Raw genomic sequence first — 112,404 nt, forward strand, 5'->3', positions numbered from 1 at the left:
AGTCATCGACGAAGTGCTCTGCGGCAAGTCACCCGGCGAGGAGCTGGCACGGGCCCGGCTCCGCCGCTGCGTAGCACGGCATCCAGGCGAGCCGGAGCAGGCACTGCTGGAACAGCTCATGCACCGCGGCCACCTGCCACTCTGAAATTCAGCCACGATTCCGGGGGGCAGGCACGATCAGGGCCGGCCCCGGCTAAAGCGTGAGGCTGCGGTCCACAATCCGGCCTGCGGCCTCGTGGAGTCCTTCATTGTGTGCACGGGCGTGGTTCCGGAGCAGCCTGAAGGCCTCTTTCATGTCCACCCCGGCCGTGTGCGCGATGACTCCCTTGGCCTGCTCAATCAGCACGCGGCTGTTCAGGGCCCGCTGCAGCTGCTCGTTCACCAGGACCGCTTCCCTGATGGTGCGTTCCTGCAAGAGGCTGATGGTGGCGACGTCGGCCAGCGCCTGGCCAATGGCGGAATCCTCCGCAGTCAGGGAACCGGGCGCAGAGCCGAAGAGCCCCATGGCGCCGATGGTTCGCCCGTGAATGCGCATGGGAACGGCGTGCACGGAACGAAAGCCTTGGGACAGCGCCGCCGCTTTGAACTGCGGCCACCGGTCAAGGACCTGAATGTCCTCAACTGTTACCGGGTTTCCGGTCGCATAGCATTCGACGCACGGGCCTTCCCCGGCCCGCAGCTGGAGCACTTCCACCAGTTGGCTTTCCTCGCTGGTGGAAGCCAGGACCTGGAGCTCTCCGCTGGGATCAGCCAAAACCAGGCCCGCCGCCGCGACGTCGAGGAGCCCCACGGATTCCTCAACCAGGGTGTGGAGCATGTCGAGGACGTCGTAGTCCGCAACCAGAGTGTCCGCGAGCTTCACGAACGCCCCACTAACGCGCTCCGCGCGGGTTGTCGTTGCCATGGCGCTATTTTACTGCAGAGGCCGCGCAACCGGGCCGCCGCCATGGCCAGGCTCGAACCTCAGGCGGCCTTCGAGTACTGCCTGGGCCGTCTCCCTCAGCGTGAGCTCATGCGCAAAGGCGTAGGCGCGCAGCAACAGCAATGAATCCGTCGCGGTTGCGCCGGACTGGGCAAGGACCATGCCCGTTGCCTGGTGGATTTCACGGCGCGACATAAGGGCCGGATCGAGGGCGGGGTCCGTGTCCGGCGAGCTGATCGTCAGGATCTTCCGCAGAAGGTACCAGGACGTCTGGCCGGCAAGTGTGGCTGCCGTTGCCTGGTGGGATCTGTTAAGCGTTCCCCGCGCGCAGTGATAAAGCTCCACGACGCCGAGGTCCGCAGCGCCGATAGTCAGCGGGAAGACAAAGAGGGCCGCCGCTTCCGTCCCGTTAATCGCCCTGTGGAACATTGGCCACTCCGGGTGCGGAACACCCTGCGCGTCAGGAACCAGCACAGGCAACCGGGTCCGGACCGCACGCCAGCGGGGGCCCTCGCCCAGGCTGAACTGAAGTTCATCAAGCCGCGCAGCCAAAGCGTCACTGGCACAGATCAGGGATTCAGCTGTCGCGCCGCCGAAAAGGGATACGGCGGCGCCGGTGACGGGCAGTTTCTCCAGGTAGGGGCCACACAGGTCCTCTTCACCCGCCAGCCCGGGTGCAATGTCCATGGTGAGCCCCTGTTTCCTGATTCATTCCGCTGTCGCCGAGTTGGCTGCTGGCTGGACCGGAACGGCGGTGTAGTCACCTAAGGATACCCACCGTTGGCGGTCAGTTCACCCGCGAAATCACGGCAGCGTTTCGCCGCCCTTCGGATTCACCAGGCTGGATGTCTCCAGCAGATGAGCGAGCAGCGCCAGCTCCGGGTGCCGCGGATAAGCGGCCACGCATTGACGGAGCCGGAGCTTTATTTCCACCAGCCCGGGCGACGGGTCCTCGAGGATGGACGAGATGATGTCCAGCGACTGCTCTGCAATGGGACTTGCGTCAGGTGCCGTGGGATACCGGGTCCGGTCCACGGGCCCGCGGATAGGGGTAGAGAGACTTTTGCCCACTTTATCTGGTCCTCCTGGATAGCCGTGATGGGCCGGTGCCAGGGTCCGGGGCAACAATTTGAGCATATCGGATCAGTTGCCGGCCCAACAGGCCTCCGCTCCCCTATCAACACCCCCCATTAATGCCGCCTCAACACCGGCGAGGGCAGCGGGCGCCGGCCGCAGCACCCGGTCAGGAACTTAGCGGCGCGTTGTCGATCAGCCGGACCGGCCCCACCCTGGCCGCGATGAGCGCCAAGGCCTCCCCCCGGAACGGGGTCTCCCGGCAGTTCTCGGCCAGCGGCTCCAGGGTGCCAGGGTCAACCACGTCGAAGTAGTCCAAAGCCACCAGCGGCTGCGACTCCACCATCGCCTGCGCGGACTCCAGGTCCAGCGGCTGCCGGGCATGGGCCCGTTCCTCAAGCAGGCGAAGAGCCCTGGAAAGCACCAGCGCCGCCTCCCGTTCTTCATCGGACAGGAAGCGGTTGCGGCTGGACAGCGCCAGTCCGTCAACGGCGCGCACCGTGGGCACCCCCACAATCTCCACCGGGAAATCAAGGTCAGCCACCATGCGCCTGACCAGCGCCAGCTGTTGGGCATCCTTCTGGCCGAAGTAGGCACGGTAGGCAGGGAGGCCGGCACCAGTCGCACCGGGGTCAGGGAGCCCTGCGGCAGGCATCCCGTAGTGAAGCAGCTTGGCCACCACGGTCAGGGCGCCGTCGAAATGCCCCGGCCGGGATGCGCCCTCCCATTTCTCCCCGAGCCGGCCGGAGGTGACGCGCACCAGCGGCTCGCCGCCAGGGTAGACCTCATCCACCGACGGCGCAAAAACCAGGTCCACGCCCTCGGCTTCCAGCAGCGCAAGGTCGGCGTCCAAGGTGCGGGGGTAGCGGTCCAGGTCCGCGGCGTCCCCGAACTGCAGCGGGTTGACGAAGATGGTGGCCACCACCACGTCATTCTGTTCGACGGCGGTACGCGCCAGGGCGGCATGGCCCTGGTGCAGCGCACCCATCGTGGGGACCAGCCCCTGCGAGGTTCCCTGTTTGGAGGCCAGGAGCCGGGCACCCTCAGCATGCAGGCCAGCCACCGTGGTGACGAGCTTAATGGGCATCTTCAGTCCTCCTTCGGTTCAAGGGCCTGGCGCAGGCCCTCCAGCTGGTCGGCTTTCAGCAGCCCCCGCCCTTCGGCGCGCAGGGCCGTGGCCCGCGCCATCGCAAGGTAGGCCTCGAGCACATCGCCGTGGCCGCCGTCGTCGAACTCCCGCAGCGCTGCAGCGTGCGCGGCGACGGTTCCCACGTCGCCGCGGGCCACCGGCCCGGTCAGGGCGGATTCGCCCGACGCCAGGGCGTTCTCCAGTGTTGCCCGCAGCAGCGGGCCGAGCATCCGTTCCGGCAGCTCCACGCCCACGTCCCGCAGCAGCTCTGATGCCTGGGCAACGAGGGTCACAAGGTGGTTGGAACCGTGCGCCAGGGCTGCGTGGTACAGCGTCCGGTCCGCCTCGGCGATGGCCACCGGTTCCGCGCCCATCTCCACCACCAGCGCCTGGGCGATGGGGAGCATGGCGGCATCTGCCGTCACGCCGAACGTGCAGTCCAGCAGCCGGGTTAGGTCCAGGCTCATCCCTGTGAACGTCATGGCCGGGTGCAGGGCGAGCGGGACAGCGCCGGCAGCGCGCACCGGGTGCAGGACCCCCACGCCGAACCGGCCCGACGTGTGGGCAACCAGCTGGCCCGGCTGCCAGGCGCCGAGCTTTGCCAGCCCTTCCACCAGACCCGGCAGGGCGTCGTCCGGCACGGCCAGGAGCACCAGTTCCGCGCGCTCCACAATTTCCTGGACCTCCAGGACAGGCACGCCGGGAAGCAGCGCCTCGGCCCGCTCGCGGCTCGCCTCGGATACAGCTGAGACCCCGACGACGGCGTGTTCGGCAGCGCGCAGGGCGGCACCGAGCACCGCCCCCACTTTGCCGGCACCAATGATTCCGACGCCGAGGCGTCCGGGCTTAGCCATGCTGCCCGCCTTCCTGTTGTTGGGGCGTCCTGGTTTCGGCCGGCTCCACCGGCGGCCCGGGCTCCCCCGCCGGGGCATCCGGGACTACCTGCCGGAGCCACTGTTCCGTAGTCTGCCGCTTCCTGGCCAGCCGGGCGCGTGCGGACTGTTCGTCGAACAGTGCCAGCGCCTGGGCAGTACCGGCCTGGGTGAGCCGGGGCGCAACCGGCCCTGGCGTGGTGTGCAGTACCAGGTCTGCCACGCCGAACCGGCGCGCCAGCGGACCCTGGTGCAGGGCCATGGACTGGGTGCGCTGATGCGGAACCACCACCAGCTGGCGCCACCAGCGGCCGGAGCGGAGGAGCAGGGCGGTGTCCGTGGCCGTGAACCCGTTCCGCCGCCAGCCCAAGGGGGCAAGCCAGCGTGCTTTGCGCGGACTGGTGACGAAGCCGCCGTTTGAATCCAGGCCGGTGAGGCCCGCACCGAAAACTGCAGCGGGGTCCGCGGTGCCGGGGTCCGGCAGCACCAGCGCCAGCATGGCCATCACGTCCCCCAGCCTGCCCACGGGCAGCAACGTGGTCCGGGCCGAGCCCTCGCCGGCGCTCTCCACAATGCCGTAACCGGCCACGTTGACCTGCATCCGGTACCAGCCGAGTGGCCGCCACAACGGCGGCTGGGTGATTTTCAACGCCTGGATGCGTCCCGGCGGCAATGTCTGCGCCTGGGTGTCCAGCAGGCCGTAGCGCAGGCGGATGCCGTCCGGCGAGATCGCGGCGCTGAAGTTGTAGCCCTTGTTGAACAGTCCCCAGTAGCTTGCCGCGAGGCCCACGGCGGCCGGAATCAGGTAAAAGTAGAACCCCTGGTGTTCGGTGATGGCCGCGAGCACCACGGAAACAATGCCGCCAAGCACCACGAAGAAGCTTTGCTCGCTGAGCAGCAGGGAACCGACAAGGCGCGACGGCGGCACCGCAAGTACCTGATATTCCGGCGCCTCGGGTGCGGGCTCACCGGGGCGGTCCGGGCCTGTGGTGACACCGGCGGCCCGGGCCAGGATGGTGGCACGGAGCTGCCGGGCGTCGTCGATCTTCAGGTAGGCGAGCCGCACCGCTGACTCTCCGGCGTCCGCCACCTCGAACTTGAGCTCTGCCAGGCCGAAGATCCTGGCCAGCAGCGGCTGCACGATGTCGATTGCCTGGACCCGGTCCAGCCTTGCCTGGCGCTGCTGCCGGAACAGGAAGCCGGTATTCACCCGCACGTAGCCGCCCGACACCTGGTACTTGGTGAAGTACCAGGTGAGGACGAACCCCAGCACCGAGGCCAGCAGTACTGCGCCGCCGCCCACCAGCAGCAAGGGGGCACGGCCGGCGAAGTCCCCGTCAACAACGGGCCGGCCCTGCAGCGCGCGTTCAAAGACGTCACGGCCGAGGACGAAGCCGATGGCGGCCAGGGCAACCCAGCCGCGGACAAACGGCGACGCCGGGTGCACGCGCAGCCATTCGCCGTCGGGCGCGGTGTCCGGCAGCGGTTCAAGGGCGCCGTTGCCGGGCGCAGTGGCCGGGGCGCCGGGCCACTGCGGGGGTCCCTCTGCCGTCACAGTCCTGCCAGCCTGGCTTCCCCGCGCGCCGCCAGCTGTTCGCGGAGCCGGGCGCCTTCGGCGGCGGGCAGGCCGGGGATCCGGGCGTTGGTGCCCGGCGCTGCGGTGTGCAGCTTAAGCGTGCACAGCCCGAGGGCGCGCTCCACCGGGCCCACTCCGATGTCCACGTACTGCATCCGGCCGTAGGGGACGGCCATGGTGCGCTGGAAGAAGATGCCGGTCCGGATCAGGAGGTCATCGTCCCGCTCCGCATAGCCGATGGCGCGGACCTGCCGCGGGATGAGCGCCAGCCGCCAGAGGGCCGCCACCAGCATGGCAGCCGGCACGGTGGCGGCAACCCACAGCGGCGGCCACGCCCACGCACCCGCGAGGACGAGGACCAGCGGCAGGGAGAGGACCAGCACGGCAGCCAGGTTTCCCAGGGCCCACTGCACCACCCGCACGGTGACATATTTGGGGGACACCCGCTGCCAGGTGATGCCGGGAGGGTCAATCGCCCCGGTATGCATACTCGCCTTCCCCGGACGCCTCGCCAACGGCACGGCCGGGCTTCCCGTCGAGGCCTTTGGTCTCGCCGTCCTCCGGCGGGATCCTGCAGAACCGTTCCACGAGCAGGCCCACCACGATCATCACCAGTCCCCCGCCGGCCATGGCAAGCGCGAGCCAGGTGATGCCCTGGTCGCTGCGCAGGCTCCAGATGCGCAACTGGTCCAGGAAGATGCCCACATGCCAGCCCAGCAGCACCGTCCCGGCGTAGGCGCAGGCCTGGGCAAGTACCAGGGTGCGCGCGGCGAGGAGCGGATCCAGCACCGGCCGTTTCCTGGCGGCACCGCCCTTGCCGCCGTTTTTAGCGTTGTTGGCGCTGATGCTGTTGCGCCACCTAAGGACCCTGATTCCGAGGATCAGTGTGATGGCCACGATCACGCCCATGGTTGCCAGTGCCGTGGGCGGCAGGACCGGGGTGGACATGCTGTACCGGCTGGTCACCACGGTGGCGGACCAGCCCGCCACGGCCAGGATGAAGCCGATGAGCAGTAGGCGCAGCGGGTTGATGGGCTTCATCGTTCCTCCACCGCCCCTGCCGTGGGCATGCCGTTGAAGTCCCCGAAGCCGTCAAAGGGGGCGAGGTCGTCGAAGTCCCCTGCCTTGGCGGCCAGGGCGCTGACCCGCTCTCCGTCCAGGACGGCGCCGGGTTCAATAAGGGACCACGGATAAAGGACGAATGCCCGGCTGGCCGCGAGGGGATGCGGCAGGGTCAGGGTGGGGTCGTCGCTGCGGACGTCGCCGTAGGTGATGATGTCGACGTCGAGCGTCCGCGGCCCCCAGCGCACCTCCCGCACGCGGTGGTGCTTGTTTTCCACCGCTTGGCAGTGTTCCAGCAATTGCCGCGGAGTGAGGCTGGTTTCAACCGTGATGACCATGTTCAGGAAGTCGGGCTGCCCGGCCGGTCCGCCTACGGCCTTCGTCTGCACCACCGGCGATACCGCCAGCAGCCGTACTTCCGGCGGGTCTACGAGGTCCGCGACGGCCTCGGACAGGGTGTCATTGCGCTCGCCCAAATTGCTGCCGAGCGCAAGGACCGCCTTGGTATAACCGCTGTTCATGGCCCCTCCCCCTGGGTTTGCCTCTCCACGCCGTTCCGGGCCTTACCGTGCCTGGCGCGGTGGACACTGACGGACACATCGCCGAAGGGAACCTCGATGGGCGCCTGCGGTTTGTGCACGGTGATGTCCACGGCCTGAAGCTGGAATCCAGCCAGCAGGCCCTCCGCGATCCGCACTGCCAGCGCCTCGATCAGGTTCAGCGGCTCGCCGGCGATCCACTCGGTAATACGCTGCGCCACCTCGCCGTAGTGCGCGGTGTCCCGGACGTCGTCCGACTCGGCCGCCTTGGCGAAGTCCAGGTACAACACTGCGTCCACAACAAAAGGCTGGCCCTCACGGCGCTCAAAATCAAACACGCCGTGATGGCCGACGGCGGTCACGCCGCTCAGCGTAATCCTGTCCATGGGTGCGCTTAGCTGTCAGCGCGGGGTGCGGCCATGCGCGCGGCGACCTTGACGGCGTCAAGGCTGGGGCCGACGTCGTGCACGCGGACGGCCCAGGCGCCGCGGTAGGCGCTGATGGCAGTGATGGCGGCGGTGGCCCCGTCACGTTCCTCCGGGGCCGCGGACTTGCCGGCCACGGTGAGCAGTGTGCCCAGGAACCGCTTGCGGGAAGCCCCGACGAGGATCCGGTGTCCCAGGCTTTCCAACTGGTCCAGGTTCTGCAGGAGCTCCCAGTTCTGGGCGTCGTTCTTTGCAAAGCCCAGGCCCGGATCGATGATGATCTGTTCCTGGCTGACGCCTGCGGCGTACAGCTTGTCGCGAACTCCGGCGAGCTCTGCTGCCACGTCCGCCGCCACGTTCTTGTATTCGGCCAGCGAGTTCATGGTGCGGGCGTCGCCGCGGCGGTGCGTAAGGATGTAAGGCGCTTTGGAGGAGGCCGCGAGTTCGGCCATTTCCGGTTCCATGGTGAGCCCGGAGACGTCGTTGATGATGGCGGCGCCGGCCTTAAGGGCGGCAGCGGCGGTGGCGGCATGGGTGGTGTCGATGCTGACCAGGGCGCCGGCCTTCACCAGCGCCTCGATGACGGGAACCACGCGCCGCTGTTCTTCCTCCGGGCTGACGTCCTCGGCGCCGGGGCGGGTGGATTCGCCCCCGACGTCAATGATGTCCGCTCCCGCGTAGAACATCCGGAGCCCCGCCGCGATGGCGGTGTCCGCCGTGGGGTGGTTGCCGCCGTCGCTGAAGGAATCCGGGGTGACGTTCAGGATGCCCATCACCAGGGTGCGGCCGGTGGGCAGGTCTTCGAACCGGGCTGCCGGGCGCGGCTTGCGCAGGACGGGCAGTGGCGAGGTTGCGGGGCCGGTTCCCGGCGCTGCAGCTAGTGAATCCATGGTCTGTTGATTACCTTCCGAGGATGAGGCTCATGGCTTCGGCACGGGTGGCCGGGTCATGAAGCTGCCCGCGGACCGCACTGGTGACGGTCTTCGCTCCGGGCTTGCGGATACCGCGCATTGACATGCACATGTGTTCGCATTCAACGACTACGATGGCGCCACGCGGCTTGAGGTGGCGGACCATCGCTTCCACGATCTCAGTGGTGAGGCGCTCCTGCACCTGCGGGCGGCGGGCGTAGATGTCCACGAGCCGTGCGAGCTTGCTGAGCCCTGTCACCTTGCCTTCATGGGACGGGATGTAGCCCACGTGGGCCACGCCGTGGAACGGCACCAGGTGATGCTCGCACGTGGAATAGAAGGGGATGTCCTTGACCAGGACCAGTTCCTCATGGTCCAGGTCAAAGGTGGTGGACAAAACGTCCGCGGGATCGTGGTGCAGCCCGGCGAACACCTCGGCGTAGGCCTTGGCCACCCGTTTGGGGGTGTCTATGAGGCCGCCGCGGTCCGGATCCTCTCCGATAGCCAGGAGGATCTCACGGACGGCTGCCTCGATCCGGGGCCGGTCCACTTTGTGGTGCTTTGAGTGGTGGGCGCCGCCCTCCGCCGGGTAGCCGGCGGAGGCGGAAACGTCGTCGTCGTCGAAGTGGGTCACGTAAGAAAGCTTAGCCGCGAAGGGCGTCGGGCCCCGCGTCCGTTACCCCGCCCTGGAACGGGGCGTCCTCGGGGACACCCTGCGGGTGCGGCGGCTGCGCGTCCAACGGCTCATCCAGGCGCGCCTTCTTGGCTTCTTCCTGGGCCTCCCGCTCCGCCCTTTCCTGGCGGGACTCCACGGGGCCCGCCATCTGGACCGGGCGGCTCTCCTTGGACAGCCACACCTCGCGGAAGTCGCGCTTGCGGATGTCCCTGAAGATGTCGGCGATCTCGGCCTGGTTCAGCGTTTCGCGTTCCAGCAGTTCCAGGGCCAGCCGGTCCAGGACGTCCCGGTTCTCGGTAAGGATGGCGTAGGCCTCGTCATGGGCCTGGTCTATGAGGCGGCGCACTTCCTCGTCCACCACGTAGGCGATCTGGTCCGAGTAGTTGCGCTCGTGCCCGGCGTCGCGGCCCAGGAACGGCTCGCCGCCGCCCTGGCCAAGCCGGACAGCGCCAACCCGCTCGCTCATGCCGTATTCGGTGACCATCTTGCGGGCGGTGCCGGTGGCTTTCTCGATGTCGTTGGAAGCTCCGGTGGACGGGTCGTGGAACACGATCTCCTCGGCCACGCGGCCGCCCATGGCGTAGGCCATCTGGTCAAGCAGTTCGTTGCGGGTCACGGAGTACTTGTCGTTGTCCGGCACCACCATGGTGTAGCCCAGGGCGCGGCCACGGGGAAGGATGGTGATCTTGGTGACCGGGGCGGAGTTCCGCAGTGCGGCTGCGACGAGGGCGTGCCCGCCTTCGTGGTAGGCGGTGATCTTCCGTTCGTGCTCCTTCATGACGCGGCTGCGCTTCTGCGGTCCGGCCATGACGCGGTCAATGGCTTCATCCAGCGCGCGGTCGTCGATGAGGTTCGCGTTGGAGCGGGCGGTGAGGAGGGCGGCTTCGTTCAGGACGTTGGCGAGGTCCGCGCCGGTGTAGCCGGGAGTCTTTTTCGCCACGGCCTTGAGGTCCACTCCCGGTGCCATCGGCTTGCCTTTGGCATGTACCTGCAGGATCTGGTCGCGGCCGATCATGTCCGGTGCGTCCACGCCGATCTGGCGGTCGAAGCGTCCCGGGCGCAGCAGTGCGGGGTCCAGCACGTCGGGCCGGTTGGTGGCGGCGATGAGGATGACGTTGGTCTTGACGTCGAAGCCGTCCATCTCCACCAGCAGCTGGTTGAGGGTCTGCTCGCGTTCGTCGTTGCCGCCGCCGATGCCGGCGCCACGGTGACGGCCCACGGCGTCGATCTCGTCAACGAAGATGATGGCCGGGGAGTTGGCTTTGGCCTGCTCGAAGAGGTCGCGGACGCGGGAGGCGCCTACGCCGACGAACATTTCCACGAAGTCGGAGCCGGAGATGGAGAAGAAGGGGACGCCGGCCTCACCCGCGACTGCGCGAGCCAGGAGGGTCTTGCCGGTACCGGGAGGGCCGTACAGCAGCACGCCCTTGGGAATCTTGGCGCCAACGGCCTGGAACTTGGCGGGCTCCTGCAGGAATTCCTTGATTTCCTGGAGTTCCTCAACTGCCTCGTCGGATCCTGCGACGTCGGCGAACGTCACCTGCGGCATGTCCTTGCTGACCATCTTGGCCTTGGACTTGCCGAACTGCATGATCTTGGAGCCGCCGCCCTGCATGCGGGTCATGAGGAACCAGAACAGGGCGCCCAGGAGGATGACGGGAATCAGGAGGGAGAGCAGGCCGGAGAACCAGTTGCTCTCGATGGGCTGGTCCGTGTAGCCCTGGGCAGGCTTGGCGTCCGTTACCGCCTTGACCACGTCCAGCGCACGGGCGTCCACGAAGAAGAACTGGACGCTCTTGCCCTTGTCCTGCCCGTCAAGCTGCAGGTTGTCCTTCAAAGTCAGGTCCACGCGGTTTTCGCCGTCGAAGATCTTGGCCTGCTCCACTTGGTTTCCGGAGAGCAGTTCCAGGCCCTTGTCGGTGTCGATCCGTGCGGCACCGCCGGGGGCTAGCGTTGCAAAGGCCACCAGGAGCAGACCGACCACAACGACGATCCAGATGCCCGGGCCTTTGAAGAAGTTCTTAGCTTTCATCTGTTCGGGGGCAGGCCCCGTCCCTTCTGGTAGTGCTGCACGGCGAGTAGTCTGCGCGCGTGATGGTGCTGCGTCAGCTTCTAGCTATACACCGTCCGGAGTAGATCACGCATGATGGACGGCAAAAGTTCCCTGTGGGCGTAGCGGCGCCAGGACAGCGGAGGACCTGTTCCAAGGGGCGGGGTTTTGTAGGTCAAGGCCGGCGGCGGCGCAGGCGACGGGTTCGGGCTGGGCGGCCTACTCGTAGACGTGCGGGGCCAGGGTACCCACGAAGTCCAGGTTGCGGTACTTCTCCGCGTAGTCCAGGCCGTAGCCCACCACGAACTCGTTGGGGATGTCGTAGCCGACGTACTTGACGTCGATCTCGACCTTGGCGGCCGTGGGCTTGCGGAAGGCGGTGCAGATCTCCACGGACGCGGTGCCGCGGGATTCCAGGTTGGTCTTGAGCCAGGACAGGGTGAGGCCGGAATCGATGATGTCCTCGACGATCAGCACGTCCTTGCCCATCAGGTCCGTGTCCAGGTCCTTCAGGATCCGGACCACCCCGGAGGACTGGGTGCCCGAGCCGTAGGAGGACACAGCCATCCAGTCCATGGAGATGTGGCTGTGCAGTGCCCGGGCCAGGTCCGCCATGACCATCACCGCACCCTTGAGCACGCCCACGATGAGGATTTCGCGGCCGTCATAGTCCTTGTCGATCTGCTCAGCCAGCTCCGTGATGCGCTGCTGGATCTGTTCCTTGGTGTAGAGAACGTGCTTGAGGTCTGCCTGGACGTCGTTTGAATCCACCAATGGCTCCTGTGTAGATGCGGGGTGCGACTATTTTGCGGGCGGTTTTTGAGGCCGGAATACTAGCTTCCCACAGCGGGCCGCTTCGCGGGGAACGGGGTTATCGGATGCAGCCGGCCCGTCAACGGCTCCGGCCGCTTCCAGCTGTGCCAGGGACAGGCGGTAGGCGCCCACCCCGCCGGGCAGCTCAACCGGTCCGGCGGAGCCCTTTCGCCTCAGCAGCGCCTCCGCCGCCAAAAGGCGCTGGTAGCCGGGCTGCTGCCCGCCGACGTCGGCCGCCGCCTTGGCGATGACGCGGTACCTGATGGCCGGGGCCAGGGCGCGCAACGCCTCCTCCGGGAGGCTCACTTCGGCGCCGTTCCGTTCAACGAGCGCTGCGAACGTGGTTTCCGCCACGTCTTCAAGGTAGTCGGCGTCCAGCTGGAGGATTGAAGCGGTCCGGGCAAGGGATTCGGCCACGCCCGGGCCCAGTTTTTCTTCCAGGTGCGGGAGCACCTCCACCCGGGTACGGGAACGCGCGAAGGCCGGGTCCGAATTGGTGGGATCATGCCAGGGCTGCAGCTGCTCCACCTCGCAGATCTCTTCCGTATCCGCCCGCCGGAGCCCCAGGAACGGCCTCAGCAGGAGGCCCCGCTCCGGCCTCATGCCGGCAAGGGAGCGTGTGCCGGAGCCGCGGGCAAGGCCAAGGAGCACCTGTTCAGCCTGGTCGTCCAGGGTGTGGCCCAGCAGGATGGCTCCGGCGCCCTGACCGGCGGCGGCGGCTTCGAGCGCTTGGTGCCTGGCTTCCCGGGCCGCTGCCTCAGGACCCATGCCGGCCGTTGCCACGCTCACGGCACGGATCTCCACGGGGGCAAGCCCCAGGTCCCGCAGTGCCCGCGCGGTTTCCGCGGCCACGCCGGCGGACCCTTCCTGCAGCTGGTGGTCCACCACCACCGCTCCCACCGTGACCGGGTGGCCGTCCACGTGCCCGCGCCGGGCAAAGTAGGCGGCGACGGCGGCCAGCGCCAGGGAGTCGGGTCCGCCGCTGCAGGCTACCAGGACATGCCGCGGGTAACCCGCCTGCGCCAAGGCGTCCTGGACCGCTTTCCGCGCTTTGCCGACGACGGGCGCCAGCCTTCCGGGCCGTCGTCGTCCGCTTGGACGTCCGGGCAAATCAGTGCCCGGCAATCAGAGTCCCATCCGCTCAAGCCACAGCTTGGCGTCGTGGATCTCCGGTTCGGTGGGCAGGTGGTCTGCGGACTCCCACACCTTGTTGAAGCCTTCCATGCCGGCCACGTCCACCACCGCACGCACAAACCTGGCGCCGTCCGAGTATTGGCGCATTTTGGCGTCCAGGCCAAGGAGGCTGCGGATGAACTTTTCGATCACGCCGCGGTCCTTGCCGCGGTCGTTGAACCGCTGCCGGATGGTCTTCACGGACGGGATGATGCTCGCGTCCACGGCATCCATCACCACGTTCGCGTGGCCTTCGAGCAGGCTCATCACGGCGGTGAGGTGCGAGATGGCCGCCTTTTCCTCCGGGTCCTGGAGTAGGTCCAGGATGGCACCGCGGCCGGGGGTGTTGCCGGAGGCGGTGCGGTCCTTCAGCGAGCGTGCGGCGGCGGTGGCCCGCTCCATCAGGGAGTCGACGTTGCCAAGCAGGTGCACGCTGAGTTCGTCGATCTGCTCCAGCATGTGGCGCCGCAGCCAGGGGGCCGCGGCAAACTGCACGCGGTGGGTCTGCTCGTGCAGGCACACCCAGAGGCGGAAATCCTCAGGGGCGACGTTGAGTTCGCGCTCCACGGCCACGATGTTGGGGGCAACAAGGAGGAGCCTTCCGCCGGGAGGGGCGGTGGACCCCTCCGCGAGCGCGGCGAAGGGATCGTACTGTCCCAGGACCTTGCTGGCCAGGAATGCCAGGACGGCGCCGAGCTGGCTTCCGGTGATGGCCCCGCTGACGCTGGCGGCGCCGGGGCTCAGCGTGCCGCGCCGGCTTTCCAGCATCTTCTCCATGGCGGGCTTAAGCATCACGGCGAAGCTCTGGGTGTTGGCTTTGGCCCATGACGCCCGGTCCACCACCAGCACGGAGGAGTCCCGGAGGTCGCGTGCCGCCTCCAGCCCGGTGATCTGGTGGACGTGTTCAACGGACACATCCGCCAGGCGGCGCAGGCTGTCCACGGCCTCACCCATGGCGGCCTCGCTGAGCACGGGCCCGGCCGGGGCCAGGCGTGCGGCGGTGGAGGCGGCGAGGTCCCAGTTGATCAGGGACTGTGCCGTGGCGGACAACGTCTGGGCTGACGACTCGCGTGCAGTGGACTCCATGGTTCCCATCAGAACACAGCATGCTGTGGATAGTCCTTAAGTTCGCTGACCGGCGAACCCCCTCGGAGGCATCCGGGCCGGCCGCTCCTATTTCCGGCCTCCCGAAGTCTTCGTGGTGATTTCGGCCTGGGCAGTTTGGGCGTAGACCTCCTTGCTGACCTCATAACCGTGCCGGTCGAGTTCGAGCGCCTGCGTGTTGACGTCCGCCAGTTGGCCGTCCGTGAGGTGTTCGATTTTGGCGAGGTCCAGGGTTTCCTGGTTCACCCCGCCCTCAGCCGTGACTTTTACCAGCCCGGTTCCGGCTGAATAGTACTTGCGTTGATGGCCTACGTTCGGTTCCAGCGGATTGTGCTCATCGATCACCAACACGTCTCCGTAGCAGCCTGTGGGCACGCAAAGCGCGATGTTTTCTTCGAAAACACTCCCGCAATCGAGGAAACCCACGGAAGCGGCGTGAGCCTGGACATATGCCGGCGTACGGGTCCGGGGCGCAGCCTGCATCGCAATTCCGGCCTGGCTCCCGGAGATGCCGTGGATGAACGTATTGGGTGCCCCGATGAACTTGTCCTCTTCAAACTCCTCGGGATACTCGCCGAACAGCCAAACCGTCCCGGTGTTGTCCTGCGCGAAGAAGGCAAGTTCCGATTCCACCAGCGTCCCGTCCTGGTAATCACGGTCCCACATCACCTGGGTTTTCACGCCGTCAATGACCTTGGTCAGGCCGGTTACGGTGTGCGTGACCCTCCGCTCAGTTGTTCCATCTTCACTTTCGACCGTGCCGGTGGTGGTGTACTTCATGCCGGGTTTCAGCGGAAACCACTTGTTATCAATGACGGGAGACTCCGGAAAGGCGGCCTTGTCGAACTTGATGGCAGACCCTGGCCCGCACAGCTCCGGCGCCGGCGGCACGGCTGCGGGCGCCAGCGTGGGCGGCCCCTGCGGCGCGCCGGAAGGCGAAACCGGCGCCGAAGTGCCGGTGGAATTGGGCGTCGCCCGTCCGGCCTTGGGGTCTGCGCACGACACTATGGCCTCCATCCCCAGAAGCAGCGTGACGGCGGAACCGAGCATTGAGAATCGTTTAAATGAGTGGGACATGATGGTGCCCTTTGTTTGTCAGGCTTTACTACTGTCAGAAGCTGCCTTGGCGCTCCGTTGCGGAGCTCACCGGGAGGCAGCGCGTCGCAAACAGCGTCGGGCCGGGGGCGATCCGGGTGACTGCCCGCACCAGAACGCGGCGATCCGCCAAATTGCAGCATCCAGGACAGGGTGGTCCGTGGCGTGATCTGGCAGGCACAGGCGGGGGCTGCCACGTGGTTCGACGGGATACCGACACCTGCCCCACCCCCTTGACAGCCCGGGGCGGCGGTTCGCTGCCCTGCCCCAATGTGAGGTCGAGTGTAGGATGCGCCGCAGTCCAGCGTCACGGGTAGCCCCTACTTGTTTTTTTCGGCCCGCCGCACTTGGTACTTCAGCGGCAGCCGCAGCCTGCGAGTGCGGTGGCCGCGCGGTCCAGCGCCTCTTTGTTCCCCGCAGCCCCGGGCGTCAGCCCGTTGCCGATGAAGGAAAAGACCAGGAGCCTGCCATCGGCGTCAACCACATAGCCGCTCAGTGCGAGCACCGTGTTCAGCGTGCCGGTCTTGGCCCGCACCAGGCCAGCACCGCCGGCGGTGGCGTCACCGCCGTAGCGCGTGTCCAGCGTTCCGGTGAGGCCGGCCACCGGGAATCCGTCCAGCGCCGCCCGCAGCCTGGTGTCCGTGCCCGACGTAATGGCCCGCACCACCTCGGCAAACTGCCGGGCCGAGACCTGGTTACCCATGGCCAGTCCACAGACGTCCACCAGTTTCATGGCATCCGTGGCGAGGCCGGCTGCAGAGAGCTGCGCCCGGACTGCTGCTGTGGCACCGTCGTTGCTGCCGGGCAGGCCGTCCGCCAGTGCCGTGAGCCGGCCCAATGCTTCCGCCAGGTAGTTGTCCGAGTCCTGCAGCATCACTTCGACCTGCTCGGCCACGGTGGCGGACTGCACTTCCGCCAGCACGCGCGGTTCACTGGAGCCCTCCCCGGGAGCGGCCGTTGCCGCCGTGTGTGCTGCCGCCGCGCCTGCTCCCGCCGGCTGGGGTGAGCGTTCGACGCCGGCTGCCACAGTGAGTCCCGCGTCGGCGCCTGCCGTTCGCAGCCGGGCGGCAAACTCCTCGGCTGCAGTCATGGCGGAGTCCTGCGGGCGCGGACCGGTGATGACGGCGGGATCGTAACGGGCTGAGTTCAGGGCCAGGGGGAACAAGGGCGCCACCTCGCCGGCCGCCACATCCCCGCTGTCCCAGGCAGGGTTCAGCGCGGGTCCGGAGAAAAGGGAGTCGTCCACCAGGACCTTGAGCTCCCCGGACGCGCCGTCCGCCTTCAGCGCCTCCACCGTGCCGGCAGCCAGGGTTGCCAGGCCGGCGTGGCCGATCGTCCGTTCGGGGTTCGACTCGCCCGGCCCCACGAGAACGTCGCCGCCGCCCACCAGCACCACCTGTCCAGGCGCCGCGCCGGCAACAACTGTTGTGCTGAAGCGGTGCCCGGGCCCCAGGGACCGCAGGGCGGCGACCGCAGTGAGCAGTTTCATGTTGGACGCCGGAACGCGGCCTTCCGATCCACCGCGGTCAAACAGGACCTGGCCGGTCAACGCATCCTGGACCAGCGCTGTAAACGTTCCGCCGCCGTCGGCCTTTAACAGCGGATCCAGCCGCGCCGTGACTGCCGGCTGGGCCGGGACGGCAGCCGAAGCATCGAGGGTGGGCAGGCCCTGCCGGGCCGAGAGCGTGGCGGGCTCCTGCTGCCACCCGGGCGCGGGCGGAGCGGGGGCAGGGGCTTCGGGACCCCGGAAGCCGGGGGCCACCAGCAGGGCCGCCGGGACGGCAAGGGCAACCAGGAGGACGGCAAGCAAGACCAGCGGCCACGACCTCCGCAGCCCGGTGATGCCCCCCAGCGCTGCCTGCCGGACACGGCCGTGCTGCTGGTCCGTGCCTATTGTTTTGGTCATGCCGGTGCCGGTCCTCAAGTCCTGAAATTTCCCCACAAGTTCCTGATTCCAGGGCCTCTCGCTATATCCTCAATAATAGTCGGCGGCACCGACAGTGCTTTTTGTTGCCCGTCAGAAGTGCCGCGAACCCCCTGCAATTGCCGAGGAGCATTCCATGAAGCATGACGTGACCATCGAGATCCCCAAGGGATCACGCGTCAAGTACGAAGTTGACCACGAGACCGGCCGCGTCCGCCTGGACCGCGTCCTCTTCACCTCCATGCAGTACCCCACGCACTACGGATACTTCGAGAACACCCTCGGCGAGGATGGCGACCCGTTGGATGCGCTGGTGCTGCTGCAGGACTTCGACCTGCACCCGGGCGTCATCGTCGAGTCCCGCCCCATCGGCGTCTTCAACATGACGGACGACGGCGGCGGAGACGCGAAGATCCTCTGCGTGCCGGTGGACGCCCGCTTCGACCACATCCAGGAGGTCAGCGACGTCAACGACTTCCTGATCAAGGAGATCGAGCACTTCTTCACCCGCTACAAGGACCTGGAGCCGGGCAAGTGGGTTAAGGCCGAGGGCTGGGGCGACCGCGCTGCCGCCGAGGCCGAGCTGGAAGCGTCCATCAAGCGTTACGTGCCCACCGCGCACTGATTTCCTAAAGCAACGCGGGGTCACTCCGCGCCCAATTCTTCGCCAGAATTGGGCCGGAAGTGACCCCGCGTTGTGGTTTAAGGTGAATTGGTGAGCTCAGCGCCAGTCTTCAACCCGCCGTGCGGGCCCGTCACCGGCTGGCGGGACGGGGACGTCGTCCGCGCAACCGGGATCCCTTACGCCACCGCCGGACGGTTCCAGCCTCCCGCCCCCGCGCCTGGCTGGACCGACCCGTTTGCCGCCACCTCCCCCGCGCCCGCCTGCCCGCAGGGGCCGGTGCCGTTCCTCGATGACGTCCTGGGCACCCGCTACGGGGAACTGCCGGGGAGCGAGGACTGCCAGAACCTCTCCATCACCATGCCCGCCGGCTTGGCCCCCGGCGAGCAGCTCCCCGTGATGGTCTGGATCCACGGCGGCTCCTACACCACCGGTTCGGGCGACCTCGCCATCTTCGACCCCGCGGCGCTGGTGTCCGAGAACCGGGTGGTGGTGGTCTCAGTGACGTACCGCCTGGGGCTGTTCGGCTTCCTTGGGACCCGCACCGGCCGGCCGGGGAACCTGGGCCTCCTGGACCAGCTCGAGGCATTCCGCTGGGTCCAGCGGAACATTGCCGCATTCGGCGGCGACCCCGGCCGGGTGACCGCCTTCGGACAGTCCGCCGGAGGTGACGCGATCGCGCACCTCATGGCCACAGCCGAAGCACCGTCCCTCTTCCAGCGGGCCATCATCCAAAGCGCCCCGCTGGGAATCTCACGCGGCAGGGCAAAAATGAACCATGCCATGGGCATCGTTGCCGAGGCTGTGGACGAGGATACCCCCGCCATGGACGTCGTCGAACGAGAAGACCACGTGGCCCAGGTAGCCCGGAAATTCGGCATGCTGGCCGCCATGCCGTTCGGAACCCAGTATGGCCATGCACCGCTGCCGGAGGAACCCGATATTGAAGCCGCCTGGAACCGCACCGCGTCCGGCATCGAGGTGCTGATCGGGCATACGTCCGAGGAAGCGCGGCTATTCCTGCCCCGCAGCCCAAACCTCAGCCGGCTGGCGCGCGTCCCGCTGGTGGGGCCCGCGGCCGTCCGCGCCATTGACTGGGTGGTCACCGAAACCGTCTATGGACGGGCGGCACGGAGGTTCGCGCGGCGCCACGCCCGGGCTGGAGGGAAGGCCCACCGCTACGTCCTGGGCTGGCACGCCCCGGGAAACATCTTTGGCGCTGCCCACACTGTTGACCTCCCGCTGCTTTTCGGCAACCGGAACACGTGGGACGGCGTGGGCCTGATTGCCGGCGCCGACTGGGAAGAGGTTAGCGCGGCCGGACGCGAACTGCGGGCGCTCTGGGCACGGTTTGCCCGCGGCGATGACCTCGGCAAACACGGCACCATCCCGGGAACGCTGCACTACCGTGCAGCGTGAGGGACCCATGCGGGCTTTAGGCGTCGACCTGGCCGCCGTCGGCCTTACCGCGTTCCCTGACGGCGCGCACGCCGCAGCCGCCCGCGACGAGGGGTGGATCCACCTGCCCTCTTGCGGGCTGGCGGAACTCGTCAGCTGGCGGGATCCGCGCCGCCAAGGGTCCAGCTGCGGATCTCCTCCGGGTCCTCCCCGTGCAGCCGGGTGTGTTCCCTGGCCCTCATCCGCCGGTCCTGGAGGTGCTGCCGGAGGAGTGAGTGCCTCTCGGCCAGCCCGGGCACTCGGTCGATCGCGTCGATGGCCAGTTGGAAGCGGTCGATCCCATTCAGCATGGCCATGTCGAACGGCGTAGTGGTGGTCCCCTCTTCCTTGTAGCCGCGCACGTGCAGCCCATCCTGGTTGGAGCGGCGGTAGGCAAGCCGGTGGATCAGCGCCGGGTAGCCGTGGTAGGCGAAGATGATGGGCTTGTCCGCCGTGAAAATCCCGTCGAAATCCCTTGCCGGAAGCCCGTGCGGGTGCTCGCTCACGTCCTGCAGCCGCATCAGGTCCACCACGTTGACCACCCGGATCTTCAGGCCCGGCGCGCCTTCCCGGAGCAGTTCGGCTGCCGCCACAGTCTCCACCGTGGGCACGTCACCCGCGCAGGCCATGACGACGTCGGGCTGCTCGCCGGGAACCTCGGAACCCGCGAACTCCCAGATCCCCAGCCCCCGGCGGCAGTGGTTGGCGGCATCGGCCGGGCCCAGCCAGGTGGGCGAGGGCTGCTTTCCGCTGACCACAATATTCACGTAATCGGTGGAGGCCAGGCAGTGGCCCATCACGCACAGCAGTGTGTTGGCGTCCGCCGGGAGGTACACCCGGATGACCTCCGCCTTCTTGTTCACGGCGTGGTCAATAAAGCCCGGGTCCTGGTGCGAGAAGCCGTTGTGGTCCTGCTGCCACACGTGTGAGGACAGCAGGTAGTTCAGCGATGCCACCGGCTGGCGCCACGGCAGCTGCCGGTGCACCTTCAGCCATTTGGCATGCTGGTTGAACATGGAGTCGACGATGTGGATGAAGGCCTCATAGCAGCTGAAGACGCCGTGGCGTCCGGTCAGGAGGTACCCTTCCAGCCAGCCCTGGCACAGGTGTTCGCTGAGCACCTCCATCACCCTGCCGGACCGCGCAAGGTGCTCGTCGGCGTCGTCAATCCTGTACTGCCATACCTTGTCCGTGGCCTCGTAGACGTCCTGCAGCCGGTTGGAGGCGGTCTCGTCCGGGCCAAAGAGCCGGAACGTTTCCATATTCTGCGAGATGACATCCCGCATCCACGAGCCCAGCGTGATCATCGGGCTGACCCGCTCGGTCCCCGGCTTCGGGACCTCGACGGCGTAGTCCCGGTAGGCAGGCAGCCTTAGCGCCTTCCGCAGTAGTCCGCCATTGGCGTGCGGCGTTGCACTCATCCGGAATGCGCCCGTGGGCGCGGCCTCGGCGACCTCGGGCCGGAGCCTGCCGTCGCCGTCGAACAGTTCCGCCGGGCGGTAGGACTGCAGCCACTCTTCCAGCTGCTTCAGGTGCTCTCCGTTGGTGCGGACTTCGGAGAGCGGAACCTGGTGGCTGCGCCACGTCCCCTCAACCTGCAGCCCGTCCACCACGCGGGGCCCGGTCCAGCCTTTCGGCGAGCGCAGCACGATCATGGGCCAGCGGGCCGCCCCAGTCTGCGCCCCGCCAGTTGTATCCGCGTCCGCCTGGGGCCCACGCCGGCTGTCCTGGATGGCGCGGATCCCGGCCATGCAGCGTTCCAGTGCATCCGCGAAGTCGCGGTGCGCCTGCTCCGTGTTCTCCGGGTCTTTCACGGTCACGAAGTAGGGCTCATGCCCGTAACCGCGCAGCAACTGCTCCAGCTGCTCTTCGGGCATCCGCGCCAGGATGGTGGGGTTGGCGATCTTGTACCCGTTCAGGTGAAGGATGGGCAGCACCGCGCCGTCAGTGGCCGGGTCCAGGAAGTTGTGCGAGTGCCAGCTGGCGGCCAGGGGGCCGGTCTCCGCTTCGCCGTCGCCAATCACGACGGCGGTGACCAACTGGGGATTGTCCAGGACCGAGCCGTACGCGTGGGCGAGGGAATACCCGAGTTCGCCGCCCTCGCTGATGGATCCGGGGCTTTCCGGCGCCGCGTGGCTGGGGATGCCGCCGGGGTACGAGAATTGGCGGAACAGCTCGGCCATCCCGTCGCCGTCGTTGCCCACGTGGCCGTAGACCTCGGAGTAGGTGCCTTCCAGCCAGGCATTGGCGACGACGGCGGGGCCGCCATGGCCGGGACCTGCCACAAAGAGCATCTCGGCGCAGTCGCGGCGGATGATGCGGTTCAGGTGGGCGTAGATGAAGTTCAGCCCGGGGGTGGTGCCCCAGTGGCCCAGGAGCCGGGATTTGGTGTGTTCGGCCTTCAGCTCTTCGCGCAGCAGCGGGTTGGAGCGGAGGTAGATCTGTCCCACCGACAGGTAGTTCGCGGCGCGCCACCAGCGGTCCACAAGTTCAAGCTCGTCCTGCCCCATGCTGCCGGCCATAACCATCCTCACGTCGCGTTCGCCCACCCTTTCGATCCGTCAGGTGCGGCCGTTCCCCCATCGCACCAGATGGGCCGGCCGGAGGCAACCCCGCTTGCCTTGCCGCGGCTACCTGCGGGTAGTCTTTGGATTCAGATGTTCACGCTGACAATCAACCAGACCGATAGCCGGCGCGATGGCGACCGGGTACCGCAGCTGCTCAAGGACCTGCGGCATATTCCCGCACGCCTTGATTTCGACCGGTCCGTCGAGGACGAGGTCCAGGGCATTGTGGACTGCCCGCACCAGGCAGTGGAGGCGGCCCTGATCGCACTCCGGGACGGCTCCTGGTACGTGGGGATCGGCGTCGGGCCCGTCAACGAACCGCTGCCCAACCAGATCAAGGACGCTTCCGGCCACGGACTCGTGTATGCACGGCGCGCCGTGGACCGGCTGCGGAGCAGCAAGGACCGGGTTCCGGTTGCAGTGGAGGGACCCTTGGCTGACGTGGCCCACGACGCCGAGGCGGTGCTGCGCCTGCTGGGGCATATCGTGCGCGACCGCTCCGGCGCCGAGTGGCGGGTGCTCGACCTGCTGACGCCCGGCGTGCGGGGCCAGCAAAAGGCTGTGGCCCAGGAACTCGGAATCACCACGCAGGCGGTCAGCAAGGCGGTGGCCCGGGCGCAGTGGAACGAGGAGCACGCGGCCCGGCCTGCGGCGGCCCGGCTGCTGGGGTTGATCCTCGAAGTCCGGTAGGGGCTGCGGCCCCGCTCAGGCCTGGGCTGCAGCCATCACCGGCTCGCCGTTGAAGTACTCGAGCTGCCAGCCGTCGATTGCATGGTGGTGCGCCAGGTTCAGCACAGCGTTGTCGATGCTGGCCAAAGCGGTCCCGACGGCCCGGCTGAGGCTCACCCGGAGCAGCGTGCCGTGCGCGACGACGAGGAGGCGGCGGCCGCGGTACTCCTCGGCGAGAGCCTCCAGGGCGGCCAGTCCACGGTCAGCTGCCTCGTCCTCGCTTTCGGCGCCACGGAAACCGCCGGGGATGCGGAGTGCGTCCAGTTCAGGGCCCGCCTGCATTCCCTCCGCCGGTCCGAAGCTCCGCTCCGTGAGCTCCGGCAGGCGGCGGACCTCGCCCAGCCCGAGTCCGTGGGCTATCACATCTGCGGTTTCGGCAGCGCGGCTCAGTGGCGAGGACACAATGGCGTCCCATTCGTACGCGGACAAAACCCCAACGGCGTCACGCGCCTGGGCCCGGCCGACGTCGTTCAGCGGAATGTCCGTGGCGCCCTGCAGCCGGCGCTGCGCATTCCAGTCGGTCTGGCCATGGCGGATGAGGGCGAAGGTCGTGAGGGTCATGCTTTCCATTCTGCCTTGTACTGCGTCAGAGCAGGCTGCGCAGCACGTGGGCCGCGCCGTCGTCGAACACTGAGTGGGTGACCTCGTCGGCGACGGCGATGACTTCCGCCGGCGCCTGGCCCATGGCCACTCCGCGTCCTGCCCAGGTGAGCATCTCGATGTCGTTACGGCCGTCGCCGATGGCTACCGTGAGGTGACGTTCGATGCCGAGCCTGCCGCGGAGGTTTTCCAGCGCGCTGGCTTTGGTCACGCCGGCGGCGGCGATGTCCAGCCATGCGGTCCAGCCCACGGAGTAGGTGACGCCGGCGAGGCCCACGTGCTCAATGGCCTCATTGAACTCTTCCGGCGTGTTTTCGGTGCTGAAGACCACCACGCGCACTGCCGTGGCTTCAAGCATGGTGTGGAAATCCACGCCGATGGCCTCGACGCCGAAACTCGGGTCCTGGAAGCGCTCGGTGGACAGGAAGTTGCCGTCCGCATCTTCCAGCGCGTACTTGGCAGAGGGAAGCCGCTCGCGGAGTGCCCGGAGTGCGGGTGCGGGGTCGAACGTGGCCTTATGGATGACCTCGTAGCCGCTGTCCAGTGCTGGATGGAGCCGTAGCGTCACGCCGCCGTTGCAGCAGACGGCATAGCCGCGCTCAATCCCGATTTTCTCGATAATGGGCAGGGTGGCGTTGAGCGAACGTCCCGTGGCGATCATTACCTCGTGTCCGGCTGCCACTACGGCCTGCGCCGATTCACGCACACCCGGGGACATGTGGCCGTCGTGGTCCACCAGCGTGCCGTCCACGTCCAGGGCGACCATGAGCTTGCGGCCGTTGTTGTTGTCGTTATCTCGCCGGTCATCGTTGCCGGCGACTGAGGTTTCAGTCAGCGTTGTCATTCCAATAGTGAACCAGACGCCCCCAAACGCCGCTAGGACTCGCGCCACAGAGTTATTGAACAGTTGGTTAATACCCACAGGTTGTCCCCGGTGTGAGTGTTAACCTCCGTGTTCTGAGGTCTGCACCCTCCCACGGACAAAGCACCCGCGCACGCCCCGGTGCAGGGACCGTTTCCCGGTGCAGCTCGGGTGCCGCCGTTGTCCACATGGGGCGGAACCGTACTGCCCTTCCCTCGGTGGTGCGGCGACCATGGAGGCATGCAGCTGATTGATGCCGCCGCATTGCACCGCAGTACCGGAGACTCGCGCTCGCTCCGCAGGCGGTATGCCCGCGGCGAACTGGTCCGTGTCCGCAAGGGAGTGTACGCGGCAAAGGACGAGTGGATCTCACTGCCACCATGGGAAAGGTACCGGCAGACAATCCTTGCCGTGAACCTTGAACTGCCTTCGTCAAAGTTCTGCCTCAACACAGCTGCTGTCCTGTGGAACCTGGAGATGCTCGCTGTCCCCAACCATGTCCACCTTGCAGGTGCATCACGGGGCCATAGGGGCCGGAGCCTCCCCACTACGTCCGCTGCTCGAATGCCATCCGGATTGTGCGGACTTGAGGGACTCACCTCCTATGGTGTCGCCCGGCATGCTTCCCGGGGACCAACCATCGCGTTCGGAGGGCTACAGATAACGCCATTGCCCGAGACGGTGGTGGCGGTCATCGCAAGAGAGAACTTTGCGGCCGGAACAGTGCTGGCCGATCATGCTATCGGCATGCGTCGTACTTCAGGCCCCCGGGTGAGCAAGGACGAGTTGCTGGGGCACGCCGCGCGCCTGGAGTCGGGCGCACGCCGGCGATGGGTCACCCAGGTGCTCAATTTCGCCGTTGCCAACTCCGGATCAGCAGGCGAATCACTCAGCCGGGCACAGATGCACCTCCTGGGTTTCCCCGCGCCCCTGTTGCAGGCAAACTTCCGCGCGGGAGGCCACTTCATTGCCCGGACCGACTTCTTCTGGCCGCAGTTCAAACTTATTGGCGAGTTCGACGGCGACGCGAAGTACCTGCGCGATGAGTACTTGGGCGACCAGACGTCCCGCCAAGCCGTCCTGGCCGAAAAGAAGCGCGAAGACAAACTCCGTGCGGCCGGATTCAGTGTGGTGCGCTGGGACTGGGCGACTGCTTCGGATGCAGCCAGGCTGGGCGCTGTGCTGCGGAATGCGGGGCTGCCTAACAGCGGCACCAGGGCAAAAAGAACCCTCTGACGGACTTTGCACCCGGGAATGCCCTGGTGCAAAGTCCGTCAGAGGGTGCGATGCCCCGGGAAGCAGGCGAAGCTAGAGGACCGGGAGGACCTCAAGGCCGCCCAGGTACTTCTGCAGGGCCTTGGGCACGTTGACCGAGCCGTCGGCGTTCTGGTGGTGCTCCAGCAGCGCCACGATCCAGCGGGTGGTGGCCAGCGTCCCGTTCAGGGTGGCCACGGCCCGGGTGCCCTTCGCTACGCCCTCGGCGTTCACCGCGCGTTCGCGGATGTTCAGCCGGCGGGCCTGGAAGGTGGTGCAGTTGGACGTCGAGGTCAGCTCGCGGTACGCGCCCTGGGTGGGAACCCACGCTTCGCAGTCGAACTTCCGGGCCGCGGACATGCCGAGGTCGCCGGCCGCGGTATCAATCACCCGGTACGGCAGCTCGCACTTGGCCAGCATCTCCTCTTCCCATGCCAGCAGCCGCTGGTGCTCGGCGGCGGCATCTTCAACAGTGGTGTAGATGAACATCTCCACCTTGTTGAACTGGTGAACGCGGATGATGCCGCGGGTGTCCTTGCCGTGCGAACCTGCTTCGCGGCGGTAGCAGGAGCTCTGGCCGGCGTAGCGGATGGGGCCGGCGGCAAAGTCCAGGATCTCGTCCGCGTGGTACCCGGCCAGGGCAACCTCGGAGGTGCCCACCAGGTAAAGGTCGTCTTCGGCGAGACGATAGATCTCGGCGTCGTGCTTTACGTCAAAGCCGGTGCCCTGCATGGTCTCCGGGCGCACCAAGGTGGGCGTGATCATGGGGACGAAACCGGCCTCGATGGCCTGGTCCATGGCCATCTGCAGCAGAGCCATCTCCAGCCGGGCGCCCACGCCGCGGAGGAAGTAGAAGCGCGCGCCGGAAACCTTGGCGCCGCGCTCCATGTCGATCGCGCCGATCAGCTCTCCGATTTCCAGGTGGTCCTTCGGCTCGAAGTCCGGGAATTCGCGCGGCGTGCCGACGGTCTTGAGCACCGCGTAGTCGTCCTCGCCGCCCTCGGGAACGCCGTCCTCAACCAGGTTTGGGATGGTGCGCAGCAGTTCTTCCTGCTTCGTCTGGGCGGCATCGGCCTCGGCGGAGGCGGCCTTGACCGAGTTGGCCAGCTCTTTGACCTCGGCCAGCAGCGCCTTCTTTTCGTCGCCCTTGGCCTGTGCCACCTTCTTGCCGAAAGCGTTCTGCTCGGCACGGAGGTTCTCGAAGCGGATCAGCGCCGCGCGGCGGGCGGCGTCCGCGGAGATGATCGCGTCCACCACGGATTCATCCGCACGGCGGGCACGCTGGCTGGCACGGTATTTATCCGGGTTTTCGCTGAGGTCTTTTACGTCGATCACCACACAAGGGTATCCAATCCCGCGGAAGGCGGCGGGCGGCAGCGGGCGTGCCGGACCGGAAGGCTTCGCCGGGCTACTGTTGAACCACCATGAGCGACTGGATCCTGTACCTGCTGATTGGGGTGGCCCTCGCCTTTGCCATCTCAAGCTGGTGGGGCGTGCGCAAGCTCAAGGCCCTGCATATCCGCAGTACCGTGGGTACCGACGCGCACGAACCCGGACTGGCCCGGCAGCGCGTGGCTGTCATCCTCAACCCCATCAAGGCACGCTCGGAAGAAGCCAGGGCCACCATCCAGCGCGGCTGCCTCGCGGCAGGCTGGGAGAACCCCGTCTTTTTCGAGACGACGGCGGAGGATCCCGGCTATTCGCAGGTGCGGGCGGCCCTGGCGTATAGGCCCGACGTCGTCCTGGTGGGCGGCGGCGACGGTACGGTACGTGTGGTGGCTGAGTCCCTCGTACGCACCGATGTGGCCATGGGCCTCATCCCGCTGGGTACCGGCAACCTGCTTGCCCGGAACGTTGACTTGGACGTCAATGACCTTCATGCCAGCGTCAATACTGCGCTTTTCGGACGGCAACGGTACATCGACACCGCGCGGATGGATATTGAAAACTCACTCACCGAGGAATCATCCGCACATTCGTTCCTGGTGATCGCGGGCATCGGCATGGATGCCGAGATCCTGGCCGATACCAATGCCGGCCTGAAAAAGGCAGTCGGCTGGCTCGCTTATACCGAGGCCGGCATGCGGCACCTGCCGGGACGCCGGAAGAAGGTTTCGATTTCCTTGGACGGCAGCCCGGGGCAGGTCCGTAACATCCGCAGCGTGCTGTTCGCCAACTGCGGCCTGATCCCCGGCGGCATCGACTTCATACCCCAGGCCATGATCGACGACGGCATGCTGGACGTCGTCGTGATGAGCCCCCGCAGCGCCTTCGGATGGCTGCTGATGTACGTCAAGATCATGTTCAAGCACAGCGGGAAGCTGCCCGACATGACCGTTTACCGCTCCAGGAAAGTGGTCATAAAGTGTCCGGAACCGATGCCCATCCAGCTGGACGGCGACACCGCCGGCGAGGCCACCAGGCTCACCGTCCAGGTTGAGCCGCGGTCTCTTTTGGTCAGGGTCAAAGGGGAGGCTTAGCGGTCAGTTGCGGCTGCGCTTGTTCTCCTCGGCAGCTTTTGCGGCGGCGTGGGCCTCGGACTGCTCGCGGATCATGGCTTGCTCTTCTTCAAAGCGGAGGCGGTCGGCACGATCGGCCTCGTCGCCGTCCCAGTCCTGGTTGTCGGCAGTGGGCCGGGGGTTGACAATCATCCCCTGGCCATCGTTTTCGGTGCTGCTGGTAGTCATGACGCGATCCCTTCGCTAGGGGCCCTCCCCCATGTGGATCAAGCAAGCATACGCATTGTCCACAGCGCGCGAAAGTACTTCAGGGGGCATTTGCGTACGCTTTGGGCGAAGCGGCGTAACCGTTTTCGGCGCCCTGCTATGCAGGCCGGAGAATGTCTTCCACCCACGCCCGCGCTGCGCGAAACGCCTGGTCAGCGGTGTGCGGCTCCACCACGGTGCGTTGCATGTCCGCGCGGGGATATGACCCGAGGAAGCGCGTGGCGGGGCTGATGCGGTGGAGCCCCGCCAGGGCGTCCGCCACCCGCTCATCACCAACGTGCCCGTCGGCGTCGATGCTGAAAAAGTAGTCCCCAAGATACTGTCCTGTAGGCCGGGACTCGATGCGGCTGAGGTTCACGCCGCGGCTGGCAAACTGGTCCAGAATCTCCATCAGGGCTCCTGGGCGGTCCTCCGGAAGCGGCACCACCACTGTGGTCTTGTCCGCTCCCGTGCGCGAGGGCAGCGGGCCGGGGCGGCTGACCAGGATAAAGCGCGTCACGGCTTCCGGATTGTCACCGATGTCCTCCGCCAGGACACTCAGGCCGGGCTGTTCCTGCGCTACCAGCGGAGCACAGATGGCAGCGTCATATTGGCAGGCCTCATCAAGGAGCCCCATGGCCGACGCAGCGGTGGATGAGCCGGGTACGTATTCCGCAGCCGGGATGTTCTGGTCCATCCACAGCCGGCACTGCGCCCAGGCATGGCCGTGCGTTGACACCCGGCGCACGTCATCCAGCCGGACCCCGGGCCTGCCCGCCAGCACGAAACTGATGGGCACCAGGACCTCGCGGATTATCCGCAGTTCCTTGCCGCCGGCGATTGCGTCGAGTGTGGCGGTAACGCCGCCCTCCACCGAGTTCTCTATTGGCACCATGGCGGCATGCGCCGAACCTTCGCGCACTGCGTCCAGGGCAGCATTGACGTTCGACGACGGCACGCGGGTAGCCTGCGAGGCATCCGGCACCTGCATGAGGGCAGCCTCGGTGAAGGTACCCTCGGGCCCGAGGAAGGCATAGGTCACGGAGGACGCGGACATAAGTGTTCCTCGCCTACAGCACCATGGGTTTCAGCCCGTTGTCCGAGACGAGGGGCTTGCCAGCTTCCAGCCACATGTCCATGCCGCCGGAAACGTTGATGGCGGTGTAGCCCTGTCCCGTTAGCCATTGCGCCGCACGATAGGACCGGCCGCCGGTGCGGCAGATGACGTAGACGTCCTCGTCGGGATCGAGTTCCTCCAGGCGCCCCGGAAGCTGGTCCATGGGAATGTGGAGGGCGCCCTCTGCATGGCCGGCCACCCATTCGTAATCCTCACGGACGTCCAGGATGACAGCGTCATCGGGGATGTCGTTGACGGGGACGTTATCGAAATCGCTCATGGTGATTCCTGCCTTCGCGGATCGGGGGTCGCTTTAAGCGTAGTGCTTTACCTCCCGGAGGGCTTGCGTGCAGCCAAGTTACGCTTTTGTGTGAACGCAAGGAGGAAAATTGCTTCCTGAACACCATGTCCTGGCCGCCGCCGGAGGCCGTGGCCGCGGGGCCGGCGGCCGTGGTGCCGTGGCCGCGAGCTCCCGTGGCTGAACTCCATGAACTGTCCGCGGTGGCGCTCCGGAACCAGCTGCGGCAGGGAAAGGTGTCAGCGGCGGAGGTGGCAGCCCATTTCCTGCAGCGGATAGACCGGCAGAACGTCCCGCTGGGTGCTTTCATCACGGTGACGGCGGACCAGGCGATGGAGCGGGCGCACTCCGCCGACTCCCGGCGGGCCCGGACTCCGGCCGGGGAGTTGCCCCTGCTGCACGGCATGCCTGTGGCTTATAAGGACCTGACCGACGTGGAAGGCGTGCCAACCACGCATGGCAGCGCGGCACTGGACCACAAGCCGGCCCTTTGCGACGCACCACTGGTGGCCCTGCTCAGGAAAGCGGGGGCTGTTTCGCTGGGCAAGACCCAGGTGCCCGAGTTCGGGCTGACTGCCTACAGCGAAAACCGGATCGCGCCGCCGTCGCGCAATCCCCATGCCCTGAGCCGGAGCTCGGGGGGATCCTCCGGCGGAAGCGCTGCTGCTGTGGCTGCCGGGCTGCTTCCTTTCGCTCCAGGGACAGACGGCGGCGGATCTGTCCGGATTCCCGCTGCTGCCTGCGGGCTGGTGGGCCTCAAGCCCGGCCGCGGCCTGGTCCCGGCCGGGGAAAGCCTGGGGGATCCCGCCCGGCTGGTGGTGGCCGGACCTATCGCACGGACCTCAGCCGATGCGGCGCTTATGATGGACGCCCTGGTGCCCGCTGGGCCCCCCTCCGCAATGTCCACGCCCGCTGCCCACAGGCGTGGCATGCCCGGGATTGTTCCCGACAATGACGGCGGCTACCTCACCGCGGTGAAGCAAGAACCCCCGAAGCTCCGAATCGGGATTACGCTGGACAGCCCGTGGTCGGGGACGTTTCCTTTCAGCCCCGAGCAGGAAGCGCTGGATGCCCTCAATGCGGGCATCAGCCTGCTTGAACATGCCGGGCATGCCCTCGGTGAGGCTTCCATCCGCTATGACAACCGCTACCCGGATGCCTTCACGACGGCATGGACTGCGGCAGTGGGAACGGCCAGGATCAGCCCGCACCGTGAGGCGCTGCTGGCTCCCCTGACCCGCACCTTCCGGCGCCGGGCACAGCAGCGCAGCCCGGCGAAAGGCGCTGAGTCCCTGGCCTTCCTGCGGCAGTTCCAGCACGATACGGTGGCGCAGTACGCGCGGTGGGACCTGATGCTGACGCCTGCGCTCGCGCAGACACCGCGTCCGGTGGGCTGGTTCACCGGCATGCACGGCGGCGACCGGTGGCCTGCAGCCCCCTGGCCGGGAGACGCCGACGGCGACTACCGCAAGCAGTGCGAATACGCGCCATGGTCCTCGATGGTCAATGTCTGTGGCCTGCCGGCCATCACCCTTCCTGTCCACTGGACCGGAGGAGCGCCCGGCCAGGGATTGCCGATGGGCATCCAACTGGTGGGGCCGGCTGGTTCAGAGGCCCTCCTGCTGCAGGTGGCCAATCAGTTGGGATACTAAGGGCCTTCTGGAGGGCTTGTTGGCCAGGATCTAACACCCGCTTAATGCTCCCGTAACCGGGTGGGGCCAGACTGGCAGGGTCCGCGCAGCTTTCGCTTCCCCTATCTGGCTATCACTCAACGAGGAGTTGCCGACCATGAACGCTGAACACTCCCGCGCCGCTGCCAACGAAACACTCCACGAAGCGAACCCGGCCAGGCCGGACCTGAACAACGCCAATATCAGGGAAGACCTGGCCGAGAGGGGCCGCTGCGGCATGGTCCACCTGCCCACTGGACGGACCTGCCTCCTTCCCTTCCGGCACCATGGCCCGTGCGAGTTCCACCGCCCGCAGGAAGCCGAGGACGTAATCACGGGCGAATAACCATCCTTCCGGCACGACCGCACGTGATGCCGCAACGAGGGCTCTGCGCAAAAGGTGTCGACTCTCCGCGGAAACGGGAGGACGATTAAAGGGCAGTCACTGTGAGGAGGTCTGTGATGTGCTATTCATCCAGCAAGGACTTCGGGTGGGGCGATAGGAAGGAAACCCGCCGCCGGCCTGAAGCCAAGCAGGACACCCCGGAAACCCCGGCAGAAATGCCGGAGAAGACAGTCAAGGCGCAGGACCTCACGTTCTGGGCTTTCCCGGCCTGGTGGAAGACACCAAAGCCCGGCACCACCTCTGCCCAACGGCGTAGGGAGAGGGTCTGACGCCGGCGCGCAAAGTCCGTTGGCAAAATCAACGGAAGGGTCTTCGCTGAAGGCCCTTCCGCTCTGTCCGGAGGCGGCTTTCAGGCGCCGTGTCCGTGCGCGGGCTTCAGGTGAGCTGACGACGGCGGAGCGCGAGCCTGGGCGCCGGGACTTAGCGGCCTTGGCGTTGTGCGTGCCGAAGCCAGCCCGCTAAGGTGGCATTGTAAGCATGCTTAGCATTTTGGAAGGGGACGCGAATGAGTACTGGACAGTACACGCCGGGGAATGAGGGGCCGCCGGAGCCGAGCAGTAAAAGTATGACGCCGGCGGACCGGACCCGTACTTCGGCTGTGCCGGATGTGCGGCCGGCCAGCGACTCGCCCGCCACCCCCGGTCCGACAACTACTCCCGGCCCGACACCACAGACCCCGGATCAGCCCCGGGTGACGCGCGCAGGGGTGGTGTGGGCTGCCGTGGTGGCAGCCCTGGTGATCCTGATCCTGCTGATCATCTTCATCCTGCAGAACCAGGAGCAGGTGGTGGTCCGCTACTTGGGGCTGGAAGGAATGGTCCCCCTGGGCATGGCCCTGTTCATCGCCAGCGTGACCGGCGGCGTCCTCGTTGCAATGGCGGGCGGCGCCCGCATCCTCCAGCTGCGCAGGAACGCCCACCGCGCCAGGGTCCAACAGCGCAGGTAGCGCGCGAAGGGGCAGGTCACCCCGCGCCCAGGCTCCGGTACTTCGCGGACCGAGCGGCAACGAGGCCTGCCGTGGGAAGGCCAGCGAGTGAGCCCAGCTCATACTCGATGGCCTTTGCCATGCGCTGGCAGAATTCGCGCGGCTCCAGGGAGGCGTCGTCCCGCTCATCCACAATGTGGTCCACCAGGCCCTTGGCGTACAGCGATGCGACGTTGACGCCCTGCGCCTGGGCCATTGCGGGGGCATGCGCAGTTGTGCGGTGCACGATGGCGCTGGCACCCTCGGGAGGCAACGGCGAGAGCCAGCTGTGATGCGCCGCAATGGTCCGGTCCGCCGGCAGCAGCGCCAGCGCCCCTCCCCCGGCGCCCTGGCCAAGCAGCACGGAGACCGACGGAGCGGCCAGGCCAATCAGTTCGTGTAGCGAGCGCGCAATCTCACCCGCCAGCCCGCCTTCCTCCGCATCCTGCGAGAGGGCCGCACCCGCCGTGTCGATGACCGTGAGCAGCGGCAGCCGCAGCTCCTCGGCGAGCTTCATGCCGCGGCGCGCCTCCCGCAGGGATCCGGGCCCCATGCCGGCAGCGTCCTTGCGGAGCGGCCGGGCGTGGCCCAGGACGATGCAGGACTGGCCGCCGAAGCGGGCCAGGGCCAGCAGCAGCCCCGGGTCCTTCTCCCCCTGGCCCGTTCCGTTCAGGGGCAAGGCGTCCGCCGCCCCGTATTTCAGGAGCTGCCGCAGGTCAGGACGCCGGGGACGCCGGGAGATGCCGATCGATGTCCACGCGTCCACGGGAGCGGGCCGGACACCGATCGTTGCGGGCTTCGCAGGAACGCCGGCCCGCTTCGCGCACAGAATGTCCAAGGCCCTGGCCACCAGGTCGGCGAGGTGGGCCGGCTCCACCACGCCGTCGATCAGTCCCTTGCTGAACAGGTTCTCCGCTGTCTGCACGTTCTCCGGGAAGGCTTCGCCGTGCAGGGCCTCGTAAACCCGGGGGCCGAGGAATCCCAGGAGGGCGCCGGGCTCTGCCACGTTGATGTGACCGAGGGATCCCCACGAGGCCATGACGCCGCCGGTGGTGGGGTGCCGCAGGTACACCAGGTAGGGAAGGCCGGCCTGGCGGTGCGCCCGCACAGCCCCGGTGATTTTCACCATGGACAAGAAGGCCAGCGTCCCTTCCTGCATCCGGGTGCCCCCGGACGCAGGGCCGGCCAGCAGCGGCAGCCCCTCAGCCGTGGCCCGCTCGACGGCGGCCACGATCCGCTGGGCCGCCGCGTGTCCGATCGATCCCGCCAGGAAGGAAAACTCACTGACGATCACCGCCACCCGGCGCCCCCGGATGAGCCCGGCGCCCGTGATCACGGACTCGTCCGTGCCGCTCCGTTCCCTTGCTTTGGCGAGGTCGCGGAAGTACTCCCCGGTCAGCGGCGGCTCCTGTACCGGCGTATCCCAGGAGACGAAGGAGCCCTGGTCCACCACGTTGTCCAGCAGTTCGGCGGCGCGTAGGTGCCGCACCTTTTCCGTCGTCGCCATGCTATTTCGCCCCGGCGGCTACGGCACCCAGGCCCAGCCACTCGCGGATGGCCTGCCCGTCCTCGTCCAGCAAGGGCGGCGCGTCGTGTTCGGTGACAGTGGTTTCCGCAGCGTCACCGGCGGCGAAGAACCTCAGCGGCGGCCCGGGCAGGCTGACCTTGCCGAGCAGCGGGTGGTCGACGTCCACTAGCAGGCCCTGGGACGCAACCTGCTCCCACGCGTACACCTCGTCAAGCGAGCGCACCTTGCCTGCCGGGATCCCGGCGTCGTCCAGCTTCTGCAGAAGCTCCACTGCCCCGTAGCCGGCAAAGACGCGTTCGACGGCGGCAATCACGCCGGCGCGGTTCCGCACCCTTTCGGCGTTGCTGGCAAAGCCGGGCGCCGCCGGATCCAGGCCGAAGGCCGCGGCAAATGAGGACCACAGTTTTTCGCTGCCGACGCTGATCTGCACGATGCCGTCCCCGCAGGCAAAGAGGCCGTAGGGGGCGATGGACGGATGGTGGTTGCCCTGCGCCTGCGGAACTTCCCCTGCCACGGTGGTGCGGGTGCCTTGGAAGGCGTGCACCCCGATCAGTGATGCCAGCAGCGAAGTCCGCACCACCTGGCCGCGGCCGGTCCCGTCCCGCTCAACCAGCGCAGCGAGCACTCCGAATGCCCCGTTCATGCCGGCGAGGAGGTCCGCGATGGGGACGCCGACGCGCTGGGGATCGTTCGGTCCGGAGCCCGTCAGGGACATCAGCCCCGCTTCGCCCTGGAGGATCTGGTCATAGCCGCTGCGCCGCGATTCCGGCCCGTCATGGCCGAAGCCGGTGATGGAGAGGACCACCAGGCGCGGGTTGAGTTCGTGCATGGCAACCGTGGAGAAGCCCAACCTGTCCATCACGCCGGGACGGAAGTTCTCGATCACCACGTCGGCGCGTTCCAGTAGCCCCCTCAGCACCGACTGGCCATCTCCGCTCTTCAGGTCCAGGCTGATGGATTCCTTGTTGCGGTTGCAGGCCATGAAGTAGGTGGATTGGGGGTCCTCGGCGGGGCCCACGAAAGGCGGGCCCCATCCGCGGGTGTCGTCCCCGGTGCCGGGGTTCTCCACTTTGATGACGCGGGCGCCCAGGTCGGCCAGCATCATGCCGGCATGCGGTCCGGCCAGGGCCCGGCTCAGGTCCACCACGAGGTGGCCCGACAAGGGTCCTTGCGTACTGTCGGTTCTGCTCATGCGCTGGTTCCTTCTCTGAATGGCTGCGGGAATGCAGGTGCGGCGGTTACGTGGCTAGAGCCATCCGGGGACCACCAGGGCGAGCCAGGCAAGGACTGGCCCGGCGACGATCACGATGCCGCTGTAGCCCAGGATCTGCTTGTAGAACCGGTCCTTGTCGACGCTCTCCGGAGCATTGGCCAGGACCAGCGCACCGTTGGTGGAGAAGGGTGAGACGTCCACGATGGTGGAGGCAACCGCCAGGGCGCAGATCACGCCGACCGCTCCGATTTCGCCGGTGGACAGGAACGGCACCGCGAGCGGGATGAGGGCCGCGAGGATGGCAGTGGACGAAGCGAAGGCGGAGACCACGGCACCGATGAAGCAAATGAGCAGGGCTGCCAGCAGCGGCATGCCCAGGCCGGCCACGCCGTTGGAGACGAACTCGATGGTTCCGGCTTCCTCCAGCACTCCGACGAAGGTCAGCATGCCGCAGATCAGCAGCACGGTGGACCAGCTGATCTTGTTGATGGCGCCCTTCTGGGCAGCGGGCGAGACGAGTGCCACCACGATGGCAATGGTGATGGAGACAAATCCGACGTCCATCTTGAAGCCGAGGGCGATGACGGCCAGGGCGATGAGGCCGGCGATGGTCACCAGCTGCGGGACGCGCTCTGAGCGCTCCTTGGTGGCTGCCACGCCGTCGCCTGCCGGATCCCGGGGGCCGTACATGCCCGAGCCGAAGCCCTTGAAGGGGACGTCGCCGGCCTTGGCCCCGACGCTGACCGCCATCCGCGCTTCGGCAGCCTGCTCCACGAAGTGGCCCACCTTGGAGGACAGCAATGCGCGGCCGCCAAGGACCACAAAGAGCACCAGTGCGATGACCAGGTTGAAAAGGAGGCTGGACAGGAACAAAGCGGTGGGGCTGAAGTCCAGGTCGGTTTTGGCGAGGATGCCGTTCACCGTGACGCCATACACGGCGATGGGGGAGAACCCGCCTGCCTGCGCTCCGTGGATCACCATCATGCCCATCAGCAGGGGATTGATCTTGTACTTCCCGGCGAAGCTGAGGGCGATCGGGGCGATGATTGCGACGGCGGCCGGAGACAGCGCGCCGACGGCCGTGATGACGGCGGTGATGGCGAACATGACCCAGGGAATCAGGGCTACGCGGTTACCCACCAGCCGCACGGCGCCCCGCACCAGGAGGTCGATGGTGCCGTTGTTCTGGGCGATGGCGAAGAGGTACGTGACGCCGACGATGGTCAGGAACAGGCCGCCGGGGAAGTTGGCCAGGATGTCGCTGGTGGACATTCCCAGCACAACGGTACCCAGCAGGAAGGCGCCCACGAACGCAAGGGCGCCCATGTTCAGGGGCAGGACGGTGGCGAGCAGGAACATCGCCGCAAGAATGATGATGGACAGAACAGGAGCGGACATCGTTGGTCCTCCGTTGGAATGAAAAGTGTGATGTGAGTTACTGGCTCACTGGACTAGCCTCTTAGACAGTGAGTCTATCTGTCAATAGCCGGGCCCTGTATTCTGGAGGAACCGACGACGTAGCGAGGGCTTTGTGGAGAAGGCATCACGGCTGGGACTGGAGCGAGTTACACGCCCCCGGCTTTATGAACAGCTGGTGGAGCAGATCCTGACGTACATCGAATCTGCCCAACTGAAGCCCGGGGACCTGCTGCCCGCGGAACGTGACCTTGCCGAGCGCCTTGGCGTTTCCCGCGCCACGCTCGCCCAGGCCCTCGTGGCCCTCGAGGTGCTCGGGGTCATTGACGTGCAGCACGGGACCGGAGCCGTCCTGGCCCGCCGGCCGAGCATTGCCTCGGTGATCAAGGGCTTGCGTGAGCACCGCAGCAGGCTGCCGGAGATCGTGGAGGCGCGCAGCACCCTAGAAGTGAAGCTTGCCGCCCTCGCCGCTGCCAGGCGTACAGATGAAGACCTGGCTGCCATCGACGAGGCCCTTGAGGTCATGGCGAAGGAGATCAGCGACGGCGACCGCGGAACCCGCGGCGATGAGCTCTTTCATGAGGCCATTACGGCGGCAGCGCATTCCCCGGTGCTGGCGCAGCTCATGGCCTTCATCGCCGAAATGATTCTGGAGACCAGGATGGAATCCCTCGGCCAGCCGGGCCGGCCGGAGCAGTCCCTCGCCTCCCACCGCAAGATCGCCGATGCCGTCAGCGCGCAGGACGCCGAAGGAGCCGCCGAAGCCATGCTTGCCCACATCGAGCTGGTCTCGGACGTGGAGTTGCTCCGCTGACGCGAGGGTAACGGGCGCGTATTGACCCCGCCAGGCGGCGGTTTTAAACTCTGGACATCGCATGCCGCTTTCGGCGTAAATTCGCCGGCAGTTCCTCATCACAGGCGCCTGACGCCTTCCATATCTTCCTTATCCCCAAGGGCATAGTCCCTTAAGCGGAAGAGCACCAACGATGTCCACAGTCCATGAGAACACTAGGGAACTGGCGATACAGCAGGCACTGCACGAGTTGCGCGGAAAGCTGTCCGGATCCTTGATCGAGCCCCGTGACCCCCTGTACGAGGAAGCCCGGCGGGTATGGAACGGCATGGTCGATCTCCGGCCACGAGCCGTCGTCCGGGCCGGGGCCCTGCCGGATATTGACGCCGTTCTGGACGCCGTGCGGCGCACGGGGTTGGCGTTGGCCGTCCGCGGCGGCGGCCACAATGTTGCGGGGCACGGCACTGTTGACGGCGGACTGGTCCTGGATCTGGGCCAGCTCAAGCGCGTCCAGGTCTACGCCGGCAGCAAGCTGGTGACCGTTGAACCCGGAGCCACCCTTGCCGACGTCGACCGCGAAACTGCCGTCCACAATCTTGCCGTCCCGCTGGGAGTGATTAGCGGAACAGGCGTGGCAGGACTAACGCTCGGCGGGGGCGTGGGCTGGCTGACGCGGTCAAGCGGCCTGAGCCTGGACAACCTGGAATGCGTGGACATCGTCACCGCCACCGGAGAACACCTGCACGCCGCCGCCCACGAGAACCCGGAGCTGTTCTGGGGCCTGCGGCGGCGGCGGAAACTTTGGCGTGGTGACGTCCTTTACCTTCCATGCCCGCGCGCTGCCGCCGGCCCCGCTGGGCGGGAACCTGTTCTACCGGCGGGAACACTGGCGCGCGGCCCTGCTTGCCTTTGCCGATTGGACCCGTGGCCTGCCCGATGAAATGAACCCGATCGTCTCGTTCCTGATCTTCCCTGCGGAATTCGGAATGGGCAGTGACCCGTGGATGATCATCGGGTTTGCGTGGGTCGCGGAGGACCACGAGGCCGGGCTCACCCTTGTCGACCGGCTCCGGGCCGGCGCTCCGCCCGACGAAGAGGAAGTTGGCCCCACCTCCTGGCTGGACTGGCAAAGCGCCATGGACAGCGTCTTTCCCAAAGGCTCGCGCGGTTACTGGAAGAACGTCTCCTTTTCCCGCCTCGATGAGGAGTCGGTGGATGTCCTGCTTGGTTTCGCCTCCGAGCTTGCGTGGGAAGGCACCGGCATTGATGTCCACCACATGGAAGGGGCGTTCGGACGGGTACCTGACCATGCAACGGCGTTCCCGAACCGGTCTGCCCGGTATTGGCTGAATGTCTATGGGTTCTGGCGCGATCCTTCCGAGGACGAGCGGCTGACCGCATTCGCCCGCAAAGCCTACGGGCTCATGCAGCCCTTCGCCGAGCACGGGGAGTACGTCAATTTCCTGGGCGCGGAAATCGGGCTGAAGGAGCCGGACGCTGCCCGGGCGGCGTACGGCCCGGAGAAGTTCCAGCGCCTCGTTGCCCTCAAGGACCGGTACGACCCCCACAACATCTTCCGCCTTAACCACAACATCCCGCCGACACAGGCTCCGCGAGGCTGAACGCAGGGCTTAACACACAACTTAAACGCACGACGGCGGTCCGGGCGCCGGAGCGCCGGACCGTCTCAGCGGCTGGCTGAGGCGGGTTAGCCTGTCCAGGACGTGGGTTCAGTACGTGTAGCCCGAACCGCTGGTGGTGCTGGCTATGGTGAGCCCGATGATGGCCAGAAGCCAGAGCGCGCCGTAGCCCAGCAAACACAGGTAGCCCAGGACCAGGCCGGCGATGGACATGCCCCTGCCCGCCGGTTCCCGCTTCAGCGCCATGTGTCCGGTGATGATCGCGGCGACCTGCGGCAGCAGGATCCAGCCCATGATGACCGACGCGATGCCACACACCATGCTGGCAATGCTCAGTGTTTTCGGCTCTGCCTGCATGCCGTAGTACGCCGGCTGGCCATAAGGGCCGGCTGGCTGACCGTAGGGGCCCGGCTGCTGGCCATAGGGGCCGGCTGGCTGACCGTACGGAGTGCGGTACTGGCCCGGCTCGCCGAAGGCGTTCTGCCCGGAACCGCCCTGCCCGTAGCCGCCCTGCCCATACTGCGGCTGCGACGTTGTGCCGCTGCCTGAGGGCGCGGCGAAACGGGGCGGCTCAAAGCCCGGCGGCGCGGGGGACTCGGCCTGCCCGGATTCGGGACGCTGGCTGGGCTGGTCGGACATGGTTCTTCCCCCTTGGATTTTGTTCCAGCCTACCCCCGGCGGGTCGGGGCATCTATTGTCCCCAGTAGGGCAGAACGTACACCGCAAAAATCACAAAAGCGGCAAGAAGGGCAAGCCGTCCTGCGCCCGCGGCACCATGCTGGCGCGCCGCCGAGCCGGCACCGTACCGAGCCGAATTGCGCCGAACCCGGTTGTGCCTCCGGACCGGGCTAAGCCCCGCGGGCGCGGTCAAGGAGGGGTCCCCGGAGACCACCGGACCGGATGGGGAGTCCATCCTTCGGACAACGCCTGCAGGACCTGCCGGGACGCTTTCTGCGGTTCCGCCGGGCGGGACCGGGGGTCCGGGCCGCACGCTCCGCAGCGCCGTGATGCCGGGTTCCTGTTCGTGGGTCAGCTCCTGGCCGAGATGCTTGTACAGACCCGCCACGGCCTGCTGGTCCAGGACCGGGGGCAGGGCTTCTATTGCACCCACGATGCGTCCGGTACCGGCCACTGCAACATCCGAATTCGTCACGCCAAGGAGGTCCGGCTGGGCAGCCATGCAGATCAACGGACGCACCAGCCTCCGGTGCATCGGCGCAACCACGGACGTCACGGCTGCGCACTGGGCCAGGGCCCCCTCCACCGCCTGGGTCCGGGCGTAGCGCCCCTGCCACAGCACTCCCGAGGCAACACGGACCTCCCCTGTCCAGTTCTTGGAATTCACCACAACCACGCCGCCGGGCCCCACCAGGACATGGTCCAGGCTTGCCTTCGGGCGGCCGGGCCAGTGGACGTCATTCAGCAGATACCAGCCCCGCGGCACCAGCTCGCCCAGCTTCTCGGCCACTGCCGTCGCGCCCTCGGCGCCTGCGTCCCATGGCTTCGTGGAGCGCTCGGCTTCGTCGAGCCGGCGCTTGAGCCTGGCCACCCTTTCCGCGGCCAGCCTGGACTGCTCGGCTGCCCCGTCTCCTGCCCCCATGGCGTCCCTGCTTCCCTGCTGGAAGGACGACGGCGGCCGCCCGCCGTCGTGCCTTGCTTACGTACGTTTTGCCGGATTTTTCGAAGGTAACAGGGCGCGCAGGCGGCGGTATATAAGTACTTTTCGGGGCAGTACTCAGTTTGACTACTCGTTTGATGACGTCATTTCGTCACAGGCCGGACACACGGCCCGCATTCCGGCCGGGTCGTTTTGACTACAGCTCCTGTCTGGCATGCTGGTGCCATGGCTAGCCGCGCGGGCACACTTGCCCAACCCCAGGACCTTGTTGACATCACTGCGCTCCTCGACGCGTATTACGACATCACCCCGGATCTGGCTGATCCGGGCCAGCGCGTTGTGTTCGGCACGTCCGGGCACCGGGGATCCAGCCTCAAGGCGTCCTTCAACGAGAAGCACATTGTTGCCATCACCCAGGCGATCGTGGAATACCGGGCCGGGCAGGGCATCACCGGCCCCCTGTTCCTGGCCAAGGACACGCACGCCCTGAGTGAACCTGCACAGAACTCTGCGCTTGAGGTGCTGGCAGCCAACGGCGTCCAGGTCCTCGTGGACGCCCGGCACGGCTACACCCCCACCCCGGCACTGAGCCACGCGATCCTCACCTACAACCGGAACGCGGGCGCCGGCGCCCCGCAGGCTGACGGCATCGTGGTGACGCCCAGCCACAATCCGCCCGCAGACGGCGGCTTCAAGTACAACCCTCCGCACGGCGGCCCCGCGGACTCCGACGCCACCGGATGGATTGCCAACCGTGCCAACGAGCTGCTCGAGAACGACCTGCGCGGGGTGAAGCGGATTCCGGTCGCCGATGCCCTGGCCGCTGACACCACCGGCAAGTTCGACTTCCTCAGCAGCTACGTTGACGACCTCCCGTCCGTGCTCAACCTGGATGCCATCCGCGAGGCCGGAGTCAAGATCGGCGCTGACCCCATGGGCGGGGCCTCCGTTGACTACTGGGGCGAGATCGGCGAGCGCCACCAGCTGAACCTCACCGTCGTAAACCCCACGGTGGACCCGCAGTGGGCGTTCATGACCCTGGACTGGGACGAAAAGATCCGGATGGACTGCTCCTCGCCGTCCGCGATGGCGTCGCTGATCAAGCGGATGGCTGCCGGTGCGGACGGGACGGCAGCCTACGACGTCGCCACCGGCAACGATGCGGACGCGGACCGGCACGGCATCGTCACTCCTTTTGTCGATGGAGTGGGCGGGCTGATGAACCCGAACCACTACCTCGCCGTCGCCATCGACTACCTGTACCGGAACCGCAGCGGCTGGAACCCGGCATCGGTGGTCGGCAAGACCCTTGTCTCGTCCTCCATCATCGACCGCGTGGCAGAAAGCCTGGGCCGGAAGCTCGTTGAGGTTCCGGTGGGCTTCAAGTGGTTCGTGCCCGGCCTCCTGTCCGGCGAAGGCGCGTTCGGCGGCGAGGAATCCGCCGGCGCCTCCTTCAACAAGAAGGACGGCAGCGTCTGGACCACGGACAAGGACGGCATCCTGCTGGCCCTGCTCGCCTCGGAGATCACCGCCGTCACGGGCAAGTCGCCCTCCCAGCTGTACAAGGGCCTGACGGACCAGTTCGGCGCGCCCGTCTACGCCCGCATTGACGCAGCAGCCACGCGGGAGCAGAAGTCGGCACTCGGCAAGCTGTCGTCGTCGGACGTGACCGCCACGTCCCTGGCCGGGGAACCCATCCTGGCCAAGCTGACCGAGGCCCCCGGCAATGGCGCGCCCATTGGCGGGCTGAAGGTGGTCACGGAGAACGCCTGGTTTGCCGCCCGCCCCTCGGGCACCGAGGACGTCTACAAGATCTACGCCGAGTCCTTCAAGGGCGAGGAACACCTCAAGCAGGTCCAGGCGGAAGCCAAGGCCTTGGTGGACAGCGTTATCTCCTAGGCGGCTCGTCCGTTTCCGGCAGGGTCCACAGGCGCAGGATGCGCCGGACGGTGCGGTCACCGTCCGGCGCCATGTCCACCAGTGCAATACGGTTGAGCACTACGGCGTCGCCCGGGTTCAGCCGCTTGCCGCCGTGGTGCGAGACATGGGGCCGGTAGCCTGCCATCGTGTGGGCCGGCGTCAGGATTGTGCCCCCCAGGCGGCCCGCTGCAGCCACCAGCTGCTCGTGCAGGAATTGCAGCTCCGGCTGGGGTTTGATGAGGTTCACGGGCACGGAGCCGTTCCGGCCGAAGCCTGCATCCTCACCCACGGTCAGTCCGGCGCCCAGGGCGTCCATCGCCGGGCCTTCTGCAAGGCCGGCGACGCGCTCGGCTACGTCAGCACTGTCCGGGCCTCCGGCGTCGAACCTCACCAGGGTAATGTGCAGCGGCCATTCGCTGCGGGGGAAGACCAGCCCGTCCGCCACCGGCTCGACGAAGGCCACCAGGACGAGGTTCCGCATCGGCATAGCCCCAGTCTGCCACCACCCCCTGCCGACGCTCTCTCACTTAACGCGGCTTAACCGCCAACGCTCTCTCACTTAACGCGGCTTAACCGCTAACGCTCTCTCACTTAACGCGGCTTAACCGCCAACGCTCTCTCAGGGGTGAGAGAGCGTTAGCCAAAAAGGTGCATTAAGTGAGAGAGCGTCCCGGGGGTTGGGGGTTGGGGGTTAGACGGTGCGGACGACGTCCTCGTAGGCGAACTTGGGCTTGGCTTCGCCCCACGCGTCCTCGGCAGGCTGGCCGATGTTGACCACCAGGAAGCTCTTCTGGTCCCCGGCCGGGAAGAACGCTGCGTCGATCGCGCCAAAGTCGGCGCCCGTCATGGGTCCGGCGGCGAACCCGAGGGAGCGGACAGCCAGGATGAAGTAGCCGGCCTGCAGGTGGGCGTTGTTGTTGCCCGTGGCGGCGGCGAGTTCCGGGTTGGCGTCATACATGGCCTTGGGGGCGTTGTAGCCGGGGAGGAAGGCGTCCCATTGCCCCGCCCAGTCGGTGTCGTAGCTGAGGATTGCCACCAGCGGGGCGGAAGCCGTCTTGGCGCGGTTGCCCGGCATAAGGGCCTCCACCAGCTTGGCGCGGGCCTCATCAGAACGGACGTAGGTCACGCGCAGCGGCTGGGAGTTGAAAGCGGTGGGGCCGAACTTGGTCAGCTCGTAGATTGCCTGCGCCTGCTCCTCGGTCACCTCTCCGGTGAAGGAGTTGGCGGTGCGGGCCTGGGCGAAAATGGCGTCGACAGCGGCCGAATCGATAACCGCTTCTTCGTGGGCAATGGTCATGGGCTTACCTTTCGCTGCGCCTCCCCGCTTACCGGGGCGGCCTTGTTGCCTTCCATACTTGCAACTTCAACCAGCCCCTCCCTCTTCCCGTGACGGCAGGTGACGTCCACCACAGCAGGCCGCAAGGCGACGCTGGCGGTATCCTTGTCCCAGTTAATCTCCGCCCTCCGCGGCACCCTCCGAAAGCCCCCGAAAGGCCTCCGCCCATGAGCATGCTCGGAATCAAATGGAAGCTGCACGGCACCGGAAAGTCGATTAAGCCCGGCCACGTGGTGGCCCCGGATGAGCGGCTGGCCTGGCCGCTCACCGTCGGCGTAGGCATGCAGCATGTGGTGGCCATGTTCGGCGCCACGTTCCTGGTGCCCATCATCACAGGCATGCCGCCTGCCACCACCCTGTTTTTCTCCGGCATCGGCACGCTGCTTTTCCTGGTGATCACCAAGGGCCGGGTTCCCAGCTACCTGGGCTCAAGCTTCGCCTTCATCGCGCCCATCATGGCGTCCCAGCAGCAGTTCGGCGTCCCCGGGGCTCTGGGCGGCGTGGTGCTGGCCGGGGCCGCCCTGGCCCTGGTGGGCGCCATTGTGCAGAAGTTCGGCGCAGGCTGGATCAACCGGCTGATGCCGCCCATCGTCACGGGCGCAATCGTGGCGCTGATCGGCCTCAACCTTGCCCCCGCTGCGAAGAACAACTTTGACGCCGCGCCCGTCACCGCCGTCGTCACGCTGGCCACCATCATCCTGGTCAGCGTCCTGTTCCGCGGAATCCTCGGCCGCCTGAGCATCCTGGTAGGCGTAGTAGTGGGCTACCTCGTGGCCATGCTGCGCGGCGAGGTGAGCTACGACAAGATGGACGCCGCAGCGTGGATCGGCCTCCCGCAGTTCCAGACCCCTGAGTTCCATGTGGGCGTCCTGGGCCTCTTCGTGCCGGTGGTGCTGGTGCTCGTGGCGGAGAACATCGGCCACGTGAAGTCGGTGGCCGCCATGACGGGGCAGGACCTCGACGACGTGTCCGGCCGCGCGCTGATGGCCGACGGCGCCGCCACCGTCCTGGCAGGCTTCGGCGGCGGCTCCGGCACCACCACCTACGCCGAGAACATCGGCGTCATGGCCGCCACCAAGGTGTATTCGACGGCGGCCTACTGGGTTGCAGGCATCTTCGCCATCCTGCTGAGCTTCTCGCCGAAATTCGGCGAACTGATTGCCACCGTCCCGCCGGGCGTCCTGGGCGGAGCGGCCACCATGCTCTACGGGATGATCGGCATCCTGGGTGTGAAGATCTGGGTCCAGAACAAGGTCAATTTCTCCAACCCGGTCAACCTGACCACCGCCGCCGTGGCCCTGATCATCGGCATCGCGGATTACACCTGGACCATCGGTGACCTCAAGTTCACGGGCATCGCCCTGGGCTCGGCAGCAGCCCTGGTGATCTACCACGGCATGAAGGCCATAGCGAAGGCCAGGGGTACGGTGGCCGAGCCCGAGACGGAACAGGCCGGCCTGCCGCCCGCCGTGAAGGCAGCCGTCAACGCCGCCGCCAAGCGGACGCCCAAGAAGCGCTAGGCCTTCTTCACGGAAGGGGCCCGGCCTTCAGGGACAGGAGCTCGGCGGGCAGGCCTGCCGGATGGCCGGCAGGGAAACGCCCGTGCCCGAACACCGGTCCTGGCTGGGGCCGTTTGGGAGCCAACGGGACCGCCGCTGGGTGCCTGACCTGGCGGATCGCCCAGGGAACAAGGTATTCACGTGCCCAGGCCAGGTCCTCGGCCCGGGCTTCCTTCCAGCTGCGGGGCGGGAGCGCCTTGGGCCGCAACGGTTCAAGGCTGTGGGGAACGGCCAGGGCCTCCAGCACCCCTATGGCTATGGTGTGGTGGCCCAGCGGAGAGAAATGCAGGCGGTCAGGATCCCACATGCCTGGTTTCGTGAGGTCGCGCAGGCACCACAGGTCCACCATGACGGCGTTGTGCCGGGCGGCCACTATGTGCAGGTTCTCGTTGAAGATGGCCACCTTGCCGCGTATCTGGCCGAAGACCGGGGTGGCGCCCCAATCGGGACCGGCGAAAAGGACCACGGTGGCCCCGGAGCGGGCGAGTTGCTCCACCCCGGCGTCGATCTTCTCGGCCAGCTTGTCCGGGTCGCTGCGGCGGAACACAATGTCGTTTCCACCTGCGGAGAGCGTCACCAGGTCAGGTTTCGCGGCCAATGCCGGGCCCACCTGCTGCTCCAGGATCTCCCGCAGCCGCTGGCCCCGGATCGCGAGGTTGGCGTAGGCAAAACCCGGCTGGCCAACGCTGAGTTCCTCGGCCACGCGGTCGGCCCAGCCCCGCAGCCCGCCCTGGTTCTCCGGCTCGGGATCCCCCACCCCCTCGGTGAACGAGTCGCCGAGCGCCACAAAGCGGTGCCAGGGATGCTGTACGGCTCCCGACGCCGGCTCCTCGTGCTTCTGCGCGGTCATGCCGTCCTCCCTTCCGCGGGATGAGGTGTGTCCTCACCCCGTCCGGCCTGCCGGCCATGGGGTGCTTCCGCCTGCTGGTCCAGCTCGGCAGGAGGCAGCAGGCGGAAGTCCGCTACGCCGTCGGGCGTTCCCTGCCTCAGCCCCGTGGGCTCCCTGCCGGAATCCCCGGCCCTGGGGCTCTCCCGGGCGGAGCCGGGTGCAACAACGCTAAGGGCGGCATCGCGCAGGTCAAGTTCATGGTGCAGGGCCTGTGTCTGCAGGAATCGAAGGGCCCCCTCGCGGCTTAGCCCGTACTCATCCATGAGGCTGCGCACCGCCAGGTCCACCAGGACCAGGGAACTTTGCACGACGGCGATCCCCGCCGTCGCCTCGGCGCGCTCGGCCACCCGCACCACTACGCGCAGCGCCCGCGCCACCTGCCGGGCGTAGTTCCTGCTGCGGAGGAGGTCGTCACTTGTGAACGTGTGGGGAAAGGCCGCGTACAGGTTGATGGCGGCGCTTGTTGCGCCCTCGGACGCGATGGGCATGGCGAGGAGCGACTGCACCCCGTGGCCGGCGGCCGCATTCGAGTACCCTGGCCAGCGCCGGTCCCGGCTGACATCGGACAACAGCACGAACTCCCCGCTGCGGATGGCCTCCATGACCGGACCGTCGGCGAATGAGCACTGTTCCAGGTCAGCCTCGCGCGCCTTTTCCGTTCCTGCGGCGACGGTGCGGGCCTGGCCCAGGCGGAAAAGGGTTGCTGCCCAGCTGATGCCGCGCTGTTCACCCTTGATGTCCGCCATGAAGTCACGGGTGACGTCCCAGAGGTAGGTTTCGACGTCCTTACTGTCAAATACCTGTTCCGGGGGTACTGGAAAGGGTCCCCAGCCGAGCTGTCCTGTGGGTTCAGCGGCCATGATCCACGCCTTGGTTGAAGCGCTCCGGCCTACTGCAAAACCTGTCTTCTAAGAATACTCCCCCGCCCGGTTGAAAGGGGGTGCATGCGTAGTCAGCCTGCCTGCTCCTCCCCCAGCACGACGTCGTACGCCTCCACCTGCCTCTCGGTCACCGTGGTGGGCGACTCCAGATGGACAGCCCCGGAGGGCAGGATGCCGGCACCTCCAAACCGCTCCAACGCTCCGGGTTCCAGCCACACGTCGTCGTCAAGGAAGAGGCACTTTTCGGCAGTGGAGTGATCCAGCAGGAACTGGCGGTGTTCCGCCAGGCCACGGCACGGCAGGTGGCGGAGGAGGGTGAGGGACCGGCCCTGAGCCTGGAGTACGCGCACCATGGCTGCAGCGGCAGGATGCTCCCAGACCGGGCTGCCGGTTGATTGGTCACTGATGACGACGGCGAACGCGGGCTCGGCCTGCGCGGCAAGGCCCGCAAGGGTTACGGCAAGTTCCGCCGGACGGTTGCATGTGGGCAGCAGGACGTCCACTTCCACGCCAGCCTGCCCGTCAACGCGCCGTGCCCACTGTTCTGATGATCTCCTGCTCACAGCCCACCTCCTGGCCTGCACCCGGCATGAATTGGCGATTGGGGTCCGCTCTGTCCTGTACCCACATCATGCGGATCTATGCCCGGCACGCGGGAGGCCTCCGCCCTGCGGTTCCCGGGGAACCACGGGGCGGAGGCCTCCATTCAAACGAACTTTCCCAAGGCTCCGGGCAGCCGCCGCGGACGGCCTCGGAACGTGCTATCCGGCGCTGAACTCCTCGCCGTCGTCGTCTTTCGGCGACTTTTCCCGGGGCAGGTCATTGCCGCTGCCGTCCGGAATTCCGGCAGCTTCCTGCCCCGGTTCGGACGAGACCGGAGCGGACCCCTGGGAGTCATCGTTGGACTCGTCGATCTCAGCGGCGCTGGAGGGAAGGTCCATGTCGTGGGGTACCGGATCCCCGCCGGCATCCGCCTGGGGCTCGTTGGTTTCGGCGTCGCCTGAAGCGGCCTCGGCCCCGCCCATTTCCTGCTCGGCCGTGGGCGTGCCGTAGCCGCCCGGGTCCGTTTCGGGCTGCGCGTGCTGGTTTTCCTGCGTCATGGTTTCCTCCTGTTGTCTGTTCGGATGAAGTGGTCTGATGAAGCTGGCTGACTGGTTCACCTAGGCTGTGGGGCCCTAGCCTAGAGCCCCTTGCCCCCGGTTACCGGCAGGACTGCCCCCGAAATGTAGGAGCCGTCCTCGGAGGCCAGCAGTACATACGCCGCGGCAAGCTCGGCCGGTTGGCCGGCCCGCTCCAACGGGGTGTCCTGGCCGAATTTCGGGAGCTTCTCCGGCCACTCCGTTGCCGGGATCAAGGGGGTCCAGATGGGGCCGGGAGCCACGGCGTTAACGCGGATGCCCTTGGGACCAAGTTCCTGCGCGAGCGCCTTGGTGAACGCCACCTGCGCGGCCTTGGTCATGGCGTAGTCAATGAGGCCCGGCGACGGGTTGAAGGCCTGGATCGATGCCGTGGTGATGATGGACGCCCCCGGCTTGAGGTGCGGTACGGCTGCCCGCGCGGTCCAGAGGAGCGAGTACAGGTTGGTCTTGAAGACGCGGTCGAACTCCTCGGTGGGCAGGGATTCCAGGCTCTCGCGGTTCTTCTGGTAGGCCGCATTGAGCACCACCACGTCCAGCCGCCCGAACCCGGACACGGTCTCCTCTGCAATGCGCGTACTGAATTCCTCTTCCCGGCCGTCTCCGGCAAACAGGAGGACTTGCTGCCCGGCTTTGCGGATCCAGTCCGCGGTGTCCTGCGCGTCTTCCTCCTCTTCGGGCAGGTAGGAGATGGCCACATCAGCGCCTTCACGGGCAAAGGCGATGGCCGCGGCCTTGCCGATTCCGGAATCACCGCCCGTGATGAGGGCCGCCTTGCCCTGGAGCTTCCCGTGTCCCTCGTAGCTCAGTTCGCCGTGGTCAGGCTTGGGTTCCATCGGCGCCGTGAGGCCGGGCTGCTTCTGTTCCTGCTCCGGGAACGGGCCTGAGTGGTAGCCGCCGCGGGGATCCTTTGGCTGGTCTGTCTGCTTGCCTGTGTCGCTCATAGTCCGCCTGCTTACTGTGTCGGTTTTCGAAGAGCCCCGCTATGCACCGGTCCTTCGAAGCTATCCCGGCCGGAGGAGCAAAGTCCACCGTTCGGTGCGAATATAATCAGTAAACTTACCAAATGCCGGGACGGGTGCAACGCCGGCCTTGTTTCTGGATACGGGAAGAGTAGAAAGAGAACAAGGAGGCTAGCAGGGGAAGGAGAGGCAATGTCCGGGGTGGAGGATTACACAGGCCCATCGGGCCGGAACGAGACCCGCGAGGAACAACTGGACCGCAACTGGGCAGAACTGCTGCAGGAGTTGCGGGTGTTGCAGATGGGCGTGCAGATCCTTGCCGCCTTCCTGCTGACACTCCCCTTCCAGCAGCGGTTTGCGGATCTCGACGATTTCCAGGTCACCCTTTACCTGGGCAACGTGGTGATCGCGGCGCTGACCACAGCACTCATTCTCCTGCCGGTGAGCGTGCACCGCCGGCTGTTCCGGAAGCGGCTCAAGGAGACGCTCGTGTCCAGCGGGGATTCGATCGCCAAGATCACCCTTGCCGGAATCGCGCTCCTGAGCGCAGGTACGGCTGCGCTGGTCTTCGATGTGGCCGCCGGCCGCTCGGCCGGCCTTACAGCCGGCGGGGCGTTGATGGCAGTAATGGTGGTCCTGCTGGTCTACATCCCCATCCACCTGAACAGGCGCGCCACCGAAGACACGGCGCCTCATGGCTTGAAGGAAGGCTGACAATGAGCACCAAATGGATGAGGGAACACGGGCTGTTGCTGGCGAATGCCGGCCTCTTCCTCGTCTTCTTCAGCGGCATGATCCTGACTGGGGCGGCGAACTACAGCCAGGAGCAGCAGGCGCACGGGGAAGCCGCAGTCTCAGTATTCGAATTCCTGGCTACGGGCGAATTCGTCGAGGCCACCTTTGAGAACTGGGAATCGGAGTTCCTGCAAATGGCCATGTACGTGGTCCTGACTGTTTTCCTGTTCCAGAAGGGCTCTTCCGAATCCAAGCCCGTGGGCAAGGATTCGCCCCAGGATGAGGACCCGCGCCAGGCGGCCATCAAGAAGGCCACCCCCTGGCCGGTGAAGCGCGGCGGCGCAGTCCTCAAGATTTATGAGCACTCGCTGTCCATCCTCCTGTTCCTGCTGTTCCTGGCCTCGTTCACCGCGCACGCCCTGGGCGGCACCGCGGCCTACAACGAGGAACAGCAAAGCCATGGGGAGGCCGGCATCAGCGTGCTTCAATACGTAGGCACCAGCCGTTTTTGGTTTGAGTCCTTCCAGAACTGGCAGAGCGAGTTTCTGGCCGTCGCCGTCCTGGTGGGCGCATCCGTCTACCTGCGGGAAAAGGGATCACCCGAGTCTAAACCCGTTGCCGAGCCGCATTACGAGACCGGCACCTAAGCCAGGCAGCACCGAAAGGAACCCGCCGGCGAACCATCATGGGAACCGCCCCTGCTGGTTGCGCCGGCACCGCACAACACCATCGTTTCGCCCTTAGGCGCCTTCGAGTACCTGGCTGGTTGCCCAGGCCAGGTACTTGGCGGCGTTTCCGATCGCGTCCTGCGGGCTGGGCGCCACGTCCAGCAGCTGCGCGGCAGCCACCACACCGTGTTCGGCGAGTTCTTCAGGCGTGACCAGGATCCTGCCGGCCACTATGATCACGGGAATCCCGCGCTCCCGGGCTGCATCCGCGAGCGCAATGGGTGCTTTTCCGGTCAGGGACTGCGAGTCCATGGATCCTTCGCCGGTGATGACCAGGTCCGCCTCACGTAGCTGTCCGGCCAGCCCGGTGAGCCCGGCAACCAGCGAGAAGCCGCCTTCGAGCGCGGCGTCGGTGAAGGCAAGGAACGACGCCGGGAAGCCGCCGGCGGCGCCCGCCCCGGGGACGTTAACGTCCCGGCCCGTGGCTTCGCGCAGGACGGAGGCCCAGTTGCGGAGGCCGGCGTCGAGGAGTTCCGCGGTGTCCGCGTCCGCGCCTTTCTGCGGTGAGAAGACGTGCGCGGCCCCTTCGGGGCCATAAAGGGGGTTGCGCACGTCGACGGCGATGCGGAAGGTTGTGGCGGCAAGCCGGGGGTCCAGCCCGCTCGTGTCCAGCGCGGCGACGTCCGCGAGTGAACCGCCGCCCAGGGGCACCACGTTCCCTGCGGAGTCCAGCGGCTTCAGGCCCAGGGCACGCAATGCCCCGCTGCCGCCATCGGTCATGGCCGAGCCGCCGAGGCCCAGCACGATCTCGTTGGCACCGGCATCCAGGGCTGCCGCGATGAGCTGCCCGCACCCGTAGCTGTGAGCCCGGAGGGCATTGGCCGGGGTGGGATCCATCTCCGCAAGGCCGGAGGCCTTGGCCGTTTCAATGACGGCGGTGACCCTGCCGTCGTCGGCCTTGCTGATGGCCCACGCGGCGCCGATTGGCGCAAGGATGGGGCCCACGACGGCGTTGAGGCGCTCTTCATAGCCCGCCGCCACCGCCGCCTCCAAGGTTCCCTCGCCCCCGTCGGCAATGGGGAACTGCGTGGCGACGGCCTCCGGGTAGACCCGCAAAGCACCTTCGGCGATGGCAGCCGCCGCCTCGGCCGCGGTCAGGGAACCCTTGAACTTATCCGGAGCAATAAGAATGCGCATGCGTTCCATCATGCCAGCAGGCAACAGGAAAGGGCTTGCCAGGCCCGAAATACGGACCGCAGCCCGGCCAGCACTCCGGCCTAGCCCTCGCGCCACTCGTGGCTGGTGATGTGCGAGCCGGCCTGCGGCCCCATCTGCAGCATTCCGCCGTCGACCGCCCACGATGCCCCGTTGACGTAGCTGGACCCGGCAGATGCGAGGAAGGCGATGACGGCGGCAATTTCCCGGGCGTCACCGGGCCTGCCCAGGGGCACGCCGGGCCGGTCCTTGGCGGTGGGGTCCTCGTTTTCCTGCCCTGTCATGGGAGTGGCGATCTCGCCAGGCGCCACGCTGTTGGCCGTGATGCCGTGTTCGGCAAGCTCGAGCGCCAGCGTCTTCATCAGGCCGCCCAGGCCGTGCTTGGACGCGTCATAGGCGGACGAACCTACCCGCGGCTGGAATTCATGCACGCTGGTGACGGCAATCAGGCGTCCGCCCTTGCCGGCCTGCACCATTCGGCGGGCGGCGGCCTGCAGGCAAACAAAAGCCCCGTTGAGGTTGGTGTCCAGTGTTCGCAGCCACGTGCCGACGTCAAGGTCCAGGAATTTGGTGCCGTCGCCGGTCCCGGCATTATTGACGAAGACGTCCACACCGCCCAGCTCGTCCGCCAGTTCGTCGATGACAGCCCCGGCATCGCGAAGCTCAGTTGTGTCCAGCCGGCGCACCACCGCCCTGCGCCCCAGCCGGCGCACTTCCTCTGCAGTGTCCTCGGCGCCGGCTTCGTCTGAGTGCCAGGTGACACCCACGTCCATGCCCGCCCTGGCAAGGGCGACGGCGGTGGCCTTGCCAATGCCGGAGTCCGAGCCGGTAACGATGGCGGTGCTTGGGGCAAATCCTGCGGTGTCCTGCATGGTGGCAGCCTTTCGTTGGGTCAAGCCGGGCGGCGGAGTTCCGGCGCCGAGGGATATTCGCCGTCCTGTAAAGTTTCAGGTTCTTCCGGCACGGCCATCAGGGGGACCGCAAAGGTCACCACCGGACGGCCGTCCGGATCGTCGGCGGACCTGATGGTCAGGCTCCTGGTTCCGGCGGGCACCGTTGGGGTGAACACCTGGAGGTTTCGCGACCCCAGGGTGGCGGAATCCCGGAACGAGTACTTCGTGCCGAAGTGGTCCTGGAGGATGATGCGTGGCTCCGGAGCGCCGTCGGAGGCCAGTTGGATGTTGACCACCAATCCCGCGGACCAGATTTCGACGGACAGGACGGTGAACTCCGTGGAGCGGGTGACATGCTGCCCATAGGTGGGGGGCAGAAGCATCCCGCGGAGGGAACCGGAGGGAATGAGTTCGCGCATGGTCTTTCCTGTATGTTTTGCGTCCGCCGTCGGCGAAGCAGCGCCGGTATCAAGGGCCGGTGCCGGGCTGGCGGTGTAACGCTACGCTGCTCAGGCATTTTCGGGGCCGGATTCTCCAGCCGGAAAAGTGTGACTGCTGGCCGTCGCTGCGCTGTTCCTGGTAGATGACGTTGAGCCCCGGGAGCGGAAGGTCGCAAACGCTTCCTCCCGGCTGGTGTGGCGGAGCCTCTGTTCACCGTCGAGGTCAATCCGAAGTACTCCCCGGGTGGCCACCGTCACCGGCGCCTTCTCCGTTGCCGGAACGCCTTCGCGCTCTTCGGCCCACTGCCGGATCACTTCGCGGTGCAGGGTGGCCGGGCTGCGGCCCCCGCGCTCCGTTCGTCCTGCGTTGAGGTGGCCTCCTGCGAATACTGAAGGGATTTAGGTCTCCGGGCCCCGGCCTTTCTAAGCGTACTTACCATTCAGCATCCCGATCAGCCTGCGTGTCAAGGGCTTGGCGGCGGCGTCATGCATCTTCGGACGCAAGCCGTCCCGGACGGGCGGACATCCTCCGGGCGGGAGCGGCTGAGCCCTGGCTATTGCCTCGGGCGCAGCACGGCGAAGTACCCCGGGACCCGGCTTTTCCCGCCGACGCCCGTCATTGGATGTGTTTCGATGTCCACTTCCCCGTCTTCGAGGAGCTCCCACTTCTCCGGCGGAAGTACCCGCGAGCGCTCTTCGGGACCGAAATGGCCGGGCATCGGCAGCCCGCGGATGGCACGCTCGAGAGGGGCCGGGATGCCCCGGAGGGTTGCACCGAGGTGGGAAACGTACTCAACAGGAGTGCCCTGGAAGTTCGTTTCGGCGAGGAACACGGTGCCCCGGCTTCCGGTCAGGAGCCGCAGGTTTTCCACCAGCGCCGCCTGATCTGCCTGATCCAGCACGTGGAGCACTCCCCGGATGAAGACGTTTGCGTCCGTGCTGCCGGCCAATCCCGTGCCCGCGCCGGGCTCAGTCATGTCCCGGGCCGCATAGCGTACGGTGCCGGCAGGCGTGGATCCCTGGGCGCCGGCGTGGGCTATGGCCTGCCCCGAAACGTCCACGCCGATGACCTCGGGGAAGACTCCGGCCAACGCGCGGGTGAACCTGCCGTGGCCGCAGCCCACGTCCACCACGGGCAGGTCCGGGTGCAGGTGGCGGAGCAGCACGTCCTTGTAGCCGAGGAATTCATTGTCAGTCCCGGAATCCCAGAGAACTTCGCCTCCGGCTCCGGCGCCCCTGATGCCGGCCCAGTACGTGTCCCATGCCAGCGGCCGGTCCTTGGGGGCCGAGCGGGACAGCCAGATGAGCTTAGGGACCATCAAATACTTCTGCAGGGTGGACCGCAGTGACTTTGCCGGGAAGGACTTCGAGGGGGAGGGCACGGATCAAATATAGGGGGCCGGACAACCCGCAGCGCGATCTGCCGCCCGAGTGGGGGCTGCATGACCCCTTGCCGGCTATTTTTCGTGGCCCGCGATGGTGGTAAAAGTGCTCCTTTTCTTTCCCATGGAGCCGCCCGCCCGGCGTGACCATACAATGTACTCAACTGGGAGGGAAGGGGACACTGTGGCGGCTGACACGCCGAGTGACTTGCGCGCGCCGCGCACCGCCGTCGTGGCAGACCCCGACGACGCGCGCCTCGCTTCATATGCCAAGGCGTTGCGGGATGCCGGCTACTCGGTCCTGTGCGCAGGGGATGCTGACGAACTTGCCGCTTCCCTGGAGGAGAGCCGCCCTTCCGTCGTCGTGGTTGATACGTCGCTGTCCGCCATCAAGGCAGACGCGCCAGTCCTTGTGGTGGTGGACCTCGACGATCCGGCAGAGCTCGCGGCCATGAAGCCGTCCGGCATCCACGACTGCATCGCCAAGCCACCCGCCCCCCGGGAACTGGCCTACCGCGCCACTGCCCTGATCGACATGGTGGCCCGCCGCAATGCCGCCCGCCAGGAAACCGAGGCGCTGCGCGAACAGCTTCGGCAGGTCTCTGCCGCTGTCCGGGCCACGAACGACCCGGAGGAGATCGCGCACCACGTGGTGGCCGGGTTTGGCCGGACATTCAGGGCCGACCACGTCTGGCTGACTACTTTCGAGGACAGCCGGGTTCCCCGCATCAACGCCGCCTGGAGCAGGCCCGGGCTGGCGCCGCTCCGCGAGCAGGCCCTGCCGGACGAGGAGGACGCCCGCCGGGCAGCGGACCTGCTGTGGGCCGGCGCCGAGACCTCGTCTTCACCCGGGACGGAGGAACCGGCGGCCGGCGAGGCCGTTTCGCCGGGCATCGGCGACGCCGTCTCCTCCTTGGCAGTGCCCATGGGCGAGGGAAGCTCTTCGCTGGGCATTATTTGGATTGCGATGATCGACCAGCCGCGGACCTGGTCCGGGACCGAGCTAGGGCTCATCCAACACGTGGCGGGCAACGCGGCGCACGGATTGATCCAGAGCCACCTGATCAGCAGCCAGCAGCAGGTGGTGAAGCAACTGCAGCAGCTGGACAAGGCCAAAACAGACTTCCTTGCCACCGTCAACCATGAGCTGCGGACGCCACTGACCTCCATCATGGCGTACCTGGACATGATCCAGGAGAGCACCGAGCAGCCTGTCTCGCCCGAAGTCCACCAGATGCTGGACATCGTGGTCCGGAACACGGAGCGGCTGAGGACCCTGATTGAGGACATGCTGAGCGTCTCCCGCAACGGCCTTGATGACAGCCTGATGCACCTCACCCCAGTGCGGCTGGGACAGACCCTGGATCTCGTGGCAGCGGCGCTTCGGCCACTGGCTACGCTGCAAAACGTCACCATCGCCGTGGAGCAGGTTCCGGAGGACCCGGAGATCCTTGCCGACGAAGTGCAGCTGCAGCAGGTGTTCACCAACCTGGTCTCCAACGCCATCAAGTTCACCCCCAGCGGAGGGCGCATCCAGGTGGGGAGCGAGTCGCATGCCGCAGCTGACGGTACCCGGTGGGCCACCGTCAGTGTTGCGGACACCGGCATCGGCATTTCGAGCGACGAGATAGACCACGTCTTCACCCGCTTCTACCGGGCATCAAATGCCATGTCCGGGGCCATCCCCGGGACGGGACTGGGGCTGGCCATCACCAAGGACATCGTGTCCCGCCACGGCGGCAGGATCGACGTTTCCTCGATCCTGGGCGCAGGCACCACGGTCACGGTCAGCCTCCCCCTTGACGCTGAACGCAGCCAGGAAAACTGAGCGGGATGCAGGACTTTGATGTTTGCGGATAACGATCCGCGGCTCTCCCGGCTCCTGGAAGGCATCGTGCGGCTGGCGTCCGGAGACCTTACCTCCCGGATCGAGATTTCGCCGGCGCGTGATGAGCTCGATGCCATCATTATGGGCACCAACCTGCTGGCGGAGGACCTGCAGATCATCTACGAGGAGCTTGAGCAGCGGGTGCAGGTGCGGACCCAGCTCCTGCATGAGGCACATCTCGAGATGCAGAAGATGGCCATGCAGGACCCGCTCACGGGCCTGGCAAACCGCTCCGCCCTGATCGACGCTTTGAACGCAGCCCTTGAGGCCGACACCGAATCGGGCGAAAGCCCTGTCCTCCTCATGATGGACCTGAACGCCTTCAAGACCATCAACGACAGCCTGGGCCATTCCGCCGGTGACCACGTCCTGATCACCGTGGGGGAACGAATCCGCGGCGCCGTGCGCGAATCCGACGTCGTTGCCCGCCTCGGCGGCGACGAGTTCGCCATCGTCCTGCCCTCGGCCACCCCCGACCAGGCCGGCTTCGTGGGCCACCGCATCCTGGCAGCCGTAGGTGAGCCCATCGAGCTGCCGGGACGGAGCGTCCGTTGCGGTGCCAGCATCGGGCTCAGCGCCGGTGAGGCGGGCAAGACGCCGGAGGACATGCTGATGGAGGCCGACGTCGCCATGTACGCGTCCAAGGCGGAAGGCCAGAACAAGCTGCACCGCTTTGAGCCGGGACTACTGCTGGTCCGCAGGCTCCGCAGCCAGCTTGTGGAGGATTTGCGTGCCGCGATCAGCAGCGACGGCCTGACGCTCAACTACCAACCGGTGGTGGAGCTGGGTACAGGCCGGGTCGAGGGCGTGGAGGCGCTGGTCCGCTGGAACCACCCGACCCGCGGCTTGATCATGCCGGATGAGTTCATTCCGCTGGCGGAAGAAGCCGGGCTGATCTCAGAGCTGGGGCTGTGGGTGCTCCGGGCGGCTGTGCGCCAGCTCCGCGACTGGGTCAAGGCCTCCGTCGTGGACAGCCGGTTCTCCGTCCGCATCAATATCTCCGCTACAGACCTGCAGAGCCTGCAGTTCATCGAGGATGTCAGGAGTGTCCTGAAGGAAACCGGTGTTCAGCCCGACCAAGTGGTGCTGGAGCTGACGGAAGTTGCAATCGTCAAAGGCAACGATCTTGACCGGTACTCGCTGGGCGGGCTCCGGGGCTTGGGCGTGGGGATCGAGATCGACGATTTCGGCACCGGCTACTCGTCCATCAGCTACCTCCGCCGGCTTCCCGTGGACCGGGTCAAGGTGGACCGGTCGCTGATCGCCGGGCTGGGAACCGATCCCACCCAGCCTGCCCTGATTGCGGCGGTCCTGCAGCTGGTCCGGGCATGCGGGCTGGAAGCGGTGTGGGAAGGCGTGGAAACAGCAGAGCAGGCTGAGCTCCTTCGCGGCCTGGGTTGCCTCAGTGCCCAGGGTTATTTCTTCAGCAGGCCGGTCCCGCCGGAACAAATTCCCGAATTACTGGCGAAACAGCCGGAGCGCGCAAAGCGGCAAGGCTGAAACTACTGCGCATTTGTTTCCTGCGATATACGATCATGATGCGGTGTGTGGGTTTTCGTCGCCGCGAAAATCAGTGTTGGACAGGGCACCGGACTTTAAAGGCGTTTACAAATTGAACAACAAAGGGCCATTGGGTCATTACTTCGTCAACTGGGGGCGTAGCTAATGTCGGTTCGAATACAGGCATGGGGAATTATCGCTGCTGTGCTGGCGGACACGGATCCGGCCGGAGCGGCGGTCCGGCAGCGCCTTAGCACCCGCTTGGATGAAAATCCCGGCGTGCCCGAGCGCGCGCTCCTCGAATACCTCCTTGAAACCCGGCGTAGTGACGCCAATACGCCGGGAACGCTGGAGACTGCCGGGCAGATGCGCCTCGCCCCCGCCGTCCCGCCGAAAGTGGCGGAGCAAATCGACGCGATCCGCAGTATGTCACGCATCAGCGCCCTGCTTGAGAGCCAGATGCTCATGACAGCCTTCCAGCCCATCTACGGACTGGAAGAGAAGATCGTGGTGGGAGTCGAGGCGTTGTCCAGGTTCGTCAGCGACGACGGCGCAGCCGCAGAACTGTGGTTCGCCGAGGCAGCCGCTGTGGGTCTGGGAGCGAACCTCGAGTTCTCGGCACTGGGATCTGCGGCGGCCGCAGCGAAGATGCTTCCCGAGCACCTGTTTGTGTCCCTCAACATCTCCCCCGATTCCTGCCTTGACCCCAGGCTGCCGGAGCTGTTCGAGCACATCGAGCTTCCCGTCAGCCGCGTGGTGCTCGAATTGACGGAAACCGTCAAGGATGAGGAATACCCGCAGTTCATCGCCGCCATTAACCCCCTGCGCGACCAAGGCCTGCGGATCGCAGTGGATGACACCCATTCCGGGGCTGGAGCGCTGAGCCGCATGGTGCACCTTCGCCCCGACTTCCTGAAGGTGGGCCGGAACGTCATCGGCGACGTTGACAAGGACGGCCTCCAGCGCGCCCTGGCCGCATGCCTGGTGGATTTTGCGGAGCAGATCGGAACGTCCCTCGTGGCTGAAGGCATCGAGACCGTGGGGGAGCTCAAGGTCCTCACCGAACTGGGAATCACTGCCGGGCAGGGCTATCTCCTCGGCAGGCCTTCCGTCCGGCCCAAGGACTGGGCCAGCTGGAACAGCCGGCTGGACCTGGACGGGATCAGCCGCCACCTGGGGGAACCCGGGCACGCCGCCGGCACGCCGCACACAAACGAACCGCACTGACGCAGGCTTGTAGTCCGGCAGGCGCCGCCCGGCCGCTCAGGCCGGGGCAGCCCGGCGGATCCTCATCCAGCGGCGCTATTCGCTGTGGCCCTGGTCGCGGCTCATCTGGCCCTCAGCCGGCGGCGTCTCGCCGGGAGGCACTCCCCCGCCCGGCTCCAGGCCGGTGACGTTGCCTTCGGCAGGGTCCGGATTCGGCGACCCGGCCGAGTCCCCGTTCCCCTGCCGACCGGCCCCGGGCTGGGTGCTGCCGGCTCCCGCCTGGCCAGCCTCCTCATGGCCCGGCTGGTCCTTGCCCGGCTGGTCAGGGTTCGCGGGATCATTTTCCGGATGGTAGCTGCTCATGGTGCATGCGTCCTTCCTGCCCGGCCGGGGTTCCTTGCCCCGGCTCTGGACTAATTGTAAGCATGCTGATAATTCTGGAAGGGTAATGCTCCGGGCATCCGCTGGGTTGCCCGGCACGCAAGGTCGGAAGGAGCAGCACATGGGTATCGGCGACAGCATCGGCAAGGCGGCAGAAAACGCCATGGAAGATCTGGCAGGGACATCAAAGTCCACGGAGAAAGCACATGATCCTGATCCCACGGATCCCAACGATGACGTGGAATTGCACTCCTCCTTGAGCGAGGGCTCCAACGCGATGGAAGCGGAGAAGGAAAAGGCTCCGGGACTCAAGACCGGCGCAGCCCCCGGGCCCGTATCGGAGAATCCCTTCGGCGGGGACGCGGAAACGGATGAAGCGAACGACGACGGAGGGCTGGCGGGCGATGCGACCGCACCAGTGGGCGGATCCCCCGCCTCCCAACGCGGCGTCCCAGGCTCCGGGGGGCTCCCCGAGTCCAATCCTGACGAGTTGCGGGCGGATCCTTCCGAAGGCGACCAGGACCCGTCCACCAGCACGGGCCGGGGGTAGGCGCCGGGGGTTGGTAACCTCAGCCGCCCGGCCACTTCCCGCGTTCCATCAGGACCTCGCGGAGCAGGTCCGCGCGGTCGGTCACCAGCCCGTCCACGCCCATGTCAAGGAGCCGGCGCATCTCACCGGGATCGTTGACCGTCCAGACATGGACCACCAGGCCCAGGGCGTGGGCGCGGCGGACAAAGCCCGGCGTCACCACTTCCACCCTGCCGTAACGCACCGGAACCTGCAGGGCATGGACCCCGCGCAGGTTCCGGCGCATGCCCCACCTAAAGACCGGTCCGGGAAGCAGCGGGCCAAGCACGGTGAACAAGCCCACTGAAACCACTCCGGCGGATGCTGCCACCGGCTGGCTCAGCAGCTTCAGCACCGCCCGCCGCCGCCGGTCCGAGAAGCTGGTCAGCAGCACCCGGTGATGCACTTGGTGTTCTTCAATTCCGGCGGCGACGCTGCGCACGGAATTCCAGTCCTTGACGTCCACGTTCAGCTTTACGTCAGGCAACTCAACGAGCAGTTCGTCGAACCGCGGGATGGGCTCGCGTCCGCCGATCCGCACCTCGGCCATCCTGTGGGCGGGAAGCTCGGACACCTTCCCGCTGCCGTCCGTCACCCGGTCCAGCGTCTCATCGTGGAAGAGGAACACCACGCCGTCAGCTGTGGTGTGGACATCGGTCTCGAGGTACCGGTAGCCGAGGTCGACGGCGGCGCGGAACGCGGCCATCGAGTTCTCCAGACCTTCGCGTGAGAATCCACGGTGCGCCATCGCGATGGGCAGCGGCGACCCGTCGGCGTCAGCGTGTACGAAGAAGGGGAGGGCCACAATGCGAGCGTACCCCGGACGACGCCGGCCCGGCGGCGCGCGTCGGGGCCGATCAGGGGCGCACGCGGCAGGGTCAGCCCTCCTGAAGGACTATGTCCACGCCGTCGCTGCAGTGCAGCAGCGTCCGGCCGCGCCCGCCGTCGAAATCGATCCATACCGCTGCATGGTCGGCGGTGACTGCATCCACCACGCCGCTGGCTTCAAAACCCGGGGCCAGGAGGACGCGGACGGGGTCGCCCTGCCGCAGCTTCTTCCAATGCGGAGCAGGCGCGGCCTCGCGGAGCGGCGCCTCAGTATTTCCAAGCTTCGCTTTTCTTCCCATTGCTTCCCCCTGTGCCAGATCGGAGAGGTTGGGCTCTCCGCCACCTACGTTAAGGAGCAAAGATGAACGCGAGGTGAGCGCCAGCTGTGTAAACGGCGCGGCGGGCGTCGCCGGCGGGAATCAGGACAGGTGGACACCCAGCGAGGCGAGCCGTGCTTCCAGGACCTGGGCCACGCCGTCGTCGTCAAAATGCGGGGCCTGCTGCCCTGCCGCGCGGATTGCTTCAGGGTGGCCGCTGGCCATGGCGTAGCCCTGGCCTGCCCAGCGGAGCATCTCGATGTCATTGGGCATGTCTCCGAATGCCACCACGTCCGCGGCGCCGATTCCCAGGCTGGCCGCGTATTCGGCCAGGGTGACAGCCTTGTTGACCCCGGGAACCGCGAGCTCGAGCATGGACACGCCCGGCGATGAGTGCGTGGCGGACGCGAGGTGTTCGACGGCGGGAGCCACCTCCGCGAGGAAGTCATCTGCGGTGCCCTCGCGGACAATGGCCAGGAACTTCACCACGGCGTCGTCCGCTGCCAGCGTTTGGGCAAGCGGCGCCGGGGTGAATTCGGAGAGCAGCTCGCTGGAGCCGTTTTCGATGAAGCCGGGCTCCAGATGGAACCCGGTCAGCGTTTCGGCGGCGAACAGGGCGGCGGGGCGCAGCCGCTTGATGACGCGGCGCACCTCCAGCACGGCATCGATGGTCAAGGTGCGGGCAGAGACCAGCTTGTCCGCCTCAAGGTCCCAGACCACGGCGCCGTTGGAGCAGATGACGGTTCCCGTGTGGCCGAGCCGGTCCTGCAGCGGGTGCAGCCAGCGCGGCGGACGGCCGGTGACAAAAACGAGTTCGACGCCGGCGTCCCGGCAAGCGTGGAAGGCGCGGACGGTACGGTCGCTGATTTTTCCGTCGTGGCCGAGGATCGTTCCGTCAATGTCGCTTGCTACCAACCGCATCCTGCCAGTCTACGTGGCGGCCTTGGGGGTTGGCGCCGTCGTAGGCGGGCCTGCCGGAAACTGACGACAGCCAGGCCCAGGCCCAGGAGGCCCGGGCCTGCCCGCTTTTTGGTTACTTGAAACTGCAAGCTTTATTGTCTGCCCTGCCGCTGGCCGGGGATGTGCCCGGAGGCTTCGCGGGGCCTGCCGCCCAGGCGTGCAGTGACCTTGGCGGCCGCGGCCGCACACGATTCCCCCAAGGCCTGGAGCCGCTCCGCGGAGACCCTGAACCGCGGCGCGGGAATGAGGACGGCAGCCACCACCTCACCGCGGTGGTCGTATACGGGGGCCGCCAGTCCCACTTCATCGATGGAGGTTTCCCCGTAGTTGACGGCCCAGCCTCGACGGAGGTCGTCCTTCAGCCGGACCAGGTAGGCATCCAGGCTGGATTCGTCCAGGCCGGGGTAACTGATCGTCCCGCTGCTGAGCAGGGAGCGGACCCTTTCCTCCGGTTCCTGGGCGAGGAAGACCTGAACCGAGGAACTGAGGGCGTCGCTGTACCGGGCTCCCAGCGGGGTGGTGTGCTTGATCTGGTGGTGGCTGGCGATCTGCTCCACGCAAATGGATTCGTCACCGCTCCACACCATGAGCGCGCTGGTTTCGCCGGTTTGCTCGGACAGCTCCCGGAGAACCGGGTAGGCGACGCGGCGCTCCTCAAGTTCGGCGAGGAGCGGCCCGGCGACGGCAATCAAGCCCAGGCCCAGCCGGAAGCGGCGCGTCTCCGGGTCCCGCTCCACCAGGTGCTCCTGTTCAAAGGTGGCCAGGATCCTGGAGACGGTGCTTTTGTGAAGCCCCACGCGGTTGGCAATTTCGGTGACGCCGAGCAGCGGCTCGTCCGCCGAGAAGGTCCGAAGGACGGCGATGGCGTTGACGATGACGGACGCGCCCTTGCTGTCGCCGTTGCCTGTGGTCTCGGGTTCTGTTGCACTCATGGTGGTACCCATCATTCCCTAAGGGAGGCCGGAAGCGGCGCCACTCGGATGGCGCCGCTTCCGGGGTTTCGTTCCTGGAAGGCTAGGCACCCACGATGTTGTACTCGGGGCCGAACGGGAACTTGGTGATGTTCTCCGCGCCATCCTCACCTACCACCAGGATGTCGTGTTCGCGGTAGCCGCCGGCGCCCGGCTGGCCGTCCAGGACGGTGATCATCGGTTCCATGGAGACCACCATGCCCGGCTCCAGGACGGTGTCGATGTCCTCGCGGAGTTCCAGCCCGGCTTCCCGGCCGTAGTAGTGGCTGAGGACGCCGAAGGAGTGTCCGTAGCCGAAAGTGCGGTTGGCCAGGAGTCCGTACCCGACGTAGATCTCGTTGAGTTCGGCGGCGATGTCCTTGCAGACCGCGCCGGGTTTGATCAGTTCGAGGCCGCGCTTGTGGACTTCCACGTTGATGTTCCACAGTTCCAGGGACCGGGCGTCCGGCTCGCCGTAGAACAGTGTGCGCTCCAGGGCGGTGTAGTAGCCGGAAGTCATGGGGAAGCAGTTCAGGGACAGGATGTCGTGTTCCTGGATCTTGCGGGTGGTGGCCCAGTTGTGGGCGCCGTCGGTGTTGATGCCGGACTGGAACCAGACCCAGGTATCGCGGATTTCGGAGTCGGGGAAGGTCCGGGCGATCTCGTGGACCATGGCCTCGGTGCCGATCAGCGCGACCTCGTACTCGGTGATCCCCGCGGTGATGGCGTTGCGGATGGCTTCGCCGCCCAGGTCACCGATCCGGGCACCGTGCTTGATGACTTCGATTTCCTCGGCGGACTTGATCATGCGCTGGCGCATGGCGGCCTGGGCTACGTCCACCAGGGCTGCGGACGGGAAGGCTGCCTGGATCTTGTTGCGGTTGTCCAGCGGGAGCGAATCATCCTCGACGCCGAGGCGGCGGGGGTTGATGCCGCGGCTCCGCAGGACTTCCTGGATGGCGAAGATGTAGTTGTCCCGGCGCCAGTCCGTGTAGACGATGTTGTCGCCGTAGCTGCGGCGCCAAGGCATGCCGGCGTCGATATTGGCGGTAACGGTGACGGTGTCATCCTTGGTGACCACCATGCCGTAGGAACGGCCGAAGGTGGTGAACAGGAAGTCCGAGTAGTACTTGATGGAGTGGTAGCTGGTGAGGACGACGGCGTCCAGTTCCTTCTCTGCCATGAGACTCCGGAGCCCTGCGAGCCGGCGTTCGAACTCGGCATCGGAGAACGTGAGGCTGACCTTCTCGCCGTTCTTGAGGATCTTGGTGCGCTCGAGTTCGGCGACGGTGGTGGCGTTTTCGGTGGTGATGGTCATCGTGGCGATGCCTTTCTCTGGTGCATTTACTGATGTGCAGGTGGTTCGGTAGGGACGGAAGCTATTCGTGGCGCAGGGGCTCTTTGCAGGTTTCCCTGGAGAGTGCCACGGCGACGAGGGAAACGACGGCGGCAGCGACGAGGTACCAGGCCGGCGCCAGGTCGTTTGCGGTTGCGGCGATGAGGAGCGTCGCCATGAACGGGGCGGTGCCGCCGAACAGCGCGTTGGAGAGGTTGAAGCTGACGGCAAAGCCGCTGTAGCGGACCCGGGTGGGGAACATTTCAGCCAGGAAGCTGGGGAGCGTTCCGTCATTGAGGGTGAGCATGGCGCCCAGCAGGATCTGGACCAGGACGATCACCAGGAAGTTGCCGGTCCCGAGCAGTGCGAACGCGGGAACGGTCAGGACGATGAAGGCGACTGATGCGGTGATCAGCACCTTCTTGCGCCCGTACCGGTCCGAGAGCATGCCGGTGAGGAAGATGAAGCCGATGTACGTGACCAGCGCGATGGTTGTGGCAAGGAATGATTCGGTTTCGCCAAGGCCCAGTTCCGAGGACAGGTAGGTGGGCATGTAGCTGAGGATCACGTAGAAGCCGACGGCGTTGAGCAGTACGGCCCCGACGGCCTGGAGCAGTTGCCGCCAGTGGTTGCGGAAGAGGCTGGAAACGGGCGCCTTGGCGGCGTGGTCGTGGGCCTCCAGATCGCGGAACACCGGGGTGTCCTCGAGCTTTGTCCGGATGTACCGGCCGATCAGGCCCATCGGGGCGGCCAGGAGGAACGGCAGCCGCCAGCCCCAGCTCTGCATCGCGTCGGCAGCGAGCAGCGTGGTCAGCAGGCCGGCGATCAGTGAACCGAGGAGCAGGCCGGCTGCGGTGCTGGCGGGAACGACCGCGGCGTACAGGCCCCGCTTGTTGGCGGGGGCGTACTCCACCAGGAAGGCCGATGCTCCCGCGTACTCGCCCGAGGCAGAGAAGCCCTGGATCACCCTGATGACCAGGAGCAGGATGGGCGCCCAGATGCCGATGGTGCCGTATCCCGGAATCAGCGCGATGCAGAAAGTTGCGCCGGACATTATCAGGATCGACAGCGAGAGGGCTGTCCGCCGGCCAACCTTGTCGCCGATGTGGCCCCAGACGAACCCGCCGAGCGGGCGCACCAGGAATGAAATGGCAAACAGGGCGAAGGTCAGCAGAAGCCCGGTCTGGGGGTCGGATTCCGGGAAGAAGACTGTTGCGATGGTGACGGCCAAGTAACCGTAAACGGCGTAGTCGAACCATTCAACGAAGTTGCCGATGAAGCTGGCCGCAATGACGCGGCGGCGTGTTTCCTTGCTGACGGCATTGTCAGCAGGCCTGGGGTTGAGGGAAGGGTTTCCATTCGACTCCGGGCCAGCATCCCGCTCACGGGCGGGGGAAGAAGTTTCGTTACTCATGTATCCACCAAAGTGTTTGTGGTTGCATTCAGCGCAACGCTGTTGCACCAGAATAGGCGTGACGGCCACCACAGTCAAGGGTTTTCAGCACGTGCGATATCTCTGTTCTTCTGGCTGAGGCGTGACAATACGAAAAGCTTGGGTCCTGAGGGTCCATCACGGTGCGTTGCTCGCAATGCAATAGAGTTGCAGTACGTGCCTGCGCTGCCCCTGCGGGCGTGGGCAGCGCGGCGCAGCCAAGTGCTCTGTTGACACTTTTCAGGCCCAATGACATATTTCGAATAGGCGCTATACGCATCATGTTGTGTAATACGCAATTGATTTAGGGATGCCAGAAGGATTAGGCGGGCAGCAAACCATCCTTTTGGGGGTCGCACCCACCCCTTTGGGTAGCCGCCCGGAGGAGCCGCAGCTCCTAGAATTGATAGTCGGGCCGGGACCTTCGTCCGGCCCAGCGAAAGGAACACGGGAAACATGGTTCACAAAGTCAAGGCCGTCATAGCCAAGGAAAAGAACGCTCCGGTGTCAGTGGAGACCATCCTGGTTCCGGATCCGGGCCCGGGTGAGGCGCTCGTCGATATCCTGACCTGCGGCGTCTGCCACACGGACCTGCACTACAAGCAGGGCGGCATCAACGATGACTTCCCCTTCCTCCTGGGCCATGAGGCCACGGGTGTTGTGTCCGCCGTGGGTGACGGTGTCACATCCATCGCCCCCGGTGACCGGGTGATCCTGAACTGGCGCGCCGTGTGCGGTGAATGCCGTGCCTGTGCCAAGGGCCAGCCGCAGTATTGCTTCAACACCGCCAACGCCACCCAAAAAATGACGCTCGAGGACGGCACCGAGCTCTCCCCTGCCCTGGGCATCGGCGCCTTCGCCGAGAAGACCCTCGTTGCCGCTGGACAATGCACCAAAGTGGACCCCGAGGTTGATGCTGCCGCCGTTGGGCTGCTGGGGTGCGGCGTGATGGCAGGCATCGGCGCCGCCATCAACACCGGCGAGGTAAAGCGGGGCGAGTCCGTAGCGGTGATCGGCTGCGGCGGCGTGGGCATCGCCGCGATCGCCGGCGCCAAGCTGGCCGGCGCTACCACGATCATCGCTGTGGACATTGACGCGAACAAGGTGGACATGGCCAAGTCGCTGGGCGCCACGCACGGCATTGATTCCAGCAAGGAGGATCCCATCGAGGCCATCCGCGCCCTCACGGGAGGCAACGGAGCCGATGTGGTGATTGACGCCGTCGGCCGTCCCGAAACCTACAAGCAGGCGTTCTACGCCCGCGACCTCGCCGGCCGCGTGGTGCTGGTGGGCGTCCCGACGCCGGCCATGCAGCTGGAACTGCCGCTGCTGGACGTCTTTGGCCGGGGCGGATCGCTGAAGTCCTCGTGGTACGGCGACTGCCTGCCCTCCCGCGACTTCCCGATGCTCGTCTCCCACTACAAGCAGGGCAACCTGGACCTGGATGCCTTCGTCTCCGAGCGCATCAGCATCGACCAGGTAGAGGAAGCCTTCGAGAAAATGCACGAAGGCAAAGTGCTCCGCTCCGTCGTCGAACTGCCGGTGGCGGGTTCCTGATGGGCGTCCGGATCGAAAACCTGGTCACCTCGGGCACGTTTTCGCTCGACGGCGGCACCTGGGACGTGGACAACAACGTCTGGATCGTGGGCAACGACGAAGAATGCGTGATCATCGATTCCCCGCACGATGCGTCCGCGATCATCAACCAGGTCCGGGGCCGCAAGGTCCTTGCCATCCTGCAGACCCATGCCCACAACGACCACATCGGCGCCGCCCGCGAGGTCGCTGACGCCGTCGGCGCCCCGATCTACCTCAACCCCCAGGACCTTGTCCTTTGGGAACAGGTCTACCCGGACACGAAGCCGGACCGGGAACTGAACGACGGCGACCTCTTCGAGGTGGGCGGGGCGGCCCTGCGGGCGATCCACACCCCCGGGCACTCCCCCGGCTCCACCTGCTTCTACCTGGAGAGCGAAGGGACCGTCTTCACCGGCGACACGCTGTTCAACGGCGGCCCCGGCGCCACCGGGCGCTCCTACAGCGACTACCCCACCATCCTGGCCTCCATCCGCGAACGGCTGCTCACCCTCCCGCCGGAGACAGTGGTCCGCACCGGCCACGGCGACAACACCACCATTGCCGCAGAGCAGGACACCCTGGGCGGGATCGCGCAGTAGCCGTCGAAATCGGCTAAGGTGCCAACTGGCGCGCCTGGAATGCCGGCGCGCCTTCATGACGCCCAGGCAACACAGAACAAACACCAAGAATGCCGGTAAGGAAGTTGGGACAATGAAGTTCGGGAAACAGCCCGCCCCCGTCGCGGACATCAATGAGGACAACCTCGAGGTCCACAAACCCAAGGCAGAGGCAGCGGGCGTCAAGGCCGTGATGGTGGCACTGGAGCGCGCCGTGGCCCAGGCCGGGGTGGCGCGTACGGCCCACTCGCTGCTGCGGCTGAACCAGCGCGGCGGCTTCGACTGCCCCGGCTGTGCGTGGCCGGAATCGGACAAGAAGCGCAAGGCGGCCGAGTTCTGCGAGAACGGCGCCAAGGCCGTGGCCGAGGAGAACACCCTCCGCACCGTGGGTGCCGAATTCTGGGCAAAGCACTCCATCGCCGAGCTCTCTACCAAGACCGAGTACTGGTTGGGCAACCAGGGCCGGCTGAGTGAGCCGATGGTGATCCGGGCCGGCGAGACCCACTACTCGCCGATCTCGTGGGCCGAGGCATTCGAGCTGATCGGAGAACACGTCCGGGCTTCAACTCCGGACCGCTGCGTCTTCTACACCTCCGGGCGCACCGCGAACGAGACCGCGTTCATGTACCAGCTCTACGCACGGGCCATCGGCACGAACAACCTGCCGGACTGCTCCAACATGTGCCACGAGTCCTCGGGTTCGGCCCTGAATCCCACGATCGGCATCGGCAAGGGCACCGTCTCGCTGGATGACATCCATGATTCCGAGCTGATCTTCGTCGTGGGGCAGAACCCCGGAACCAACCATCCCCGTATGCTGTCCGCGCTTAAGGAATGCAAGGACAAGGGCGGCAAGGTAGTGGCGGTCAACCCGCTGCCCGAGGCCGGCCTGTTCAACTTCAAGGACCCGCAGACCGTCTCCGGCGTGGTGGGCGGCGGCACGCCCCTGGCCGATGAGTACCTGCAGATCAAGGTGGGCGGGGACCTCGCCCTCTTCCAGGCGCTCGGCCACCTGCTGCTGGCCGAGGAAGAGCGCAACCCGGGGACCGTCGTCGACCGTTCCTTCGTGGAGGCGCAGACGGACGGGTTCGATGCCTACCGCCAGGCCCGCCGGGAGCTGGACTGGGCGGAGACCGAGAAGGCCACCGGCCTCTCCCGCGAACAGATCGAAACCGTGGCCGGGATGCTCATCAAGTCCAAGGCCACCATCTTCTGCTGGGCCCTGGGCGTCACGCAGCAGCCGCATTCGGTGGACACCATCAAGGAAATGGTCAACGTCCTGCTCCTGCAGGGCAACTTCGGCAAGCCCGGCGCCGGCGCCTGCCCCGTCCGCGGGCACTCCAACGTCCAGGGCGACAGGACCATGGGCATCTGGGAAAAACCCAAGGAATGGCTCCTCGAGGCGTTGGATACGGAGTTCGGGATCACTTCCCCGCGGCACCACGGCTACGACGCCGTCGAAGCCATGGAAGCCTTCGAACGCGACGAGGTGGACGTGTTTGTGTCCATGGGCGGGAACTTTTCGCTGGCCTGTTCCGACACGGAAACGCTGGAAGCCGGGATGCAGCGGATCGGACTGACGGTGCACATTTCCACCAAGCCCAACCGCTCCCACATCGTCCACGGCCGCACGTCTCTGATCCTGCCCACGCTGGGCCGGACGGACAAGGACGACAAACACCCGAACGGCGCCCAGTTCCTGTCCGTGGAGGACTCCATGTCCGTGGTCCACTCCACCCAGGGCAGGCTGAAGCCTGTCTCCGAGCACCTGCTCTCCGAACCGGTCATCGTGGCCCGCATGGCCGAAGCCACTTTCGGCCCGGACCATTCCGTGGACTGGAAGGCCATGGCCGAAGACTACGACGTGATCCGCGACCACATTGCCCGCGTCCTGCCCGGCTTCGAGGATTTCAACGCCCGGGTCCGCACCAAGAACGGGTTCGTGCTGCCCAACCCGCCGCGCGACACCCGTTCCTTCAAGACCGACATTGGCCGCGGCCGGTTCACGGTCAGCCCGCTGGAGTACCTCACCCCGCCGGACGGGCACCTGGTGCTGCAGACCATCCGCAGCCACGACCAGTACAACACCACCTACTACGGCCTGGACGACCGCTACCGCGGCATCTCCGGCGGCCGCCGCGTCATCCTCATCCACCCCGAAGACCTGGCCGAGCTCGGCTTCGAGGACCGGGACCTGGTGGACGTGGTCAGCACCTTCCGCGGCCACGACCGGAAAGCGGACAAGTTCCGGCTGGTGGCCTACCCCACAGCCAAGGGCTGCGCCGCCGCGTACTTCCCCGAGGCCAACGCCCTGGTCCACAAGGAAAACGTGGCCCGCGTCTCCAATACCCCCGGCTTCAAAGCCATGTTCGTCCGCTTTGAACCGCACCGTGCCGAAGACGCCGCCCACGTTTCTTCAGAGGAACTGGAGCCGGCCGCAGCGCTGTAGTCCCCCGCTGCCCTGCGAGGGGTCCCAGCCGAGCATTACGACGACGGCGACATTCGGCACGTGCCGGGTGTCGCCGTCGCCATTTCTTTGGTTAGTGCCTACACCGGGTTGGTGCCGTCAGGCTCGGCCTCGGAATCCAGGTCCTTGCCGTAGCCGCCGGCCGATGCCAGCCCAGCCACCTGCTGCCCGGCGTTGGTCTGCCCGGGCGTAAAGCCGCTGGAACCTTGAGGTTCTTCCGCAGCGTCGGGCGCGACATCCTTCCGCAGGTGCTCGTCGGAAGGAACGTTCTTGGAAATCTCTTCATCAGCCATCCCAACAGCCAAGCACTGGCAGGAAGCAACGGCAAGGGCAGGGCGGCGCAGGTGCAAGGCGGCGCACGGCGGCGCAGTTGCAGCGCAGTGCAGCGCAGCGCAGCGGCAGATGAGCGCATGACACCCGGGGCACGGGGGTGAGCCCCGCTTGGTCCGGCTTTCAGAACTCAGGCAGGGTCCGTGTCCGTTCAGGCGGGCGGGGCGTGCAGGAACCGCTCAAGGGCTTCTTCTCCCGGGGACAGCCCGAGGTAGGCATAGTCCGGCGGCCCGCCGGTCACGGCTTCTGATTCGCTAGTCACGGACCCTGATTGTTGGGGCCAGCGTGGTGGTTCCCAGTCCTGGTGTTCGCTTGTGTAGTGGCGGCCGGTGGGTGAGGTCCAGCCGGGTGGTTCGTCCTTGGTGGCTGGTGTGGGTTTCCAGGCGCTGGTGTGCCGGAGTTTGTGGTGTTTCGGGCAGGGCTGGCCGAGGTTCGATACGCCGGTGGTGCCGCCTTTGTGCCAGGCGAGGAGGTGGTCGGCTTCGTTGTCGAGGGAGTTGTTGCTGCAGCCGGGGAAGGGGCATTTGCCGTCCCTTAGCCTGAGCCAGTTCCGCATCGCCTTGCTCACCCGGTAGCTGGTACGGCCGATTTCCAGCGGCGCCCCGTCCCGCGGGTCCACCAGCACCCGGTAGAAAGAGTTCGCACCGCCGGCGACGAGATCCCGGGCCATGGACGCCGGGATGGGCCCGTACCCGTCCAGCATGGCCGGTTCCCCGGTGAGGCCCAGCAGGGAGAACACGGGCACGGTGACCAGGACCTCGGCCCGGGGCGAGGCAGTCCCGCTGCCTCCGCTGGTGTTGCCGCTGGTGAGGAGCCCTGCGTTGAGGACCGCTTCGGCGAAGGTGTCGGCCCGGAGCTGGGTCAGGGTGCGGGCCTCGTCCGGTCCCTGCATCCCCCGGGAGATGGCGGTGAGCCGGTTCCAGACCGCGGACGCCTGGTCCGCGGGCAGGTAGGCGGAGAGCCAGGCCATGCCGTCCTGGTCGGGCCGGTATTCGACCCGCCGGTCAGCCATACCCCTGGCGTGGCGTTTTTCGATGGAGTCGGAGTGGTGGCGTTCCCGCCAGGTCCGGGCTTTGGCCCGGAACCGGTAGGCGGGCATCTCGCCGATCGGGGCGGCCGTGGCTGGTCTTGGTGTGTCCGGGTCCAGGAAGCGGGCTTCCAGGGCGGCTGCCCCGGCGGGGTCAAGGGTGGCGGCCTCGTCCACCATGACTGTGGCGTGCTGCCACGAGATTGTCCCGTTGTGAAGGGCTGCAAACGTGCGGGGCAGGGAGGTGGCCAGGGCGTGGGACCGGGCCAGCAGGGCGCCCGCCGCCCGGTCACCGATGGCCATGACAGAGCTGATCTCCGCGGCGATAGCCATTTCGAGCGCCTGGGCGGGCATGTCCGAAGGAGCGGCCGCCCGTGCAGTATTGGCGTATGTCCCTGCAGCGTTGGCCACCAATCCAGCGATTCGGGCCTGGACGCCGGCGGCCCCGGCAAGGATGTCCAAGCAGCCATCGGCCAGCCCGGCCAAGGGATCAGCAGCCGAGAACAGCTCGGAACCGCACCCATCAGCCTCCGCATTGAGCACGGCAAGAGCGGCATTGATGTCCTCAAACGCCTTCACCACCGCCGCTTTCCCCATATACCCATCATGGTGGGAGGGTGTGACATTTTTGCGGGGAAGGAGCGGGCACGCGGAAAACCGGGAGCTGCCAATCTGGCAGCCCCCGGTTGAGAGCTCAATCCAGGTTCCGGACTAGCCGCGGAGGCGCTCCATGCCCGGGTCGAAGAGCGGCTCGGGGGTGACGGTGGCAGCAATGCGCTTCCCGAAGTACTCAATCTCCACCGAATCACCGACGGACACCGAGGCGGGCAGCCAGGCGTAGGCGATCGGCTTGTGGACGGAGTAGCCGTAGGCGGCGCTCGTCACGTACCCGGCAGCAGAACCGGCCACGTACACCGGTTCCTTGCCCAGCACGATGGACGTGCCGTCGTCGACCGTCAGGCAGCGCAGCGCACGCGTGGCCGGCTGCTCCTTGCGTGCCGCAAGGGCGTCACAACCCACGAAACCGGTCTTGTCCTTGGCCACCGAGAAGCCCAGCCCGGACTCGTACGGGTGGTGCTCGGACGTCATGTCCGTGCCCCACAGCCGGTAGCCCTTCTCGAGCCGCATGCTGTTGAACGCGCCGCGGCCGGCGGCGATGATGCCGTGCTCCTGGCCCGCCTCGAATAGCAGGTCCCAGAGCTTCAGCCCGTACTCGGCAGTCGTGTAGAGCTCCCAGCCGAGCTCACCCACGTAGGAGAGGCGCATGGCGGTGACCGGGATGCCGCCCACGGAGATTTCCTTGGTCCGGAAGTACTTCAGGCCCTCGTTGGTGAGGTCGTCCGAGCTGACCTTGCCGATCACTTCGCGTGCCAGCGGGCCCCACAGCCCGATGCAGCAGGTGCTGCCGGTGATGTCGGAGACATGCACCCACTGGCTTGGGTCGGCAGCGGACTGCTTCCGGGCCTCCACCCGGAGGTAGTCGAAGTCCACGTTGCTGTTGACACCCAGCTGGAAGTCCTCCTCCGCCAGCCGTGCGACCGTCACGTCACTGCGGATGCCGCCGTCGTGCTCCAGCAGCAGGCAGTAGGTCACGGCACCCGGCTTCTTGGCAATGTTGCCCGTGCTGAGCCGGTGCAGCAGCGCCTGCGCGCCCGGGCCCACCACGGACAGCCGCTTCAGCGGCGTCATGTCGAAAAGTGCGACGGCGGTACGCGTCTTCCACGCCTCGGCGGCGGAGATGGGGGAGGAGAACATAGCGGACCAGGGGTCGCGCTCCGGCGCCTGCCACTCGGCCGGCAGCTCCTCAAGCAGGCCGCGGTTGGCCTCGAACCAGTGCGGCCGCTCCCAGCCGGCGGACTCCAGGAAGAACGCTCCCAGTTCCTTCTGGCGGACGTTGAACGGGCTCACGCGCAGGTCCCTTGGAGATTCCTTGGGCTGGAGCGGGTGCAGGATGTCGTAGATCTCTACAAAGTTCTGCTGGGATGTCTCGCTGACGTATGCATCGGAGGTCTGCACCTTCTCGAAGCGGGTGAGCTCGCAGCCGTGCAGGTCCGTCTGGGGGTGGCCGTCCACCAGCAGCTCCGCCATCGCCTTGGCCACACCTGCGGAGTGCGTCACCCACACAGCCTCGGCCACGAAGAAGCCGGAAAGCTCAGGCGCCTCACCCATGAGCGGGCCGCCGTCCGGAGTGAAGGAGAAGATGCCGTTGAAGCCGTCCTGGATCGCGGAGCTGCGCAGTGCCGGCAGCAGGTCCTGGCTGTCCTCCCACGCGGGCAGGAAGTCTTCCAGGGTGAACTCCAGGCGGGAGGGCATGCGGTGGTCCGACATCTCCTCTGCGGAGACCTTCGGCAGGGCGGACATGTCCACCGGCATGGGGCGGTGGGCGTAGCTGCCGATGCCGATGCGGTCGCCCCATTCGCGGTAGTACAGGTCCTTGTCCTGGTAGCGCAGGATTGGCTTGCTGGCACCCTTGGGGAGCTCGTTGACGCCCTCAAGTTCGGGCAGCGGCTCGCTGATGGCGTACTGGTGGGCCAGCGGCAGCAGCGGGACTTCCAGCCCCACCATCTTTCCGAGTTCACGGCCCCAGAAACCTGCGCAGGACACCACGATGTCCGCCGGGATCAATCCGTTGCCGGTCTCGACCCCGGTCACCTTGCCGCCCTCCTGGGCGATGCCGGTCACCGTAGTGGAGCCGAGGAAGTTCACGCCACGCTCGCTGCAGCGCTCGATCAGCAGCTGCACCGCACGGGCGGCCAGGGCCAGGCCGTCGGTGGGGATGAGCAGGCCGCCCAGGACTTCGCGGCCGCCGGTGAGCTTGCCGGTGTTCAGGAGGGGGTAGATCTTTTCGCATTCGTCGGCGTCGACAATCCGGCTTTCGACGCCCCAGGAAGTCATGACGCCCATCTTGCGTTTGAGGTCGGCCAGGCGCTCGGGGGTGGTTGCCAGTTCCAGGCCGCCCACCTGATTGAAGCAGGACTGGCCGTCTTTGCTCAGGGCCAGCAGCTTGTTCACCGTGTAGGTGGCGAATTCGGTCATGGTCCGTGACGGGTTGTTCTGGAACACCAGGCCCGGAGCGTGAGACGTGGAGCCGCCGGCAAGTTCCAGCGGGCCCTGTTCCACCACCGTGATGTTGGTCCAGCCGCGGGTGGCGAGTTCGTCGGCAAGGTTGGTTCCGACAATGCCGGCGCCGATAATGACAACGCGTGGTGATGCGCTCATAAGTAGTTCTCCTGTTTAACTTGCGGGCGTTGGCGTTAGCGGAAGACGACGGTGCGGGTGTTGTTGAGCAGGACCCGGTGCTGGCAGTGCCATTTGACGGCACGGGCCAGCGCCTGTGTTTCGGCGTCACGGCCCACGGTCACCAGGGCGTCCGCGTCGAGGCTGTGGTCCACCCGGAACACCTCCTGCTCGATGATGGGTCCCTCATCCAGGTCTGCCGTCACGTAGTGGGCGGTGGCCCCGACGAGCTTCACGCCGCGGTCATAGGCCTGGTGGTACGGCTTGGCGCCCTTGAAGCCGGGGAGGAAGGAATGGTGGATGTTAATGGCGCGGCCACGGAGGCTCTCGCACAGATCGTTGGACAGGACCTGCATGTAGCGGGCCAGGACCACCAGGTCCGCGTTGTACTCGGCCACCAGTTCCAGGAGCCGGGCCTCGGCTTCGGGCTTGGTGGCCGACGTCACCGGGACGTGGATGAAGGGCAGCCCGGCGGCTTCCGCCATGGGACGCAGGTCCTCATGGTTGGAAACCACGACGGCGATCTCCGCACCAAGGCTCCCGGCCTGCCACCGGAAGATGAGGTCGTTAAGGCAGTGGCCGAACTTCGAGACCATCACCAGCAGCCGCTGCGGCCGTCCGTCGTTGATGGTGAAGTCCATGGCGAACTCCCCGGCGATGGGCGCAAAGGCCGAGCTGAGGCTTTCCACGTCCTGGTGGTTGAGCCCGTTCTCCTGGTGGATGTCGGAGCCAAGAGTGAAGGCCGTGCGGAGGTAGAGCTTGCCGCTGACGTGGTCGTCGAACTGCTGGTGCTCCACGATGTCGAAGCCGCGGTCCGCCAGGAAGGCCGTGACTGCCCGGACGATGCCGGGCTGCTCCGGGCAGGACAGGGTAAGGACGAACTGGGCCTGGCGCGTGGTGGGGCCCGCCGTTGCAGCGGCGGCTGCGGCGGTACTGCCGGCGGGGGCGCCAGCAGTGGCGCTGACTGACGGGATGTTCTCGATAACGATGGTCATGGTGTGCTCCTAAAGTGTGGGTGCCGGTTTAATGGCGTCGACGGGTTCGCCGGCGGCGGTGCCGGCTTTCGGGGAATCGCTGCTGGTTGCATCACTGCCCGGACTGTCTCCCCGGCAGGTGCCGTCCGGGCAGCGTTCGCCGCATTCATGCTTGGTGACGAGGTCGAACTGGACGCCGCCATGTTGGTCTACCCCGGTACGGATGGCGCGCTCCACTACGGAGTCGGCCAGCCGCCGCCGCAGGGACAGCGGGTCCCGCCGCAGGTCCTTGACCAGGGCGAAACAGAGCAGCAGCATGACCAGCACGAACGGCAGGGCGGCCACGATGGTGATGCGTTGCAGGCCGGATAGCGCCTCCGAAGGCTCATCACCGCCGGCCAGCATCATCACGGCGGCTACTGCGCCTGTGAGCAGCCCCCAGAAGATGACCAGTCCGCGCTTCGGGTCGGAGGACCCGTTGGAGCTCAGGCACGCCATGACGATCGACGCCGAGTCGGCACCGGTGATGAAGAAGATGGCCACCAGGACCATGGCGAGGACAATAACGGCCGCGGTCAGCCAGGCAGGCATGGACATGTTCCGGACCAGGTCGAACAGGGCTCCGTCGAAGTCGATGGAGGGTGTTCCGCTGGCCATGGACACCAGGCCCGGGGTGCCCGCTTTGTCCGCCTCTTCCTGGACCTTGAAGGCCGAGCCGCCAAAGATCCCGAACCAGATGACGCTCACGATGCTGGGAACCAGCAGGACGCCGGTGACGAACTGCCGGATGGTGCGGCCGCGGCTGATCCTGGCGATGAACATGCCCACGAACGGCGTCCAGGAAACCCACCAGGCCCAGTAGAAGATGGTCCAGCCGGACATCCAGGTGCGCAGCGCCTCGTCCCCCACTGCTTCGGTCCGCGAGGACATTTCGGCCAGGTCCCTGGCGTAGTCGCCCACTGCGGCTGGAATGAGGTTGAGGATGAACAGGGTGGGCCCGGCCACGAAGACGATCAGCGCCAGGATCACGGCGAGGACCATGTTGATGTTGGACAGCCACTGGATGCCGCGGCTGATGCCGGACACTGCCGAGGCGACGAAGCAGGCGGTCAGGATGGCAACGATGGCCACCAGGACAGGTGTGCCGATCTCGCCGATCCACCCGTTGGACGTCAGTCCGCTGCCGATCTGGAGTGCGCCGAGGCCCAGGGAAGCGGCCGTGCCGAACAGCGTGGCAAAGATCGCCAGGATGTTGATGAACTTGCCCACCGGGCCTTCCACCGTCCTGATGCCGAACAGCGACGTGAACGCTGCCGAGATCAGCTGCCGGCGGCCCAGGCGGTATGTGCCGTAGGCCATGGCGATGCCAACGACCGCATACATCGCCCACGGGTGCAGCGTCCAGTGGAAGATGGAGGTGGCCATGGCCGTCTGGATGGCTGCGGGGGTCCGTCCGTCCACGGTGCCGGGCGGCGGCGAAATGTAGTGGTAGAGCGGCTCGGCAACACCGTAGAACATCAGGCCGATGCCCATTCCGGCCGCGAACATCATGGCGATCCATGAAACGGTGCGGAACTCGGGCTTTTCGCCGTCCTTGCCGAGGGGGATGTTGCCCCACTTGCCCAGGGCCAGCCAGAGGACGAAAACAACGAACAGCGAGGCCAGGACCATAAAGAGCCAGCCGGTGTACTCCATGACCCAGTCCAGGGCGAGTGTTGAGGTGGCGGCCAGGCTGTCCCGGCCCAGGAAGCCCCAGGCCACAAAGGCAAGGGCGAGGACACCAGTGATGCCGAAAGTAGCCTTGTCGAGGGTAAGCCTACGGTTCCGCCGTTCTGCCACAGCCTGTTCGGCCTTGGTCTGGCGGAGTTCCTGCATGATTTGTTCGGTGTCCTCCGCGTCGTGGGAGTCGTGGGAGGAAAGAGCGTGCTCCGGTGCAGGAACGAGTGTGGGCTCCTCCAGCTCAAGGGGGGGTTGGGCATCCGGGCGGATGTCGCTGTTCAAAGCCATGTCAAGTCCTTTGGTTTGAATTCAGGGGATGGCGTTGTACTCCGGCGTCCCCGGGCCGGACGGAAGGTTGAACTTCCTGGCATTCGGTAATCAGAGTCAGCTTTCTTAGACTGGCGGTTGTTCCGTAAAGATCAACACGTCTCGTAATAAGCAACAGCGTGGCCTGTATCACAGTCGCGTGTCAAGGTTTTTGTGAAGTCTTAAGCCCTATTTCAGGGGTTCCGGCTGCGCCTTGACAGCGGGCCGGAACAGGGGCTAGGCATCGATCACCAGGTCCGTCTGGGCCACGGAGCAGCAGGGCAGGAACTTGCCTGCAGAGATTTCCCGCGCCCGGATCCCGCCCTGGTGGTTCATCTCGACCTCCCCTGACAGCTTGACGACCTTGCAGGAGCCGCACATGCCTTCCTTGCAGTTCGCGCCGATCCTGACGCCCGCGCGCTGGGCCACTTCGAGGATGCGCTCGGTGGGGTCGATCCGCACATTGATGCCGGTACGCATGAAGGACATGGTGAGGCTGCCCGTTCCCACCGTGTCGAAGCTCGAGGCATCAGGGGAACCGGCTTCCGGCTCCCCTCCCGGGCTGTCGGCGGAGGGGTCGGAGCCGGGCGTGTCCGGGTGGGCGATTTCCAGCGGCAGGCCGGAGGCCTGCAGTGTCCCGCCAGCGTCGTAGCCAGGCTCGTAGAGCCCGAATGCGGCGGGCTGGCTTTCAAAGTAGTCCTCGGCGGATTCGGCGATTTCCTCGGCGATTTCCTCCGCCACGTCGGCTGCAAGCGCCACCTCCGCCTGGTATTCAAGGAGCGTCTGGCGGTCTCCCGAGAAGAACTCCATGTAAATGGAAGTGTCGTCGACACCGACCTTCTTGAGGAGCTCCGTGGCCGTGTTCAGGTAACCCTCGGGACCACATGCGTACACCTGGCGGCCGTTGGCGTCGGGAGCCACCTCCTCGAGCATGGCCGCCGTCAGCCTTCCACTCAGCCCTCCCCACCCCTCCGGCACGCTGCGGTCACCCAGGGAGTAGTAGACCTTGACCCGCGAGTCCACGGAGGCGATGTAGGCCAATTCCCGGTGGAAGGCGAAGCCTCCGGCATCCGAGCCGTGGTAGAGGACCACAACATCGGCGTGTCCGGGCAGGGAGTGGATGGTCCGCACCATGGACATGATGGGAGTGATGCCTGCCCCTGCAGCAAGCAAGAGATACCGTGCCCGCCGGTCGGCGTCGGGCAGGTGGAATGCTCCCACCGGTCCCAGCATCTCAAGAACGGTGCCGGGTTTGACGTTCTCGTGCACCCAGGGCGAAACCAGTCCCGTGGGGTCGCACTTGACGGTAATGCTGAAGGTCCACGGCTCGGTGGGCGAGCTGGACAGCGAGTAGCTGCGGTCCACCGGTTCCTGGTCCTCGCCATTCACGGGAAATGCGACGTTCACGTACTGGCCGGCACGGAACGCCAGGGGCGCACCGTCGCATCGGCGGAACACGAAGGTCATCATGGCGCCGGCCTCGGGAACGGTCTCGACGCATTCGGCCATGAACTCCTGCGGATGCCATGGACCCAGTGCACGGGCTGCCCGGGCGGGTGTCTCAGTGCTTCCCATCACCCTGTTCCACGGCATCTCAAGACCGCGGATACGCTGTGGTTCCTGGATTGCCGTTTCAGTGAGGAGTTCAATCACGCCAAGTGCTCCTGCACGCGCTGCACGTACCAGTTGATGAATGCCTCGACCTGGTATTCGCTCTTCATGTAGGGCCCGGGCTCGTAGGCGGGACTGCCGGCTCCCTGCTGGCACAGCTCCACGAACGCCTTGTCCTGCAGGTTCGTCTGCTTCCAGGTGTAGGTGAGCTTCTCCAGGTCGTAGTCGACGCCTTCCACGGCGTCGTCAGCCACCAGCCAGGTGGTGCGTACCAGGCTCTGGTGTTCGTTGATGGGGAAGACGCCGAACGTGATGACGTGGTCTCCGAGGAAATGGAACCAGCTGTTGGGCTGCAGGTGCATCGAGCAGCGGCCAAGGCGGAAGTCGGGCAAGTCACCCAGCAGCTTCTTGGAAAGCCTGCGCCCGTCCGCGGAGAACGATTCCCCCTCTCCATCGAGTGATTCCCGTGAGATGCGGATTCCCGCGATGCGCGTGTCAAGCTGCTCCACCACCTCGTAGGGAAGGCCGTAGCGGCGGCAACGCTCCTCAAGGGAGGACTGGGCCTCCTTGTTCCGGTCCCACACTTCCTCAAGGTGGGTCGGGATCAGCCCCTCCGTGAGGCCCCAGGTGGGGAAGAGGGAGCAGGCGAGCTCAGGGTGGCCGTCACAGTGGTAGCACTCACGGTTGTTCTCCATGACGAGCTTCCAGTTGCCCTCTTCGATGATGTTCTGCTGGTAGGCAATTTTCGTCTTCGAGAGATCGTGGGGCGCCAGGTAGGGCTCGAAAATCTTTGCGGTTTCGTCAAAGTCCGCCGGCGGTTCATCCGCAATGCAGACGAAGATAAGTCCGGCGACCTCGCGGCCGTGGGCGCGCTTGAGGGCAAAGCAGTTCTTGTCGAACTTCGTCTCCCCCGGGGACGAGGCATGGATCAAGTTGCCCTCCGGGGAGTAGGTCCAGGAGTGGTAGCCGCATACCAGGTTTCCGGTGGAGCCGGCAGCTTCGGTCAGAACGCGGGCGCCGCGGTGGCGGCATACGTTGTGCAGCACGTTCACGCCGCCGTCGTCGTTGCGCAGCACAATCAGGGAGTAAGGCCCGTAGTCGACCGTGACGTAGTCGCCCGGTTCCGGCAGTTCGGCGGTGCTGGCAGCAAAGATCCAGTGCTGGCCGAAAATAGCCTCCATGTCGATGGCGAAGATTGAGCGATCGGTGTAGAAGGGTGCATCGAGGGAGTAGCCGGTGCGCCGGAACTCGAACAACGCGGTAATTTCTGCCAGCTGCTCGGCAGGCAATGATGCAGCGAGTTTTCCGCGTGAATTGAGGGGCACGTTCACTGGAGCGGTCATGGGTTTCCTCCCGGGAGGCATGGGTAGTGGGTGTTGCGTGTTGACCACGGGTGCGCGGGTGCTAACGGCATGGTCGGAGAACTTGTAATGATGAGATTAGGGACACATCAACTGCAACAAAAGCGCAAGATTTTGAAGATAACCATGCAGAATTGATGCATGATCGATCCGAGGCTCACCACACTCCGTGTGTTCGCCCGCTGCGGCACCATCGGCGCGACCGCGGAGCTCACGGGCTATTCTCCGTCTGCCGTCTCCGCGCAATTGCGGGAGCTCCAGCGCGTGCTTGGAATGCAGCTGCTGACGAAAGACGGCCGGGGCGTCCGGCTTACCGCCACGGGACGCTTCCTCGTGGCGGGATCGGATCCCCTCATTGCCCAGTGGGAGAGCCTGCGCGCCGCAGCCATGGAGGCCGGCGACCAGGTGCAGACCCACTTTGGCCTCGGCGGATTCTCCTCTGCAGCCGCCCAGTTGCTCGCGCCTTTGGCCGCCACCCTGCGCTCGACACGCCCCCTGCTGGAGGTGCAGGTTCTTGAGGCTGATCCGGCCCGCTGCTTCGACTTGTTGGTTGCGGAACGAATCGACCTTGCAGTCATTGTCGCCATGCAGTCCGACAGTTATGGTGAGGACGATCCGCGCTTTGAGCAGAGAGTCCTGCTCGACGATCCACTGGACGTGATCATTCCCGGTGACCATCCGCTGGCATCACGCCAAAGCGCGACGCTTGAAGAGCTGGCATCGGAACCTTGGATCACGGAGGCCGCCGGTTCCACCTACCATTCCCTCTTCACCGCGGCGTTCACGGCGCTCGGGGTGACACCGCGGATTGCCCATGAGGCCGTTGAATGGGAAACCCACATCGCGTTCGTGGGTGCGGGGCTGGGCGTCGGCCTGCTGCCCCGGCTGGCGCCTTTGCATGGTGCCGAAAACGTGGTTCGGCTGCGCATCACCGGTCAGGCGAAACCCACGCGCCGCATTGTCGCCGCGGTGCGCAGGGGCAGCATCGCCTCACCCTTGATCCAGGAGTCGCTCGGCATCCTGCAGGTCAACGCCAATCGGATCCTCACCGCCCGGCCCGAAGAGAACCTCTGAGCGCTGCGAAAGCGCAGCCGCGGGTTGGCCTCCCACGGTTCCGCGTATGTTCCTCGATTAACCCGCGATCGTCGCCAGGACTGCCCCGGCACCCACTACGCCGCCCGCTTCCGCCCGGATCTCCGTGACGGTGCCGCCGCGGTGGGCGGCAACCTGGGTTTCCATCTTCATGGCTTCAAGGACGACGACGGGGTCCCCCGCCGCCACTTCGGCGCCCGGCTCCACGAGCCACTTCACCACCGTTCCCGCCATGTCCGCCCGCAGCTCACCGGGGTCCACAGCGGGAGCCGCGGCGCTGCCGTCGTGCTCCCCCTTCCAAGTGTGCCCGGCCAGGGAAACGCCTGCGGGCAGGCCCGCGCCGGAACGTGCCCAGCCGTCCAGCAGGGCCGCGGGAAGACCGACGGCGAGGCGCCGGCCGTCGACATCGACGGTGATGGTGCGCCGGGAACCGTCCGGAGCGGTTGTGCTGAACTCCGGATCCGCCGGGATGGATCCCGCGAAGTCCGTTTCGATCCACCGGGTGTGGATGCGGAGCCCGGTTTCCGAGGTGAAGTCCGGCGCCTGGACCACGGCGCGGTGGAACGGCAGGACGGTTGCGACGCCGGTAACCTCCATCTCCGCCAGGGCGCGGCGGGCCCGGCGGAGCGCCTGCTGACGGTCGGCGCCGGTGACGACCAGCTTGGCCAGCAGCGAATCGAATTGCGGGGCAACAATGGAGCCGGCGCGGACTCCGGAGTCCAGCCGGATGCCCGGGCCCGTAGGGCCACTGAACGTGGTGATGGTTCCAGGGGAGGGCAGGAACCCCCGCCCCACGTCCTCGGCGTTGAGCCGGAATTCGAACGAGTGCCCGCGGGGTTCGGGATCGGCTGCGAGGCGCAGCGGCTCACCGGCAGCGATCCGCAGCTGCTCCTGGACCAGGTCCACCCCGGTGGTCTCCTCGGTGATGGGGTGTTCCACCTGCAGGCGCGTGTTCACCTCGAGGAACGCCACCGTGCCGTCGGCGGCCACCAGGAACTCCACCGTCCCCGCCCCTGTATAGCCGGCTTCGCGGCAGACTGCCTTGGCGGCGTCGTAAATCTGGCGCGTCTGCTGTTCGGTGAGGAAGGGCGCCGGGGCCTCCTCCACCAGCTTCTGGTGCCGGCGCTGGAGGGAGCAGTCGCGCGTTCCCACCACCACCACGTTGCCGTGCCGGTCCGCCAGGACCTGCGCTTCCACATGCCGGGGCCGGTCCAGGTACCGCTCCACGAAGCACTCGCCGCGGCCGAAGGCCACCACCGCTTCACGGACCGCCGAGTCGAAGGCTTCCCCGATCTGGTCCATTTCACGGACCACTTTGAGCCCGCGTCCGCCGCCGCCGAAGGCTGCCTTGATGGCGATGGGCAGGCCGTGTTCTTCTGCGAAGGCCCGTGCCTCACCAGCCGAGGCCACCGGTCCGTCGCTGCCGGCCACCAAAGGCGCACCTGCCCGGACGGCGATTTCGCGGGCGGTGATCTTGTTGCCGAGCAGCCGGATGGCCTGCGGTGCCGGCCCGATCCAGGTCAGGCCGGAGTCCAGGACGGCCTGGGCAAAGTCGGCGTTCTCGGACAGGAACACGTATCCCGGGTGCACGGCGTCCGCTCCGGACTCCCTGGCGACAGCCAGCAGCTTGGGGATATCCAGGTAGGTTTCCGACGGCGCGTTGCCGCCGAGGCTGTAGGCCTCCGTGGCGGCGCCGACGTGCAGGGCGTCGGCGTCCACGTCCGCGTACACGGCGACGGACTCCAGGCCGGCGTCCTCGCAGGCGCGGGCGATGCGGACGGCGATTTCTCCGCGGTTGGCAATCAGGATCTTGCGCATGTGCTGCTCACTTTTTCCGGGAAACGTTGAGGGAAGTGCTGGACGGTTCAAAGGGCCGGGCGTATCCGGGGGCCCGGCGGAACCTGATGCGGCCGCCGATGGGCACCTGGGCGGCGATGTCCAGCTGGTGGTCCACCACCACGCCAATCACGGGGTAGCCTCCCGTAATGGGGTGGTCCGCCAGGAACAGTACGGGCTGCCCTTCCGGCGGGACCTGGATGGCTCCGGACACGGTCCCCTCGCTGGCCAGTTCCCCGTCCCGGCTCCGTTTGAGCGGCTGACCGTCCAGGCGCATGCCCACCCGGTTGGAGCGCGGAGTCACCGTCCAGTCCTGGGTGCAGAGCGATTCCAGCGCGTCATCGTCAAACCAGTCATCCCGCGGACCGGGAACGATATCCAGGACCGTCACTCCCGTGTCCGGGAAGTCGGGCTGCACCTCAGGATTGCCCACCACGTTGGAGGACGTGGCGGCTCCGGCGGCAAGCAGTTGCTCCGGGGCCAGCGGCGCAGGCCCGATCCCGGACATCGTGTCCGTGGACCGGCTGCCGAGCACGGCTTCGGCGTCCGCGCCGCCCCGGATGGCAAGGTAGGTGCGGAAGCCCCGTTCGGGTGCGCCGATGGTCAGGATTTCGCCATCCAGCAGGGCAAATGCCGTGGCCATGGGCACCTCGCGTACGCGCTCCGGCCGGTCGGCGTCGTCCGCATTTTCAGCATCGGAACCGGCGGGAACGTCCGACGGCGTGGCAACAGTCAGTGCCGAGGGCGCCCCGGTGACCGCAAGCACCTGGTCTCCCACGGCCTGCACGCGCAGGCCCCCGGCAACGGTTTCGACCACGGCGGCAGCCGGCTCGTTGCCCACGATGCGGTTGGCGCGGCGCAGGGAGGAACGGTCCAGGGCACCGGCAGCAGAGACACCGAGGCCGCCGTAGCCGGGCCGGCCAAGGTCCTGGACCAGGCTTTGGAGCCCCGGTGACAGGATCCGCAGTCCGGAGCGGACGGCCTGCTCCCGGGTGGCCGGCACTTCCGGATCCGCTGTACCAGCCTGCGGGCCGGAAAGCTCTACCAGTTCCCGCACCGCCCGGAACTGCACCCGGTCTCCGGGGGCAGCCAAAGCGGGCTGTTCGCGGGCCAGGTCCCACATCCGGGCGGCGGTGCGGCCAATCAGCTGCCATCCGCCCGGGGACTGCCGGGGGTAGACGGCGGAATAGTTGCCGGCAAGGGCTACGGATCCGGCGGGGACCGCAGTCCGCGGGGAGCTGCGGCGCGGGACTTCCAGCAGCTGGTTCTCCCCCACCATGTATCCAAAGCCAGGGGCGAAGCCCCCGAAGGCCACGGTCCAGACCTGCCCCGTGTGGGCTGCCACGACTCCCTCAACGCCGAGGCCGGTGATCCGTCCCACGTCGGCGAGGTCCTCGCCGTCGTACACGGCCTCGATGACCACCAGCTTGCCCTCCGCCTGCGCTCGGACCGCCAGGTCCAGCTCCAGCAGCCGGGCCGGCATCCGCCGTGCGGCCCGGGGCGAATCCGCCGTGACCATCACGGTTTCGGCGGCCGCGAGGACCTCCACCTGGCCGGGCAGCGGGTGCTCCAGCAGGAGCGCCTGCAGCGCCAGCACGTCATGGAGCCCCGAGAGTTCGGCGAGCACCGCCGTCGTACCCACCGGCTTGACGGACAGCACGCGGCCGGCGAGGACGCGCGCGGTGGTGGGGTTGGTGACTGTTTCCATGGCAATCCGCGCCGGTCAGGCGTGGCTCTCCTGCGCGTGGCCGTTGTGGAGCAGGCGGAGGTCGGCTTCCGGCTGCGGGTCGCGGCCCAGGCGCATGCCCACAATGGTGATGATGGCCGTCAGCAGGATGTACCCGGCGATCAGGTGCCAGCCGCCGGCTGCTGCGCCGTACAGGGCGGTGAAGATCAGCGGGGCCACTGCGCCGCCGATGACACCGGCCAGGGTGTAGGCCAGCGAGCTGCCGGCGTAACGCAGGCGGGCCGGGAACTGCTCGGTGATGAAGGCGGCCTGCGGGCCGTACATGAAGGCGTGCAGGGCCAGGCCGATCACCACGCCGATGGTCAGCATCACTACGGATTTGCCCTGGATCATCAGGAAGAACAACGGAATGTAGGCGGCAGTAGCCGCGGCAGCTACGCCGTACACCCATCGGCGGTTGAGGCGGTCGGTGAGGGCGCCGGCGGCCGGGATCAGGACGAGCTGGAAGGCGGATCCGATGAGGATGGCCGCCAGGACGTTGCCCGTGGTCATGCCCAGTTCCTTGGTGGCGTACACGGCCACGAACACGGTGAACAGCGCGTAGAGGACATCAGGGCAGAGGCGCGAGAGGGCTGCGGAAACCAGGGCCCGGGGTTCGGTGGTGAAAACCTCCTTGATGGGGGCCTTGGGGCGGTCGCCTTTGGCCTGGATGGCCTTGAAGACAGGGGTTTCCTCCAGCTTGAGGCGGATCACGAGGCCGAAGACCACCAGGATGGCCGAGGCGAGGAAGGCTACGCGCCAGCCCCAGGAGAGGAAGGCTTCGGTGCTGAGCGTGGCCGCCAGGACAGCCAGGGCGCCGTTGGCCATCAGGTTGCCGGCCGGCGGGCCGATCTGCGCAGCCGAGGACCAGAAGCCCCGCTTGTTGGGATCGCCGAATTCGCTGGACAGCAGCACCGCTCCGCCCCATTCACCGCCGACGCCGATGCCCTGGGCCAGGCGCAGGAGCACCAGGATGGTGGGGGCTGCGACGCCGATGACCGAGTAGTCAGGCAGGGCACCGATGAGGACGGTGGCGACGCCGATCAGTACCAGGGTGAACACGAGGACGTACTTGCGGCCGATCTTGTCGCCGAGGCGGCCGAAGATCACGCCGCCGATGGGACGGGCCAGGTACCCCACCGCGAAAGCCGAGAAGGACAGCAGCAGCCCAACGAACTCGTCATTTGAGGGGAAGAAGATCTTGGGGAACACCAGCGCCGAGGCGACGGAGTAGATGGCAAAGTCGTAGTACTCGAGCGAGGTGCCGGTGAGGCTGGCGATGTAGGCCTTGAGCGCGCCGGCCGGCGGCTTCCTTGCCGCGGTCCTTGCTGCCTTGTTGGTGCTGGTCATGTTTTTCCTCCGGGGGTGAGGGGGTGGTGCGGAGGCCGGTGAACGGCCGGGAACGGGTTTAGAGGAACGAACCGATGCTGACACCGGCGTCCTTGAGAGCGGACTTCACTGCAGCGGCCATGGCTACGGCCCCGGGCGAGTCACCGTGCACGCAGATGCTTTCCGCGCGGATATTCAGGATGGAACCGTCGATTGTCCTGACGGACCCCTCGGTGGCCATCCGCAATACATGCTCCGCCACTTCGGCGGGGTCGGATAGGACCGCTTCCGGCTGGGACCGGGAGACGAGCGTTCCGTCCGGGTTGTACGCGCGGTCCGCGAACGCCTCTGGAACCGCCCGCAGGCCCGCTTCCCCTGCAAGCCGCAGGACTTTGGAACCGGGAAGGCCCATGATCGGCAGGCCCGGGTCAACCGATTTCACGGCGTCGACGACGGCCCGGGCCTGGGCGGTGTGGTGGATGATCGCGTTGTAAAGGCCGCCGTGCGGCTTAACGTAACGCACCTGGGCTCCCTCGGCGGCGGCCAGCGCCTGTAGCGCACCGATCTGGTACACCACGTCATCGGCCAGTTCATTGGGCTGAATGTCCAGGAAGCGGCGGCCGAAACCGGCGAGGTCCCGGTAGCCGACGTGCGCACCGATGGCTACGCCGGCGGCAACCGCTTCGCGGCAGGTGCGGCGGATCACGCTGGGATCGCCGGCGTGGAATCCGCAGGCCACGTTTGCGCTGGTGACGGAACGGAACATGGCGGCATCGTCACCGAGCGTCCAGTGTCCGAACGACTCGCCAACGTCGCTGTTCAGGTCGATGCTTGCCACTTGTGATCTCCATCTCATTGAGCGGTCCCTACTAGGATGCACTAAATCTACAGATTGTTCAACAATCCTTCGATTCCACGATGTGACGATCGTGTAAATTCTGAAGTATGCCCGCTCAAGAGACCACACTCCGCTCCGCAGGCCGCCTCCGGGTGGCCGTCCCCTCCGTGGCTGAACGGGTGGCTGACGAACTCCGCCTGCAACTGGCGGAGGGGGCCCTGCTTCCCGGGGCGCGCCTCACCGAATCCACCATCGCGGAGGACCTGGGCGTTTCCCGCAACACGGTGCGGGAGGCCTTCGCGGAACTGGCCAGCGAGCGGCTGGTGGTCCGGCACCCCAACCGGGGCGTTTTTGTGGCCAGCCTTGAGGCTGCGGACGTCCATGACGTCTACACGGTCCGCCGCGCCATCGAGGTCAGCGCCCTGCGGGCTGGCGGGAGTCCGGAAGACGTCGCCGCCGTCCGGGCCGCCGTCGAGGAAGGAAAACGCGCCGCCGCGGCTGGAGACAATGAAGCCCTGGGCACCGCGAACCAGCATTTTCACGGCGCCATTGTTGCCATGGCCAGGAGTCCGCGGCTAAACAGCATCATGAGCCAGGTCCTGGCGGAGATGCGGCTGTTCTTCCATAAAGCCACGGTGGACGCGCAGTTCTACCAGCACTATTTGGCTGACAACGAGGCCATCTGCGCGGCGCTGGAGTCCGGCGAACTGGACCGCGCCGCGGATCTCCTGCTGGCGTACCTGGACCGCTCCGAGGACAACCTCAGCAACGTTCACGGGGACAACCCGGAGTGAATTAGGCCGCCGCAGCGGCGCCAATCACCGGCGCCCGGTGTAACCCATCCTGGCGCTGACCTGGAGCCCGCCCTGCTTTAGCGCCTCGATAAGCCTCGGGGCCGTTTCCGGATCAAAGCGGAATGCCGGCCCGGAAATGCTGATGGCCCCGATCACGGCACCCAGGTGGTTGTAGACCGGAACGGCAACCGCAGTCAGCCCGATCTCGAACTCCTCCCGCACCACGCCGTAGCCCTCGCGGGCGACGTCGATCAGCTGGGTTTCGAGTTCCTTCCGGTTGGTGATGGTCCGGGGCGTCCGCGCCGGGAGTCCCGTCTCCTTCAGGATGCGGTCCCGGTCTTCCGCCGGCAAGGCGGCCAGCAGGACCTTCCCGCTGGAGGTGGCATGCAGCGGCGTCAGGTTGCCCACCCAGTCATATGTGGCCAGGGTGGACGGGCCCATGGCCTGGTCCACGTTGACGGCGAAGTTGGAGCGAAGGACCGCGAGGTTCACCGTTTCCTTGAATTCCTCCGCCAGGGCCTCAAGGACCGGCCGGGCCTCCCGGACCAGGCTGAGCCGCCCCGGAATGGAGCTGGCCAGCCGCAGGATGCCGAAGCCCAGCTGGTACTTTCCGCGGTCGCTGTTCTGGTGGACCATTTCGCGGCTCACCAGCGAACCGAGCAGCCGGGAGACGGTGGATTTGTGGATGCCCATCTCCTCGGCGATGTCGCTCACGCCGGCATGGCCGTCCCGCGCCAGGATCTCCAGGACGGCGAGGGCGCGGTCAACGGACTGGACGCCGCCGTGCTGGCCCGCCTCAGCATCGACGTCGGGTTCGCGATCTTTGTTCGAAGCCATGACTAATACTCTCAAGTAGCCTGCGCAGCGTGAAATCACCGCACCGGGACCCGCCGGGCGAGGACTGGCGCACGGGCATCCAGCGAACTGGAGGTCAGCGCAGGCCGTTGCTGTGCGCGAGCGCCATGGCTTCGGTGCGGGAGGAGGCGCCGATCTTCCGGTAGAGGTTGCGGAGGTGGAACTTCACGGTGTTTTCGCTGATGTGGAGCTTCGCGGCGATGCCCCGGTTCCGCTGGCCGGCCGCCAGGAGCTGGAGGACCTCCAGCTCCCGCTCCCCCAGGTTCCAGCCCGCAATGTCGGCCGGCGGGCGGCTGGGTGGGTCGAGCGGGAGGGTGACGGCCACATCGGCGCCCCAGCCCGGCATGACATCCACGCCCATGCTGCCGTTGAGGGCCTCCACTCGCTGGACGAGGCGTGCCACGGCGGGGGCGGTGGCGGAAAGTTCGCCGGGACCGTCGTCGCGCACATTGACCAGGAGGTTCACGCCGTCGCAATCCCACTGGGTGCGGATCCGGCGCACTCCCTGCTGGTCCACCATGGCCAGCACCAGGCCGCGGACGATCGCCCTGGCGGCGTGCGCCACCTCACCGGGAAGTGCCCGGCCGTTAACCGGCGGCTCGACGAACTGTACGTCGATGCCGCTGAAGTTCATCAGCGGGCGCAGGTCCTCGCGCAGGCGCTGGAACGCGGACGCAACGGGCTCCTCCACCAGGTCCGTGGTGCGGTCGCTGAGCGTACGGAGCCCCACCAGGGCCTTGGCCGCGACGTCGGTTGCCGCCGTCCTGGCGGCGCCGTCAGCCAGCGCAGGCGATCTCAGCGCGGCGAGCAGTGTTTCCAGGGTGGTGGAATGCCGGTCCACCAGCTCGGCGGTCACCCGCAGGCGCTCTGCCGAGGCCGCGCGGGACTCAATGAGGTACGACGGCGGCGCATCAGCCACCTTCTCGCGGATCCGCTCGGCTGCCAGCGCCCAGAGGTAGTGGAGGACCCATTGCGGGTCCGGACCGGCCCCGGCTGGCGGGATTGGCCGGGGGTCGGAGAGGACCAGCAGCGCGTTGCTGGGTGAGGAGACCGCGAGGACCGGGCGCAGTTCGCCGCCGAACACGGCCTCACCATGCCAGGCGGCGCCGTCCGCCCCGGACCCGTCAGCGGTGAGCGGGGTACGGATGGCGTCCAGTTCCGCGATGGACACGCGGCTGATGACGGCCTCGGCGCCCGCCTTCTTCTGCGGCCGGCCGGTGCAGTCTTCCGTGAAAATCACCAGGGCACTCGATTCCCAGTAGGGGCCGAGGGCCGCCCGCAGCCGGTGGGCGGTATCCATCAGGGGAGCCGTGGCCAGGGCGGCGACTGCTTCGAGAAGGTCAGTGTTGTTCGCGCGTTCCACCTGCCCAGTGTACTGGCCGGACGCAGGAGACCTACCTCTTTGGGTAGCCACGACCGCCCATTCATGGCGTTGGGCCCACCCAACGGACGGGCGAGCATTGAAGGGTCGCAACGTCCAAGGAGGTACGAGCATGAGCACCATCGCACCAGCAGGCCCTGCAGCCCTGGCTGGTCCAGCCCTGACCGGCACAGCCCGGGCCTTTGACCACAACCGGGCCCTGGTCCTGGACGAGGTCAGCAGCGTCTTCCAGCACGTGGACGCCGCAGAGATCGCAGCCCTGGTGACCGAGCTTCGGCTGGCCGGCAGGATCTTCGTCACCGGCGCCGGACGCAGCGGCCTGGTCCTGAAAATGGCGGCGATGCGGCTGATGCACCTCGGCCTGACGGTGCATGTGGTGGGCGAAACCACGGCACCGGCCATTCGCGCCGGGGACCTGCTGCTCGCAGCTTCAGGCTCCGGCACCACCGCCGGCGTGGTGACAGCGGCGGAAACCGCCGTCGCCCAAGGCGCCCGCGTGGCCGCTTACACCACCAGCACTGGTTCCCCGCTCGCGGCCGCTGCCGCCGCAGTCGTCCTCATCCCGGCTGCACAGAAGACGGACCACGGCTCGGCGGTGACCCGGCAGTACTCCGGGAGCCTCTTCGAGCAGGTGCTTTTTGCCACCACCGAGGCGGTGTTCCAAAGCCTGTGGGACGAGGACGCCGCCGCCCCGGAGGACCTCTGGCAGCGCCACGCGAACCTCGAGTAAGCCCGCGTCCCCCAACAAATCCGATTCCCACCGAAAGAGATAGAACATGAAACTGCAAGTAGCCATGGATGTCCTTACCGTCGAAGCCGCACTGGACCTGGCCGGCAAAGTCGCCGAGTACGTGGACATCATCGAACTGGGCACGCCGCTGGTGAAGAACGCCGGGCTGTCCGCCGTCACGGCCGTCAAGACCGCCCACCCGGACAAGATCGTGTTCGCGGACATGAAGACGATGGATGCCGGCGAACTCGAAGCCGAAATCGCCTTCAACGCGGGCGCAGACCTGGTGTCCGTCCTGGGCAGCGCCGACGATTCCACCATCGCCGGGGCCGTCAAGGCTGCCAAGGCCCACAACAAGGGCATTGTGGTGGACCTGATCGGCGTTGCGGACAAGGTGGCCCGCGCCCGGGAAGCCCGTGCCCTGGGGGCAAAGTTCATCGAGTTCCATGCCGGCCTGGATGAGCAGGCCAAGCCCGGCTACAACCTGGACGTGCTGCTGAACGCCGGCGAAGAGGCCCGCGTGCCGTTCTCCGTCGCCGGCGGCGTGAACCTGTCCACCATCGAAGCCGTACAGCGCGCAGGCGCCGACGTGGCCGTCGTCGGCGGCTCCATCTACGGCGCCGACGATCCCGCCGTCGCTGCCAAGGAACTGCGGGCCGCGATCATCTAGCAGCTCCGCCAGCTGCGGCCGGCGGGTGAGCCGGCCGCACTCACGACGGCGGCCCCCACTGACGCGTGGGGGCCGCCGCTTCGCGTGGCCGGCTACTGGAAGGACCGGATGGTGATGCCTGAGAAGGTGGCCGGGCCGCCGTCCGTGTAGAAGGAGATCCCGTTGTCTCCCTCCGCAAAGTGCACCTGCTGGGAGATCACGGTGTGGCCGGCGTTGACGAACACCTCAACGCTCTGGGTGTCCACGAAGATGCGCAGGTGCACTGACCGCGCGGCAGCGTCGATGGGCGCTGCCGCACGAGTGTACGGCACCAGCGAGAAGCCGCCCAGGTCCGACGGCCCGCGGTCCACATAGAGCTCGTTGCCGTACTTTCCGATGTTTGTATGGCGGGCGCCGTCAGCGGAGCGGCCCACGGAGATCCCCACGTTCGTGGCTGCCTCCCAGGAAATATCGAGTTCCAGCTCGTAGGCGCGGCCGCACCAAGGCATTACGGTGCTGCCGTTGACCGTGCGGTCCGGGAATGTGGTGGTGGAGCCGGCGTAATTCGCGAGCGCCCCGACCGGGCTGCTGAGCAGGCTGTACCAGCCGCCGCCCTGGCGTTCGAGGCGCAGTTCGCGGACGATCGAGTTCTGCCCGTTGTACCCGTCGGACGCATCCGTGGGAACGTCGCGGGCGGCGTACTTCCAGTTGTTCATCCAGCCGATGGCGTACCGCCGGGTTGCCGGCGCCTCTGCAGCCGGCCAGGTCACCGCGCCGTACCAGTCCCAGCCCCAGTCCAGCCATTGGGGATTGCTGACGTCGTCGGCGAGGAACTGCTCCCCATCCCAGGTTCCGGTCCAGTAGGCGTAGGTCATGGGCAGCCCGACACTGTAGGCATCCATACTGGCGCCCAGCACCCAGTGGCGGGTGCCATCGTCGGCTGTCATCTCGAAGAGGTCAGGACACTCGATGCCGCCCAGCGCGGGATTGGGGAAGTCGAAGTTGCGCTTCAGCTGCCAGTTACGCAGGTTCGGGGAAGTGTAGAACGCTGCGTACCGCGCGCGCCCGATCACGCACACCCACTCGTTGCGCACCGTATCCCAGTGGATCTTCGGGTCCCGGAACCATTCGGCATTGTCGATTTCCGCCTGCGTGGTGGCCGCCCTTCCGTCCGTGTTCACGATGACCGGGTCCGGCAGCGCAGTGAACGTGTAGCCGCCGTCGGTCGACCAGTAGAGGTACTGCTCCTGGTACTTGCGGATGCCGCCGGTGGGCTGGGTGGCAAGGACTACGATGGCCCCCGCGCCGAAGCCCGCCGTGTTGGCGGTGTCCACCACTGCCGATCCGGACCACACGGGGAAGTCCGGCTGCAGCGGCAGCGCGTCGCCGTGATGGCTAAAGGCCACCCCGTCGATTGTGGTTGCGTGATCCCAGCCGCCTTGGCCGTTGTTCTGCGTGGAGTGCAGGTAGTAGAGGTGGTAGGCGCCGTTGACAAACACGGGGCGCTGCGGATCGCACAGCCAACCGGAGGGCGGCGTCATGTGATAGGCCGCCCGCAGTGAGCGCTTGGCCCATGCCGGAACGGCAGGGACAGTGCCGCCCATAAGCAAGGCGAGTGCTCCTGCTCCGGTGCCTTGCAGGACATGTCGTCGGGATAAGGCAGATGTCATCGTTGACTTCCTCTCAGGGGCGGCTGCTCCGCCGGGCGCTCGGAGTGATGGAGCCACCGGTGGTTCGCTGACCAGCCCGCCGGCTGATTAAGCGCTTTAGCAGAAGAAGATACCCAGCGGCAAACGGTGAGGTCAAGCGTTTCAGCAAAACTGCTGCCGTCATAAACGGGCCGGGAAAGAGTGCCGGAATTATTTTTGCTAAAACGCTTGATCGCTGATTAAATCCACGCTAGCTTCATGTGATCAAACGCTTTAGCAGAATGGACATCAACGCCGATGAGCTACCCAGTCTTCTTCCAGCCCGCCGATGCCTGGGTTGGAGACCTTATCCCTTTCCAGAAGGACGGGGAGTTCTGGCTCTTCTACCTTTCCGAGGTCCGCGCCGACCCGAAGCCCGGAACGGCCTGGAACCTGGTAACCACCAAGGACCTCACCCAGTTCCAGGACCACGGGGTGGCCCTCCCCCACGGGACCACAGACGACCTTGACTTCAACTGCTACACAGGCAGCGTCATTGCTGACGACTCAGGCGTCCACCACCTGTTCTACACGGGACAGAACCCGGGCAACCTCGGAAAAGACGGCCTGCCCCTGCAGCTGGTCATGCACGCCACCAGCACGGACGGCATGAACACGTGGGTCAAGCACCCGGAGCTTACGTTCGGTGCGCCGGACGGTTTTGAGTCCGCGGACTGGCGGGACCCCTTCGTCTTCCGTGACGAGGCGGCCGGCCTGTGGCGGATGCTCCTGGCGGCCCGGCACTCCGACGGCCCCGAACGCCGCCGGGGGGTCATCGCCCAGTGCATCTCCGCAGACCTGATGACGTGGGAGCACACGGACCCCTTCTGGGATCCCCGCAGGTACATCACGCATGAATGCCCTGACGTGTTCGAATGGGGCGGCTGGTGGTACATGGTCTACTCCGAGTTTTCCGAAACGTTCACCACCCGGTACCGGATGGCCAAGAGCCCCACGGGGCCGTGGACAGTTCCTGGCCTGGACAGCATCGACGGGCGTGCGTTCTACGCGTCCAAGACGGCGGAGCGGGACGGCCGTCGGTTCTTCTTCGGCTGGATTGCCAGCAAGGAAGGCAATTGCGACGACGGCGCCTGGCAGTGGGCGGGCACCATGTCCGTCCTGGAGGCACGGCAGAACCCCGACGGGACCTTGGCGTTCGGCCTCGTGGACGAGCTTGTGGACAGCTTTTGGGACGGGGTCCCGCTCGAGCTGGCGAGCCCGCTGCCCATCAGCCTGGACGTGCCGGACTCCTACAGCGCCGCCGTGGCAGCAAACGATCTGCCCACGCAGTTCTATGCCAAGGCGGTGCTGGACATCCAGCCGGGCACCACGGAATGCGGGATCCTGCTGCGCTCCAGCCCGGACGGCGACCACTCCTACGTCCTCCGCCTCGAACCGAAGCGTGGACGCCTGGTGTTCGACCGGTGGCCCCGGACCGTCACCGGCGAGGCGCAGTGGCATGTTTCCGGCGACGTTCCCTACGCCATCGAACTGGAACGCCCCTGCCACCTCCCGCCCGGCAGCCACACGCTGGAAGTGGTGGTCGACGGCGACCTGTGCGTCGCCGTCGTGGACCGCCAGGTGGCCCTCAGCACCCGGATCTACGACCTCCCCGCGGGCGGGATCGGCGTGTTCGCCGGCGAAGGATCCGTCACCGTCACAGATTTCGAAGTACGCAAGCGCACCGACAACTGAATACCCCCCGCAACCCCCATCCTCCGTTCCAATCAAGGGAGATTGACCAATGAAGAACCTGTTCCGCGCTGCCGCCGCCGCAGCCGTTACCGCCCTGGCGCTGACCGCCTGTGGCGGCGCAAGCTCCACAGACCCGTCCAACGTCAGCCCCACCGGCGAGATCAAGCCGCGCGAGATTTCGTGGCTGCTCTCCCGGCCCGCCGACGGCGCGGTCATCAACATCATGAAAAAGCTGGCCGACGACTACGCCAAGGACCACCCGGGCTTTGAGCTCAACCTGATCACCACCCCGGACCGTCCCTCCTACATCCAGAAACTCGAGACCCTGGCGGCAGCCAACAAGCTGCCCGAACTGTTCGACACCGACGCCACACCCTTCGCCCAGGAGTTGGCCAAGCAGGGCAAGATGGTGGACGCCGAAAAGCTGCTGAAGTCGCTCAACGTCTACGACGACTACCGTCCGGGCGCGCTGGACTACCAGCGCTTCGACGACGGCTCCCTGTACATGATCCCGTTCCAGTTCGAGCTGGAATTCATCTGGTACAACAAGGCACTGCTGCAGAAGGCCGGCGTCGCAGTACCCACCTCGCTCGACGACATCCCGGCCATGTGCACTGCCCTGCGCAGCGCCGGCATCACCCCCATCGCCATCGACGGCCAGGACCAGTGGCCGCTGGAACGCTACGTCGCCTACCAGCCCTTCCGGGAAGCCGGCCCGGACTTCGTCCAGAAGCTGAAGAAGGGCGAGGCGAAGTTCAGCGATCCCGCCGGCCAGAAGACTGTGAACTGGATGGCGGAACTGGGCAAGGCCAAGTGCTTCCAGGACGGCTTCTCCGCCCAGGGCTACTCCGACGCGCAAAACCAGTTCACTTCCGGACAGGCCGCCATGTACAACATCGGCACGTGGGAACTGCCCAGCCTGGCCACGGAGAAGCTGGATCCTGCGGTCCGCAACGACATCGACTTCTTTACCCTGCCCACCACGGCCAACTCCGTGACGGCGGCCAACGAATTCGTGTCCCCGTCCGGCATCGGCATGGCGGTGAACGCCAAAACCTACGATCCCCTGGTGAGCGACTTCCTGAAGTTCGCCCTGGAAAAGTACCCGGCCGAATATGCCGCCACCGGCGCACTGTCCCCCACCACCGACGTCGAAACCGTTGTCCCGGCCAACGCCACGCCGCTGTACCGGAAGGCACTGGACCAGGCCAAGGAACTTGGTTCCAAGCAGGCAATGCCGTGGGACACGCAGCTGGACCCGACCACCAACGGCCGGCTGCAGCAGGAGCTGGTCCTGCTGGTGCAGGGCAACATCACGCCTGAGCAGTTCACCGAAACCATGGACAAGACCATCGCGCAGAACGCCCCCAAGTTCTTCAAGTAGGCACTGCTTCCTCACGAAACCAACGCGGCGGGGGAACTCAGAGGTCCCCCGCCGCAAGGCCCCGAAAGGCCCCGCCATGCAATCCAACAGGATGCTGCCCAACAGGTCACGGACCTCGGTCCTGGTCTTCCTGCTTCCACCGCTGCTCCTCTACGGCGCAGCAGTCCTCTTCCCCATCGTCCAGTCCCTGTTCCTCAGCTTCTTCTCCTGGAACGGCATCAGCGACATGGAATTCGTGGGGCTGGACAACTATGTCCGGATGTTCGCAGCCGACGATATCTTTTGGCGGGCGTTCCTGAACGCCCTTGTGTACCTGGCCGTCTGCCTGGTGCTGCAGCTCGGCGGCGCCCTGGTGGTGGCCAGCCTCCTCACGTCGCTCCGCCGCGGACGCGAGCTGGTCAAAACCCTCTACCTGCTACCGGCCGTCATCTCCACGGTGGCCATCGCCTTCCTCTTCGTGCGGATCTACTCCCTGGAGCCCGTGGGCCTGCTCAACCAGCTGTTCCACTGGCTTGGCCTTGGCAGCCTGGAACGGCCCTGGCTCTCGGACGTCAACACGGTCCTTGCGGCGGTGTCAGCACCGGAGGGCTGGCGTTTCACCGGGCTGTACATGCTCATCATCTACGCCGCCCTGCTCGCAGTGCCCAAGGAGCTTGAGGAGGCCGCCGTCCTGGATGGCGCGTCCCGGTGGACGCTGTTCACCAAGATCCGCTTCCCGTACATCCGCCCGGTGTGGATCACCACCACCATCATGGCCACTACCTACGGGCTGCGCGGCTTCGACATCCCATACCTGATGACCAACGGCGGTCCGGGGCAGTCCTCGGAACTGCTCACCACCTACATGTACAAGACGGCATTCACCAGCACGGACTTCGGCTACGCCAGCACCATCTCCGTGTTCATCGTGGTTGAGTGCCTCGTGGCCGTCGGCCTCATCCTGTTCCTGCTGAAGCGGAAGGCAGACTCATGATCACCCAGGCAGCCCCTCCCACCCCGCCCGCCGCCGTCGTACCTGTCCGCCCGTCCGGAAAGCGCCGCCGGCGCAGGCCCGACCTGTTCCGGACGCTGTCCCGCGTGCTGGTCATGCTCATCGTGATCATGCAGGTCTACCCGCTGGCGTGGCTCTTCCTGACCAGCCTCCGCACGGAACAGGACTTCGCCACCGGTGATCCTTTTGCCCTGCCCGGCTCCCTGACCTGGGAGAACTATGCCCGGGCGTTCGAAACGGGCGACCTGGGGCGGAACATCCTGAACAGCTTCATCGTCACCATGGGGGCGAACATCCTGATTGTCCTGCTGGGCATGATGGCCGCCTACGCCATCCAGGTCCTCGGTTTCCGGCTCAGCAAACTGGTCCGCGGACTGTTCCTGATCGGCATCATCGTCCCGGTCCAGATCGCCCTGGTCCCCCTGTTCATCGACTATTCGGCCGTGAACCTGCTGGACACCTACCAGTCGATGATCATTCCGCTGGCCGGTTTCTCGCTGCCCATGTCCATCTACCTTTTCTGCTCGTTCTACGAGTACATCCCCAAGGAAACGTATGAGGCAGCCTCCCTGGACGGCGCCGGCCCGTACCGGATCTTCGGGCTGATCACCATGCCGCTGTCCCTGAACACGGTGGTCACGGTGGTCCTGGTCAACAGCATCTTCATCTGGAACGACTTCATCTTCGCCAACACGTTCGTCTTGTCTGAGGACCTGAAGACCATTCCGCTGGGCCTGCAAAACTACATCGGCGCCATGGGCAAGGTGGACTGGACGGCAACCTTCGCCGCAGTGTGCGTGACCATCACCCCGCTGCTGCTGGTGTTCCTGGTGCTCAACAAGGCCATGATCCAGGGACTTGAAAGCGGGGCGACGAAGGGATGACGGCAACAGCGGGTGGATATACTCCTCAAGGAGGGCAGATGAGTTCAATGGAGAATGGGGCGGACATGCCTGCCCCTGCAGCCTCCGCGGCAGCAAAAACCCCGGAGCGCGCGCACCCGGTCACCCTTCGCGACGTGGCGGAAGCGGCCGGAGTTTCCACGGCCACGGTGTCCCTGGTGGTCAACAAGAAGAAGGCCGCCCGGATTGCCGACGATACCCGCCGGCGGGTGCAGGACGCCATCCGGACGCTGGGCTACCGCCCGAATGCGATGGCCAAAACGCTGGTCAGCGGCACGTCCCGGTTCATCGGACTGGTGGCTGACGGAGTTGCCACCACGCCCTTCGCCGGCCAGATCATCCACGGCGCACAGGACGAGGCCTGGAAGCACGGATACGCCCTCCTCATCGCCAACACCGAAGGCAACAGCGAACTGGAGCAGGACGCAATCCAGATGATGCTCGAATACAAGGTCCGCGGCATCCTCTACTCCACCTGGTTCCACCGCCAGACGGACATTCCGACGCCGCTCCGGGAAGCCGACTTCGTCCTGGTCAACTGCTTCTCCAAGGAGCCCGGCACCCGGGCCGTGGTGCCCGACGAGGTGCAGGGCGGCCGCTCGGCCACCGAAATCCTGCTGGGGCACGGCCACCGGAAGATCGCCTTCATCAATGCCACCATCCCCGCCCCGGCCAAGGACGGGCGGCTCCAGGGGTACCGCGAAGCATTGGAGAAGGCAGGTGTTCCGTTTGACCCGGAGCTGGTGCTGGAGGCCTATCCGGACCAGGAAGGCGGCTACGGGGCCACTCCGGAACTCCTCAGGCGCGGCGTGACTGCGGTGTACTGCTACAACGACCGGATGGCAATGGGCCTCTACGACGGCCTGCGCGAGCACGGCCTGTCCATTCCTGAGGACATGGCTGTGGTGGGGTTCGACAACCAGGAAGTCATTGCCGCCCATCTGCGCCCCCCGCTCTCCACCGTCTCACTCCCCCACTATGAACTCGGTGCGGCGGGTGTCCGGATGCTGCTGGGGCCGGACAACGCACCCGCGACTGCGGCAGACGGGGTGGCGAAAATCCACTGCCCCGCCGTGGAACGGGCCTCCGTCCGGGCCCAGGCGCACGCCTGAACCAGAGCTGCTACGGCCCCGGACGGCGTCCGCCTTTCCTTAGCTTGATGCCGGGAAGAGGACGTGGAGAGCGGCAATTACCGTAGCGGCGTCCTGGGGATTAGCGGGATCGAAGCTGGTGAGTTGCCCGAACCGGGCAAGGCGGTTCAGCACAGTGTTTCGGTGGCAGTACAGCTCCCCGGCAGTTTCTGACACCGATCCGGTACGGAGGTACGCCTGGACCGTCTCGATCAGCCGGTCACGTTCATGCGTGGAGATCGTAGCAAGCGGGCCCAGCACGGTGTCCGCCAGGACGGTCCCGTATTCTCCCAGCCGGGTCATGGCAACATGCCCCCATGCCTCACGCACCGTCCGCTGACCTGGGCGCTGCGGCGTCACCACCGGTAGCGATTCCAGGGCGATCCGAAGCATCCGGGGCACGTCGGCCAAGGAGCGGGCGGGAGGCGCCACAAAGCAGTCCAGCCGGGACAGCCACGGGCGGGCGCCCTCCGGCTCCCGTCCGGCCCGGGCGGGAACGTCCTCAAGAATGAGGATCAGTGCGCCGTCGCGCTCGTGGAGGAAGTGTTCAGCACCGGCACGAAGCGCCTCCGCACGGAATGCCTTCTGGGCGTATTCGGCGGCAACGGCAACGATGAAGTTGCTCTCCGGCGCCACGCCGAGCGCGCGGGCAGCCTGTCCCAGCACCTGCGGGTCCTTACCGTCCGAATTGAGCAGCCGCGACAGGAGGAACGCGCGCTGCGTCTCTTTTTCCTGCGCCATGCTGGCGAGCTCATCGAGGTAGCCTGCGTGCACCCGGATGGTGTGGAACTCCACCGCTTCCCAGACGCGCACTGCATCCTTGGTCAACTCCGGCAGGGACGACGGTGGAACCTTCTCCAGCATTGCCGTCCAGAGCACCCGGAAGTCCATGCGCACTGCGCGCAGCAGGGATTCCAAGGGCAGGCCCTGCTGCGCGCGGCGGTGTCCCAGTGCGTCGGACATACCCGCGAGCCGGTCGGGTATTGGAAGGCTTCCCACCAGCCGCAGCAATAGCTCTATCGAGGCTACGGCTGTCTCTTCCAGATCCTGGGCAGTCACCGCAGAGGCTGCATAATCGTCAATCTTCTGCACCTCGAGAAGGTACTCGTGCGCGATCCGGTCGATGTCGGCGAGGCAGTCGGACACCAGGTCAGACACCACCGAGCGGCTGGCGGCTCCAGCAGACGCCGGGGTCCTGTCCGCGGACGCTGTATTGGGCATATGCCCATTCTAGAACCGGACTGCACTGTGTTCGTCCATTGTTTCCCCACGTGATCCATCCCACCATTGAAGGAGGTGTTCTGTAAGTTCGCGCCCGTATCCGGAAAGGACCGCCGTCGAGGCCCATGCTCGATCTGAAACTTGTCAAGGCCCGCATCTTCACGATGGACGATGCCCGTTCAACAGCCCACGCCATGGGAGTGCTCCACGGACGGATCATCGGGTTTGACGACGACGTCCTGGACCTCCCGGCTCGGCGGACGCTTGACTGCGGCGGAGCCGTCGTCGTCCCCGGCTTTGGTGATTCGCACAACCATATGGCGTGGTTTGGGCAGTCCCTCGCCGAACTCGATCTGTCCGGCTGCCGGACCCTCGAGGAACTGTACGATGCAGTCTCCCGCTTCGCGCGCGGTCTCCCTGAAGACGCGTGGGTGGTGGGATCGGGTTATGACGACACCGTCCTGGGGGGTCATCCGCACCGGAGCGGCCTGGACCGGTCCGCTCCCGGCCGTGCCGTATGGCTCAAGCACCGCTCAGGGCACATGTGCGCCGTAAACTCCGAGGTGCTTGATCGCACGGGCGTTCTGGACGGCTCGGCGATTGTTCCCGAGGGCGGCACGGTGGTGGAGGATTCCGGGGGGCCTACCGGATTGCTTGAGGAGCAGGCCCAGAAACTGGTCACTGCGCTTGTTGTGCCTTACCCGGTCACGGACCTCGCGGACGCGATTGGCGCAGCAAGCGAGGTTTACGCTTCCGAAGGCCTGACGCATGTTGTGGAGGCCGGCATCGGGTCGGGCTGGATCGGCCGTAGCGCTGTCGAACTCGCTGCCTATGTTGAAGCACGACGCCGGGGCCTGCTGAAAACCCGGGTCCAGATGATGGCCGTCAGCGATGCCCTGCACCCGCTCCAGTCCAATGCCACGGACGGGATTAGCTTCGGCTTGGACCTCGGCATCACGTCGGGCTTTGGGGACGACCACATCCGGCTGGGCGCCATGAAAATATTCATCGACGGTTCCCTGATCGGCCGCACTGCAGCAGTAAGCGAGCCGTTTTGCGACCATGATCACGGCAACGGCAGCTTCCAGCTCTCCCCCGGGGAACTGGCCCAGCGCATTATCGACGCACACTGCTCCGGCTGGAACGTCGCAGCGCACGCGATCGGGGATTCGGCAGTCGACGTCGCGCTGGACGCTTTTGAGGCCGCGCACCGGAAGCTGGCTCGGCCCGACGCGCGGCACCGCATCGAGCACGCCGGCATGGTCCGTCCGGACCAGCTTCCCCGGTTCGCAGCGCTGGGCGTCACACCCGTTCCGCAGCCGCACTTCCTGTATGAGGTGGGCGACACCATGGTGGACGCGGTGGGCGAGGAGCGGACGCCGTGGCTGTACCGCCACAAGTCCTTCCTGGACTCCGGCGTACGCGTTCCCGGCAGCTCGGACAGGCCGGTAGCGGCCGGGGCGCCGCTGCTGGGCATGCAATCCATGGTGACGCGCGCCAGTTCCGGCGGCGCAACGCTGAGCCCACAGGAACGGGTCGACGCCGGGACCGCCCTGCGCGCCTACACGGTCGACACCGCGTGGATGGCAGGCGAGGAAGACCGTCGGGGAACGCTGGAACCGGGAAAGTTCGCCGATCTCGTGTTCCTTTCCGCCCACCCCGCAGACGTACCGCCCCACGAGATCGGCCAGATCAGCGTGCTGGCGACCCTGCTCGACGGCGCCTGCGTTTTCGGGCACGGCTACATCGAGAAACTCCAAAGCACCGCATCGTCCCACCCCACTCCCACATTGAGAGGCACCTAGCATGCAACCACATGACGCCACCCAGGAAGAAGAAGCAGCCGTACCAGTTGTCAGCGGAGCCGACGCCGGCAAAATCGCCCGCGCGGCCTTCGTAGGCACTGCGCTCGAATGGTACGACTACTTCCTCTTCGGCACCGCTGCAGCCATCGTTTTCAACCGGCTGTTTTTCACCTCGCTGGATCCGACGGCTGCAACGTTGGCAGCCTTCGCCACATTCGGTGTCGGTTTCGCTGCCCGTCCGCTCGGCGCCGTTCTCTTCGGCTACATCGGTGACCGCGTCGGGAGGCGTCCGGCGCTGCTGATCACCATCGTCGCGATTGGCGTGGCTACGGGCCTTATCGGCGTGCTGCCTGATTTCGGCACCATCGGCCTCGCAGCACCCATCATGCTGGCCATCCTGCGCCTGGTGCAGGGCCTCGCAGTGGGCGGTGAGTGGGGCGGCGCCATGACCATCGCCGTCGAACACGCCCCCATTGAGAAGCGTGGACGGTATGCCGCCCTGGTGCAGGTCGGTTCGCCCGTGGGCACGCTGATGTCCTCCGGCGCCTTCGCACTGGTACTGCTCATGCCCTCCGAGGTCTTCGATTCCTGGGGCTGGCGCCTGCCGTTCCTGGCGGCATTCCCGCTGCTGCTGGTCGCACTGTACATCCGGCTGAAGGTTGAGGAATCACCGATCTTCCGTGAACTGGTCAAGCTGGAGGAACGCGCCAAGATTCCGGCAGTCGATGTCTTCCGTCAGGCGTGGGGCCGGCTGATCGTTGCTATCGCCGCCGCTTTCCTCGGCGTCGGCGGTTTCTACATCATGACTACCTTCGTCATCAGCTACGGCACCGCAACCCTCGGCCTGGACCGTGGACTCATGGTCAACGCCACCCTGGTCGCCGCCGTCGTGCAGATCGGCGTCATCCTGGTCATCGGCCGCATCAGTGAGAAGGTCGGCCCGGGACGGATGACCTTCATCGGCGGCCTCGTGACCGCTGCCGCAGCGTTCCCGCTCTTCTGGATGATCGACTCCCGCAATCCGTTCGCCATCGTCCTCGCCGTCACTCTCGGCATCGCTCTGCTTTCCGTGGCCTACTCGGTCACCGGTGCCCTGCTGACCGAGATGTTCCCGCCGCAGCTGCGTTACAGCGGCGTCGCGCTGGGTTACAACCTGGCTGGTGCCCTGAGCGGGTTCCTGCCGCTGATCGCCGTCGCCCTGCTCGGTGTTTCCGGTGGAGCGTCCTGGACCGCTTCCCTGCTGCTGATCGTCGTGTCGCTGATTACCGCAGCCGGTGGATTCTTCGGCGAGCGCCTCCGCGTCAAGGACAAAGCGATCGTACGGTAATGAGCCCCATGCTGAACCCGGAAACCGCGCGCCGTATTACCGACGCCGTGGATGCAGCTTTTGACCGCCAGCTTGAATTCACCGCGGAACTGATCAGGCATCCCTCGCTGAGGACAGCCGAGGCCGGGGCGCAGGACCTGATGTTCGCAGAGTTTGAGGCCCGCGGACTTGCCATGGACCGCTGGACGCTCGACGGCGAAGCCCTCGCTTCGCATGTGGGTTACGGTCCCAGCACGGTCGCCTTCGAGGACCTGACCAACGTGGTGGGCACCTACGCTCCCCCGGAGGAAAAGGGCCGTTCGCTCATCCTGAACGGGCACGTCGATGTGGTTCCCACCGGGCCCGTGGCGACGTGGGAAAGCAGCCCCTGGGATGCCGTGGTGAAGGACGGCTGGATGTACGGCCGCGGGGCCGGTGATATGAAGGCCGGGCTCGCTGCCAACCTGTTCGCCTTCGACGCCGTCCGGGCCGCCGGCTTCGCCCCGGCCTCGACCATCCACTTCCAGTCAGTTGTGGAGGAGGAGTGCACAGGCAACGGGTCGCTGGCTGCGCTGCAGCGCGGCTACACCGCGGATGCTGTCATCATCCCCGAGCCGGAAGAGAACATGCTGGTCCGGGCAAACGTGGGGGTGATCTGGTTCCGGGTCCGTGTTTCCGGCAGGCCTACCCATGTACGGGAGATGGCGTCAGGCTTCAACGCCATCGACGCCGCCTACACCGTCATGGGTGCGTTGCGGGAGCTCGAAGCCAAGTGGAACGCAGATAAGGGCAGCCACCCGCACTTCGAGGACACCGACCATCCGATCAACGTCAACATCGGCATGATTTCCGGCGGCGACTGGCCTTCAAGCGTGCCGGCCTGGTGTGAGTTCGATGTCCGGGCAGCCCTGTATCCGGGGGTCCCGGCCGTGGATGCGTGGAATGAGATCCTGGAGTGCCTGCAGACGGCCGGGGCGGGCGCATCGGTCTCGGCCGAACGGACGGGCTTCTTCTCCGAGGGCTACGTCCTGGAGGAGGGATCGGAAGCGGAAGCGGCACTGGCCACGGCGCACGAGGCTGTCTTCGGTTCGGCGTTGCAGAGCTTCACGACGCCCGGTTACCTGGACGGCCGGGTCTTCACCCTTTACGCGGGGATCCCGGCGCTGGTCTACGGGCCCGTCTCGGAGGCGATTCACGGGTTCGATGAGCGTGTGAACATCGAGTCCGTCCGCCAGGTGACCAAGACCATCGCCTTGTTCATCGCCGACTGGTGTGGTGTCACCGAGGCACCATGATCCTTACGGTACGCAGAAGGCGCCCGGCCAATGGCCGGGCGCCTTCTGCGTGTTGTGGTGCCTACCGGGGGTCGAGTTCCCCGAGGCAGAGGCTGCGGACAACGTCGGTGAGCACGTGCAGGCCGCTGATGATGTCCTGGTCCGTGGTGTACTCATGCTCGTTGTGGGAGATGCCCTCAACTGAGGGGACGAACAGCATCACGGTGGGAACGATGTCCTTCAGGTTGGTGGAGTCGTGTCCGGCCAGCGTCTTGACCCGCGAATAGGCCAATCCGCGGTTTGCAGCGGTCTTTTCGGCCAGTGCCACTCCTTCCGGCTGGTAAGGGGTAACCGGCCAGCAGTGGGATCCCGTCTTGCTGATCTCCACCCGGGCAGCCCGCTCGATCTGGCCGATGCGGTCGTGGAGCATCTGGTCGGCGTCGGCGAGGAGTTCCTCGTCGGCCGACCTCAGGTCAAGGAGCAAGGAAACCAGCGAGGGGACGACGACGGGCGAGTTGGGATAGACGTCAAGCTGGCCCACCGAGGTATGCACAGCCCCGCCTGGAAAGTGGTCTGCGATTTCCCTCGCGGCGACCACGAGCATCGACGCACCCAGGAGGGCGTCGCGCCGGTCAGCGATGACCGTTGAGCCGGTGTGCGCCTGCTCGCCGCGGACCTCAAACTGGTACTTGTTGGCCGCCCAGTTGGAATCGACGACGCCGATGGTGACGCCGTCGCGTTCCATGCTGCGGCCCTGCTGGATGTGGATTTCGGCGGCGTAGGCTGCTGTCGGCCCTGTGCCCTCGCCCAGCGATGCGGTTGCTTCCAAGGCCTGGCGAACGGTTGTGCCGCCATGGTCCGCCGTCGCCAGGGCTTCCTCGGGTGTCATCTTTCCCGTGTAGACGGAACTGCCCATCATGGACGGCTTGAAGCGGGCACCTTCCTCGTTGAACCAGTTCACGACGGCCAGGTTGTACCGGGGAATTGTCCCTGCGGCACGCCATTCGGCAGCGAGGCTGAATGCTGCATGGGCGGCGGCGAGCACGCCGTAGGCACCGTCATACCGTCCCGCCGTCGGCTGCGAATCAAGGTGGGAGCCAACCAGCACGTATGGCGCACCGGGGTTCACCTCCAGCAGGCCGAACTGGTTTCCGACCTGGTCGAAGGATACGTTGAACCCCTTGTCGCTAAGGATGGCGGACAGCCAGGCCCGTTGTTCCCCGTCTGCCGGCGAACCCGCCTGCCGCTCCACACCCCCGCCGGGAGTGGCACCAAAGGCGCTGAGTGTGGCGAAGTCCTGGAGGAACACGGCGTCAGCTCCCGTGAACTTCGTCGGATCGGGTTCGGGCACGGCTCCGTTGCTCATGACTGCTTGTCCTTCACGCTTGGATTAATGATGTACACAATCGTCTCAGGACGGGATGCCGGAGGCACTGGGACCCGACAACCATTTCAGCCCGGGGCATTGTGAATCTGCACATCGGGCAAGGAAACAATGGCGGTAGCGCGGCTTGTGCTACAGCACCTTGCGGATGGTTTCCTCGAAGCTGGTGACGTGGTGCAGGGCCAGCTCGCCTGCCTTATCGGCGTCGCCGGCGGCCACCGCCTTGAGCAGGTCCACATGCTCGGTGATGTGGCCGGTTACCGAGGGCACCTTGTCCAGGACCACGCACCAGATTCGGGTGGCCAGGTTGTCGTAGCGGATCAGGGTGTCTTCCAAATGGGGGTTGGCGGCGGCCTTGTAGATCAGCCGGTGCACCATGAGGTCGTAGCGCATCAGGTCGCGGGACTCCCCCGGACTAGGCTCAAGCCCGGCAATGGCATCAGCCACCTGCAGCAGTTCCCGCCGCATACTTTCACTCGCCCGGTCCGCCGCGCGGCGGGCAGCGAGGGGCTCCAGCAACTCCCGGATTTCGGAGACGTCGGCGAGCTCCGTGAAGTCGACGTTCGTGGCGAAAGTCCCCCGGCGCGGATACGAGATCACCAGGTGGTCCACCTCAAGGCGCTTGATTGCCTCTCGCACGGGAGTGCGGCTGAAGCCGAGCTCCGCAGCCAGCTGCCCGTCATTGATGGGCTCCCCGGGCCGGATCTCCAGCATGATCAACTTGTCCCGCAGCTGCCGGTACGCTGCCTCGGCCTGGGACGGAGCTTCCTCCTCCGCAGGGGTCAGGGCAAGAAGTGCATTCAAGGCGCCGCTCCAATCTTTGATACCCGCCGGATCCCCAAACGGTAGCTAAAAGCCGTTTTCCGTGCAGCTATTGACTCTGCTGTGATTCCAATCATACCATTGTTCCCACACTGATATATCAGTCATTGAACAAGTGGTATTTCAAAGGAGCACCCGTGGTTGAGCAGTTGAACGAGCGACTTTCCGCAGTCGATCCAGAGGTCCAGCAGGCCATTGCCCAGGAGCTGGTGCGCCAGCAGTCCACGCTGGAAATGATTGCCTCGGAGAATTTCGCCCCGTCCGCCGTCATGGAGGCGCAGGGCTCGGTCCTCACCAACAAGTACGCGGAGGGCTACCCGGGCAAGCGCTACTACGGCGGCTGCGAGCACGTTGATGTGGTGGAGCAGCTTGCCATCGACCGCGTGAAGGCACTGTTCGGTGCCGAGTTCGCCAACGTCCAGCCGCACTCCGGCGCGCAGGCCAACGCAGCCGCCATGTTCGCCCTGCTGAACCCGGGCGACACCATCATGGGCCTGGACCTGGCCCACGGCGGCCACCTCACCCACGGCATGCGCATCAACTTCTCCGGCAAGCTCTACAACGTGGTCCCCTACCACGTGCGCGAATCCGACCTCCGGATCGATATGGCCGAGGTGGAAGCCCTGGCCCTTGAGCACCGCCCGCGGCTCATCGTGGCCGGCTGGTCCGCCTACTCCCGCCAGCTGGACTTCGCCGAGTTCCGCCGCATCGCGGACCTGGTGGACGCGTACCTCATGGTGGACATGGCACATTTCGCCGGGCTCGTGGCCGCGGGCCTGCACCCGAACCCGGTCCCCTACGCCGACGTCGTCACGACCACCACCCACAAGACCCTCGGCGGACCGCGCGGCGGCGTCATCCTCGCCAAGGAGCAGTACGCCAAGAAGATCAACAGCGCCGTCTTCCCCGGCCAGCAGGGCGGCCCGCTGGAGCACGTCATCGCCGCCAAGGCCGTGGCCTTCAAGCTCGCCGGCAGCCCCGAATTCAAGGAACGCCAGGAACGCGTCCTGCAGGGCTCCAAGCTCCTGGCCGAACGGCTCCTCCGCGACGACGTCGCCGCGGCCGGAATCTCCGTGGTCAACGGCGGCACCGACGTGCACCTGGTCCTGGTGGACCTCCGCAACTCCGAGCTGGACGGCCAGCAGGCCGAGGACGCCCTGCACCGCATCGGCATCACGGTGAACCGCAACGCCGTCCCCTTCGACCCCCGCCCGCCGATGGTCTCCTCCGGACTGCGGATCGGCACGCCGGCCCTGGCCACCCGCGGCTTCGGCGCCGAGGAATTCACGGAGGTAGCCGACGTTATTGCGACGGCGCTCATCGCCGCTGCGGGCAACGCCGCCTCCGGGACCACGTCCCTGGGCGACAGCACCGCCGTCGAACTCCGCGGCCGCGTCACCGCACTGGCGGAGAAGTTCCCCCTCTACCCCCACCTCAGCAACGGCACTGAAGTTGCCGCCCTTGAAGCAGACCTGATTGGAGCAGCCCAGTGAGCGCAGACCTCCTCCCCGAGCACCCGGATTTCCTCTGGCGCAACCCGGAGCCCAAGTCCTCCTACGACGCCGTGATTGTGGGCGGCGGCGGGCACGGCCTGGCCACCGCGTACTTCCTGGCCAAGAACCACGGAATGACCAACATCGCCGTCCTGGAAAAGGGCTGGCTGGCCGGCGGCAACATGGCCCGGAACACCACCATCATCCGGTCCAACTACCTCTGGGACGAGAGCGCCGCCATCTACGAGCACGCGCTCAAGCTCTGGGAGGTCCTGCCCGAGGAGCTGGAATACGACTTCCTCTTCAGCCAGCGCGGCGTCATGAACCTCGCCCACACCCTGGGCGACGTCCGCGAAAGCATGCGGCGCGTGGGAGCGAACAAGCTCAACGGGGTGGACGCCGAGTGGCTGGACCCCAAGCAGGTCAAGGAACTCTGCCCGATCCTGAACATCAATGACAACATCCGCTACCCCGTCATGGGCGCCACCTACCAGCCCCGCGCCGGCATCGCCAAGCACGACCACGTGGCCTGGGCGTTCGCCCGCAAGTGCGACGAAATGGGCGTGGACATCATCCAGAACTGCGAAGTCACCGGCTTCGTCAAGGACGGCAACCGCGTAGTGGGCGTCAAGACCAACCGCGGCACCATCAACACCGAAAAGGTGGGCCTCGCCGCCGCCGGACACAGCTCGGTCCTGGCCGAAATGGCCGGCTTCCGGCTCCCCATCCAGTCCCACCCGCTGCAGGCGCTGGTCTCCGAACTGCACGAGCCGGTCCACCCCACGGTGGTCATGTCCAACCACGTGCACGTCTACGTGTCCCAGGCCCACAAGGGCGAACTGGTGATGGGCGCCGGCGTTGACTCCTACAACGGCTACGGCCAGCGCGGCTCCTTCCACGTGATCGAGCACCAGATGGCCGCCGCCGTCGAGCTCTTCCCCATCTTCGCCCGGGCCCACGTGCTCCGGACCTGGGGCGGGATCGTGGACACCACGCTGGACGCCTCCCCCATCGTGGGCAACACGCCGGTGGAAAACATGTTCGTGAACTGCGGCTGGGGCACCGGCGGCTTCAAGGCCACCCCCGCGGCCGGGCTTACCTTCGCGCACAACATCGCCACGGGCTCTCCGCACAAGCTGAACAAGCCGTTTGCGCTGGAACGCTTCGAAACTGGCGCGCTGATCGACGAACACGGCGCCGCCGCCGTGGCCCACTAGCCGCCAGCGAACACTGCACTTTAGAAAGAAGACGCACATGCTGCTCATCTCCTGCCCCAACTGCGGCTCCCGTGACGAGACCGAGTTCCACTACGGCGGCCAGGCCCACGTGCCGTACCCGGAAAACCCGAACGAGCTGAACGACCGCGAATGGGCCGAGTACCTGTTCTACCGGGACAACACCAAGGGCGCCTTCGCCGAACGCTGGCTGCACAGCACCGGCTGCCGCCAGTGGTTCAACATGCTCCGCGATACCGTCACGTACGAGATCCAGGCGATCTACCCGATGGGCACGCCCCGGCCGGATGCCGCCGGTCAGTTGACCGCCGAAACGGGCACCGCCAGCCTGGCCCCGGACAGCACAACCACCGGGACCGCGGCACCGGACATCTCAGGGACCAGCACCGCTGCAACCAGCATCGCCCCAAGCACAACCTCCGCCAGCACCACCGCCCCGGAAGGAGCAACCAAGTGACTTCCCAGAACGCCCGCCTCGCCGCCGGCGGACGCATCGACCGCACCATCTCCTGGCGTTTCACCGTGGACGGCGAGGAGTTCACCGGCCACCCCGGCGATACCCTCGCCTCGGCCCTGATCGCCAACGGCCGCATCAACGCCGGCAACTCCCTCTACGAGGACCGGCCCCGCGGCATCATGTCCGCCGGCGTGGAGGAATCCAACGCGATGGTGAAGATCGCCGCGCGTTTCCCCGGCGACGTGGCCGAATCCATGCTTCCCGCCACTACCGTCACCCTGGTGGACGGCCTGAAGGCGGAACTCCTCAGCGGGCTGGGCAAGCTCGACCCGGCCGAGGACCGCGCCGAGTACGACAAGAAGTACGTCCACACCGACGTCCTGGTGGTCGGCGGCGGCCCTGCCGGCCTGGCCGCGGCCCGTGAAGCGGTCCGTTCCGGCGCCCGCGTGATGCTCCTGGACGACCAGCCCGAGCTGGGCGGATCCCTCCTCTCCGGATCAACGGCACCCGAACTGGCTGAGACCATCGAGGGCAAGCCCGCCCTGGAGTGGGTGGCGGACGTCGAAGCCGAGCTCGTCTCCGGTGCCGAGTCCACCGTCCTGAACCGCACCACGGCCTTCGGCGCCTACGACGCCAACTACGTGATCGCCGTGCAGAACCGCACGGACCACCTGTCCTCCCCCGCCGCCCCCGGGGTCTCCCGGCAGCGTATTTGGCACATCCGTGCCAACCAGGTGGTGCTGGCCCCCGGCGCCCACGAGCGCCCGCTGGTGTTCGAGAACAACGACCGGCCCGGCATCATGCTCGCCTCCGCAGTCCGCAGCTACCTCAACCGCTATGCAGTGGCCGCCGGCCGGCGCGTGGTCATCAGCACCACGAATGACAGCGCCTACGCCCTGGCCGCGGACCTCCGCGCCGCCGGCGTGAAGCTCGCCGCCGTGGTGGACGCCCGTCCGCAGCTCACCGCGGTGGCCGCTGCCGCCGTCGAAGCCGG

The 112,404-nt window shown here is 66.5% G+C and carries 105 protein-coding genes (2 of these 105 cut by a window edge); 40 read left to right on the forward strand and 65 right to left on the reverse strand.

The genetic code is table 11. The features are described from left to right. Window positions 1–145, forward strand: the 3' portion of a protein-coding gene (locus tag Q9R30_RS05765; protein WP_311217027.1) for a hypothetical protein. Its footprint begins 119 nt before the window's first position; the window shows 145 of its 264 coding nt (coding positions 120–264); its start codon lies off the left edge, out of view; its stop codon occupies window positions 143–145. 48 nt (window positions 146–193) lie between these two features. On the opposite strand, the gene Q9R30_RS05770 is transcribed toward Q9R30_RS05765, so the two are convergent. The 18 genes from Q9R30_RS05770 to dacB all read right to left on the reverse strand — a co-directional run bounded on the left by Q9R30_RS05770 (window position 194) and on the right by dacB (window position 17,327). Beyond that, the gene (locus tag Q9R30_RS05770) at window positions 194–904 is read right to left on the reverse strand and encodes a GAF and ANTAR domain-containing protein (RefSeq protein WP_311217028.1); all 711 of its coding nucleotides are present in this window, start codon (window positions 902–904) and stop codon (window positions 194–196) included. Window positions 905–913: 9 nt separating this feature from the next. Next, the gene (locus Q9R30_RS05775; protein ID WP_311217029.1) at window positions 914–1,609 is read right to left on the reverse strand and encodes a GAF and ANTAR domain-containing protein; all 696 of its coding nucleotides are present in this window, start codon (window positions 1,607–1,609) and stop codon (window positions 914–916) included. A gap of 117 nt (window positions 1,610–1,726) precedes the next feature. Then, window positions 1,727–1,993 (reverse strand): hypothetical protein, encoded by a 267-nt coding sequence (locus tag Q9R30_RS05780; protein ID WP_311217030.1) that lies wholly within the window; start codon window positions 1,991–1,993, stop codon window positions 1,727–1,729. A 172-nt stretch (window positions 1,994–2,165) separates the two neighbouring features. After that, window positions 2,166–3,083: a pantoate--beta-alanine ligase gene (gene panC, locus Q9R30_RS05785; RefSeq protein WP_311217031.1), complete on the reverse strand. Its 918-nt coding sequence runs from the start codon at window positions 3,081–3,083 to the stop codon at window positions 2,166–2,168. A 2-nt stretch (window positions 3,084–3,085) separates the two neighbouring features. Beyond that, on the reverse strand, window positions 3,086–3,979 hold the full coding sequence (locus Q9R30_RS05790) for a Rossmann-like and DUF2520 domain-containing protein (protein ID WP_104996449.1): 894 nt from the start codon (window positions 3,977–3,979) through the stop codon (window positions 3,086–3,088). After that, window positions 3,972–5,552, reverse strand: a complete 1,581-nt coding sequence (locus tag Q9R30_RS05795; protein ID WP_104996448.1) for a PH domain-containing protein — start codon at window positions 5,550–5,552, stop codon at window positions 3,972–3,974. The genes Q9R30_RS05790 and Q9R30_RS05795 overlap by 8 nt, the downstream gene beginning before the upstream one ends. Next, a complete protein-coding gene (locus tag Q9R30_RS05800) occupies window positions 5,549–6,061 on the reverse strand; it encodes a PH domain-containing protein (protein ID WP_104996447.1) in 513 nt (170 codons plus the stop codon). The genes Q9R30_RS05795 and Q9R30_RS05800 overlap by 4 nt, the downstream gene beginning before the upstream one ends. Then, on the reverse strand, window positions 6,042–6,614 hold the full coding sequence (locus tag Q9R30_RS05805) for a DUF3180 domain-containing protein (protein WP_104996446.1): 573 nt from the start codon (window positions 6,612–6,614) through the stop codon (window positions 6,042–6,044). Before Q9R30_RS05805 ends, Q9R30_RS05800 begins: the two co-directional genes overlap by 20 nt. Next, entirely contained in the window at window positions 6,611–7,156 is a 546-nt protein-coding gene (gene folK, locus Q9R30_RS05810; RefSeq protein WP_104996445.1) for a 2-amino-4-hydroxy-6-hydroxymethyldihydropteridine diphosphokinase, read from the reverse strand. Before folK ends, Q9R30_RS05805 begins: the two co-directional genes overlap by 4 nt. Continuing rightward, window positions 7,153–7,560, reverse strand: coding sequence for a dihydroneopterin aldolase (gene folB, locus Q9R30_RS05815; RefSeq protein WP_104996444.1), 408 nt, complete (start codon window positions 7,558–7,560; stop codon window positions 7,153–7,155). Before folB ends, folK begins: the two co-directional genes overlap by 4 nt. 8 nt (window positions 7,561–7,568) lie before the next feature. After that, on the reverse strand, window positions 7,569–8,489 hold the full coding sequence (folP, locus tag Q9R30_RS05820) for a dihydropteroate synthase (protein WP_104996443.1): 921 nt from the start codon (window positions 8,487–8,489) through the stop codon (window positions 7,569–7,571). A 10-nt stretch (window positions 8,490–8,499) separates the two neighbouring features. After that, window positions 8,500–9,144 (reverse strand): GTP cyclohydrolase I FolE, encoded by a 645-nt coding sequence (gene folE / locus Q9R30_RS05825; RefSeq protein WP_104996442.1) that lies wholly within the window; start codon window positions 9,142–9,144, stop codon window positions 8,500–8,502. A 10-nt stretch (window positions 9,145–9,154) separates the two neighbouring features. Then, a complete protein-coding gene (gene ftsH / locus Q9R30_RS05830) occupies window positions 9,155–11,218 on the reverse strand; it encodes an ATP-dependent zinc metalloprotease FtsH (RefSeq protein ID WP_104996441.1) in 2,064 nt (687 codons plus the stop codon). A 237-nt stretch (window positions 11,219–11,455) separates the two neighbouring features. Beyond that, window positions 11,456–12,007, reverse strand: a complete 552-nt coding sequence (hpt, locus tag Q9R30_RS05835; RefSeq protein ID WP_311217032.1) for a hypoxanthine phosphoribosyltransferase — start codon at window positions 12,005–12,007, stop codon at window positions 11,456–11,458. 30 nt (window positions 12,008–12,037) lie between these two features. Continuing rightward, window positions 12,038–13,120, reverse strand: coding sequence for a tRNA lysidine(34) synthetase TilS (gene tilS, locus Q9R30_RS05840; protein WP_311217095.1), 1,083 nt, complete (start codon window positions 13,118–13,120; stop codon window positions 12,038–12,040). A gap of 54 nt (window positions 13,121–13,174) precedes the next feature. After that, on the reverse strand, window positions 13,175–14,308 hold the full coding sequence (locus Q9R30_RS05845; RefSeq protein WP_311217033.1) for a zinc-dependent metalloprotease: 1,134 nt from the start codon (window positions 14,306–14,308) through the stop codon (window positions 13,175–13,177). 87 nt (window positions 14,309–14,395) lie between these two features. Next, window positions 14,396–15,403, reverse strand: a complete 1,008-nt coding sequence (locus tag Q9R30_RS05850) for a hypothetical protein (RefSeq protein WP_311217034.1) — start codon at window positions 15,401–15,403, stop codon at window positions 14,396–14,398. A 373-nt stretch (window positions 15,404–15,776) separates the two neighbouring features. Continuing rightward, entirely contained in the window at window positions 15,777–17,327 is a 1,551-nt protein-coding gene (gene dacB / locus Q9R30_RS05855) for a D-alanyl-D-alanine carboxypeptidase/D-alanyl-D-alanine-endopeptidase (protein WP_311217035.1), read from the reverse strand. 154 nt (window positions 17,328–17,481) lie between these two features. On the opposite strand from dacB, the gene Q9R30_RS05860 reads away from it, so the two are divergent. After that, entirely contained in the window at window positions 17,482–17,970 is a 489-nt protein-coding gene (locus tag Q9R30_RS05860; RefSeq protein ID WP_104996439.1) for an inorganic diphosphatase, read from the forward strand. 87 nt (window positions 17,971–18,057) lie between these two features. After that, entirely contained in the window at window positions 18,058–19,386 is a 1,329-nt protein-coding gene (locus tag Q9R30_RS05865; protein ID WP_396136698.1) for a carboxylesterase family protein, read from the forward strand. Between the two features lie 131 nt (window positions 19,387–19,517). On the opposite strand, the gene Q9R30_RS05870 is transcribed toward Q9R30_RS05865, so the two are convergent. After that, a complete protein-coding gene (locus tag Q9R30_RS05870) occupies window positions 19,518–21,926 on the reverse strand; it encodes a phosphoketolase family protein (RefSeq protein WP_311217036.1) in 2,409 nt (802 codons plus the stop codon). Between the two features lie 135 nt (window positions 21,927–22,061). On the opposite strand from Q9R30_RS05870, the gene Q9R30_RS05875 reads away from it, so the two are divergent. Beyond that, complete coding sequence (locus Q9R30_RS05875; RefSeq protein WP_104996436.1) at window positions 22,062–22,661, forward strand: hypothetical protein; 600 nt, start codon at window positions 22,062–22,064, stop codon at window positions 22,659–22,661. 15 nt (window positions 22,662–22,676) lie between these two features. Here Q9R30_RS05875 and Q9R30_RS05880 read toward each other — a convergent pair whose 3' ends face one another. Next, on the reverse strand, window positions 22,677–23,261 hold the full coding sequence (locus Q9R30_RS05880) for a histidine phosphatase family protein (RefSeq protein ID WP_104999566.1): 585 nt from the start codon (window positions 23,259–23,261) through the stop codon (window positions 22,677–22,679). 25 nt (window positions 23,262–23,286) lie between these two features. Continuing rightward, window positions 23,287–24,144 (reverse strand): HAD family hydrolase, encoded by an 858-nt coding sequence (locus tag Q9R30_RS05885; protein ID WP_104996435.1) that lies wholly within the window; start codon window positions 24,142–24,144, stop codon window positions 23,287–23,289. A gap of 258 nt (window positions 24,145–24,402) precedes the next feature. Between Q9R30_RS05885 and Q9R30_RS05890 the strand changes: the two genes are divergently transcribed. Beyond that, window positions 24,403–25,398, forward strand: a complete 996-nt coding sequence (locus tag Q9R30_RS05890) for a hypothetical protein (protein ID WP_104996434.1) — start codon at window positions 24,403–24,405, stop codon at window positions 25,396–25,398. Window positions 25,399–25,470: 72 nt separating this feature from the next. Here Q9R30_RS05890 and serS read toward each other — a convergent pair whose 3' ends face one another. After that, window positions 25,471–26,751, reverse strand: a complete 1,281-nt coding sequence (gene serS, locus Q9R30_RS05895) for a serine--tRNA ligase (RefSeq protein ID WP_104999565.1) — start codon at window positions 26,749–26,751, stop codon at window positions 25,471–25,473. Window positions 26,752–26,840: 89 nt separating this feature from the next. On the opposite strand from serS, the gene Q9R30_RS05900 reads away from it, so the two are divergent. Next, entirely contained in the window at window positions 26,841–27,896 is a 1,056-nt protein-coding gene (locus Q9R30_RS05900) for a diacylglycerol kinase family protein (RefSeq protein ID WP_104996433.1), read from the forward strand. A gap of 3 nt (window positions 27,897–27,899) precedes the next feature. Here the strand turns inward: Q9R30_RS05900 and Q9R30_RS05905 are convergent, their stop codons facing one another. The 3 genes from Q9R30_RS05905 to Q9R30_RS05915 form a co-directional block, all read right to left on the reverse strand. Continuing rightward, window positions 27,900–28,103 carry a hypothetical protein gene (locus Q9R30_RS05905; RefSeq protein WP_104996432.1) on the reverse strand — a complete coding sequence of 68 codons (204 nt, stop codon included), beginning with the start codon at window positions 28,101–28,103 and terminating at the stop codon, window positions 27,900–27,902. 136 nt (window positions 28,104–28,239) lie between these two features. Beyond that, window positions 28,240–29,178, reverse strand: a complete 939-nt coding sequence (gene pheA, locus Q9R30_RS05910; protein ID WP_104996431.1) for a prephenate dehydratase — start codon at window positions 29,176–29,178, stop codon at window positions 28,240–28,242. Window positions 29,179–29,191: 13 nt separating this feature from the next. Continuing rightward, window positions 29,192–29,518: a rhodanese-like domain-containing protein gene (locus Q9R30_RS05915; RefSeq protein ID WP_104996430.1), complete on the reverse strand. Its 327-nt coding sequence runs from the start codon at window positions 29,516–29,518 to the stop codon at window positions 29,192–29,194. A gap of 194 nt (window positions 29,519–29,712) precedes the next feature. On the opposite strand from Q9R30_RS05915, the gene Q9R30_RS05920 reads away from it, so the two are divergent. From Q9R30_RS05920 to Q9R30_RS05935, 4 genes are all read left to right on the forward strand, one after another. Beyond that, window positions 29,713–31,188, forward strand: coding sequence for an amidase (locus tag Q9R30_RS05920; RefSeq protein WP_311217096.1), 1,476 nt, complete (start codon window positions 29,713–29,715; stop codon window positions 31,186–31,188). A gap of 136 nt (window positions 31,189–31,324) precedes the next feature. Then, a complete protein-coding gene (locus Q9R30_RS05925) occupies window positions 31,325–31,552 on the forward strand; it encodes a hypothetical protein (protein WP_104996429.1) in 228 nt (75 codons plus the stop codon). 116 nt (window positions 31,553–31,668) lie between these two features. Beyond that, window positions 31,669–31,881 (forward strand): hypothetical protein, encoded by a 213-nt coding sequence (locus tag Q9R30_RS05930; protein WP_311217037.1) that lies wholly within the window; start codon window positions 31,669–31,671, stop codon window positions 31,879–31,881. 236 nt (window positions 31,882–32,117) lie between these two features. Beyond that, window positions 32,118–32,558, forward strand: a complete 441-nt coding sequence (locus Q9R30_RS05935; RefSeq protein ID WP_311217038.1) for a lipopolysaccharide assembly protein LapA domain-containing protein — start codon at window positions 32,118–32,120, stop codon at window positions 32,556–32,558. Between the two features lie 16 nt (window positions 32,559–32,574). Here Q9R30_RS05935 and Q9R30_RS05940 read toward each other — a convergent pair whose 3' ends face one another. The 3 genes from Q9R30_RS05940 to Q9R30_RS05950 are packed head-to-tail and all read right to left on the reverse strand — an operon-like array spanning window position 32,575 to window position 36,715. After that, entirely contained in the window at window positions 32,575–34,083 is a 1,509-nt protein-coding gene (locus Q9R30_RS05940) for a carboxyl transferase domain-containing protein (RefSeq protein ID WP_311217039.1), read from the reverse strand. 1 nt (window position 34,084) lies between these two features. Beyond that, window positions 34,085–35,296: a CoA transferase gene (locus Q9R30_RS05945; RefSeq protein WP_311217040.1), complete on the reverse strand. Its 1,212-nt coding sequence runs from the start codon at window positions 35,294–35,296 to the stop codon at window positions 34,085–34,087. A gap of 54 nt (window positions 35,297–35,350) precedes the next feature. After that, window positions 35,351–36,715, reverse strand: coding sequence for an SLC13 family permease (locus tag Q9R30_RS05950; RefSeq protein WP_311217041.1), 1,365 nt, complete (start codon window positions 36,713–36,715; stop codon window positions 35,351–35,353). A gap of 133 nt (window positions 36,716–36,848) precedes the next feature. Between Q9R30_RS05950 and Q9R30_RS05955 the strand changes: the two genes are divergently transcribed. From Q9R30_RS05955 to Q9R30_RS05965, 3 genes are all read left to right on the forward strand, one after another. Next, window positions 36,849–37,547: a FadR/GntR family transcriptional regulator gene (locus Q9R30_RS05955; protein WP_104996423.1), complete on the forward strand. Its 699-nt coding sequence runs from the start codon at window positions 36,849–36,851 to the stop codon at window positions 37,545–37,547. Window positions 37,548–37,719: 172 nt separating this feature from the next. After that, window positions 37,720–38,466 carry an FAD-dependent oxidoreductase gene (locus Q9R30_RS05960; RefSeq protein ID WP_311217042.1) on the forward strand — a complete coding sequence of 249 codons (747 nt, stop codon included), beginning with the start codon at window positions 37,720–37,722 and terminating at the stop codon, window positions 38,464–38,466. Between the two features lie 484 nt (window positions 38,467–38,950). Further along, complete coding sequence (locus tag Q9R30_RS05965; RefSeq protein ID WP_311217097.1) at window positions 38,951–39,148, forward strand: BBE domain-containing protein; 198 nt, start codon at window positions 38,951–38,953, stop codon at window positions 39,146–39,148. A gap of 108 nt (window positions 39,149–39,256) precedes the next feature. Here Q9R30_RS05965 and Q9R30_RS05970 read toward each other — a convergent pair whose 3' ends face one another. Together Q9R30_RS05970 and Q9R30_RS05975 are read right to left on the reverse strand one after the other, a co-directional pair. Further along, a complete protein-coding gene (locus tag Q9R30_RS05970; RefSeq protein WP_311217043.1) occupies window positions 39,257–39,805 on the reverse strand; it encodes a DUF4190 domain-containing protein in 549 nt (182 codons plus the stop codon). 52 nt (window positions 39,806–39,857) lie between these two features. Then, the gene (locus Q9R30_RS05975; RefSeq protein ID WP_311217044.1) at window positions 39,858–40,766 is read right to left on the reverse strand and encodes an NERD domain-containing protein; all 909 of its coding nucleotides are present in this window, start codon (window positions 40,764–40,766) and stop codon (window positions 39,858–39,860) included. A gap of 243 nt (window positions 40,767–41,009) precedes the next feature. On the opposite strand from Q9R30_RS05975, the gene pgm reads away from it, so the two are divergent. After that, complete coding sequence (gene pgm / locus Q9R30_RS05980) at window positions 41,010–42,683, forward strand: phosphoglucomutase (alpha-D-glucose-1,6-bisphosphate-dependent) (protein WP_311217045.1); 1,674 nt, start codon at window positions 41,010–41,012, stop codon at window positions 42,681–42,683. Here the strand turns inward: pgm and Q9R30_RS05985 are convergent. Continuing rightward, a complete protein-coding gene (locus Q9R30_RS05985; RefSeq protein ID WP_199775382.1) occupies window positions 42,673–43,185 on the reverse strand; it encodes a 2'-5' RNA ligase family protein in 513 nt (170 codons plus the stop codon). The genes pgm and Q9R30_RS05985 overlap by 11 nt on opposite strands. A 210-nt stretch (window positions 43,186–43,395) precedes the next feature. Then, entirely contained in the window at window positions 43,396–44,001 is a 606-nt protein-coding gene (locus Q9R30_RS05990) for a malonic semialdehyde reductase (protein WP_104996417.1), read from the reverse strand. Window positions 44,002–44,207: 206 nt separating this feature from the next. On the opposite strand from Q9R30_RS05990, the gene Q9R30_RS05995 reads away from it, so the two are divergent. Further along, entirely contained in the window at window positions 44,208–45,560 is a 1,353-nt protein-coding gene (locus tag Q9R30_RS05995; RefSeq protein WP_311217046.1) for a solute carrier family 23 protein, read from the forward strand. Between the two features lie 7 nt (window positions 45,561–45,567). On the opposite strand, the gene Q9R30_RS06000 is transcribed toward Q9R30_RS05995, so the two are convergent. The 5 genes from Q9R30_RS06000 to Q9R30_RS06020 all read right to left on the reverse strand — a co-directional run bounded on the left by Q9R30_RS06000 (window position 45,568) and on the right by Q9R30_RS06020 (window position 49,449). Further along, window positions 45,568–46,449 carry an SGNH/GDSL hydrolase family protein gene (locus Q9R30_RS06000; protein WP_311217047.1) on the reverse strand — a complete coding sequence of 294 codons (882 nt, stop codon included), beginning with the start codon at window positions 46,447–46,449 and terminating at the stop codon, window positions 45,568–45,570. Then, complete coding sequence (locus tag Q9R30_RS06005) at window positions 46,446–47,348, reverse strand: GAF and ANTAR domain-containing protein (RefSeq protein WP_104996414.1); 903 nt, start codon at window positions 47,346–47,348, stop codon at window positions 46,446–46,448. The genes Q9R30_RS06000 and Q9R30_RS06005 overlap by 4 nt, the downstream gene beginning before the upstream one ends. 92 nt (window positions 47,349–47,440) lie before the next feature. Then, window positions 47,441–47,932, reverse strand: a complete 492-nt coding sequence (locus Q9R30_RS06010) for a glycosyltransferase family A protein (RefSeq protein ID WP_311217048.1) — start codon at window positions 47,930–47,932, stop codon at window positions 47,441–47,443. 198 nt (window positions 47,933–48,130) lie between these two features. Continuing rightward, complete coding sequence (locus tag Q9R30_RS06015; protein WP_311217049.1) at window positions 48,131–48,469, reverse strand: hypothetical protein; 339 nt, start codon at window positions 48,467–48,469, stop codon at window positions 48,131–48,133. A gap of 80 nt (window positions 48,470–48,549) precedes the next feature. Then, the gene (locus Q9R30_RS06020; RefSeq protein WP_311217050.1) at window positions 48,550–49,449 is read right to left on the reverse strand and encodes an SDR family oxidoreductase; all 900 of its coding nucleotides are present in this window, start codon (window positions 49,447–49,449) and stop codon (window positions 48,550–48,552) included. Window positions 49,450–49,659: 210 nt separating this feature from the next. Between Q9R30_RS06020 and Q9R30_RS06025 the strand changes: the two genes are divergently transcribed. Further along, complete coding sequence (locus tag Q9R30_RS06025) at window positions 49,660–50,181, forward strand: DUF6328 family protein (protein WP_104996410.1); 522 nt, start codon at window positions 49,660–49,662, stop codon at window positions 50,179–50,181. A gap of 2 nt (window positions 50,182–50,183) precedes the next feature. Then, the gene (locus Q9R30_RS06030) at window positions 50,184–50,849 is read left to right on the forward strand and encodes a DUF6766 family protein (RefSeq protein WP_311217051.1); all 666 of its coding nucleotides are present in this window, start codon (window positions 50,184–50,186) and stop codon (window positions 50,847–50,849) included. A 93-nt stretch (window positions 50,850–50,942) separates the two neighbouring features. Here Q9R30_RS06030 and Q9R30_RS06035 read toward each other — a convergent pair whose 3' ends face one another. The 4 genes from Q9R30_RS06035 to Q9R30_RS06050 all read right to left on the reverse strand — a co-directional run bounded on the left by Q9R30_RS06035 (window position 50,943) and on the right by Q9R30_RS06050 (window position 54,737). After that, window positions 50,943–52,067: a glycerate kinase gene (locus tag Q9R30_RS06035; protein ID WP_311217052.1), complete on the reverse strand. Its 1,125-nt coding sequence runs from the start codon at window positions 52,065–52,067 to the stop codon at window positions 50,943–50,945. Window positions 52,068–52,147: 80 nt separating this feature from the next. Then, window positions 52,148–52,957, reverse strand: coding sequence for an SDR family oxidoreductase (locus Q9R30_RS06040; protein ID WP_311217053.1), 810 nt, complete (start codon window positions 52,955–52,957; stop codon window positions 52,148–52,150). Between the two features lie 20 nt (window positions 52,958–52,977). Continuing rightward, complete coding sequence (locus Q9R30_RS06045; protein ID WP_104996407.1) at window positions 52,978–53,397, reverse strand: hypothetical protein; 420 nt, start codon at window positions 53,395–53,397, stop codon at window positions 52,978–52,980. 575 nt (window positions 53,398–53,972) lie between these two features. Next, a complete protein-coding gene (locus tag Q9R30_RS06050; protein ID WP_311217098.1) occupies window positions 53,973–54,737 on the reverse strand; it encodes a class I SAM-dependent methyltransferase in 765 nt (254 codons plus the stop codon). 217 nt (window positions 54,738–54,954) lie between these two features. Between Q9R30_RS06050 and Q9R30_RS06055 the strand changes: the two genes are divergently transcribed. From Q9R30_RS06055 to Q9R30_RS06065, 3 genes are all read left to right on the forward strand, one after another. Beyond that, window positions 54,955–56,628: an ATP-binding protein gene (locus tag Q9R30_RS06055; protein WP_311217054.1), complete on the forward strand. Its 1,674-nt coding sequence runs from the start codon at window positions 54,955–54,957 to the stop codon at window positions 56,626–56,628. 18 nt (window positions 56,629–56,646) lie between these two features. Then, entirely contained in the window at window positions 56,647–58,188 is a 1,542-nt protein-coding gene (locus Q9R30_RS06060; protein ID WP_104996404.1) for a bifunctional diguanylate cyclase/phosphodiesterase, read from the forward strand. A gap of 165 nt (window positions 58,189–58,353) precedes the next feature. Continuing rightward, the gene (locus Q9R30_RS06065; RefSeq protein WP_311217055.1) at window positions 58,354–59,415 is read left to right on the forward strand and encodes an EAL domain-containing protein; all 1,062 of its coding nucleotides are present in this window, start codon (window positions 58,354–58,356) and stop codon (window positions 59,413–59,415) included. A gap of 75 nt (window positions 59,416–59,490) precedes the next feature. Here Q9R30_RS06065 and Q9R30_RS06070 read toward each other — a convergent pair whose 3' ends face one another. After that, entirely contained in the window at window positions 59,491–59,757 is a 267-nt protein-coding gene (locus tag Q9R30_RS06070; protein ID WP_104996403.1) for a DUF6480 family protein, read from the reverse strand. A 139-nt stretch (window positions 59,758–59,896) separates the two neighbouring features. On the opposite strand from Q9R30_RS06070, the gene Q9R30_RS06075 reads away from it, so the two are divergent. Further along, entirely contained in the window at window positions 59,897–60,325 is a 429-nt protein-coding gene (locus Q9R30_RS06075) for a hypothetical protein (RefSeq protein WP_311217056.1), read from the forward strand. A gap of 19 nt (window positions 60,326–60,344) precedes the next feature. Here the strand turns inward: Q9R30_RS06075 and Q9R30_RS06080 are convergent, their stop codons facing one another. The 6 genes from Q9R30_RS06080 to Q9R30_RS06105 form a co-directional block, all read right to left on the reverse strand. After that, entirely contained in the window at window positions 60,345–61,148 is an 804-nt protein-coding gene (locus Q9R30_RS06080) for a glycerophosphodiester phosphodiesterase (protein ID WP_234005480.1), read from the reverse strand. A gap of 73 nt (window positions 61,149–61,221) precedes the next feature. Continuing rightward, entirely contained in the window at window positions 61,222–61,470 is a 249-nt protein-coding gene (locus Q9R30_RS06085) for a hypothetical protein (protein WP_104999561.1), read from the reverse strand. Between the two features lie 120 nt (window positions 61,471–61,590). Continuing rightward, on the reverse strand, window positions 61,591–62,409 hold the full coding sequence (locus tag Q9R30_RS06090; protein WP_104996400.1) for an HAD family hydrolase: 819 nt from the start codon (window positions 62,407–62,409) through the stop codon (window positions 61,591–61,593). Between the two features lie 131 nt (window positions 62,410–62,540). Continuing rightward, a complete protein-coding gene (locus Q9R30_RS06095; RefSeq protein WP_104999560.1) occupies window positions 62,541–63,380 on the reverse strand; it encodes an IclR family transcriptional regulator in 840 nt (279 codons plus the stop codon). A gap of 82 nt (window positions 63,381–63,462) precedes the next feature. Continuing rightward, on the reverse strand, window positions 63,463–64,716 hold the full coding sequence (locus Q9R30_RS06100) for an aminopeptidase P family protein (RefSeq protein ID WP_311217057.1): 1,254 nt from the start codon (window positions 64,714–64,716) through the stop codon (window positions 63,463–63,465). Window positions 64,717–64,777: 61 nt separating this feature from the next. Further along, window positions 64,778–66,148, reverse strand: coding sequence for an MFS transporter (locus tag Q9R30_RS06105; RefSeq protein ID WP_311217058.1), 1,371 nt, complete (start codon window positions 66,146–66,148; stop codon window positions 64,778–64,780). Window positions 66,149–66,622: 474 nt separating this feature from the next. Here Q9R30_RS06105 and Q9R30_RS06110 point away from each other — a divergent pair, with 474 nt between their 5' ends. The 3 genes from Q9R30_RS06110 to Q9R30_RS06120 all read left to right on the forward strand — a co-directional run bounded on the left by Q9R30_RS06110 (window position 66,623) and on the right by Q9R30_RS06120 (window position 70,810). Further along, a complete protein-coding gene (locus Q9R30_RS06110) occupies window positions 66,623–67,723 on the forward strand; it encodes an S-(hydroxymethyl)mycothiol dehydrogenase (protein ID WP_104996397.1) in 1,101 nt (366 codons plus the stop codon). Beyond that, entirely contained in the window at window positions 67,723–68,343 is a 621-nt protein-coding gene (locus Q9R30_RS06115; RefSeq protein ID WP_104996396.1) for an MBL fold metallo-hydrolase, read from the forward strand. The genes Q9R30_RS06110 and Q9R30_RS06115 overlap by 1 nt, the downstream gene beginning before the upstream one ends. A 112-nt stretch (window positions 68,344–68,455) precedes the next feature. Continuing rightward, window positions 68,456–70,810, forward strand: coding sequence for an FdhF/YdeP family oxidoreductase (locus tag Q9R30_RS06120; RefSeq protein WP_311217059.1), 2,355 nt, complete (start codon window positions 68,456–68,458; stop codon window positions 70,808–70,810). Between the two features lie 98 nt (window positions 70,811–70,908). Here Q9R30_RS06120 and Q9R30_RS06125 read toward each other — a convergent pair whose 3' ends face one another. The 7 genes from Q9R30_RS06125 to Q9R30_RS06155 all read right to left on the reverse strand — a co-directional run bounded on the left by Q9R30_RS06125 (window position 70,909) and on the right by Q9R30_RS06155 (window position 81,375). Continuing rightward, window positions 70,909–71,121, reverse strand: a complete 213-nt coding sequence (locus Q9R30_RS06125) for a hypothetical protein (protein ID WP_311217060.1) — start codon at window positions 71,119–71,121, stop codon at window positions 70,909–70,911. Window positions 71,122–71,309: 188 nt separating this feature from the next. Further along, the gene (locus Q9R30_RS06130; RefSeq protein ID WP_311217061.1) at window positions 71,310–72,782 is read right to left on the reverse strand and encodes a DUF222 domain-containing protein; all 1,473 of its coding nucleotides are present in this window, start codon (window positions 72,780–72,782) and stop codon (window positions 71,310–71,312) included. Between the two features lie 114 nt (window positions 72,783–72,896). After that, on the reverse strand, window positions 72,897–75,404 hold the full coding sequence (locus Q9R30_RS06135; RefSeq protein ID WP_311217062.1) for an FAD-dependent oxidoreductase: 2,508 nt from the start codon (window positions 75,402–75,404) through the stop codon (window positions 72,897–72,899). A 35-nt stretch (window positions 75,405–75,439) separates the two neighbouring features. Continuing rightward, window positions 75,440–76,417 carry a formyltetrahydrofolate deformylase gene (purU, locus tag Q9R30_RS06140; RefSeq protein ID WP_104996391.1) on the reverse strand — a complete coding sequence of 326 codons (978 nt, stop codon included), beginning with the start codon at window positions 76,415–76,417 and terminating at the stop codon, window positions 75,440–75,442. A gap of 9 nt (window positions 76,418–76,426) precedes the next feature. Then, entirely contained in the window at window positions 76,427–78,403 is a 1,977-nt protein-coding gene (locus Q9R30_RS06145; RefSeq protein WP_311217063.1) for a BCCT family transporter, read from the reverse strand. Window positions 78,404–78,658: 255 nt separating this feature from the next. Next, the gene (locus tag Q9R30_RS06150) at window positions 78,659–80,074 is read right to left on the reverse strand and encodes a ferredoxin reductase (protein ID WP_311217064.1); all 1,416 of its coding nucleotides are present in this window, start codon (window positions 80,072–80,074) and stop codon (window positions 78,659–78,661) included. After that, a complete protein-coding gene (locus Q9R30_RS06155; RefSeq protein ID WP_104996389.1) occupies window positions 80,071–81,375 on the reverse strand; it encodes an SRPBCC family protein in 1,305 nt (434 codons plus the stop codon). The genes Q9R30_RS06150 and Q9R30_RS06155 overlap by 4 nt, the downstream gene beginning before the upstream one ends. A 159-nt stretch (window positions 81,376–81,534) precedes the next feature. Between Q9R30_RS06155 and Q9R30_RS06160 the strand changes: the two genes are divergently transcribed. Then, a complete protein-coding gene (locus tag Q9R30_RS06160; RefSeq protein ID WP_104996388.1) occupies window positions 81,535–82,467 on the forward strand; it encodes a LysR family transcriptional regulator in 933 nt (310 codons plus the stop codon). Window positions 82,468–82,524: 57 nt separating this feature from the next. Here Q9R30_RS06160 and Q9R30_RS06165 read toward each other — a convergent pair whose 3' ends face one another. The 4 genes from Q9R30_RS06165 to Q9R30_RS06180 are packed head-to-tail and all read right to left on the reverse strand — an operon-like array spanning window position 82,525 to window position 88,214. Continuing rightward, window positions 82,525–84,303, reverse strand: coding sequence for a biotin carboxylase N-terminal domain-containing protein (locus tag Q9R30_RS06165; protein ID WP_311217065.1), 1,779 nt, complete (start codon window positions 84,301–84,303; stop codon window positions 82,525–82,527). A gap of 7 nt (window positions 84,304–84,310) precedes the next feature. Beyond that, complete coding sequence (locus Q9R30_RS06170; RefSeq protein ID WP_311217066.1) at window positions 84,311–86,029, reverse strand: 5-oxoprolinase/urea amidolyase family protein; 1,719 nt, start codon at window positions 86,027–86,029, stop codon at window positions 84,311–84,313. A gap of 15 nt (window positions 86,030–86,044) precedes the next feature. Beyond that, complete coding sequence (locus tag Q9R30_RS06175; protein ID WP_104996385.1) at window positions 86,045–87,397, reverse strand: MFS transporter; 1,353 nt, start codon at window positions 87,395–87,397, stop codon at window positions 86,045–86,047. Between the two features lie 58 nt (window positions 87,398–87,455). Next, window positions 87,456–88,214 carry a 5-oxoprolinase subunit PxpA gene (locus Q9R30_RS06180; protein WP_311217067.1) on the reverse strand — a complete coding sequence of 253 codons (759 nt, stop codon included), beginning with the start codon at window positions 88,212–88,214 and terminating at the stop codon, window positions 87,456–87,458. Window positions 88,215–88,321: 107 nt separating this feature from the next. Between Q9R30_RS06180 and Q9R30_RS06185 the strand changes: the two genes are divergently transcribed. Then, window positions 88,322–89,008 carry a GntR family transcriptional regulator gene (locus Q9R30_RS06185; protein ID WP_104996383.1) on the forward strand — a complete coding sequence of 229 codons (687 nt, stop codon included), beginning with the start codon at window positions 88,322–88,324 and terminating at the stop codon, window positions 89,006–89,008. Window positions 89,009–89,032: 24 nt separating this feature from the next. Here the strand turns inward: Q9R30_RS06185 and Q9R30_RS06190 are convergent, their stop codons facing one another. After that, a complete protein-coding gene (locus Q9R30_RS06190; protein WP_311217068.1) occupies window positions 89,033–89,845 on the reverse strand; it encodes an IclR family transcriptional regulator in 813 nt (270 codons plus the stop codon). A 94-nt stretch (window positions 89,846–89,939) separates the two neighbouring features. Continuing rightward, complete coding sequence (locus Q9R30_RS06195) at window positions 89,940–91,163, reverse strand: LuxR C-terminal-related transcriptional regulator (protein WP_311217099.1); 1,224 nt, start codon at window positions 91,161–91,163, stop codon at window positions 89,940–89,942. Between the two features lie 193 nt (window positions 91,164–91,356). Here Q9R30_RS06195 and hxlB point away from each other — a divergent pair, with 193 nt between their 5' ends. Further along, window positions 91,357–91,974: a 6-phospho-3-hexuloisomerase gene (gene hxlB / locus Q9R30_RS06200; RefSeq protein WP_311217069.1), complete on the forward strand. Its 618-nt coding sequence runs from the start codon at window positions 91,357–91,359 to the stop codon at window positions 91,972–91,974. 46 nt (window positions 91,975–92,020) lie between these two features. Next, entirely contained in the window at window positions 92,021–92,644 is a 624-nt protein-coding gene (hxlA, locus tag Q9R30_RS06205) for a 3-hexulose-6-phosphate synthase (protein ID WP_104996380.1), read from the forward strand. 92 nt (window positions 92,645–92,736) lie between these two features. Here hxlA and Q9R30_RS06210 read toward each other — a convergent pair whose 3' ends face one another. After that, window positions 92,737–94,293, reverse strand: coding sequence for a glycoside hydrolase family 32 protein (locus Q9R30_RS06210; RefSeq protein WP_311217070.1), 1,557 nt, complete (start codon window positions 94,291–94,293; stop codon window positions 92,737–92,739). A 276-nt stretch (window positions 94,294–94,569) separates the two neighbouring features. Here Q9R30_RS06210 and Q9R30_RS06215 point away from each other — a divergent pair, with 276 nt between their 5' ends. From Q9R30_RS06215 to Q9R30_RS06235, 5 genes are all read left to right on the forward strand, one after another. Beyond that, entirely contained in the window at window positions 94,570–96,006 is a 1,437-nt protein-coding gene (locus Q9R30_RS06215; RefSeq protein ID WP_311217071.1) for a GH32 C-terminal domain-containing protein, read from the forward strand. 49 nt (window positions 96,007–96,055) lie between these two features. Continuing rightward, window positions 96,056–97,390, forward strand: coding sequence for an extracellular solute-binding protein (locus tag Q9R30_RS06220; protein WP_311217072.1), 1,335 nt, complete (start codon window positions 96,056–96,058; stop codon window positions 97,388–97,390). 91 nt (window positions 97,391–97,481) lie between these two features. After that, complete coding sequence (locus tag Q9R30_RS06225; RefSeq protein WP_311217100.1) at window positions 97,482–98,363, forward strand: sugar ABC transporter permease; 882 nt, start codon at window positions 97,482–97,484, stop codon at window positions 98,361–98,363. Next, entirely contained in the window at window positions 98,360–99,265 is a 906-nt protein-coding gene (locus Q9R30_RS06230; protein ID WP_104996376.1) for a carbohydrate ABC transporter permease, read from the forward strand. The genes Q9R30_RS06225 and Q9R30_RS06230 overlap by 4 nt, the downstream gene beginning before the upstream one ends. A 38-nt stretch (window positions 99,266–99,303) precedes the next feature. Further along, a complete protein-coding gene (locus Q9R30_RS06235; protein ID WP_104996375.1) occupies window positions 99,304–100,395 on the forward strand; it encodes a LacI family DNA-binding transcriptional regulator in 1,092 nt (363 codons plus the stop codon). 39 nt (window positions 100,396–100,434) lie between these two features. Here the strand turns inward: Q9R30_RS06235 and Q9R30_RS06240 are convergent, their stop codons facing one another. Further along, window positions 100,435–101,634 carry a helix-turn-helix domain-containing protein gene (locus Q9R30_RS06240; protein ID WP_311217073.1) on the reverse strand — a complete coding sequence of 400 codons (1,200 nt, stop codon included), beginning with the start codon at window positions 101,632–101,634 and terminating at the stop codon, window positions 100,435–100,437. A gap of 125 nt (window positions 101,635–101,759) precedes the next feature. Here Q9R30_RS06240 and Q9R30_RS06245 point away from each other — a divergent pair, with 125 nt between their 5' ends. Genes Q9R30_RS06245 through Q9R30_RS06255 form a run of 3 tightly spaced genes read left to right on the forward strand, consistent with a single transcriptional unit; the run spans window position 101,760 to window position 106,040 of the window. Next, the gene (locus Q9R30_RS06245) at window positions 101,760–103,439 is read left to right on the forward strand and encodes an amidohydrolase (protein WP_311217074.1); all 1,680 of its coding nucleotides are present in this window, start codon (window positions 101,760–101,762) and stop codon (window positions 103,437–103,439) included. A 1-nt stretch (window position 103,440) separates the two neighbouring features. Continuing rightward, the gene (locus Q9R30_RS06250; protein ID WP_104996372.1) at window positions 103,441–104,766 is read left to right on the forward strand and encodes an MFS transporter; all 1,326 of its coding nucleotides are present in this window, start codon (window positions 103,441–103,443) and stop codon (window positions 104,764–104,766) included. An 8-nt stretch (window positions 104,767–104,774) separates the two neighbouring features. Beyond that, complete coding sequence (locus Q9R30_RS06255; RefSeq protein WP_311217101.1) at window positions 104,775–106,040, forward strand: ArgE/DapE family deacylase; 1,266 nt, start codon at window positions 104,775–104,777, stop codon at window positions 106,038–106,040. 61 nt (window positions 106,041–106,101) lie between these two features. On the opposite strand, the gene Q9R30_RS06260 is transcribed toward Q9R30_RS06255, so the two are convergent. Further along, window positions 106,102–107,385: a M20 family metallo-hydrolase gene (locus tag Q9R30_RS06260; protein WP_311217075.1), complete on the reverse strand. Its 1,284-nt coding sequence runs from the start codon at window positions 107,383–107,385 to the stop codon at window positions 106,102–106,104. Between the two features lie 150 nt (window positions 107,386–107,535). Continuing rightward, the gene (locus Q9R30_RS06265; RefSeq protein WP_104996370.1) at window positions 107,536–108,207 is read right to left on the reverse strand and encodes a GntR family transcriptional regulator; all 672 of its coding nucleotides are present in this window, start codon (window positions 108,205–108,207) and stop codon (window positions 107,536–107,538) included. Between the two features lie 155 nt (window positions 108,208–108,362). Between Q9R30_RS06265 and glyA the strand changes: the two genes are divergently transcribed. The 4 genes in view from glyA to Q9R30_RS06285 are tightly spaced (at most 37 nt apart) and all read left to right on the forward strand, a layout consistent with a single transcriptional unit that may run on beyond the window. Continuing rightward, window positions 108,363–109,718, forward strand: a complete 1,356-nt coding sequence (gene glyA / locus Q9R30_RS06270) for a serine hydroxymethyltransferase (protein WP_311217076.1) — start codon at window positions 108,363–108,365, stop codon at window positions 109,716–109,718. Further along, window positions 109,715–110,935, forward strand: coding sequence for a sarcosine oxidase subunit beta family protein (locus Q9R30_RS06275; protein WP_311217077.1), 1,221 nt, complete (start codon window positions 109,715–109,717; stop codon window positions 110,933–110,935). The genes glyA and Q9R30_RS06275 overlap by 4 nt, the downstream gene beginning before the upstream one ends. Before the next feature lie 37 nt (window positions 110,936–110,972). Continuing rightward, window positions 110,973–111,410, forward strand: a complete 438-nt coding sequence (locus tag Q9R30_RS06280; RefSeq protein WP_311217078.1) for a sarcosine oxidase subunit delta — start codon at window positions 110,973–110,975, stop codon at window positions 111,408–111,410. Continuing rightward, a protein-coding gene (locus Q9R30_RS06285) for a sarcosine oxidase subunit alpha family protein (RefSeq protein ID WP_311217079.1) crosses the window boundary here: on the forward strand, window positions 111,407–112,404 show its start. Its footprint extends 1,948 nt past the window's final position; only the first 998 of its 2,946 coding nucleotides appear in the window; the start codon lies at window positions 111,407–111,409; its stop codon lies off the right edge, out of view. The genes Q9R30_RS06280 and Q9R30_RS06285 overlap by 4 nt, the downstream gene beginning before the upstream one ends.

The organism is Arthrobacter sp. AB6 (assembly GCF_031844545.1).
Classification (GTDB): Bacteria; Actinomycetota; Actinomycetes; order Actinomycetales; family Micrococcaceae; genus Arthrobacter.

Bases quoted from the DNA above. Each gene is read 5' to 3' on its own strand.
- Q9R30_RS06190 (WP_311217068.1), bottom strand. From the start codon at position 89,845: ATGGCTTCGAACAAAGATCGCGAACCCGACGTCGATGCTGAGGCGGGC.
- Q9R30_RS06110 (WP_104996397.1), top strand. From the start codon at position 66,623: ATGGTTCACAAAGTCAAGGCCGTCATAGCCAAGGAAAAGAACGCTCCG.
- Q9R30_RS05915 (WP_104996430.1), bottom strand. From the start codon at position 29,518: ATGAGCGATTTCGATAACGTCCCCGTCAACGACATCCCCGATGACGCT.
- Q9R30_RS06145 (WP_311217063.1), bottom strand. From the start codon at position 78,403: ATGGCTTTGAACAGCGACATCCGCCCGGATGCCCAACCCCCCCTTGAG.
- Q9R30_RS06240 (WP_311217073.1), bottom strand. From the start codon at position 101,634: ATGCCCAATACAGCGTCCGCGGACAGGACCCCGGCGTCTGCTGGAGCC.
- Q9R30_RS06065 (WP_311217055.1), top strand. From the start codon at position 58,354: ATGTCGGTTCGAATACAGGCATGGGGAATTATCGCTGCTGTGCTGGCG.
- ftsH (WP_104996441.1), bottom strand. From the start codon at position 11,218: ATGAAAGCTAAGAACTTCTTCAAAGGCCCGGGCATCTGGATCGTCGTT.
- Q9R30_RS06170 (WP_311217066.1), bottom strand. From the start codon at position 86,029: ATGGAAACAGTCACCAACCCCACCACCGCGCGCGTCCTCGCCGGCCGC.
- Q9R30_RS06085 (WP_104999561.1), bottom strand. From the start codon at position 61,470: ATGGGAAGAAAAGCGAAGCTTGGAAATACTGAGGCGCCGCTCCGCGAG.
- Q9R30_RS05970 (WP_311217043.1), bottom strand. From the start codon at position 39,805: ATGTCCGACCAGCCCAGCCAGCGTCCCGAATCCGGGCAGGCCGAGTCC.
- Q9R30_RS05890 (WP_104996434.1), top strand. From the start codon at position 24,403: ATGCAGCTGATTGATGCCGCCGCATTGCACCGCAGTACCGGAGACTCG.
- Q9R30_RS06120 (WP_311217059.1), top strand. From the start codon at position 68,456: ATGAAGTTCGGGAAACAGCCCGCCCCCGTCGCGGACATCAATGAGGAC.
- Q9R30_RS06005 (WP_104996414.1), bottom strand. From the start codon at position 47,348: ATGGCCGCTGAACCCACAGGACAGCTCGGCTGGGGACCCTTTCCAGTA.
- Q9R30_RS05845 (WP_311217033.1), bottom strand. From the start codon at position 14,308: ATGGAGTCCACTGCACGCGAGTCGTCAGCCCAGACGTTGTCCGCCACG.
- Q9R30_RS06115 (WP_104996396.1), top strand. From the start codon at position 67,723: ATGGGCGTCCGGATCGAAAACCTGGTCACCTCGGGCACGTTTTCGCTC.
- panC (WP_311217031.1), bottom strand. From the start codon at position 3,083: ATGCCCATTAAGCTCGTCACCACGGTGGCTGGCCTGCATGCTGAGGGT.
- hxlA (WP_104996380.1), top strand. From the start codon at position 92,021: ATGAAACTGCAAGTAGCCATGGATGTCCTTACCGTCGAAGCCGCACTG.
- Q9R30_RS05935 (WP_311217038.1), top strand. From the start codon at position 32,118: ATGAGTACTGGACAGTACACGCCGGGGAATGAGGGGCCGCCGGAGCCG.
- Q9R30_RS06030 (WP_311217051.1), top strand. From the start codon at position 50,184: ATGAGCACCAAATGGATGAGGGAACACGGGCTGTTGCTGGCGAATGCC.
- Q9R30_RS05930 (WP_311217037.1), top strand. From the start codon at position 31,669: ATGTGCTATTCATCCAGCAAGGACTTCGGGTGGGGCGATAGGAAGGAA.
- Q9R30_RS06015 (WP_311217049.1), bottom strand. From the start codon at position 48,469: ATGACGCAGGAAAACCAGCACGCGCAGCCCGAAACGGACCCGGGCGGC.
- Q9R30_RS05945 (WP_311217040.1), bottom strand. From the start codon at position 35,296: ATGAGCAGAACCGACAGTACGCAAGGACCCTTGTCGGGCCACCTCGTG.
- Q9R30_RS05990 (WP_104996417.1), bottom strand. From the start codon at position 44,001: ATGACCATTGCCCACGAAGAAGCGGTTATCGATTCGGCCGCTGTCGAC.
- Q9R30_RS06075 (WP_311217056.1), top strand. From the start codon at position 59,897: ATGGGTATCGGCGACAGCATCGGCAAGGCGGCAGAAAACGCCATGGAA.
- Q9R30_RS05875 (WP_104996436.1), top strand. From the start codon at position 22,062: ATGTTCACGCTGACAATCAACCAGACCGATAGCCGGCGCGATGGCGAC.
- Q9R30_RS06195 (WP_311217099.1), bottom strand. From the start codon at position 91,163: ATGGATACCGCCCACCGGCTGCGGGCGGCCCTCGGCCCCTACTGGGAA.
- Q9R30_RS05860 (WP_104996439.1), top strand. From the start codon at position 17,482: ATGAAGCATGACGTGACCATCGAGATCCCCAAGGGATCACGCGTCAAG.
- Q9R30_RS06245 (WP_311217074.1), top strand. From the start codon at position 101,760: ATGCTCGATCTGAAACTTGTCAAGGCCCGCATCTTCACGATGGACGAT.
- Q9R30_RS05960 (WP_311217042.1), top strand. From the start codon at position 37,720: ATGTCCACAGTCCATGAGAACACTAGGGAACTGGCGATACAGCAGGCA.
- Q9R30_RS06105 (WP_311217058.1), bottom strand. From the start codon at position 66,148: ATGAGTAACGAAACTTCTTCCCCCGCCCGTGAGCGGGATGCTGGCCCG.
- Q9R30_RS06250 (WP_104996372.1), top strand. From the start codon at position 103,441: ATGCAACCACATGACGCCACCCAGGAAGAAGAAGCAGCCGTACCAGTT.
- pheA (WP_104996431.1), bottom strand. From the start codon at position 29,178: ATGTCCGCGTCCTCCGTGACCTATGCCTTCCTCGGGCCCGAGGGTACC.
- Q9R30_RS05985 (WP_199775382.1), bottom strand. From the start codon at position 43,185: ATGCGGAACCTCGTCCTGGTGGCCTTCGTCGAGCCGGTGGCGGACGGG.
- Q9R30_RS05880 (WP_104999566.1), bottom strand. From the start codon at position 23,261: ATGACCCTCACGACCTTCGCCCTCATCCGCCATGGCCAGACCGACTGG.
- Q9R30_RS06000 (WP_311217047.1), bottom strand. From the start codon at position 46,449: ATGACCGCGCAGAAGCACGAGGAGCCGGCGTCGGGAGCCGTACAGCAT.
- Q9R30_RS05800 (WP_104996447.1), bottom strand. From the start codon at position 6,061: ATGCATACCGGGGCGATTGACCCTCCCGGCATCACCTGGCAGCGGGTG.
- Q9R30_RS06280 (WP_311217078.1), top strand. From the start codon at position 110,973: ATGCTGCTCATCTCCTGCCCCAACTGCGGCTCCCGTGACGAGACCGAG.
- Q9R30_RS05995 (WP_311217046.1), top strand. From the start codon at position 44,208: ATGAGCATGCTCGGAATCAAATGGAAGCTGCACGGCACCGGAAAGTCG.
- folP (WP_104996443.1), bottom strand. From the start codon at position 8,489: ATGGATTCACTAGCTGCAGCGCCGGGAACCGGCCCCGCAACCTCGCCA.
- Q9R30_RS05870 (WP_311217036.1), bottom strand. From the start codon at position 21,926: ATGGCCGGCAGCATGGGGCAGGACGAGCTTGAACTTGTGGACCGCTGG.
- Q9R30_RS05950 (WP_311217041.1), bottom strand. From the start codon at position 36,715: ATGTCCGCTCCTGTTCTGTCCATCATCATTCTTGCGGCGATGTTCCTG.
- Q9R30_RS06130 (WP_311217061.1), bottom strand. From the start codon at position 72,782: ATGGGGAAAGCGGCGGTGGTGAAGGCGTTTGAGGACATCAATGCCGCT.
- Q9R30_RS05975 (WP_311217044.1), bottom strand. From the start codon at position 40,766: ATGGGGGCAGGAGACGGGGCAGCCGAGCAGTCCAGGCTGGCCGCGGAA.
- Q9R30_RS05770 (WP_311217028.1), bottom strand. From the start codon at position 904: ATGGCAACGACAACCCGCGCGGAGCGCGTTAGTGGGGCGTTCGTGAAG.
- Q9R30_RS06230 (WP_104996376.1), top strand. From the start codon at position 98,360: ATGATCACCCAGGCAGCCCCTCCCACCCCGCCCGCCGCCGTCGTACCT.
- Q9R30_RS06215 (WP_311217071.1), top strand. From the start codon at position 94,570: ATGAGCTACCCAGTCTTCTTCCAGCCCGCCGATGCCTGGGTTGGAGAC.
- Q9R30_RS06185 (WP_104996383.1), top strand. From the start codon at position 88,322: ATGCCCGCTCAAGAGACCACACTCCGCTCCGCAGGCCGCCTCCGGGTG.
- Q9R30_RS06045 (WP_104996407.1), bottom strand. From the start codon at position 53,397: ATGCGCGAACTCATTCCCTCCGGTTCCCTCCGCGGGATGCTTCTGCCC.
- Q9R30_RS06070 (WP_104996403.1), bottom strand. From the start codon at position 59,757: ATGAGCAGCTACCATCCGGAAAATGATCCCGCGAACCCTGACCAGCCG.
- Q9R30_RS06260 (WP_311217075.1), bottom strand. From the start codon at position 107,385: ATGAGCAACGGAGCCGTGCCCGAACCCGATCCGACGAAGTTCACGGGA.
- Q9R30_RS06155 (WP_104996389.1), bottom strand. From the start codon at position 81,375: ATGACCGCTCCAGTGAACGTGCCCCTCAATTCACGCGGAAAACTCGCT.
- purU (WP_104996391.1), bottom strand. From the start codon at position 76,417: ATGACCATCGTTATCGAGAACATCCCGTCAGTCAGCGCCACTGCTGGC.
- pgm (WP_311217045.1), top strand. From the start codon at position 41,010: ATGGCTAGCCGCGCGGGCACACTTGCCCAACCCCAGGACCTTGTTGAC.
- Q9R30_RS06025 (WP_104996410.1), top strand. From the start codon at position 49,660: ATGTCCGGGGTGGAGGATTACACAGGCCCATCGGGCCGGAACGAGACC.
- Q9R30_RS06035 (WP_311217052.1), bottom strand. From the start codon at position 52,067: ATGCGCATTCTTATTGCTCCGGATAAGTTCAAGGGTTCCCTGACCGCG.
- Q9R30_RS05805 (WP_104996446.1), bottom strand. From the start codon at position 6,614: ATGAAGCCCATCAACCCGCTGCGCCTACTGCTCATCGGCTTCATCCTG.
- Q9R30_RS06020 (WP_311217050.1), bottom strand. From the start codon at position 49,449: ATGAGCGACACAGGCAAGCAGACAGACCAGCCAAAGGATCCCCGCGGC.
- hxlB (WP_311217069.1), top strand. From the start codon at position 91,357: ATGAGCACCATCGCACCAGCAGGCCCTGCAGCCCTGGCTGGTCCAGCC.
- Q9R30_RS06055 (WP_311217054.1), top strand. From the start codon at position 54,955: ATGTACTCAACTGGGAGGGAAGGGGACACTGTGGCGGCTGACACGCCG.
- Q9R30_RS06125 (WP_311217060.1), bottom strand. From the start codon at position 71,121: ATGGCTGATGAAGAGATTTCCAAGAACGTTCCTTCCGACGAGCACCTG.
- folB (WP_104996444.1), bottom strand. From the start codon at position 7,560: ATGGACAGGATTACGCTGAGCGGCGTGACCGCCGTCGGCCATCACGGC.
- Q9R30_RS06095 (WP_104999560.1), bottom strand. From the start codon at position 63,380: ATGAGTGCAACAGAACCCGAGACCACAGGCAACGGCGACAGCAAGGGC.
- Q9R30_RS05940 (WP_311217039.1), bottom strand. From the start codon at position 34,083: ATGGCGACGACGGAAAAGGTGCGGCACCTACGCGCCGCCGAACTGCTG.
- Q9R30_RS05790 (WP_104996449.1), bottom strand. From the start codon at position 3,979: ATGGCTAAGCCCGGACGCCTCGGCGTCGGAATCATTGGTGCCGGCAAA.
- Q9R30_RS05905 (WP_104996432.1), bottom strand. From the start codon at position 28,103: ATGACTACCAGCAGCACCGAAAACGATGGCCAGGGGATGATTGTCAAC.
- Q9R30_RS06210 (WP_311217070.1), bottom strand. From the start codon at position 94,293: ATGACATCTGCCTTATCCCGACGACATGTCCTGCAAGGCACCGGAGCA.
- Q9R30_RS06220 (WP_311217072.1), top strand. From the start codon at position 96,056: ATGAAGAACCTGTTCCGCGCTGCCGCCGCCGCAGCCGTTACCGCCCTG.
- Q9R30_RS06050 (WP_311217098.1), bottom strand. From the start codon at position 54,737: ATGGTCCCTAAGCTCATCTGGCTGTCCCGCTCGGCCCCCAAGGACCGG.
- Q9R30_RS06135 (WP_311217062.1), bottom strand. From the start codon at position 75,404: ATGAGCGCATCACCACGCGTTGTCATTATCGGCGCCGGCATTGTCGGA.
- Q9R30_RS05775 (WP_311217029.1), bottom strand. From the start codon at position 1,609: ATGGACATTGCACCCGGGCTGGCGGGTGAAGAGGACCTGTGTGGCCCC.
- Q9R30_RS06100 (WP_311217057.1), bottom strand. From the start codon at position 64,716: ATGACCATCACCACCGAAAACGCCACCACCGTCGCCGAACTCGAGCGC.
- Q9R30_RS06040 (WP_311217053.1), bottom strand. From the start codon at position 52,957: ATGCAGGACACCGCAGGATTTGCCCCAAGCACCGCCATCGTTACCGGC.
- Q9R30_RS05900 (WP_104996433.1), top strand. From the start codon at position 26,841: ATGAGCGACTGGATCCTGTACCTGCTGATTGGGGTGGCCCTCGCCTTT.
- Q9R30_RS05925 (WP_104996429.1), top strand. From the start codon at position 31,325: ATGAACGCTGAACACTCCCGCGCCGCTGCCAACGAAACACTCCACGAA.
- Q9R30_RS06060 (WP_104996404.1), top strand. From the start codon at position 56,647: ATGTTTGCGGATAACGATCCGCGGCTCTCCCGGCTCCTGGAAGGCATC.
- Q9R30_RS06225 (WP_311217100.1), top strand. From the start codon at position 97,482: ATGCTGCCCAACAGGTCACGGACCTCGGTCCTGGTCTTCCTGCTTCCA.
- Q9R30_RS05850 (WP_311217034.1), bottom strand. From the start codon at position 15,403: ATGTCCCACTCATTTAAACGATTCTCAATGCTCGGTTCCGCCGTCACG.
- dacB (WP_311217035.1), bottom strand. From the start codon at position 17,327: ATGACCAAAACAATAGGCACGGACCAGCAGCACGGCCGTGTCCGGCAG.
- folK (WP_104996445.1), bottom strand. From the start codon at position 7,156: ATGAACAGCGGTTATACCAAGGCGGTCCTTGCGCTCGGCAGCAATTTG.
- Q9R30_RS06090 (WP_104996400.1), bottom strand. From the start codon at position 62,409: ATGCGGTTGGTAGCAAGCGACATTGACGGAACGATCCTCGGCCACGAC.
- Q9R30_RS06255 (WP_311217101.1), top strand. From the start codon at position 104,775: ATGCTGAACCCGGAAACCGCGCGCCGTATTACCGACGCCGTGGATGCA.
- Q9R30_RS06160 (WP_104996388.1), top strand. From the start codon at position 81,535: ATGATCGATCCGAGGCTCACCACACTCCGTGTGTTCGCCCGCTGCGGC.
- Q9R30_RS06165 (WP_311217065.1), bottom strand. From the start codon at position 84,303: ATGCGCAAGATCCTGATTGCCAACCGCGGAGAAATCGCCGTCCGCATC.
- Q9R30_RS05885 (WP_104996435.1), bottom strand. From the start codon at position 24,144: ATGACAACGCTGACTGAAACCTCAGTCGCCGGCAACGATGACCGGCGA.
- Q9R30_RS06175 (WP_104996385.1), bottom strand. From the start codon at position 87,397: ATGACCAGCACCAACAAGGCAGCAAGGACCGCGGCAAGGAAGCCGCCG.
- Q9R30_RS05965 (WP_311217097.1), top strand. From the start codon at position 38,951: ATGCAGCCCTTCGCCGAGCACGGGGAGTACGTCAATTTCCTGGGCGCG.
- Q9R30_RS06235 (WP_104996375.1), top strand. From the start codon at position 99,304: ATGAGTTCAATGGAGAATGGGGCGGACATGCCTGCCCCTGCAGCCTCC.